We start from the raw sequence: 115,343 nt of genomic DNA, 5'->3' as shown, positions 1-115,343 counted from the left end.
CGGAAGAACTCGACCGTACGGTCAAGGGCTATCAAGAGCAGATGATGCAGCGTCTCTAGTGCTCGCTGCGGTCGTCTCTGTGCGGTGTTTGCGCGGAGTACGGCCGTGCCCCGCTGGTCGTCTTGCGTGTTTCAGGGCGGCCGCACCGTGCGTGCGTAGACTTTCCCGCATGTCCACAGTACGAGTGCGGGGGAGTGTTCATCCATGTCTGTAAGGTCGCTCGACGGCAAGAAATGCCTGATCACCGGCGCCGGTAGTGGAATTGGACGTGCAACTGCGCTGCGTGCATCAGAGGTCGGCGCCGAATTGTTTCTCACCGATATCAACAGCGTCGGATTGGAAGAGACGGTCGCGATGGTCGGCGCCGGCGGCGGCACGGTCAGCATGGCGAAGGCACTCGATATCTCGGACTACGACGAGGTCGTGAAATTCGGTACCGAGATTCACACTCAATTTTCTTCGATGGATGTCGTCATGAATATCGCCGGCATTTCGGCGTGGGGAACTATCGAGAACCTCGAACATCGGCATTGGAAGTCCATGGTGGACGTCAACCTGATGGGGCCGATCCATGTCATGGAGACGTTTGTTCCACCCATGATTCGTGCCGGCAAGGGTGGACACCTGGTCAACGTGTCTTCGGCTGCCGGACTTTTGGCCCTGCCGTGGCACGCCGCCTACAGTGCGAGCAAGTTCGGCCTTCGCGGGGTGTCCGAGGTGCTGCGATTCGATCTGAAGCGGCACGGAATCGGGGTCAGTCTGGTTGTGCCGGGTGGGGTGAAGACGCCATTGGTGGGAACCGTGGAAATAGCGGGTATCGACAGGAACGACCCGCGGGTCGAAAAACTCACGCACCGGTTCGAGGCGCGTGCTGTCTCCCCGGAGAAGGTGGCGTCGTGCATTCTGCGGGGAATCGAGAAGAATACGTACCTCGTATATACGTCCAATGACATCCGATTCGGATACTGGTGGGCGCGCAAATTCGCCCTGCCTTACGAGTTCGTGATGCAAAAAGCGAACGACCAGTTCAGTAAATTGCTCAAGCGATGAGCGTTAACTCCGCCGGGACTTTTATCTAGTCGAATAGGGACCAAAGTCATGCCGAAGAGTTTTCACTTCGATATCGAATTCAAATATCCGATCGACGACGTGCATCGAACTTTGACAGACTCGAATTATTGGAAAGGCAGACTCGGAGACCTTTATGCCACCTCGGACATCGAAGTTCGAGACGGATCGATCGAAGTATCCGTGTCCGAGGAAATCGACTCCGCCTCCCTCCCGAGCCTGGTCGCCAAGGTTGCGCCGAGTCGGCTCGGTCTGAAACGGGTCGATCGGTGGGGACCTCTGTCGGACGGGCGTGCAGCAGGGTCGGTCACCGGAATCGCGCGGGGACTGCCGATCCGAATCGAGACGACGCTCGATCTCACCGCCGCCGAGTCCTGCACGCGGTTGGTCGTCGACGGAACGGCTGAGGTGAAGATGCCGATCATCGGCGGCCAGATCGAGAAGTTGCTGAAGAAGACCGTCGAGGACTTGCTGGGGCGCGATCGGGACGCCGTTGAGTCATTTCTCGCCTGAGCCTGCACCGAAATCTACTTCCAGAACGCGCGCACCCGGGCCGGCGGATGCGAGTTGATCGTGCGGGTTGGCGAGGGCGCACCCCTCCAACGAGAGGCACCCGCAACCGATGCAACCGGTGAGGTTGTCCCGTAGACGTTCCAGTTGCTCGATGCGTAGATCGAGGTGGCGCCGCCACCTGGTCGACAATCTTTCCCAATCTGCGCGGTTCGGGGTACGGCCTTCAGGAAGTGTGCCGAGGGCCTCTCTGATTTCCGACAGCGGAATGCCGACGCGTTGCGAGATTCTGATGAAGGCGACGCGTCGAAGCGTGTCTCGTTGGTATCGGCGCTGGTTTCCGCTGGTCCGGCGACTGACGATGAGGCCTTCTCGTTCGTAGAAATGCAGGGCCGAGACGGCGACACCGCTGCGCTCGGAGAGCTGGCCGGGCGTGAGTTCCTTTGCCTTCCACGACGGCATCTCCATGGCGACTACCGGTCCGTCGCGCGGTGGAGGGTGGCGTGGAGATGATGCGTCAGCGGGGTGTCGCCGTGCGCCATCCACAGGTCGTATGTCAGCGTGTCGCCCTGAACGCGCACGACTCGCCGAACGTCGTGAACCGGTTTTGCGTCGGGTGATGCTGCGAGCGTGAGACGGGTCAAGGCGAGAGTGCCTTCGGAGTCGAGGGTGCCGCGATGGATCTCGACGAATCCGGTGGGCTGGCTGACCAGCAATTCGAGCTCACCACCCGGTGTTGGGCGCAGGTATCCCGATTCCATGTGAAGCGGTCGTCCGTCGGGGAGCCCACGAGTGCGCGACGAGTAGGTGAGAAACGGTTTCGGGGTGGGCGCGAACTCGATCTCCTCGGAGTACTCGAAGTCGTCGATGGTGGGGAAATGTCCGGCTCCAGCGCCGACCCAGCGCCCGGTGAACCTCTCGATTCCGGCGCCGTTCAGCGCCGCCTGATCCGTACTACTCATTGCCTGGTCCTCTCGCCTGCGTCGGATCAGACGTTACGCGGGCCGGTACGACAGCTGCTTGTCCCTGCTGGGTGGGGCCTACGGGATTAGTGTTCACTCATGAACGCTTCTGGCTCCGTCCCCCTCGGTGTCGATTCCGAGGTGGGCCGATTGCGATCGGTCATTCTTCATCGACCTGGCGACGAGTTGAAACGATTGACTCCGCGCAACAACGACGAGCTGCTGTTCGACGCGTTGCCGTGGGTGGACCGCGCGCAGGAAGAACACGATCAGTTTGCGACCGTCCTTCGTGAGCGCGGCGTCGAGGTACTGCTTTTGTCCGATCTCCTCACCGAGGCGCTCGAGGTCAGTGGCGCAGCGAGGATCCAGGGAATCGCGGCCGCCGTCGACGCACGCAAGATCGGCCACGCGCTCGGGCAACACCTGGCCGCCTACCTGCGAAAGGTGGAGCCGAAGGAGCTTTCGTCGATCCTTACTGCAGGAATGACGTTCGACGAATTGCCGATCGATGCCGACTCGACCTCGTTGGTGCGCAGGATGCATCACGGCGGTGACTTCGTGATCGACCCGTTGCCCAACTTGCTCTTCACCCGTGATTCGTCGTTCTGGGTCGGGCCACGGGTCATCATCACGTCCTTGGCGTTGTCAGCGCGAGCTCGCGAATCCTCGATAACGGATCTCGTCTACGCGCATCACCCTCGATTCAAAGGCGTGCGCCGCGCGTACGAGTCGCACACGGCTCCTGTCGAGGGAGGTGACGTGCTGCTTCTCGCGCCGGGGGTGATCGCAATCGGTGTCGGTGAACGTACGTCACCCGCCGGAGCAGAAGCATTGGCGCGTAGCGTGTTCGACGACGGTCTCGCCCACACGGTGTTGGTTGTTCCGATCGAGCAACGCCGAGCGTCGATGCATCTCGACACGGTCTGCACCATGGTCGAGGCCGACGCGGTCGTCATGTATCCGGCCATTCAGGACACCCTGGCGGCGTTCACTCTGCGCAAGGAAGACGACGGGGTGAGTATTCGCGGTGCGACGCCGTTCCTCGAAGCGGCGGCCGACGCCATGGGAATCGGAAAACTGCGTGTGATCGACACCGGACTCGACACGGTGACTGCCGAGCGTGAGCAGTGGGACGACGGAAACAACACCCTCGCCGTCGAGCCTGGCGTCGTCGTCGCTTACGAGCGCAACGTCGAAACGAACGCCAGGCTGGAGGCCTCGGGTATCGAGGTTTTGCGAATCGCGGGTTCGGAACTGGGGTCCGGCCGAGGTGGTCCTCGGTGCATGTCCTGCCCGATCGCCCGCGATCCGCTGTAAGCCGTCGACGCTGTCAGAGAATTTCTTCCACCTTGGCTGCAGGCCGCGCGAGGACGGTGCCTTTGTCGGTGACCACGAACGGGCGTTCGATCAGAATTGGGTGCTCGATCATCGCGTCGAGGATCTCGGACTCGGATGCATCGGCGAGCCCGAGTTCCTTGAACTGCGTTTCGCGCTTGCGAACGGCTTGGCTGGGCTCGAGGCTTGCGTCGGCGAGGAGTTTTTCCAGCTCGGATCGGGTAGGCGGAGTATCGAGGTACTTCACAATGGTCGGTTCGATGCCGGCGTCGCGGATAAGTCCGAGAACAGTCCGCGACGTGTTGCACCGTTGATTGTGGAAGATGGTTGCAGATGCCATGTCCGTCATTCTGCCTCTGTGTCCGAACTCGTGGGACAAACAGGGGAACAACGGACACCTCCGGCGCGCTGCACTTGAAGTACCGACTTGTGAGGAGAAAACGATGACGGAACATCGAAGTGTGGACGAACGGCGCGTGGTCATTGCCGGTGGGCACGGCAAGATCGCGCAGCACCTGACGTACCTGCTGGCAGGACATGGTGATCGGCCGGTAGCGCTGATCCGCAACTCCGCGCACGAGGGTGCGGTCCGCACACTCGGCGCGTTCCCCGTGGTGATCGATCTGGAATCCTCCACGGTCGAGGAAGTTGCGAAGGTACTCGACGGTGCCGACGTCGCGGTCTTCGCCGCGGGCGCCGGACCTGGTAGCTCGATCGAGCGGAAGGACTCCGTAGACCGAGCTGCGGCGGTGCTGTTGGCCGATGCCGCCGAGAAAGCGGGAGTGCGTCGGTTCATACAGATCAGCGCCATGGGTGCTGGTGACGAAATACCGGAGAACACCGACGAGGTTTTTGCCGCCTACCTGCGGGCGAAGACTGCAGCAGAGGAAGACCTGAAGACAAGGACTTCGCTGGATTGGACGATTCTTCGGCCAGGCCTTCTGACAGACGACGACCCCACCGGTGAAGTCCTTCTTGCAGAGCCACCCGTCGATCCAGGCTCTGTGCCTCGTGCAGATGTCGCCGCAGTGATCGAAGCGCTCATCGACGCGCCGTCCAGTGTCGGCAAGATATTGGTTCTGACCTCCGGCCCGCATACGATCCGCGAAGCGATCGAGGGTTTGTGAGAGAGAAGATGCTGTGACCGAGAAGATACGACGAGGGTGACGATGAAGATCGCGATCGAACACGATTCCTCCACAGCTCCGTACGACCAACTGCGGCAACAGATTATCGAGCAGGTTCACGGCGGCGGATTGATTGCGGGAACCAAGATCCCGACGGTGCGTGCATTGGCCTCGGAGCTGGGATTGGCGGCCAACACCGTCGCGAAGGCTTATCGCGCGCTCAGCGATCAGGGCGTGATCGAGACGAGGGGAAAGCAAGGGACGTTCATCGCTTCGGGGACCGATCCGGTGCAGGCGCAGGCGGAGCAGGCGGCGACCGCGTTTGCGCATAAGGTCCGCTCGCTCGGGTACTCCGACACTGAGATCGTCGCCATGGTGGAGTCGGCATTGAGAGGTGCGTGACACATTGATTAAGTTGACGCTTCAACTTAAAGCTGTCAGTCTTGGCTCATGAATTCGTCGATTGCTCGTGACCTCGGACTCCTCATCGCCCGTGTCGGCCTCGGGATCATCTTCATCGCCCACGGTTGGCAGAAGTTCTTCACCTACAAGATCGCCGGAACGCAGGCCGCATTCGAAGGGATGGGCGCCCCGCTCCCCAAGATTTCTGCAGTTCTGGCAGCATCCATCGAACTCGGTGGCGGCATCCTGCTCATCGCGGGTCTGCTGACCCCGCTCGTCGGCGCACTGCTGTTCCTCGACATGGTCGGCGCGTTCTTCATCGTGCACGCCGACAAGGGCGTCTTCATAGACAACGGCGGCTATGAACTCGTCGTCGCACTCGGTGTCGGTTCGCTCTTGATCGCTGTTATCGGCGCAGGACGCATCAGCATCGACGGATTGATCGGCAAGGGCAACGGTTGGGTTAAAACCCCAGCTTGATCGGGGTGAGAAGGCGGGTTCAACGGCTGTTGAGCCCGCCTTCCAGCTTGCTTTTGGCCCACAAAGTGACGAACGTAGTCATCTATGGTGACGAAATCTGATCGATCCGAACAAGATTCCGGGGCCAACGAAGAGCGCCCGGAGACGGGCTTTACTCGGGTAGGCGTTCGGACCGACTACGTGGTGTTTTCCGTGGCGGCCGCAGCGGTGCTGGCTATTGTCGTGTGGGGTCTCGTAGCTCCCGACAACCTGAACTCGGTAACCGGAAGTGTTCTCGGCTGGTTGGTGACGAACATCGGCTGGCTCTTCGTACTCGCAGCTTCGGCTTTCGTGCTGTTTTCCATCTACCTCGCTGTCAGTCGATTCGGCGACATTCCGCTGGGCAAAGACGGTGAGAAGCCCGAGTTCCGAACCGTCAGCTGGATCGCCATGATGTTCAGCGCCGGCATGGGCATCGGCCTGATGTTCTTCGGTGTCGCGGAACCGCTTGCGCACTACGTGACTCCGCCTCCCGGTACCGACGGTGGCGTCGGAACTGCCATGGCTACCACCATGTTTCACTGGGGTCTTCATCCTTGGGCGATGTATGCCGTTGTGGGCCTTGCCATTGCGTACGGGTCATATCGCCGAGGACGCAAGCAACTGTTCAGTTCGGCCTTCATCCCGTTGCTCGGTCGCAAAGCCGAAGGGCCGATCGGCAAGGTCATCGACATCCTGGCAATCTTTGCGACACTTTTCGGCACCGCAGCATCTTTGGGGCTCGGCGCACTTCAGATCGGCTCCGGTTTCGAGGTAGTCGGCTGGATGGAAGAAGCCGGCGTATTCCTGCTCGTGGCCATCGTTGCGGTGCTGACCCTGGCGTTCGTCGCTTCGGCAGTTTCCGGTGTGGCCAAGGGAATTCAGTGGCTCTCCAACATCAACATGGTGCTAGCGCTGATCTTGGCCCTGTTCGTGTTCGTTCTCGGGCCGACCGTGCTGATTCTCAATCTGCTCCCGACGACCATTGGTGCATACGTTTCCGACCTCGCCCAGATGTCGGCCCGCACGGGTGCATCGTCGAATCCTGAAACCGGCGCGTGGCTTTCGTCGTGGACGATCTTCTACTGGGCATGGTGGGTGTCCTGGACGCCGTTCGTCGGCATGTTCCTGGCCCGCATCAGCCGCGGCCGCACGATCCGCCAGTTCATCGTCGGCGTCATCGCCGTTCCCACGACTGTCAGCTTGCTCTGGTTCGCGATCTTCGGCGGCGCAGGCATCGGTGAGGAACGCGACGGAATCGGCTTGTCCGGCCGAGGCTCGGAAGAGGCTCAACTGTTCGGCATGCTCGACAATCTGCCGTTGGCCGGAGTGACGACTGTCCTGGTCATGCTGCTCGTCGCAGTGTTCTTCGTCTCCGGCGCCGACGCTGCGTCGATGGTGATGGGGACGCTCTCGCAGCGCGGAACGCTCGAACCGAGTCGCTGGGTCGTGGTGTTCTGGGGCATGTTGACCGGTGGCGTCGCGGCGCTTCTGCTGTGGACCGGTGGTTCCGAAGCGCTCGACGGCTTGCAGACCATGACGATCATCGCTGCGGCGCCGTTCGTGCTGGTCATGATCGGACTGTGCTTCTCGCTGTACAAGGATCTTTCGCACGACCCGATCATCATTGCGGCGAAGGAGCAGAAACGTGCTCTCCTACGCCCGCGCCGAGGACGCCGTGTGGGTAAGTCAGTGGAGTAGGACTTGAGCGGAGTAGGACTTGAACCGTGAAGGGGCACCGAACTGCGGTTCGGTGCCCCTTTTGTCGTCCGGTTATTTCCAGCTGGGCAACCACAGATGGTTCTGCCACGATTCCGGCGTGATCGGCATGGCGGTGAGTATCGGCCAGAGGTAGACGAAGTTGGCCACGACCAGACCGATGTACAGACTGACTGCCAGAAGTCCGGTGGTACGACGCTCGACGGACGCGCTCGCCTTGCCCAGTACATCGCCGAGGACCAGCGCAAATCCCATGACCATGAACGGGGCGAGTGCAACTGCGTAGAAGTAGTACATCTGGCGGTCGAGCGTCGCGAACCACGGGAGGTAAGCGGCACCGTAGCCCGTCAGGACCACGGCGTATCGCCAGTCCCTGCGCACGAACGTCTGCCAGATCGCCCACGCCAACATCGGTAGGGCCAGCCACCACATCGCCGGTGTGCCGATCAGCATCACGGCCTTGACGCAGCTGGCGGCCCCGCAACCGGTGACCTGCTCGCCGTCGGCGTAGTAGTAGAGCATCGGTCGTAGCCCCATCGGCCACGTCCACGGTTTCGACTCCCACGGGTGGTGGTTTCCGGCGGAGTTGGTCAGACCGGCGTGGAACTGGAGAACGTTTCCGCTGTAGTACCAGAGTGAGCGCAGCGCGGAGGGAATGAAGCTCCATGTGCCGCCCTCACCGATCTCGTTCCCGACGGCGTGACGGTCGACGCCGGTCTCGCTGGTGAACCAGGCCCAGTAGCTCGCGAGGTACACACCGAGCGGAATGATCACCAACGCATACAGAGCAGGCCCGATGTCGCGAACTGCAGTGCCGACCCATGGGCGCTGCACGCGGTAGGCGCGGCGCGCTGACAGGTCGAAGGCAACACTGAGCAATCCGAAGAACAGAATGAAGTACATGCCGGACCACTTGGTTCCGCAGGCCAGGCCGAGCAGGATGCCGGCGCCGAACCTCCACCACCGGAAACCCAGCCGCGGACCCCAGGCAGAGTCGCCGATTCGGCCCTCTTCGTATACCTTCGCCATCCGTTCGCGGACTTGGTCGCGATCGACCACCAGGCATCCGAGGGCGGCGAGAACGAAGAAAGCCAGGAAGATGTCGAGCATCCCCAGGCGTGAGGAGACGAAGGTGACGCCGTCGACGATAAGCAGGATTCCGGCAATCGCGCCGATCAGCGTGGACCGCGTCATGCGGCGCACGATCCGGATGATCAGCAAGACCATCAGTGTCCCGACCAGGGCCGACGAGAATCGCCACCCCCAACCGTTGTAACCGAAGAGTGCTTCGCCGATCGCGATCATCTGCTTACCGATCGGCGGGTGTACCACCAATCCGTAACCGGGATTGTCCTCGATGCCGCCACCGGTCAGAACTTGCCAGCCCTGCGGAACGTAGTGCTTCTCGTCGAAGACAGGTGTGCCGGCGTCGGTCGGGTAGGCGAGCATCGTGAAGCGTGTGATCGCCGCGATAGCGGTGACGAAAGCGGTGACGATCCAGCCGCGCAATCTGTCGGTCGGGCCGAAATCAGGATCCGGTACCAGCGGGCCGGGACTACGCATTACCCGATCGCTCGTGGCGGGCGTTGGCCGCTCGTCCGTCTGCACAGTCACCTGGCAATCGTAGGCTGTCAGGTATGACTGGTCGCTTGGTACTCGCCGCAACACCCATGGGAGATGTCGGTGACGCGTCTCCGCGTCTTCGGTCTGCTCTCGCAACCGCCGACGTCGTTGCTGCGGAGGACACACGACGCACCAAGTCTCTGGCGTCCGCGCTCGAGGTAACCATCACCGGGAAGATCGTCAGTTTCTACGATCAGGTCGAGATTTCCCGGCTGCCCGCGCTGGTCGCCGACGTCGCCGAAGGCAAGACCGTCCTGCTGGTCACGGACGCGGGCATGCCGTCGGTCAGCGATCCCGGATATCGCCTTGTCGCCGCCTGCGTAGCCGAGAACCTCGCCGTCACGTGCTTGCCCGGTCCGTCGGCGGTGACGACGGCGCTGGCACTCTCCGGATTGCCCGTCGAGCGGTTCTGCTTCGACGGGTTCCCGCCGCGTAAGCAGGGGCAGCGCAAGACGTGGCTCTCTGCCTTGGCAACCGAGCAGCGAGCGTGTGTGTTCTTCGAAGCGCCTCATCGCCTTGCCGACTGCCTCGCAGATGCGGTGGAAGTGCTCGGGCCGAATCGCCGCGCGGCTGTGTGCCGGGAATTGACCAAGACCTACGAGGAAGTGAAGCGCGGCACTCTCGGGGAGTTAGCTGCTTGGGCCGCCGAGGGCGTTCGCGGTGAGATCACGGTGGTGCTCGAAGGCGCAGTGCTGGTGGCATCTGATCCTGCCGATCTGGTCGACGAGGTGGAAAGGCTGGTCGAGGGGGGAGCACGATTGAAGGACGCGTGTGCTCTGGTCGCAACGGCCGGAGTCTCCAAGCGTGAGTTGTACGAGACGGTCCTGGCTGCGCGCAAGGACTAGCGGGAGCGGTTCACGGCGGGTGTGCCGGGACGCAGGTTGGCGTCGTCGGCTGCAGCCTGGCCGGCGTGCCAGCCTTCGGCGTCCACGGACCGTCCGCGAGTCTTGCGGGTTGTCGGGAACAATCGATCGAATTCGGCGTCGACGGCCTCGGATGTGGTGGCGAGGATCGGCAGAAGATCCGCGACGTCCATCGATGCCGCGTCGGCCGCTTCGGCGGTGGCTTTGGTGCCGGCGTCACGCAGGCGGTGTCCGATGCGGCTGGCGAACCCGGCCAGGAATCCCTTGCGGAACGAGGTGGTGCGTGAGCCGCCACGATTGCTCGAGTCGGCGAATTGCATTGCACGGGTTGCCTGTACAAGTAGTGAAGTGAACAGCATGTCGACTTGCTGAAGGTCGACCGGAGTGCCGACGACGGTCGCGAGCGCGATATCGCTGAACCACACCGTCCTCACACGATTCGATTCGCCGATCTCGGTCAGGAGGTGAACTTTTTCTTTCACGTACGGGTTCTCGATGTGAATGCGTCGTGCATTCACGGACGTGTCGGTGACCCCGGCGCGACTGTGGAGCAGTGCGGAATCGATCGCGTATCGCGTCATCAACTCCTGGGCCTTCGCGGTGAAGATCTCGGCTTCTTCCGCGAAGTTGGTGGCTTCGGCTTTGGCGAGTAGCCCACGAATTCGCTTGAGTACCTTGGCGTCGACCTCGGTGTCACCGACGCCGGCATAGCTGGTGTGGGTGCGTTGCGACGGCCAGGTGGATGGTGGCGCGAGCAATACCGTCCACTGAGGTAGGCGCATCCACGATCGCGCGACGTCGACGATCTGCGAAACGAGGAAGTAGGGATCCTGGAACAGAAGGCCGGCCGCGAGGGAGCGAAAAACGTCGTCGTCCACGGTGATTCGAGAAGCGATGTGCCGAGACTTCGGATACTGCTCGCCGATCGTCTGCAACTGCCCCACCCATTCGAGCGGAGCGCGATCGGAGGCGCGCGACGCCTTCGCGTCGAACAGGATGGTGGTGGCGGCGAGATCGGCGTCGGACGCGTCTTTGCTTCGACGCGCCAGATGAATCAGATCCGCCGGCTGCCATCCGCGGTCGTACGCCGCGGACAGTTCTGAAACGAGATCTCGCACCGCGGAAACGGATTGAGGGCTGACCTCCTGAGTGGACACCCGCGCTCCGTTCCATGGCAGTGTCTGCGCCGAAGCGCTGGTTCGAATGTATGTTCTATTCGTCGTCATGGCTGGAGTGTGCACGTGGGGTCCGACACATCCGCCTGTAACCGGATATCTCGGACCCCACGTGCGGCACTCTCGCTTAGCTCATTCCTCGACGAAGCGGGGGAAAACTGGCGCCGGAGCAGGCAGTTTCCGGTTCGCGTCGATGCGAACCGCAATGTCGGCGAACTGCCGGTTCTCTTCGCTCTGGCCAAGCAGATCGAGGATGCGTGACGCCGCGTCGGGCATCACCGGCTGAACGAGAAGCCCGACGATACGGACCACTTCGAGCGTCACGTACAGAACCGTCGCCATGCGTGCCGGATCCGTCTTGCGCAGAACCCACGGTTCCTGCTTGGAGAAGTACCGGTTGGTCTCGCCGAGAACGCCCCAGATGGCTTCCAGTGCGAGATGCAGCGCCTGCACGTCGAACTCGCTGCGGCACTTGGCAAGCAGGGCATCCGCCGACGCCAGCATCGCCAGGTCGTCCTCGGTGAACTCGCCGGGGGTCGGTACCTGGGCATCGCAGTTCTTCGCGACCATCGTCAGTGAACGCTGCGCGAGGTTGCCCAGTTCATTGGACAGGTCTGCATTCATACGCGTCACGATTGCTTCGTGGCTGTAGCTGCCGTCCTGGCCGTACGAGATCTCGCGGAGCAGGAAGAAACGGACCGCGTCGAGGCCGTACTGATCGACCATCGCGATGGGGTCGACGACGTTGCCGACCGACTTCGACATCTTCTCGCCCTTGTTGTACAAGAACCCGTGGACGAAGACCCGCTCCGGCAGTTCGATGCCGGCAGACATGAGGAACGCCGGCCAGTACACGGTATGGAAACGCGTGATGTCCTTGCCGATGATGTGCAGGCTCGCGGGCCAGAACTTCTCGAACTCCGCCGAGTCGACGTTCGGGTAACCCACGCCGGTCAGGTAGTTGGTGAGGGCGTCGACCCAGACGTACATGACGTGGTCGGGGTCTCCGGGAACCTCGACGCCCCAGTCGAACGTGGTGCGCGAGATCGACAGGTCCTTGAGGCCGCCCTTGACGAAGCTGACGATCTCGTTGCGACGAGTCGCGGGGGCAATGAACTCGGGATGCTCTTCGTACAGAGCAAGCAAACGGTCCTCGTAGGCCGAGAGACGGAAGGTGTAGTTGGACTCCTCGGTCCACTCCACCGGAGTGCCGGTCTCCGTCGACTGACGGGTGCCGTCGTCCAGAAGCGTGGTCTCGGCTTCGGTGTAGAAGGCCTCGTCACGAACCGAATACCACCCCGAGTACGTGTCGAGGTAGATGTCGCCCGATGCGGCCATCTTTTCCCAGATCGCCTTGCTGGCGACCTGATGATCGGCGTCGGTGGTGCGGATGAACCGGTCGTACGAGATGTTCAGGACCTTGTCGAGGTTCTGGAACACGTCGGAGTTCCGAGCCGCGAGTTCGCGGACGTCGATGCCCTCTTTGATCGCTGTCTGCTGCATCTTCAGACCGTGCTCGTCGGTGCCGGTCATGAAGAACACTTCATGACCGTCCAACCGCTTGAAGCGGGCGAGCGCGTCCGAGGAGATGTACTCGTACGCGTGGCCGATGTGCGGAGCGCCGTTGGGATACGCGATCGCTGTCGTGATGTAGAACGGCGATCGTTCCGCGCCTTCCGGGGCAGCGGAGTCCGGGCGCGGGGTCTGGGAGGGTGAGGCAGGCACAGTCATGGTGGGCTTACTCTATCGGGCGTGAGCAAAGACCGTCCCGCCCCCGATGCCCCTGAGCCCTTGTCGCCTCTGATCGACGCACATACGCACCTCGACGCCTGTGGTGCGCACGACGCTGCGACCGTGGCCGAAATTGTCGATCGGGCCGAGGCCGTCGGCGTCGGACGGGTCGTCACGGTGGCCGACGACCTTGATGCCGCATGCTTTGCCGTCGACGCTGCGAACTGGGATTCGAGGGTTTACGCAGCCGTCGCAATCCATCCGACCAGGGCGAACGTCCTCGATGTCGACACCAGAGCCGAGATCGAGCGTTTGGCGTCCGATCCGCGGGTCGTCGCGGTGGGGGAGACCGGGCTGGATCTCTACTGGCCAGGCAAGCTCGAAGGGTGCGCCACCATCGAGGAGCAGGTCGACGGTTTCCGGTGGCACATCGACCTCGCGAAGCGTCTCGGCAAGACGCTGATGATTCACAATCGCGAAGCCGATGAGGACCTGCTGCGGGTGCTGCACGAGGAAGGCGCGCCGGAGACTGTGGTGTTCCACTGCTTCTCCTCGGATTCGGAGATGGCCCGTGCGTGCATCGACGCGGGCTACGTGTTGAGTTTCTCGGGAACCGTGAGTTTCAAGAATGCGAAGGCGCTGCGTGAGGCCGCGCTGTTGGTGCCCTCGGATCAGCTGATCGTCGAGACGGATGCGCCGTTCTTGACGCCGCACCCGTTCCGCGGTGCGCCCAACGAGTCGTACTGCCTGCCGTACACAGTGCGCGCGCTCGCAGACATCCGCGGTGAGGATCCGCAGGCGCTGGCAGCAGCGTCCACGGCGACAGCGGAGCGCGTCTACAAGCTCTGACACTATGGTGGTCTGACAGGTAACTCCGCGCCCGGGACCGTCGTGTCCTGGTCCGTCTACTGCGCGGAGTATTCAGATGAATGACCGCATCGATCCCTCCGACGTCTATCCCGACGACGTCGAACACATAGACGAACAGTCCTCTCGATCCGGCTCGAGCGCCGCGAATTTCTCGCATCCCGGGAGGGAATGAAGGCGCACAGCTTCACTGAGCCGACGCCGGTCGACTCTTCAGTCCAGATCGTCAGCGTTCATGTCGACGCGGTCGAAGTCGAGTGCTGCGGACCGTTTCCTGTAGTCGGTGAACAATGCTCGTGGACATTGACACCGCGATCGCAGGACGACGATTTCGACGGTTGGGTTCACGGCGGGATGCCGGCGTCGGGAGTCGTGACCACGGGTGTGGTGCTCGGGATTCTCGTGGTCACGACGACGTACGAGGAAGTCGGAAGTCCACGCATGTGGTTGCCCGTCGAAGGTAGCGAGACCTATCGAAGGGTCGAGGCCAGTCCTCGGTGGTTCCGAAGGTTCGGCGACTTCGACTTCGAGCCGCAGAATCGGATCGAGACCGGGCTGGTCGTCGAATTGGCCACCACCCGTGCGCCTTTCCGGTAGTCCCCGCTACCGAAAAGGCGCACAGGGGGCTTGCCCCTAGAGAACCTTCGCCAGGAAGTCCTGGGTGCGCTGCTGCTGGGGGTTGCCGAACAGACTCTCCGGCTTACCTTCTTCGACGATGTATCCGTCGGCCATGAAGATGACTCGGTCGGAAACCTCACGGGCGAAGCCCATCTCGTGGGTCACGACGACCATGGTCATGCCCTGCTTGGCGAGGTCGCGCAGCACCTGCAGAACCTCACCCACCATTTCGGGGTCGAGGGCGCTGGTGGCCTCGTCGAAGAGCATGATGTCCGGACTCATCGCGAGTGCGCGGGCGATGGCAACGCGCTGCTTCTGCCCACCGGACAGGCTGGCGGGCTTGGCATCTGCCTTCTCCGCGAGACCGACCTGGCCGAGCAGTTTGACGGCGATCTCGCGAGCCTGCTCCTTGGTCGATCGCCCGGTCTGCACCGGAGCGAGCATCACGTTTTCGACGACGCTCATGTGGGGGAACAGGTTGAAGTGCTGGAACACCATCCCGATGTGCTGGCGCACCTTGTCGATGTCGACATCCTTGTTCGTGAGGTCGAACTGGTCGACGCGCACGGATCCGGCGGTGATGTCTTCGAGGCGGTTGAGGCAACGCAGGAAGGTCGACTTGCCGGAACCGGAAGGCCCGATGACGCAGACCACTTCACCGCTCTTGATGTCGACGTCCAGGCCCTTGAGGACCTCGTTGTCGCCGAACGACTTCTTCAGTCCCTTGACCGAAATCTTGACCTCGGTGGCGGACTTGCCCATGTTGACGGCTGTTTCGGTCACTTGTTGATCCTCTTCTCGAGGCGGTTCGACAGCTTGGTGAGCGCCATGATGATGATGAAGTACATGACGCCGATGATCAGCCACATGTTGAACGACTGGAAGTTGCGCGCGATGATGATGCGCCCTGTCTGAGTGAGCTCGGCGAGTCCGATGACCGACAGGATCGACGTGTCCTTGAGGGTGATCACGAACTGGTTGATGTACGACGGGATCATCGTGCGAATTGCCTGCGGCATGATGACTTTTCGCATCGACTTCATGTAGCTGATGCCCAGGCTTCGTGACGCCTCCATCTGTCCCTTGTCGACGGACAGGATGCCGCCGCGGACGATTTCAGCCATGTACGCGCCGGCGTTGAGCGAGAGCGTGATGATGCCTGCGGTGAAGGCGGACATCTGGAAATGCAGGGCTGCCGGGATGCCGAAGTAGATGAAGAATGCCTGCACCAACAGCGGTGTGCCGCGGAAGATGTCGACGTAGGTCGTGCCTATACCTCGGACGAACATGTTGGTGGACACGCGGCAGAGACCGAAGATCGCGCCTAGGACCAGAGCGATCGCGATCGAGACGACCGAGAGAACGATCGTCAACCACAGGCCCTTGAGAAGCTGCGGGTAGGTGCTCTTGATCAAGCCGATGATGGAGTTGTCCGACGTCGACGCGCCCTGACCGAGGTAGGTCGAGACGATTTCGTCGTACTGGCCGTCGTCGCGCAGGTTCTGCAGTCCGGCGTTGAACATCTGGAGCAGTTCGGCGTTCTGGCCCTTGTTGACTGCGAAGCCGTAGCTCGCGCCCACCTCTTTTTCGGTGACCGTCTTGAGGCCGTTGCCCTGTGTGATGCCGTAGGCGAGGACGGGGTAGTCGTCGAAGACTGCGACGGAGTTCCCGGTGCGGACCTCGTCGTACATGCTGGCGGAGTCGGCGAAATAGACTGTGGTGAAGCCGTATTGGTCCTTGATGGACTCGGCGAAGCTGGCGCCCTCGGTGCCGTTCTTGACGGCGACGCGCTTGCCCCTCAGATCCTCGTACGACTTCACGTCGTTGTCGGTCTCGAGGACCGCCATCTGCACGCCCGACTCGAAGTACGGGTCGGAGAAGTCGAACACCTGCTTGCGGGCGTCGGTGATGGACATGCCCGCGATGACGCCGTCGGCCTGCCCGGCCTGCACGGCCTGCAGTGCAGCGTCGAAGCCGAGCTGCTTGATGTCGACCTTGAAGCCTTGGTCCTCGGCGATCGCATTGAGCAGGTCGATGTCGATGCCGACGAGTTTGCCGTCTTCGTTCTCGAATTCGAACGGGGCGAATGTCAGATCGGTGGCGATCGTGTAGGTGCGGCCGGGTTGCGCGCTCGCGATTCCGGGGGCGAACAGCGCTGCGATCAGCGCCAGCAGGATGGCCAGGATCGGCCACCTGGCATTACGTGGTCTGTCGAATCTTCTTCGCACTATCGCCCAGCTTTCTTCTGTCGCGCCCGGGATCGCCGGACTGCTTTGAACCAGACGAGAACATACTGCGCCCAGAGCTGAATCGATACACGGGTATCGGAGCCGGAAAGTGCAGAACACACGACACGCCGTTGCCGTTCCGTGACAAAAGTCGCATTTCGTTGTGATTTGGTTGCCGATACAACGCTCGGTCGTTACCGTATTGTGATCGAACGTCGTCTGCCTTGGGATTTCCTGTGTCGCCTTTTGCCAAGATCAACTCCACGAAGTCACCACTTCTCTATTCAGTGGTGGGTGCGTTGCTTCTGACGCTCATCGTCGGGGGTGCGCTCGCCGTGGTTCGGCACAAGACGATCACCCTCGATGTCGACGGCGACATGATTTCGCTGTCCACGATGTCGAGCAGCGTCGGTACCGCTCTCGAGGACGCCGGATACCCGGTCGATCCCAAGGACGCGCTCGCACCCAGTGCCGATTCCTCCCTGTCCGATGGCGATACCGTCGTACTGCGCCGTGCCCGTGAGTTGGCTCTGACCGTCGACGGTCAGCCGACCACCATCTGGACCACCGCATTGACGGTCGACGAGGCATTGAAGCAGGTAGATGTTTCCGACGACTTCGCAGTCTCAGCTTCGCGCTCGCATCGTCTGCCGCTCGAACGGACCGAGCTCGACGTCGTCAGCCCGAAGACCGTCAGCGTCAGCGACGGTGGCGCTCCCGCTGCGGAGGTCAAGCTCGCCGCCGTGACCGTCGGCGATCTTCTCGCGGCCAAGAATGCGCCGCTCGAGCAGGCCGACTCGGTGGTTCCCACCGCCGACACACCCGTTACCAACGGCCTGACCATCCAGGTCACTCGCGACCGCACGGACACTCGCGTCGAGACGCAGCCGATCGCGCCGCCGGAGAACAAGGTCGAGGATCCCGAGCTAGAGAAGGACAAGACCGTCGTCGAGAACCCGGGTGTTCCGGGTGAGCGCACGGCAACTGTCGAGGTCAAGACCGTCAACGGCGTCGAGGCCGGACGAACCGAACTGTCCGCGACCGTGATCAAGGAACCGGTCGCAGCAGTGGTGAAGGTCGGTACCAAGCAGGCTTCCGCTCCCGCTGTGTCCAACGCGTCGACGTGGGATGCCATTGCTCAGTGCGAGGCGACCGGAAACTGGGCCATCAACACCGGCAACGGTTTCTACGGAGGACTTCAGTTCACCCAGAGCACCTGGGAAGCATTCGGCGGTGGTCAGTACGCAGCTCGCGCCGACCTCGCATCACGTGAACAGCAGATCGCGATCGGCGAGAAGGTCCGCGCCGGTCAGGGCTGGGGTGCTTGGCCGTCCTGCACCAGCAAATTGGGCCTGCGCTGACGCGCTCACACCTCACAGAACACAGGAACCGATGTCACCGTTCGCCAAGATCAACTCGACCAGGTCGCCGTTGTTGTACTCGGCGATCGCCGCTCTTCTCCTGACGGTTCTCGTGGGTGGTGTTCTGGCGGTCGTCCGGCACAAGACCATCACCCTCGATGTCGACGGTGAGCAGATTCGCCTGAGCACCATGTCGACCAACGTCGACGGCGCTCTCGAGGACGCGGGTTACCCGATCGGTGACAAGGATGCAGTTGCTCCCGCGGCCGACGCTTCGCTGTCCGACGGCGACACCGTGGTGCTCCGTCGTGCCCGTGAGATCACGCTGACGGTCGACGGTCAGCCGCAGAAGCTCTGGACCACTGCCTTGACCGTCGACGACGCGTTGAAGCAGTTGGACGTCGCGGCGGATGTGCACGTGTCGGCTTCGCGCTCGCAGCGTCTTCCGCTGGACGGCGCCGCGCTCGACGTGCTGACACCGGTCGTCGCAAAACTGGTCGACGGCGCAAACGCGGCAGCAGACGTGCGTATCGCGGCGCCGACGGTCGGGGAGTTCCTTACCGCCAACGGCACTCCGCTCGAGCAGTCGGACACGGTGGTTCCCGCCGCCGACGCTCCACTGACCGAGGGCCTGGAGGTCACGGTGACGCGCAACCGCACCGAGAACAAGGTCGAGACCTTGCCGCTCGATCCGCCGGATCAGCGCATCGAGGATCCGACGATGAACCAGAGCCGCACGATCGTCGAGAACCCGGGCGTGCCCGGCGTGCGTGACGTGACGTTCGCCGTGAATCTCGTCAACGGTGTCGAAGCCGGACGTACCCAGGTCTCGGAGACGATCACCACACCGGCGCAGCCGAAGGTCGTGCGTGTCGGAACGAAGCCGGGCACCGAGGTGCCGCCCGTGGAGAACGGTTCGACGTGGGATGCGCTCGCACAGTGCGAGGCCACCGGTAACTGGGCCATCAACACCGGCAACGGTTTCTACGGCGGCGTGCAGTTCGATCAGAACACCTGGGAACGACAGGGCGGGTTGAAGTATGCGCCCCGCGCCGACCTCGCCACCCGTGAAGAACAGATCGCGATTGCGACACAGACCCAGCGCACTCAGGGCTGGGGCGCATGGCCGTCGTGCTCGGGTCGCCTCGGACTGGGATAAGTTCTACTGGTGTCAGACGCCGAACAATCGAACGAACCCATCGCTACTCCGCGCGGGCAGGCAGCCCTGCTCGGTCCGGTCGAGGTGCGCGCTCTTGCCGAGGAATTCGGTGTCCGGCCCACGAAACAGTTGGGGCAGAACTTCGTTCACGACGCCAATACCGTGAGGCGCATCGTCACCACGGCAGGCGTGACACGTGACGACGTCGTTCTCGAGGTAGGGCCTGGTCTCGGTTCGCTGACGATGGCGCTGATGGACGTCGTCGATCGTGTGATCGCGGTCGAGATCGATCCCAACCTCGCGGCTCGCCTCCCGAAGACGGTGGCCGAGCGAGCGCCGGAGCTTGCCGATCGACTGACCGTCGTCGAAGCGGACGCGATGCGTGTGCTGCCTTCACAGATTCCCGGCGAGCCGACCGCGCTGGTTGCGAACCTGCCGTACAACGTCGCGGTGCCGGTGCTGTTGCACCTGTTCGCGTCGCTTCCGAGTCTGCGGACCGCACTCGTGATGGTGCAAGCCGAGGTTGCCGATCGCCTGGCGGCTGATCCGGGAAGCAAGATCTACGGCGTTCCCAGCGTCAAGGCCAACTTCTTCGGCGAGGTTCGCCGCGCCGGTGCCGTCGGACGCAACGTGTTCTGGCCGGTGCCGAAGGTCGAATCAGGACTGGTTCGTATCGATCGGTACGCGGAGCCGCCGTGGCCGATGGACGAGAAGCACCGCAAGCAGGTTTTTGCGGCGATCGACGCCGCGTTCGCACAGCGCCGCAAGACTTTGCGTGCCGCTCTCAGCGGTTGGGCAGGTTCGCCTGCCGAGGCCGAACGACGGCTCCTCGCTGCCGGTATCGAGCCTCAGACGCGTGGTGAGATGCTCGACGCAGCAGCCTTCGTTCGGCTGGCTGGAGGCGAATAGCCCCGTGCGCGGTTAAGGAGTGCAGGGACTCCCTAACCGCGCACAGGGGGCTTGCCCCCTTATTTGAACCGCCGCAACCTCAGGCTGTTGCTCACCACGAACACACTGCTGAATGCCATTGCGGCACCGGCGAGCATCGGGTTGAGCAGGCCGGCCGCAGCCAGCGGGATCGCAGCCGTGTTGTAGGCGAATGCCCAGAACAGGTTGCCCTTGATGGTCTTGAGCGTCTTGCGGGACAGTCGAATTGCATCGGCTGCCGACCGCAGGTCACCTCGCACCAGAGTGATGTCGCTGGCCTCGATCGCAACGTCGGTACCCGTGCCCATCGCCAGGCCGAGATCGGCCTGAGCCAGGGCTGCCGCGTCGTTCACGCCGTCGCCGACCATGGCCACGACGCGTCCTTCCGCCTGCAGTTTCTTGACGGCGTCGACCTTGTCCGCAGGCATGACCTCGGCGAAGACGGTGCTGATCCCGACCTGATCCGCGACAGTGCGAGCAACGGTGGCGTTGTCACCGGTCAGCAGAACCGGTTCGAGGCCGAGTGCTTTCAACTGCGCGATTGCTTCGGCGCTCGTGTCCTTGACCGCGTCGGCGATCACGAGGATGCCGTGCGCCTTGCCGTCCCAGCCCACCGCGATTGCGGTGCGCCCGGCCTTCTCTGCTGCAGCCTTCGCCTCGCGGAGATTTTCCGGCAACGGCATCGACCAGTCGGCGAGCAGCGCGTCTCGGCCCGCGACGACGGCGTGACCGTCGACCATTCCCTGTACGCCGCGCCCGGCGACGTTCACGAAATCCTCGACCGTAGGCAATTCGCCCACAGCTTCGGTCGCACCCTTCGCGATCGCTGCGGCGATGGGGTGCTCGGAGCGATGTTCGAGTGCGCCGGCCAGCCGAAGTACCTCGTCGACGGTTGTTCCTTCGCCCACCACGGTGTCCAGCAATGTCATCTGACCGGTGGTGACGGTTCCCGTCTTGTCGAGCACGACGGTGTCGACTGCGCGCGTCGATTCGAGCACCTCGGGTCCCTTGATGAGGATTCCCATCTGGGCTCCGCGACCCGTGCCCACCAACAGGGCTGTGGGCGTTGCCAATCCGAGGGCACAGGGGCACGCGATGATCAGCACGGCGACCGCAGCGGTGAAGGCCATCTCGATGGGGTTACCGGTGCCGAGCCAGTAGCCCAGTGTCGCAACGGCAATCGCGATGACGACCGGTACGAAGATACCGGCGATCCGATCGGCGAGGCGCTGAACTTCGGCCTTGCCGTTCTGGGCGTCTTCGACCAGTGCCGCCATCTGGGCGAGTTGGGTGTCGCTCCCGACCCGGGTTGCCTCGACGGTCAAGGTTCCACCGACATTGACGGTGGCGCCGACGACAGTGTCCCCGACACCGACTTCCTCCGGCACGGATTCGCCGGTCAACATGCTCATGTCGACGGCTGAGCGGCCCTCGGTGATGATGCCGTCGGTGGCGATCTTCTCGCCGGGCCGGACGATGAAGGAGTCGCCCGCTGCCAGTTCTTCGGCGGGGATTCGTACTTCGACGCCGTTGCGCAATACCGCGACGTCTTTCGCACCGAGTTCCATGAGTGCGCGTAGTGCGGCGCCGGACGTGCGCTTGGACTTGTGCTCGAAGTAGCGTCCGGCCAGCACGAACGTGATGACGCCCGCGGCAACTTCGAGGTAGATGTTGGCGCTGCCGTCCATCCGGTCGACCGTCAGCCGGAAGGCGTGCTTCATACCGGCTTCGCCCGCAGTGCCGAAGAACAGTGCGTAGAGCGACCAGACGAAGGCCGAGATGGTGCCCAGCGAGATGAGCGTGTCCATCGTGGCCGCGCCGTGACGCAGGTTCACCCAGGCAGCCCGGTGGAAGGGGAGGGCCGCCCACACGATGACCGGTGCGGCCAGCGTGAGGGAGAGCCACTGCCAGTTGTCGAACTGCAGCGCAGGAATCATTGCCATAGCGATGACCGGCACGGAGAGCAGAGTCGAGATGATCAGGCGGGTACGAAGCTCGCGCAGATCACGATCCTGCGGGGTTTCCGCATCCGGGTCGACGGTGTCCGGTGCGCTGGGCGGTTTGGGGAGCGCGGCGGAATAGCCGGCATTCTCGACGGCAGTGACCAGATCTTCGACGGGCACCCCGTCCGGGAAGGTGACCTTGGCCTTTTCCGTCGCGTAGTTGACGGTGGCTGTGACGCCGTCGATCTTGTTGAGCTTCTTCTCGATTCGTGACGCGCAGGAGGCGCAGGTCATCCCGGTGATCGCGAGTTCGACGCTGCTCGAGTTGGCAGCATTGTCGACCGCAGTCGGTGACGTCATCAGTGCCCTCCCTCGTGATTGTCTGGAACTGAAGCCGTGGAAGTGCCTGCATCAACAGTGAATTCGGCGGTCCGAACCACGCCTTCGTGCTGGAAGTCGAGGAACAGCCGGTATGTGCCTTCGCTCGGTGCCTGTGCGTGGAAGGAAATGTCCGGACCAGGAGCTGTGACGCCGTCGCCTGGCTCGCCTTCGGGGTGCACGTGCAGGTAGGCGAGGTCGCCGGTGCGCAGGGCAACGAGGTGACCGAAGGCACCGAGGTACGGATCGAGATCGGTGACCGGGGCTCCGTCGCGAGCAACGCTCAGCGTGATCGGGCCGCCGGCAGTGGTCAGATCACCGTCGAGAGTCACGGTGTATCCGTCGACGGTTGCGGTCGCGCTCTTCGCAGGTAGCGGCGCAGGAGTGAATTCGCCTGCCACGTCGAAGTTTCGGCCGAGTGTCAGTTGGGTGCCGTCGGTGGGATCGAAGTCCGCGAAGACTCGGTAGGTGCCGGCGGCGGGCCAGGCCCAGTCGATCGACCAGTTGCCGTCTGCAGCGAGGGACGGATGTACGTGGCGGAATTCGCTGGTGTCGTTTCGGACGACAATGAGGTGGAGTTTCTTCTCGTGCAGGAGGTCGAAATCGACGACGGGCGTGTTGGTGTCGTCGAGAATCCGGAAGGTCAAGGTTCCCGGCTCCCCAGCTCGACCGGGTGCGGTCACATCGGTGAGTGTGTATCCGCCGGAGGAGACTTCGAGACCTGCAGGTGTTGCCGAATCCATGCCTGGCATCGATTCGGTGGTTGATTCGTGGGTGCTGTGCTGGGCGGTGGACATGTCTATCGGGCTTCCGATTGCGGCCCCCACGCCGAGGGCGGCGCCGAAGACGGCGACCAGCCCTACGGCGTAGGCGGCAAGTGTTGTCGAGGTGCGCACGGCTGACTCAGCTTGGTACGACTGCGTAGCCGGCTTCGTCGACTGCTGCGACGACGTCGGCTGCGGAGACGGGAGCATCGCTGGTGACGACGACACGTCCGCTCGCCAGTTCGACATCCACCGCGGTTACTCCCGCGATGTTGCCGATCTCTTCCTTGACGGATCCGACGCAGTGTCCGCAGGTCATTCCGGAAACGGTGTATTCGGCGGTGGTCATCGCAGGTCCCTTCGGTTGTGGAAAGCTTATTTTACGGATACCCGGTGTAGGTATCGCTCTGCAATCGAAGGTACCCCCAGGGGGTATGCATGTCAACGGGCTGGGCAGTGATGAAGGCCTCAGGGAAGACAACACGGCGGATGTGTGGTCTACTTGTGGTGGTCGTAAGTGTTTGTGTTTGTGTTTCCACGCTCGCAAATGGTTAGGTTGCGAGCGTTTGGACATCCTCCACGGATTTGTCTCAGAACGGTCGTAGTAAGTGACCCGGGCGGTCGAAGCGACTGCCTGTTGACACTGTGTTAGAGGAGATTTACATGGCAGAGGGCATCGTGAAGTGGTTCAACTCCGAGAAGGGGTTCGGCTTCATCGCTCCCGAAGACGGCAGTGCTGACGTCTTCGTTCACTACTCCGAGATCCAGAGTGGCGGCTTCCGCACTCTCGAGGAGAACCAGCGCGTGGCGTTCGAGATCGGTCAGGGCAACAAGGGCCCGCAGGCCACCGGCGTTACCATCGTCTAAGACGTCCATGTGAGTCGGGCAACCGACGCATGACGTACTGACAAGACCCCAACTCTTCGGAGTTGGGGTCTTGTTGTATTTGGGTGAAAAACGCTGTCATGCATCGAGATACCGCTGAGTGGCGACTGCCGTTTCCGCCGCGATCGTGCGGCATTCCTCGCGGAGTTCAGGTGGATTCACAACGGTGAAATCGACGTCGAAAGCTCTGAGCCAGTGTGCGATCGATCGCAGAGAAGTGCCCGAAAGCACTATGACGCAACGCCCTTCGTCGGTGGACTCCACCGATCCCCACTGTTCGTTGACCATGGGTGCTATCTGCTCGATGGGTGCATGCAGTAGAACTGTTGCGCGCGTGGAGGAATAGGCCCGAGCGACACCGTGGGAAACGAAGTCTGCTGCACCACCGGCGGGTAGTTCCCGCGGCACGAATCGTGGGCCGGTGGGGATCTTGGGTTCCATCCGGTCGACGCGGAACGACCGCCAGTCTTCGCGAGACAGATCCCAAGCCACCAGATACCACCGAACACCCGACCGCACGAGCCTGTACGGTTCCACCTCGCGTCGGCTCTGGGTGCCGTCGTGAGTGCTGTAGTCGAATCTCAATCGCTCGTGGTTGTGGCATACGGATGCGATGGCGGACAGTACCGACGCATCGACTGCGCTCGCGGCGGGCTCGCGTGGCACGACATCGATCGACAGCGATTCCAGACGGTGTCGCAGCCTCGACGGCATGATCTGCCGCAGCTTCGCCAGCGCGCGCATCGAAGCCTCGCCGATGCCGACCACAGAGCCGGTCGCTCCGGATTGCAGTGAAAGTGCCACCGCGAGCACTTCTTCGTCATCGAGCTGTAGCGGGGGCATCTCCGCGCCGGCACCCAGGCGATATCCGCCACCGACTCCGACTGTCGCGTCGACCGGATAGCCGAGATCGCGGAGGCGGTCCACGTCACGTCGAACTGTGCGCGGGGTGATCGCGAGCTTGTCTGCGAGTTCGGCACCGGACCAGTCTCGACGTGTCTGGAGCAGTGACAGCAACCGCAGTAGGCGAGCCGATGTCTCCTTCATGGGAAGAAGTCTGCCAAACATTTAGGACCCAATGCGTCCTCAATTGAATTTAGGTTGGTCCACATCCGATCAGTCGAGAAGAAATTGGGGCACATCATGAGTCGCATCAACGACGGCAGACCGATGATCGAGACGAAGGCGCTCACCAAGCACTTCGCCCAGGGCAAGAAGCTCGTGGAAGCAGTCAAGGGAGTCACTCTCGACGTAGCGGAGGGCGAGTTGGTTGCCTTGCTTGGGCCGAACGGTGCCGGAAAATCGACGACGTTGCGCATGCTGACCACCTTGCTCGAGCCCACGTCCGGCAGCGCGCGAATCGCAGGATTCGACATCGCTGCGGCACGAAACGAGGTGCGCTCCAGCCTCGGATACGTCGGACAGGGGAACGGAGCCGGCCACAACCAGCGGGTTCGCGACGAGTTGGTGACGCAGGGGTTGTGCTACGGAATGCCCAAGGGTGACTCGCAGGTCCGGGCCGACGAATTGCTGCGTGATCTCGAACTCACCGAGTTGGGCACTCGAAAGGTCAGTACGCTGTCCGGCGGGCAGCGCCGGCGGCTCGATATCGCCCTCGGCCTGGTGCATCGCCCACCACTCCTGTTCCTCGACGAGCCGACCACGGGCATGGACCCGCAGAGTCGGGCCAACCTCTGGGACCACATCCTGCGGTTGCGGCGCGAGATGGGCACCACGATCGTGCTGACCACGCACTACCTGGAAGAAGCGGATTCGATGGCGGAGCGGGTCATCGTCATCGACGAGGGCACTGTCATCGCGGACAACACCGCCGCTGCACTCAAAGCGGATCTTGCGGGGGATCATCTTCTGCTCACCTTCGACAGCGTCGAGGCGGCCGCCGTCGCAGCGTCGGTGGCCGAGCGACTTGTCACTGTGCGTGACGTCACGGTCGAGGCAAACTCGGTGAGTATCCGTGCCGGCGAGGGTGATTCGACGCTCCCGGTATTGCTGCGTGAAGCCGATGCCCGCGGCGCCCGCGCACTCACTGCCGACATCACCAGGCCGACTCTCGACGACGTCTTCCTCACTCTCACCGGTCGCAGTCTGCGCGAGAGCGCCGCTGCGGTCGCTTCCTGAAACACGACAAAGAACTTCGACGAACAGGAATCCGCCATGACAATCACACTCGATACCCCACGTACCGTGCACGGCAACATCGTTCGAGACAGCGTAATCGTGATGGGCCGTGAGCTACGACCGATGTTGCGCGACCCGGTAAGCGTCATCTTCAGCCTCATCCAGCCGCTGATCCTGTTGGCGTTGTTCGGGCCTCTGCTCAAAGGGGTTCCGGGTACCGGTGACGGCGTATGGAATTGGTTCATTCCCGGTGTGTTGGTGATGATCGCGATCTTCGGAACGACGATGACCGGGTCCAACCTCCTGATGGAGATGCAGCAGGGATCGCACGAGCGAATGTTGGTGACTCCGCTCCGACGCTCGTCCTTGTTGATCGGGCGAGCGTGCAAGGAGATGGTTCCGCTTGCCGCGCAGGCGATTCTGATCATTCTGGTCGCACTTCCGCTCGGATTGGACGTCAATGCAGCGGGAGCCGCGCTCGGGATAGTCCTGCTGGGAGTGTTCGGCGTCGGACTCGGTGCGCTCTCGTACGCTCTCGCTCTGGCTGTGCGGGAGCAGGATTGGATGTTCTGGGTCGTTCAGCAGACGCTGATGTTCCCGCTCCTGATCCTGTCGGGAACCATGCTTCCACTCGAGGACGCACCAGGTTGGATGAAGGTCCTCGTGAACATCAATCCGCTCGGCTACGTCGTAGACGCCGAGCGGGCACTCTTTGCCGGAGACTTCGCGTCGAGCAGCGTTCTGGCAGGAATCGTCGCCGCCTTGGGCGTGGCGGTGGTCGGTCTGGGCGTAGGTGTGCGCGCGGTGAAATAGCGTGGGTGTGCTGGCTGTCGGACGGGCTGCTGCGGTCGCAGGTTTTCGCCCAGGTGTTCGCAGCGCCTATTGTTGTTCCTTGTGCTCTCCGTCGTTCCACGCCCCGTAGTCGTCCGGGCCCCGTCCAAGGTGAATCTCCACCTTGCCGTCGGGGACCTGCGAGACGACGGCTATCACGAGCTGACGACGGTTTTTCAGGCATTGTCGCTGGCAGACACCCTCACGGTGGCGCCTGCGGACACCTTGACCGTGCGGGTGATCGGCGACGACGCCGCGGCCGTGCCGACCGATCGCACCAACCTCGTGTGGCGTGCCGCCGAGATGCTCGCCGTCGAGGGTGGCGTGGCCCCGAACGTCGAGATAGTCATCGAGAAAGGCATCCCCGTCGCAGGCGGAATGGCCGGCGGGAGTGCCGACGCAGCCGCCGCTTTGGTTGCGCTCAACGCTTTGTGGAAGCTCGACTTCTCGCGGCCTGATCTCGACGCTTTTGCGGCACGCCTCGGGAGTGACGTTCCGTTCTCGCTGCACGGTGGCACTGCCCTCGGAACCGGCCGCGGCGAACAACTTGTCCCCGTCTTGACCCGCCACACTTTTCACTGGGTGTTGGCGCTGGCCAAGGGCGGCTTGAGCACACCAGTCGTGTTCCGCGAGCTGGACAAGCTGCGGGCAGAAGGCTCCCCGAAACGGTTGGGGAGCGCCGATGCGTTGATCCAGGCACTGACCACGGGTGACGCTCATCTGCTTGCGTCGCTGCTCGGCAACGATCTGCAGGCTGCGGCACTCTCACTCAACCCGGATCTACGACGGACGCTTCGAGCGGGCGTCGAAGCCGGAGCTTTGGCCGGCATCGTCTCCGGCTCCGGACCGACATGCGCCTTTCTCTGCGCCGACGCACAGTCCGCGGTGGAAGTGAGCGCAGAACTTGCGGGAGCGGGGGTGTGCCGCACCGTTCGCGTGGCGAGCGGACCCGTTCCCGGAGCACGAATACTCGACAATGCGGCAAAGGGACAGCACTGATGGCGAATCTGATCAATCTGGAAAACGTGTCGAAGTCTTTCGGCGTCAAGCCGTTGCTCGACGGGGTCTCCCTGGGCGTCGAGGAGGGCGAGCGCATCGGCGTCGTCGGCCTCAACGGTGGCGGTAAGACGACCATGCTCGAAGTCCTCGCGGGTGTGGAGCAGCCGGATTCGGGACGCGTCAGCCGCGTCGGCGGATTGCGTATGGCCGTCGTGACGCAGCGCGGTGTACTGCCTCCCGGCTCCACTGTCGGTGAAGTGGTCCTGGGGCCGCTCGGAGTGGCGCAACACGAATGGGCCGGCGACGCGCGCATCCGTTCGGTGCTCTCGGGTATCGGCATCGACAACCTGGGCGCCGGCGGCGAGCGGTCCGCATTGGATGCCAAGGTCGACGGCCTGTCCGGCGGTGAGCGTCGCCGCGTGGCTCTCGCTGCGGCCCTGGTTCAGGACCTCGACCTGCTGGTGCTCGACGAGCCCACCAACCACCTCGACGTCGAAGGTGTTCAGTGGTTGGCCGAGCACCTCGTCTCGCGTCGCAGCGCGCTCGTCGTCGTGACCCACGATCGCTGGTTCCTCGACACCGTCGCCACCCGCACCTGGGAGGTTGTCGGCGGCGGCGTCGAAAGCTACGAGGGTGGCTACAACGACTGGGTGTTCGCTCGCGCCGAGCGTTCGCGTCAGGCTGACGCTTCCGAAGAGCGTCGACGCAACCTTGCGCGCAAAGAACTCGCATGGCTGCGCCGCGGTGCGCCGGCCCGTACGTCCAAGCCGAAGTACCGCATCGAAGCCGCAGAGGCTCTGATCGCCGACGTTCCGGCACCTCGTGACGCGGTCGCTCTTGCGTCGTTCGCGCAGCGTCGGCTCGGCAAGGTTGTCATCGAACTCGAAGACGCGCGTCTGGAGACCCCGGACGGCCGCGTACTCGTCGAGGATCTGACCTGGCGTCTCGCTCCGGGTGAGCGTGTCGGCCTGGTCGGCGTCAACGGCTCAGGCAAGACGACTCTGCTGCGGACTCTGGCCGGCGAACTCGAGCCTGCCGCCGGAAAGCGCATTCAGGGGCAGACCGTCCACATCGGTTGGCTCAAGCAGGAACTCGACGATCTACCGACCGACATGCGCGTACTTGACGCGGTCAAGGATGTAGCCGAGCGAATCACGCTGGGAGACAAGGAAGTATCGGCGGGTCAGCTGGCTGAGCGGTTGGGCTTCACACCGGCGCGTCAGCGCACCCCAGTCGGTGATCTCTCCGGTGGTGAGCGCCGACGTCTGCAGTTGACGCGTGTCCTCATGGCCGAGCCCAACGTCCTGCTTCTCGACGAGCCGACCAACGATCTCGACATCGACACGCTTCAGCAACTCGAAGATCTGCTCGACGGCTGGGCGGGCACCATGGTGGTCATCTCGCACGACCGGTACCTGATCGAGCGCATCTGTGACACCACTTGGGCGCTCTTCGGTGACCGCAAGCTCACCAACCTGCCCGGCGGTATCGAGGACTACCTGCGTCGGCGCGCAGCAATGGGGGATGGCGACAACCCGTCGGTGGCCTCGACGGCGAGTGGTGCGTCGAAGAGCAAGCAGGTCCGTGACGGCGCCGCGGATCGCGCTGCACGCAAGGAACTTTCGAAGCTCGAGCGGTCCATTGCGAAGTTCGACGACCGAGAGAAGAAGCTGCACGCTTCCCTCGCCGACGCAGCCACCGACCCGGACAAGTTGCAGAAACTCGGCGCAGAACTCAAGCAGGTCATCGCCGACAAGGAAGCCGCCGAAGAGCAGTGGATGGAGCTCTTCGCCGAGCTGGACGGCTAGGGGAACTTCGCCCCGAACCTCTTGAAGATTCGCTCGGGATCCAGGGTTTCCGGAGCATGCCTGCGCAGCAGTGCGTCCAGAACGAGCCCGTCCAGTGCTGCGACCAACTCCGTTGCATCGGACGAGGTCATGCCGCGTTCGACCAGGATGTCGACAAACCGATCCCGACCACGCACCAGTTCCACTGCGAGGTCGGGATCGTGGAATGACGCGATGATCAGTTCGTAACGCGCCCGAGTGCGGCCGGATTCAGGCCCCAGCCACCGGGCCACCTGTTGCTTCGGCGTCTCGCCCGGGCGAGGAAGATCACCGTCCAGAAGGTGTCGCACCACCTCGACTATCAGTCCACGCTGGTTTGCGAAGTAGTGCCGTGCGCTGCCGTGTGGCACGCCCGCCTCGTCTTCGACGCCTCTCATCGACCAGGCTCGAAACCCAACCCGGCCCAGCAGGTCGAGCCCGGCGTCCAGAAGTGCTTCTCGAGTCGATTTCTCCACGCAGAGAAGATACCGTGATATCCTCTTCTCCGCTTGGAGAATTTCTCCGCACGGAGAAGTGGCCGGTGGGTCGAACTGATTGGGGTGAAGCGTGGTCATCTTTTTCGACATCCTGCTTGTGCTGTGCGTTGTTGCGATTGTGTGTTTCGCGGGATACGTCCTCTATCGCGTCGTCTTTGACGGCTAGCTGAATGGTGATGTACTGCAACAGGTCTCAAGTCTTCATGTTCCCGAAGTTGTCCGGTTTGTCTCTGGTTATCGAAAGTATGTTCGATTAAACTTTGAGCATGGACAGTCGGGAAGCGTGGCAGCTGGATGGCGAGGACCTCAAGAGTGAGGTTCTGGATCTGGTGCGCGCCCGACACGAATTGCAGTCGCGGATGGTGTTGCTGATCGTGGAGATGTTTTCCCGTGAGGTTCTCGGCGGGAAGGGTTTTCGGGCGATCGCGCAGTGGTTGCATGGTTCGACGAATCTGGAGATCGGTGAGTGCAGCCTGCTGGTCGGGTTGGCGCGGTTGTTGATGCTCGAACCTGTTGTCGCGGATGCATTCCATCGCGGTGACGTGGATGCGTTGAAGGCGCGGCAGGTGGCGTCGTTTTGTCAGCATCCGCCGAAGAACATGACCCTGGCGGATGTGGACAAGGCCCGCGGGATTCTGTTGGGGTTGGCGTCGAAGAACATCGCCGATTGTGATGCGGTGCGGGCAGCGATCCGGCGGATCGAGAAGCAGTACGGCAAACGCGAAGACGGCGTTCCGGTGGGTGAGGATTCGGAGCGTAACGAGTTCTACGCCTCGAAAGGCTTGTACGGGCGGGTGACCGTGAAGGGCGACCTGGATGCTGTGAACGGGGCACGTCTGATCACGTTGCTGTCGAGCCTGTCGGCGCCGACGCCGGAGAAAGACGGCGTCAAGGACGCCCGCACGCCGGCATTACGACGGGCGGATGGGTTCTGCGAATTGTTGCGGCGGTACGAGCGGGCGGGGCTGGGTCCGATCGAAGGCGGAGTGAAACCGCACATCACAGTCACCGCCAGTGCAAAAGACATGACCGACCTCAAAGCATTGAAGGATCTACTGCCGTCGACTCAGGAACTGGGTTTCGCGTGGACGGATTGGGTAGGTCCGATCAGTATCGATACTGCCCGGATGCTGGCGTGCGACTGCACGGTCACCCGGATTTTGTTGGACGAGAACGGTGTTCCGCTCGACTGCGGCAAAGAAGCAAGGACCGCGACGGTACCCCAGCGGCGGGCGTTGGCGGTTCGTGATGGTGGGTGTGCGTTTCCGGGATGCGGGACACCGTCGGGGTGGTGCGATGCCCATCATATTGTTCACTGGAACGATGGTGGCCCAACGGATCTCGACAATCTGATCTTGTTGTGCGGTCATCATCATCGGACGATGCACCACACCGAATGGCGGGTGGAGATCGGGCCGGATCGCAAATCGGTGTTCTATCCGCCGATGTCTGTTGATCCGTATCAGCAGCCGATCGGCGGGAACAGCCCACCCACCGCGGCGTGAATCGCGACAACTGAAGACGTGAGCACCGGGGCACAACCATGCCCCGGTGCTGACGGCTGTCTACTGTCAGAACGCTACTGTCAGAACGTGAGCGTGAGTCGCCCGTTCTCGTCGCTGATGTGAACAGTTCGCCCGATCGACGGAGGGTTGTCACCGCGAAGCTGGGTCAGTTCGGCGGCATTCTCGGGACCGGTGTGACCGGCGACGCGGCCGCCGTCCGGCGTTGCCGCGATCACGAACCCGATCTCAGGCTCCCCGGTGCGGCCGTATTCGACAGAGGCCGTAACTATTTCCGCCGTGCCCGTGTAATCAGTGATCAGTTCCGGAACCTCCGCAGTTAGCGCGCGTGCGTCGGGATCACCGACGTACCCGCCAGCGTGAGCGGCGGACGACAGCAGTACGCAGTGCTGGTAGGTGAGGAATCCACCGTTGCCGTGGACGAGGGCAAGGTTCGCGCCGTCGCGAATTCGCCTGGTGACTTCAGCGACGGAATGCAGGGTGTAGCTGTTGAGCGGTCCGCCGAAGAACGAGTGTCCTCCGGTGACGCTTGGGATCGCGGTATCGGGAAGTCCGAGTTCGCGGATCAACAGCTTGGGCACGATCGGGAAGCAGCTGTAGGCATCGACGATGTCGAGTGCGTCGGCGCCGACTCCGGCACCGTCGAGTGTGCGATGTACGGCGTCATGCATCGCGGCCGAGCTGTCGAAGCTGTTGCGGCTGAGTATGTCCAACGGATCACTCGCACCTGCGCCGCCCCAGAGGTACACCAGCTTGTTTTCATCGATCCCGAACTCGCGGGCCGTCGACAACGAGCAGACGACAACGGCGGCAGCCTGATTGACGAAAGGCATGGCGTTGAGCATCAGCGGGTACGGCTCGGAGACCATCCGATTGCCGGGGCCGACGGTGCCGATCTCGTCTGCCGATCGGATCTCCGACGTCCAGGAGGCGGGATTCTTCGAAGCCAGTTCCGAGAACGCGGCGTACATCCGCGCGGACCAGTCGAGCGATTCACGGGCGTCGTGGCCCTCGGCAGCACTGAAACAGTTCTCGAAGAGCGGGTAGACACGAGTCGGCACGATGAAACCGGCGCGCTGCATTTCGGGGCTTCCCAGGTCGGTCGGATCGAATCCGGGAGGCCCACCGGGCGCGGCTGTCCACCCGATCGAGTCGGGGGCGACTCCGGACTTTCGCAGCGCGGTGCTGCTGGCGTGCGATTCGCCGCCCACGAGCAGAGCAGCCGAGGATTCACCGCGAGCGATGGCCGCGCCGATCCGATCGAGGAGCGCCGCGGGCCAGTGGCCACCGATCGGCGAGGTAGAGGTGACCGGGGGGGTCGCGCCTAATCGTGAGGCAAGCAGCCCGGGGAGATCGTCGTACGACCAGCTGACTGTCTTGATCGCGAACACGGAATCGATCTGTGTTCCCAGTTCAGCGTGTCCACTGTCGTTCAACGCGGCGACGGTGGTGTCGTGAATCAGATCGAGGGGTTCGCGGTGCCCGTCGGCAGGATTCCGGCGCAGATCGCCGACGCCGACGATGACCGGGATTCGTGATGCGTCAACCATCATGTACCTCTCGTTGCCGACCCGTAGCCGGGAGTTGCAGTCACGATATCGGGGACCCTGGTATGTGTAACTCTGGGGTCACAGTCAACGATTTTCGGGTTCCTATTTAGGTATGCCTAACGAAAGTCCTATACTCGTCTTCATGACAGCTGTGGCAGAGAGAATTTCGGTGCCCGTGGGGCCGCGTTCCATCGATCACCCCTACTCGATGACAACGGTGACTCTGAAGCTCTCTCATCAGCGGCAGTGGGCCCCGCATCGTCATCCTGAACATGAGCTGATCTGGGGAAACTCCGGTGGAATGCTCACGGTTGTCGCTGACGGCATCACTTGGGAGGTGCCGCCTTCGGCCGGACTGTGGCTGCCTGCCGGGGCGTTGCATGCCGTGAAGGCCGGTCCGGGTACGGAGTTCTTCTGCACCTACTTCCGGCCCGAGGCTCACGAGGCGCCGTCGGGTGTTCCGGGCTTGTTCGGTGTCAGCGCTCTCCTGCGTGAGGTACTCCTGCACATGCATCGGCGGAACATGCCCGACGAGGCGCGCAGTCGCGCCGAGCGGGTGGCCTTCGACATGTTGCAGCCGCTCGAAGTCGCTGCGGTGGAGGTTCCGATGCCGACCGATCCGCGAGCGTTGTTCGTTGCCGAAGCGTTGGTCGCCAATCCGGCAGACCAGCGGTCGCTGTCCGAATGGGCGCTGACGGCTGGCGGTAGCGTCCGTACGCTGACGCGTGTGTTCGCGCAGGGCACGGGAATGACTTTTGCGCAGTGGCGAATTCAGGTACGTGTCCGCGCAGCATTGACGTATTTAGCTGCTGGAGTGCCGGTTTCGGTTGTCAGTAGGCGGGTCGGATACGAAACTCCGAGTGCCTTTGTCGCAGTGTTCCGCCGGGTCACCGGCCGCACACCCGGCAGCATGATGAACAAGGGGAGTGTGGCGCCCGAATCGGTGCCGTACCTTCTGCACGCATGAGTTGGGTTGCACCGGGCGGAAGTGCTCGGTGCAACCGTCGCGGTCAACTCCGCGGAGCGGACCACGCTTCCCACAGCTCCGCGTACCGACCCCCGAGGTTGACCAACTCGTCGTGAGAGCCGTGCTCGACGACGCGGCCGTCGTCCATCACCAGGATCTGATCGGCGTCGACGGCCTGTGAGAGTCGGTGTGCCACTGTGACAGCAGTGCGACCTCGGGTCAGGGCGAGCGCGGCGTCGTCGAGGACCCTGGCTCCGGCGCTGCCCGCTTCGGCGGTCGCCTCGTCGAGAATCAGCAGCGGCGGATCCAGTAATTCGATTCTTGCCAACGCAAGTTGTTGTGCCTGTGTTGCGGTCAGCCGGTGTCCACCGTCTCCGACCACGGTTTCGAGTCCGTCCGGGAGAGCCCGCAGCCAATCCGACGCGCCGACGGTATCGAGCGCCGCGGTGATGTCGTTGTCGGTTGCCGACGGGTCGGCCAGCCGCAGATCCTCGGCCAACGTGCCGGCGAAGACGTGGACCTCCTGCGTTACGAGGGCCACCGCGCTCCGAGATGTCGACGGTGGCAGTTCGTTCCGGGGCACCGTCCCGATCTTCACGACGCCTTCGGTCGGTTCGTAGGTTCCCGCGATCAGCTTTGCGACTGTAGATTTTCCGGCTCCGGTAGCGCCCACCAGTGCGGTGACGGTTCCTGCCGGAATGGTGATGTCGATGTCTCGCAGAACAGGAGCGTCGCCGCTTCGGTACGAGAATGTGACGCGTTCCAAAGAAGCTGAGCTGTCGACAGGTTCCTGCGGATCGGTCGGTGCAGATGGCACGGGCGCAAGCGTGACTCCGACCAGGCGAGCCAACGCGATTGTGCCTTCCTGCAATTCGTCGAACACGCTGAGAACCGCGCCCACCGGATCGAAGAGGCGGTGGAAGAACAGGGCTGCGGCGGTGGCGGCACCGATGCTGATCTGACCGTCTTTCACCAGCCAGAAGCCGGTGATCAGCACAGCGGACAGGCCGATGAACTCCGCGATGTTGAGCCGGCCGAAGAACCTGGTGCGTAGACGCGTGGTCAACAAGCTCAGCCGGACGGCCGTCATCGATCGAGATTCGATCTGTTCGAGATGCGGCTGGGCCAGGCGAAGCGATCCGACGGTGTCGGAGTTGCTCAGCGAGTCCAGGAGCTGTTGCGCACGTGCACCTTCTGCCTCCCGCTCCTCGCGGTAGACCGGTGCCGACCTCGAGAGGTACCAGCGCAGCGCCTGGATCTGGATGGGTGCCGCGATCACCGCGGCGACGGCGAATCTCCAATCGAGGCTACCCAATCCGATCAGCGTCAACACGATGGTCAGTGCCGCGGTGGCAAAAACCGGAAGTGCTTCGGATACGGCCCGGGTCACCAACCGCACGTCGCCGGTGATGCGGGAGACGAGATCTCCGCGCCCGGCCCGTTCGACGTCGCTCTGCGGAAGGTCGAGAACCCGGACGACAACTTCTTCGCGAAGGTCGGCGACAACGCGCTCGCCGACGCCGGCGAGTAGGTAGTTGCTCATTCCGACGAGAAGTGACGAGGCAACCGCGATGCCGACCAACGCGAGAGTCAGTGTGCCGATGCGAGAGACAGCGTCGCCGTCTGCGTCGGTCACGGCGTCGACCATGGCGCCGAGGACCAGCGGTGTGAGCAGACCGATCGCGGTCGCGGCGGTCAGGGTGACGACTGCTGCGATCGCGGAAATCAGGTGGGGTCCCATCAACCGAAGTGCCGCGCGCCGCGCCTGTTTCGGTGTTGCGGTGGGGAGTAGTTCGTTCACAGCTCGATCACCCGATCGCAGATATCGAGCAGCACTGGGCTGCTGGTCAGAAGTATTGTGGCGTGCGCCCCGCGTACCTCGGCGATCCCGCGAGCAATGCGTGCTTCGGTGACGGAGTCGACGGCAGTGGTGGGATCGTGCAGGACCAGGACGGGAGCTTCGCTCGCCAGTGCCCTCGCCAACGCGATGCGCTGACGTTGACCGCCGGACAAAGAATTCCCTTGCTCGGTGACTCGGGTTGCGAGGCCGAGCGGCAGTGCCGAGATCACTTGATCTGCCGCAGCAGCGGCGATGGCCTCGTCGTTGCGGCTGCCGATCGGTGCGAGGGCGTCGATGTTGTCGCCGACTGTGCCGATGAACAGTGCCGCGTCGTGCGGTGCTGCCAGAACGTGAGTGCGAAGTTCGTCGATGTGCAGCTCGTGAATGGCGTTGTCGCCGAGATGAATTGTTCCGCTCGAAGGCTCGATTCGACGCGCCAGTGCGTCGACCAACGCATCCGCCCAGGCGGCATTCTCGGTGACGATGCCGATGATCTCGCCGCGTTTGACGTCGAGATCGACTGGTGACGCTCCAGCCAACACGACGTCGCGCAGCGTCAGGAACTCGGAGTGATTCAGGGACACAGGTTCACCCGCGGGAGTGACAGCCTCGCCGGTCCCGAGAAGTGCTGCGACGCGGTTGGCCGAGGCGCGTGCCCGTGCCAGGCCGGCGCCGAAGTAGATGATGTCGATCAACGGACCGCGAAGGAACTGTGCCAGACCAACCACGGCAACGAATTCACCGACCGAGATGCTCCCGGACGCTGCCATCCGTCCGCCCACGTACGCGATGACGGCGAGGAAAGCGCCGGCGATCGCAACGTTGGCGGCGGAGTACATCGCTTGGTATCTCTGTGCGCGAAGGGTTGCTTCCAACGAAGTCCGGCTGGCTGCCCGATACCGCTGCGCTGCAGCATCTCCGGCGCCGATTCCGGAGAGGATTCGGAGTCCGGAGAGTAGATCTGCGGCTAGCGCGCCGGCCTTGGCGCCCTGCCACTGATCGGTTTCGGCTCGGCGTTCGAGCGGCCGACTGACCACCTGCATGAGAGCCAGCACCGGGGGAGTGCCGAGGATGACGAGCAGGCCAAGTGGCACCGAGATCACCAGTAGCGAAATCGCGGCGGTCAGCACTCCGCAGGCGGCCGCAAGTTTGGTGCTCAGCGTGTGCGTGAATCCGGCCACCGAACCCGCGTCGGATGTTGCAATCGAGTAGACCTCGCCCGGCATACGCCGCGGCGACATGCCGTGCGGATCGAGGCCTCGGCGCGCGATGTCCATCCGCAAGCGATGTGCTCCGTGCTCGGTGACGGAATCGGAGATGCGCGCCGCGAAGCGCCAACTGAGCAACAAGCCGGTGAAGAGAATTCCGAGAACGAGGATCCACTTTCCGAGTGCGGCGGCATCGTTGGTCGCCACAGCACGGTCGATGACCGCACCGATCACCACCGGCACCAACGCTTCCGCGACCTGGTGGCCGGTGAAGCCGACGGACGCGGCCGCCAGCTTGGCTCCGCGACCTTCGGAAGCGATCGCGCGTGTGATTACCTGACGCGGCGTGATCGCCGGGCTGGTTGGGGGACCGTTTGTCTCGGCCGAAAGAAGTGGTGTCGAAGGCACTGGGTCCACGCTAGGGATCGTGGGCGGTAGTCAGAAGTCACACCGGTGCCAATACTTGTCGTGAACAGGCCATACGTATTGCGTTGGCCGAATTGCGATAGTAGTTGGCCCCGTTGCAGCGGAGAAGGCATCGACTCATCGACGACACTGCAATAAATTAAGGTCTACCTTACTTAGCACGGGTTAACTATGTCCGGAAGTCGGATGGATCCTCGTGTTCGGGTCCGGTTCATGTTCCATCGATGTTGGAGATTGTTGTGAGTCTTGTGTTCGGCGAGGTACTTCACAAGGAGTACGTGACCCCGGGAATGGTTCGTATCGTGTTCGGTGGGGAGGAGCTGACCGCCTTCGAAACCACCGGTACCGGTGACGAATACCTGCGCCTCCACTTCCCGGTCCCGGCTACAGGCAAGTTCGTTCTTCCGGCGGAAGATCCGGATGCACCGCGCGGTTGGCGATACCCGGAGGGAGAGGAACCGTCCCCGTGCCAGCCGTACACCGTGCGACGGTTCGATTCCGAAACCAGCCGCATGACGATCGACTTCGTCGTTCACGAGGGTGGTATCGCCAGCGACTGGGCACAGAAGGCCGAGATCGGTGACAAGTTGGCGATCGGCGAGTCTCGTGGCCTCTACGAGCCCCCGGCCGACGCACGCTGGCAGGTGTTCGTCGCCGACGCGACTGGACTCCCCGCACTCGGGCGCTTGATCGAACAGTTGCCCGCCGGGATGTCGGCCAAGGCGATCGTCGAGGTGGTGGACGAGTCTCACAAGCAGCAGATCACCTCGGACGCCGACGTCGAGTTCATCTGGCTGGTCGGCAGTGGCAACGGTGTTGCACCGTCGAAGTTGCCGGACGCGGTTCGCGCGATGAACTTGCCCACCGAACTCGGATACGTGTGGGTTGCAGGCGAGAGCACGATGCTCCGTGACATCCGCAAGTACCTTCGCCACGAACTGAAGTTGCCGGGTGAGCAGTACAAGGTCATCGGCTACTGGACGTACAAAGCCGAGGTGTGGAACGCGAAGTACGAGGCCCTCGACGAAAGTGTCCGCGCGGCACTCGATGCGGCTTGGGAATCGGACCGCGACGAGGAAGAGATCCGCGACGAGGTCGAGAAGACTCTAGAGAGCGCCGGCTTGTGACCGTTGGATTCGACAAGAGTGCTGTCGACAGCGGTGCGGCGGACAAGAGTGCAGTCGACAAACACACCGAAGAACTGATCGACGAGTCGCTGCAAGAGAAGCAGAAGCAACCGGACGGCCTGGTATCGACCAACTCTCGTCGTATGGCGGGTCTTCTGGTGTGCCTGGTGGTGCTCGCCGCCGTGCTCCTTCTGAGTATCGCGGTGGGATCGAAGACCATTCCGTTCGGGACCGTGATCGACGCGCTGGTGAACTACGACGACTCGAACGATCACGTGATCATCCGTGACCTGCGACTACCGCGTACTCTGCTCGGTCTGATAGTCGGTATGGCACTGGGTGTGGCCGGTGGCCTCATCCAGGCGATGACACGAAATCCCTTGGCTGATCCAGGAATTCTCGGTGTCAATGCCGGCGCGGGCTTCGCGATGGTCGTTGCCGTCGCGGTCTTCGGCTTGACCAGCATCTGGTCGTACATATGGTTCGCTTTCCTCGGAGCGGTGATAGCCACGGCGATCGTCTACACGCTGGGCTCGATCGGTCGAGGTGGTGCGACGCCCATTCGGCTGACGCTTGCCGGTGTTGCCATCGGCTCCGTGCTCGGCGGCATCTCGTCCGGGATCACCTTGCTCAACCCGACCGCCTTCGACCAGATGCGCCAGTGGAATGCCGGCTCACTCAGCGGGCGTTCGTTGGAAATCGTTCTCGCCGTCGCACCGTTCATTCTCATCGGGCTCTTCCTGGCGCTCGCGTTGGCGCGCCAACTCAACGCGGTGGCCCTGGGTGACGATCTGGCACGTTCGCTCGGTGCCAACATCACTCGTACTCGCATCCTCGGTGTCATCGCGGTGACATTGCTGTGCGGCGCGGCGACAGCTGCGGCCGGGCCGATCGGATTCGTCGGTTTGATGGTTCCGCACGTCGCGAGATGGTTCGTCGGACCGGATCAGCGATGGATTCTCCCGTACACGTTGGTGTGCTCGCCGATTCTTCTTCTCTTCTCCGACGTCGTCGGCCGAATCGTGCTGCGCCCGGGTGAACTTCAGGTCGGCATCGTCACGGCCTTCATCGGCGCTCCGGTGCTGATCATGCTGGTGCGTCGAAGCAAGGTGAGCGGTCTGTGAGCATCGATTTCGGGCGCGCCACCACGGTGGTGCGCTCACCCAAAGAAGGCTGGTCCGCGCGGATCGACGTCCGCACGGTCACAGTCTGCCTCGTCCTCGTTGCGCTTGCATTGGCCATCGGTGTCATCGCGCTCGGTAGTGGTGACTACCAAGTGCCGATCGGGGACGTCCTCGGTGCACTGTTCGGCGAAGCCCCCGCGCGTATCCACATGGTCGTCGTGGAATGGCGTCTGCCCCGAGTTCTGTTGGCGCTGATGCTCGGTGCGGCGCTCGGTATGAGCGGTGCGATCTTCCAATCGCTGACCAGGAACCCGTTGGGTAGCCCGGACATCATCGGCTTCAACTCCGGTGCGTACACGGGCGCTCTGGTGGTCATCCTCCTCATCGGTGGTACTTACTACGAGATCGCAGTCGGTGCTCTGGTGGGCGGAATCGCCACCGCAGCAGTTGTTTATCTCCTTGCGTACAAGCGAGGTGTGCAGGGATTCCGGTTGATCATCGTCGGTATCGCCATCAGCGCGATGTTGGGCTCGGTCAACACCTGGATGATCCTCAAGGCGAAACTTGACGACGCCATGGCTGCCGCAGTGTGGGGTGCCGGTTCGTTGAACGGCCTCGGCTGGACTCAGGTGTGGCCGGTGGTCGTCGTGCTGGCCATCCTCGTTCCGCTGATCCTGGTGTTGGGCAGGCGGATGCAGATGCTCGAGATGGGCGACGACGCCGCCAAGGCGCTCGGCGTCCGGGCCGAACCCACGCGGCTTTCCCTGGTTGTTCTCGGCGTCGCCCTGACGGCCATGGTGACAGCAGCGGCCGGTCCCATCGGGTTCGTCTCTCTTGCGGCTCCGCAGTTGGTGAGGCGATTGACCGGTAGTGCCGGAGTGACCCTGCTGCCGTCGGCAGCAATGGGTGGCGCGTTGCTGATGGTCAGCGACTGGGTGGCGCAGCGAGCTTTCGCGCCGACACAGTTGCCGGTCGGCGTCGTCACCGTCTCCATCGGTGGCATCTATTTCGTATGGCTTCTCGCGCGAGAGGCACGTAAGCAGTGATCGGTGAAGGAACGAGGAACAGCGTGAACGAGACAAGTACGGCCGCCGTCGTGGTCGAAAGGACGAATCGGCTTCGCGCCGAGGACGTCACGATCGGTTACGACAAGCGCGTCATCTCGGAACACCTCGACGTCGAAATCCCCGACGGTGGCTTCACCGTCATCGTCGGTCCCAATGCCTGCGGCAAGTCGACGCTTCTGCGTGCGCTGTCCCGGTTGCTCAAGCCGACCACCGGCAAGGTCCTTCTCGACGGTAAGGCGATCACGTCGTACCCGGCAAAGGAAGTTGCGAGGCGACTCGGGCTTCTGCCGCAGACGTCGATCGCGCCGGATGGAATCAAAGTCGCCGATCTGGTTGCGCGAGGGCGTTATCCGCACCAGAAGCTGATCCGCCAGTGGTCCCGAGAGGACGAGGCCGCCGTCATCAAGGCGATGGAAGCAACCAAGGTCACGGATCTGTCGGCCAGGCCGGTCGACGAACTGTCCGGTGGTCAGCGCCAACGTGTCTGGGTAGCTATGGTTCTCGCGCAGCAGACTCCGTTGGTGCTACTGGACGAGCCGACGACGTTCCTCGACATCGCGCACCAGATCGAGCTGCTGGAACTCTGCCGCGATCTGAACGAGAACGACGGACACACGCTGGTGGCGGTGCTTCACGATCTCAATCACGCGTGCCGCTACGGAACTCACATCATCGCGATGAAGGACGGCGCGGTGGTCGCCGAGGGCCCGCCCGCGGAGATCATCACCGAAGAACTGGTGCAGGAGGTGTTCGGCATGGCGTGCCGCATCATCGACGATCCGGTTTCCCACACACCGCTGGTCATTCCGCTGGGACGCGAGCGTCAGCGAAACATCGAAGGAGCAAAGGTATGACACTCGTCCTGGATGCGCAGGTTACCGACACGGAGTGGGCTCAGATCGTCGACCGCATTTCGCGACGCCGATTCTTCGGTGGCGCAGCTGGTGTGGCTGCAGCATTGGCGCTGAGCGCCTGCGGAAGCTCCGATGGCGAATCCGACTCTGCCAGTGACACTCTCCCGTACACGTGGGCCGAGTTCAGCGGCGACGTTCCGCGCGACCCGAAGCGTGTGGTGGTGCTCGACGGCCGCGTCGACCTCGAATTCGCGATGATGATGGACTACCCGATCGTCGGTTCGGGCAACTTCTGGTTCCCCGACGCCAAGGCAGGATTCCAGTTTCCCGGCCGCACCATCGAGGACGCGAGCTTCGTCAACGTCGCCGGCGACTTCTCCACCAACTTCGAGGCTCTGCTCGCTCTCGAGCCCGATCTGATCGTCATCACTGCGATCGGATACACCAGTGACTGGTACGGCACCGAGCGCTTGTCTTCCATCGCGCCGCTGTTGGTCGTCGGCGACGACGTCGAACCGATTGCCGGGCACCCGGTCGACTGGCGAGGTGCTCTGATGGCGCAGGCGAGCCAGCTCGACCGGGTGACGATCGCCGAGGCTTCCATTGCGGAGTACGACGACAAGCTCGCGAGACTGCGACCGATGTTGCAGGAGAAGCTGGGCGGAAAGAAGATCGTGTTCGGCGTTCAGACGCCGACGGGCTTCCTTGTGCATCAGCGGAATCTGCGAATCAGTGTTGCACTCGATGCCGGCCTGGACGTGCTTTTCCGTGACGACGACAATGCAGAGAACTCGTTCGAGTTGTCGTTCGAGCAACTCGACACCTTGGCTCCGGCGGATGTGATCATCGCCCAAGCACGCGATCAGGAAGCGCTCGACGCGATCAAGTCGCAGCCGACGTGGCAGCGGTTGCCTGCAGTTCAAGCGGGCAACGTGTTGACCAGCGACGCGCGATACAACCAAGGATTTGCGCTCACCGCGGCCATCTTCCTCGACGTTCTCGAGGAAGCGGCCGGGCGAATCACTGCTGGGCAGTAAATTCAGGCGACGTTGCGGGCCTGGTCGAGTAGTTGTGCAACCTGCTCGAACCAGGCGCCGTAATTGGCGTAGGTGTTGGGACGCTTGTCGTCGAAGTCGATCACCTGGTTCGCGGTCACCGCGGGCAGCTTGACGAACACGGGTGATGCCGCGAATGCCTCTGCCGACTTCGCGAACTGGAACACGATGTCCGCCGGATAGTCCGGTACCTGTTCCCAGCTGAGATCGGCCCAGCCCTTGTCGCCTCCCGGACCGGTGAACTTCACGCCCAGTTCCTTCAGGTAACCGAACTGAGCGAGCGCCGTTGTGCCTGCGTACAACTCGGAGCTGTCACCGTTCAGGGCGAGGACTTCGATGTCGTCGACCTTGGCCGCAGCAGTTCGGATGCGCTCTGCACCGGATTCGAATGCTTCCTTGCCCTCGCGTGCTGCGGCTGTGTCGGTGTTCCCGCCGAGTGCTTCGGCGAGTGAGGCGTACTCGTTCAACACGTCCGGTGTCGAGGCTCCGGAGAACTTGACGCCGACAAACGGTGCAACATTGTTGACGGTCTTGCCCATCGGCTCGTCCCACCAAGTCCATCGTGTCGGGTCGTCGCTGTTGCCGTACCCGATGACCAGGTCTGGGTCCAGCGCCGCAAGAGCTTCCGCGCTGAGTTCACCTTCACGGCCGACGACGGTCATCGTCGACTCGTCAGCGCGATCGGTGACGTCTGGATTGCCGACGCCGTAACCGAAGATGCCGACCGGCCGAATGCCGTAGTCCCACAGAGCCGCAGCGGAGTACGCGTCGACGACGATCCGCTCCGGGGCGTGGTCGAGGGTGATCGTGTTTCCGTATCCCGTTGTGTAACTCCAGGACTGGTCGGCAGACCTGGTCTCGGTAGAGGGCGCTGCGTCGCTACTTCCGCAACCGGCGAGTAGGAGTGTGGCGACGACGGGCAGTGCGGCAGAGCCGGCGAGCCGGCGATTGATTTTCATGAGAACCTTCCGAACATGGCGAACTAAGCTAGGTAAGCCTAACCTGACATGTCATTCGGGTGTTCTCGGGGTCAGTTGCCCTGCCACATCTGAAGCCATTCGCTCCAGGACGGGGGAGTGATCGTTGGTCGAGGTGTTCCGCCACGAAGTCCGTCGAGCATGAAGTCGAGATAGCGCGTGTGTATTTCGGTGGCTCGATCACCCTCGATCGGCAGAGTGGGCCGCAGATGCACTGTCATGAGCATGACGTCTGCAGCCGTGAAGTCGGGCGGGACTTCGCGAGCGTCGATGCAGACGTCGACCATCGATTGCAGTGCGGCCTCCAATTCTTCGGCGGCACGAGTGACTTCGGCGTGTTCAGGTAACTTGCCGCCGAGGACCGGAATGAGCGGTCCCACTGATTCGGTGAGATATCGCGAGAAGAACGTCTTCAATACGGCTTCATCGGTTTTCGCGGTGCTCATGCACTCTCGGGCGAGGGTGGCGAGGTGGTCGATCGCCCAGACGCGCAGGGATTGCGCCAGTTCCTCCTTGCCTCGGTATCGGCGATAGATGCTGCCTACTCCCACTCCGGCCCGGGTGGCAATTGCCGATACCGGTGCATTCCAACCCTGTTCGGCAAAAATCTCGCGCGCTGCTCGCAGTACGGTGACGTCGTTGTCTGCGGCTTCTCGGGCGCGTCCGGGGAGGCTCGCATTCTCTTTCGCCATTCCCACAGGCTAGCAATGCATGGTTTACTCAATCGGAACGGAGTGTTCCGTTCCGATTCGATTCACGATTGGAGGAAGGTGTCGATGACAACCTTGGCGGAGGCGCCCACGCGATCCGGGAGCCGGGTGATCGCCGCGCTTGCGGGGGCGGTACTCGTCTACTCGCTCATGCAGACCATGCTGGTACCGGCGTTGCCGGTGTTGGGTGAGCATTTCGACACGTCCGTGGCGGTGACCGGCTGGATCCTGACGGCGTACCTGTTGGCGGCCGCGGTGATGGCTCCGATAGTCGGCGCGATGGGTGACCGATTCGGCGACAAGCGAGTCCTGGTGATCGTCCTGATCATCTTCGCTCTCGCGACATTTGCCGCGGCGGCCACCCCGAATATCGGGGTGCTGCTTGTCGTTCGAGCTGTCCAGGGAGTGAGTATGGCGAGCTTCCCGCTCGCGATGGCAGTACTGCGGAGAACGGTAGTAGGTCCCGAGTTGTCTTCAGGGATAGGTTGGCTCGCTGGGACTTTGGGAATCGGCGCCGGAAGTGCACTGGTGATCGGCGGTGTCATCCTCGAGTATCTCAGTTGGCAGTGGTTGTTCGTGATCACCGGGATCTTGATCGTGCTCGCATTGGTCGCAGTGGTGGCCGTGGTTCCGGGCTCGCATCGCCGCCCGGGTATGCCGACGGACTGGGCCGGTGCAGGCGCTCTGGCGTTCGGATTGGTGAGCCTGCTCTTGGCGATCACGAAAGCCTCCGACTGGGGAGTTTTGTCGCTCGGATTCTGGGGTCTGGTGGTAGTCGCGTTCGTTTCGTTCGCGACACTGATTGCCGTCGATTCCCGCCACGACGCGCCGATCGTCGACATGCGAGTCTTTCGGGACAAACCGATGATGATCACCAGCGCACTCACTCTGGTGTTCGGATTCGTGCCGTATATCTTCTACCTCTGCCTGCCGCGGATCCTCCAGGCGCCGGACACGTCCACGTACGGAAGCGGATTCACTGTCGTGCAGACCGGCTTGGCCCTCTTGCCCGCCGCTGTCCTCGTCTTTCTCGGCGGCCGCTTGACGCCGGCTCTAGCGCGGCGATTCGGGCCGCGAGTACCTGCCGTCATAGCCCTGGCCCTCATGGCGGCGGGCGCAATCGGACTCGCGATCTGGCCGAGTTCGGTGGTTGCGATCGTAGCGTTCTTTTCCCTCGTCGGATTGGGGAACGGCGTGGGGTTCGCGGTCTGTGCTCTGTTGGTTGCCTCGATCGTCCCGCCATCGGAAATGGCAGCAGCCAGTGGAGTCAACAGTGTGATCAGAACCGTCGGTTCGGCGGTGGGCGCCCCGGTGACCACAGCGGTCCTGGCGATCGGCATTTCCGGCGACTCGTTCGCGCTGGCGTTCGTGATGGGTGCCGTCATCAGTGTTGTCGCCTGTCTGCCGGCGATTGCACTTCCAGCGACGAGGACTGCACAAAAGTCATGACTTATTGTAGGCTCCCCTAATCGAGACAGCGTGTAACTAAAGCGGGGAGAGAAGGATGTGGCAGCAGTGGGGCCTGCGAGCAACGGCACTCGCAGCGACAGCAACGGCGCTTGTCGGTTGCTCCGTGGGCGGCGATGACGCAGACGCATCGGAAACAGGCGAGTCGTCGGCCGTACCTGCACCTCAGAATCTGCTCGCACTGGACGAGTTCGCAGCGCTCAACGCACTCACGCTCGGGGTCAAGCCCGATACGGTCTTCGCCACGCTGCAGTCGCAGGCGGCGAAGGAGATCTTGCAGAGTGAGGGGATCGAGGTCGTCGACAAACCGACGTTCTTCCAATCACCAGATGTGGAGCAGATCGCGGCCGTTCATCCTGACCGAATCCTGCTCAGTGATGTCGGCTCGTTGACGTCGATCACCGCGCAGGCCAACGAGATTGCCCCGACGACGGTGCTCGCCTATGCGGCGCCGTGGCGCGAAGTTCTGAATACCGCGGCGACTGCACTGGGTCGAGAGTCCGAAGCTCGCGAAATCGTGTCGAGGCTCGAGACCAAATTTGCCGAAGTATCCGGAACGGTCGAGGCGCAACCGCAGACGCTGTCAGTGCTGGTGGGATTCTCCGGCGGCATGTACACCGTCATCCCGGAGTCGCCGATGTCCTCGATCATCGAGGAAGCCGGTTTCGGGCGCCCGCAAGCCGAACTCGACGCGAAGATCGGCCCCAACACAGGTGTTGCCACGTCTTCGGTGTCAGACGAGGAGGTCGGACAGCACGCGGCGGACGCGATGGTCGTGACCTCGGGCAACATCTACGACGGCGCTCTAGTTCACGCAAATCCACTGTTCAACGAGATCTCCGCAGTGAAGGCCGGACGCACGGCGGACGTGAGCGGTGAACTTTGGTTCGGCAGTTATCCTTTCGCGGTCTACTGGATCCTCGAAGACCTCGAGGCTCTTGCCGATCGCACTCTCACCGGCGCGGAACTCCAAGGCCGCATCGCATCCGACGCCGACGCAGTAACCCGATGGAAGGCGTTCTCGAAATGACGACGACACAGGCTACGAAAGCAGACATTTCATCTGAAGAGGCCGACGCATCACAAGGAGCGACGGCCGAAGCCTCGCAAGCCAAAGCTGAAGCGGCGGCGCACAAGAGCGCGCTTCGCGAACTCCTTGCGCCAGTTCGTACACGGACCACCATCGCGATGGTGATGCAGGTGATCGCCGCGGTCGCGGCCATCGTGCCGTACGTGGCCATCGCCGAGTTGGGTAAGACGCTGATCGTGGGCGGCGACATCGACTCGTCTCGCGTCTGGACGATCGTGTGGGTGGTCGTCTTCGGTCTGGGTATGCGCGCGTTCTTCGGAGGCGGTGCATTGATCGTGACGCACTTCGCCGATGTCAATCTTCAAGCTGTGCTTCGGCGTCGAATCGCAGCGACACTCGGTCGACTTCCACTGGGCTGGTTCACCTCCCACTCGTCCGGAACCGTGCGAAAAGCCGCGCAGAACGACATCTCCGATCTCCACTACCTGGTTGCGCACAGCGCCGTCGAGACCACCGGCGCCATTGCGGTGCCGCTCGTCGGGCTCGGCTACGTGATCTCGATCGACTGGCGTCTGGGACTGGTCGCGATTGCCACCCTCCCGATCTACATGATCGCCTACGCGATCATGACCAAGGACATGGCCGTCAAGTTGAGCCGGATGAATGAGGGCATCGCGGCCATCAGCAACACCATCGTCGAGTTCGTCACCGGCATCGCAGTGGTCAAGACCTTCGGTCAGGACAAGCAGTCACATTCTCGATACCGCGACGCTGCCAAGGCGTTTGCCGTCTCGTACGAGGGCTGGGTTCGCCCGATGCTCCGGACCGAGGCGCTGGCCTCGATTGCGTTGAGCGCACCGGTTGTGCTGGTGGTCAACCTTGGCCTCGGCTCGTGGTTCGTTCACTCCGGATGGGTGTCACCCATCGATGTGCTGACCAGTTCTCTTGTCGCGATGGTGATTCCGGTGTCGGTGACGACCATCGGTTTCGGTATGCAGGCACGCCGTGAGGCAGCCGCCGCTGCGGCGCGACTGATCGCGCTGTTCGCAACCGACGCTCTGCCGGAAACCGATCATCCGAAAAAGCCTGTGGGGAACGAAGTTCGATTCTCCGGAGTTTCCTTTGCATACGACGACGGCGCCGACGTTCTGACCGGCATCGATCTGACGCTGCCGGAGGGCACGGTGACGGCGTTGGTCGGACCTTCGGGTTCGGGTAAGTCGACGCTGGCAACGCTGGTTCCGAGGTTCCACGACGTGCGTGCCGGATCCGTGGCCATCGGTGGTGTCGACGTCAGGGAAGTCGCTACCGACGAGCTGTACCGCCACGTCGGATTTGTTCTGCAGGACGTGCAGCTGGTCGAAGCGACCGTGCTCGACAACATTCGGCTTGCCCGACCGCAGGCGACTTCGGCCGAGGTGAAGGCCGCTGCCGCAGCCGCGCAGATCGACACCCGAATCGAAGCGCTCCCGAGGGGGTACGACTCGGTGGTCGGGGTCGACGCCAGATTCTCGGGTGGTGAAGCCCAAAGAGTCTCCATCGCGCGTGCGATTCTCGCGGACACTCCTGTTCTCGTGCTCGACGAGGCAACCGCGTTCGCCGACCCGGAGTCCGAAGCCGATATCCAAGAAGCGCTGTCGCGTTTGACGGTGGGGCGCACCGTGCTGGTGATCGCGCACCGGTTGGCTTCGATCGTGAGTGCCGATCAGATCGTGGTCCTCGACGCCGGACGGATCGTGGAGAAGGGCACGCACGATCAGCTTGTGGCGAGTGGTTCAACCTATGCCCGGATGTGGGCGAGTCACAGTCGGGCCGACTCGATTGAGCACAGTCGGGCCGACAGCATCGCAGGTACGTCTGACGCAGCAGGAAAGGCCAACTCATGATTCGCGACCTCTTCCGGATACTCGGCCCGCAGAATCAGGGCCGTTATCGCGAGTTCCTGGTGTGGGCAGTGTTGTACGGCGTGATGCAGGGTTTGGCAGTGGCGCTTCTGGTCCCTGCGGTGCAGGCACTGTTCGATCAGAACTGGGGCAGTTTCGTTCGGTGGCTCGCCGCCATGGCCGTATGCGCTGTGATCAGTTCGATTGCGCACTACCTGCAGGCGATGAAGGGCTTCGAGTCGGCCCTCACTCTGCTGCGGACGATGCATCTGCGCCTGGGAGATCATCTCGTCACTCTGCCGCTCGGCTGGTTCGGCGCCGGCCGACTCGGGCAGGTATCGCAGGTTGCCAGCAAGGGCACCATCTCGGTGATGGGGGCGGCTGCGCACCTGATGACACCGATCATCTCCGGAATTGCCAGCCCGGCAACCATTGTCGTGTGCATGTTGTTCTTCGACTGGCGGCTCGGGTTGGCGCTGGTGGTCAGCGTTCCGATTCTGTTCGCGGCAGCCAGATTTGCCTCGACGATGACTGCCAAGGCCGACGATCGGGCACATGCCGCAGCCGTCGAATCGAACAATCGAGTGCTCGAATACGCGCGTTGCCAACCGGTCCTGCGTGCTTTCGGACGCACCCACGGGGTGTACGAACCGCTCGACGACGCGATCGAAGCGCAACACACTGCGGGTCGTTCACAACTGTGGTTCGTGGTGATCGGGTCCGTGGTCAACGGGATCGCCCTGCAATTCGTGTTCTCTGCCGTGATCATCTTGGGCGCGTTCCTCGCGCTCGGCGGCGACATCGATCCGGTCACGTTGATCGCGCTACTCGGACTGACCGCACGGTTCATCCAGCCGCTGGGTGAGATCGGCGAGTTCGGCGGTGCAATCAGAATGGCACGCAATGAAATCCGGCGAATGTCCGAGATCCTCGAAGTTGAACCAATGGTCGAACCCGATACCAGCGGGACGGCGACGGGGGAGACGGCAGTGCAGTTCGACGCCGTCGACTTCGGATACGCGGACGGTGGGCAGGTTCTGCGAAACATCTCCTTCGACGTGCCACGGAAGTCGTTGACGGCGTTGGTCGGTCCGTCAGGGTCCGGCAAAACCACCGTCACCCGGTTGATCTCGCGCTTCTACGACGTCGACTCCGGTGTGGTGCGTGTCGGCGGCGTCGACGTGCGGGACCTCACGAGTGCCGACCTGATGTCGCAGCTGTCTCTGGTCTTCCAGGACGTGTACCTCTTCGACGACACGTTGATCGCGAACATCCGCCTCGGCCGCCCCGAAGCCACGGACGAAGAAGTCTTCGACGTGGCTCGGATCGCGGGCGTCGCGGAAATCGTCGAGCGGCTTCCTCGGGGTTGGGACACCCGTGTCGGTGAGGGCGGGACGGCACTGTCCGGTGGAGAGCGGCAGCGGGTCTCCATTGCACGCGCACTCCTCAAACGCGCACCTGTCGTTCTGCTCGACGAGGCGACTGCCGCGCTCGATCCCGAGAACGAGGCACACGTTCAACGTGCGATGCAAGAACTCGCCAGGGAAAGCACACTGCTCGTGATCGCTCACAAACTGTCGACCGTCGTGGCCGCAGATCAGATCATCGTGCTCGGTGACGACGGTTCGATCGTCGAAGTGGGCACCCACGAAGTCCTGCTCGCAGCCGGTGGGAACTACGCCGCGTTCTGGAATCAGCGCCACCGTGCGTCGGGATGGCGGTTGGTGGCAAGCTGAGCAGAATGCAGACCGGAAAGAAGACGGGGCGGCCGCCGACGTTGTCGACAGTGGACATCGTCGAGGCCGCCCTCGCCGGTGATCTGAGTGAACTGACCATGCCGAGCGTGGCAAAGCGGCTGGGCGTCAGTCATTCTGCACTTTATCGCTACTTCGCAGACCGCGAAGCGCTGCTGCGTGCCTGCTCGGATCATGTTGTGCGTCAGACTGTATGGCCCGATACGAATCGTCCGTGGCGCGAATTCCTGAAGGATTTCTGCGACGTTCTGTGGTCCTCGTTCGAGCGCTATCCAGGTCTGGCCCAGGTCGGTCTCGCAGTTCCGGGCACGCCGCCGGCGATAATCGAGATCGTGGAGAAACTGGTCGGTTCGTTGACTGCGCAAGGCTTCACACCCCACGATGCGATATTGGCGGTGGACTTCATCTCCGAGGTGACGATGACGCAGTTCGCAATGATGGCGGCGATGGACAAGACCGTCAGCTCCGCCGATTCACGTTCCGCGCGACAGGCGTATCAGGAAAGTTGGAATGCATCGGAGTCGTTGATCGAGGGAATCGGCGACGAATCGACGTGGCACGGGCGAGGTTGGTTGGACGAGAAGATCACGATCATGCTCGACGGCCTGGAAAAGCGTGTTATCGGCTGACATTTCTACTAGCTTTGAGAGTAATGCCCGTTTCGGCGTGATACAGGCTAATGTGCACACATAGGACGGGTGGTTGCTGCACCGGGAGGCGGGGATCATGGATCTCGAAGCGATTGTTCTCATCCAAAGACTCAAGTACCGATACGCACGCGCCTTGGACACCAAATCGTGGGTCGAATTCGCCGACACTCTGACCGTCGACGCCACCGCGATCTACGGAGAACAACTCAGTTTCGATTCCCGAGATTCGTTCGTCTCCTTCCTCGAGAACACTCTCGGATCACACATCATCACCGAACATCAGTGCGGGCAACCCGAGATCGACGTCGACGGAGACACCGCAACCGGGATCTGGTGCCTCGCGGACACAGTGGTAATCCCCGAAGACGGCATGCTGCTTCGCGGATCGGCCTTCTATCACGACAGATACACCCGCTGCAGCGACGGTGAATGGCGAATCTCCCACACGAGCTACGAGCGGACCTGGGAATCGGTGGTGGCGCTCGCCGACATGCCGAGTTTCCGATTGACGTCCAACAAGTGGGCGCTGCTGCAGCAACCGTCGTTCGGCGACTCGGTCGTTCGCAACGTCTCCTGAGGTCGCCCGCGATTAGAGTCGGCTCATGGTTGATGCAGATTTTTCGCTGCCTGACGTACGGACGTGGATTCGCGGTATCCCCGCGCTGACCGGAACTCCGCCGCCCGCGCCCGAGTGTTTTCCGGAAAAGCCGGGGGAGTTGTTCCTCGACTGGCTCCGTGCGGCCGTGGCCTTCGGCGTCGTCGAGCCACACGTGTGTGCGCTCTCGACCGTGGACGGCGACGGTATGCCTGATTCTCGCTTCCTCATCCTCAAGGACGTGACCGAGGGTGGGTTCTGGTTCTCTGGTTCAGCTGCTTCGCCGAAAGGTGTTGAGCTGAAAGAAAATCCGCGAGCATCGCTCGCCTTCTACTGGCGCGAAACAGGCCAACAGGTCCGGATTCGCGGAACGGTTCGCGAGGGCGACGACGCACTTCGACGCCGAGACTTCGTCGAACGCTCCGTCACCGCGCGAGCGGTGGCGACGGCAAGTAAGCAGAGCGAGGTGCTCGAAGACTTAGGGGCGTACGACGCGTCGGTGGCCGCTGCGGAAGCAAGAATCAGCGACGACCCAGGGTTCGTGTCGAAGGACTGGCGTGCGTGGTGCCTCGAGCCGGAGTCTGTCGAGTTCTGGCAGGCAGACTCCGGGCGTCGGCATCAGCGGTGGTTGTACCGGCGCGGCTCGGACCGAGCATGGACACGAGCAGTGCTGTGGCCCTAAGGGGCAGCTGGGCCCAGATCAGCTCGCGCTGATCTCCGGCGATACGAGGTTGACGACGATCGACTGTCCGCCCAGCTTGGCGTGGATTTCGGGATGTTCGAACCCCGAGGACAACAGGTAGCTGCCGAGCATCGTGAGCAACTCGTCCAGATCCGTCGTGGGATCGGAGGAATGTGCGCTCGAGGGTGAGGCCTGATTTGCGATGAGTTCGGTGTGGGTGAGTCGACCGGCCACTCGAACGGCGGCTACGCCCATCGCGTCGCGACGTACGACGGTACGACTCCGAGTTTCGAGCGTCCTCGATGATTCGCGTGTTGAAGCTGGCACTGAAAGGTCCTCTCCGCTGCTGTGTGCGGCCGTGGTTCGGGCAGGAAGCGGAAACGTGAATGCATCGGATTGCTTGGGTGCGGTCGACAGAAAATCCGCTGTGGCGGTGGCACTGCTGGAACCGTTACCCGTGGAAAGGTTGCTCCCAGAACCATTGCTTGCAGAACCATTGCTTGCAGAACCATTACTTGCGGAACTATTGGCTCTCGATCCGTTGCCGGCACCGTTGGGGCCCGCTATTCCGTGAGAATTCTTGTCTTCCATTGTTTCGCTCCTGATGCCCGTAAACAGACCGCCGGTTTGCTTAATCGACGCAAACATACCAGGAGTTGGTTTACGGTCACACCCCTTGTGGAGTTCGGCGTTGAATGCGCAGCCACATTGCGAAGCCCCACAGGACGAAGAATGCATAGACCAGATAGAGGATCGCCGAAGGGTAATAGCCGGCTCGGAAAAGAAGGGGAACACCAACGGCGTCGACGCCGATCCAGATGAGCCAGAATTCGGTCCAGCCGCGCGCCATGCCGTATGTCGCGAGGATGGAGCCGGTGAAGATCCAGGCCTCCGCCCACGCTCCGTACGAGCCGAGGAGGTCGAAGATCCAGGCGAAAGCGATTGTGCCGCTGGTCATGACGGCGATCATGGCGACGCGCTCGCGAGTTGTCGCCCAATGGGGCAGGACTGCGCGACCGGAGTCGCGTGCCCCGCGTCGCCACTGAGTCCACCCGTAGACGCTGACGGTGATGAACAACAACTGACGGCCGGCCTGGCCGTAGAGATTGAGCTCTTGCGGCGTGTGGAAAAGTGCGCCCATGAACACCGTGAACAACAAGGCATTTCCGGCTATACCGACGGGCCACGCCCATACCGAGCGTCGCGCGCCCGCGATCGCGGAGCCGATGCCGAACGCGTTTCCGATGATCTCTCGCCAGAGAATCGTGGCGCTGCCGATGTGCAGTTCGGCGTCGAACAGCGCCTCGATCAGGCTCATCAGTCCGCAGCAGCGACGAGGGGTTCGAGCGTCAGATCCGGGAGTTCCTTCTGGATGTACTGCAGGCGCCACTTGTCACTGACCAGGGCGAGCAGAACACCGTCGGATCGGGTGAAGACCTCCACACCGCGCTGACGGTTCAGTTCGACCTCGGACGCGGCGTCGGTACGGCGAGCCAATGCGTAGCCGAGCGGTTCCATCTTGGCCTCGACGTTGAACTCGGCCTTCATGCGCGCTGCGACGACCTCGAACTGCATCGGGCCGACAGCCGCCATGACGGGGGAGGCGTCGCCGCGGATGTCGTTGCGGAGAATCTGGACGACGCCCTCGGAATCGAGTTGGTCGACAGCACGGCGGAACTGCTTGTACTTGCCGGCGCTTTCGGCGCGCAGGATCGAGAAGTGTTCCGGCGCGAACGACGGAATCGGCGGGAACTCCACCTTCTTCTCGGTGTACAGCGTGTGGCCGGGTGCGAGTGCGGTGGCGTTGACGAGGCCGACGACGTCGCCGGGGAACGCGGATTCGACGGTGGAACGTTCACGTCCGAATACCGTCTGGGCGTACTTGGTCGTGAAGGGCTTGCCGGTTTGGGCGTGTGTGACAACCATGCCGCGCTCGAACACGCCGGAGACGATGCGCATGAACGCCAGACGGTCGCGGTGCGCGGTGTCCATACCGGCCTGCACCTTGAAGACGACCGCACTGAACGGATCGGTGACCTCGCGCGGCTTGCCGCTGAGGTCTTCGCGCCCACGCGGCGGCGGCGCCAATTCGACGAGGGTGTCGAGGATCTGGCGGACGCCGAAGTTGAGCATCGCGGACGCGAAGATCACCGGGGAAGTCTGACCGGCGAGGAACATCTCCTGATCGTGGTCCTGGCCGGTAGCGGAGAGCAGTTCACTCTCCTCGGCCGCGGTCTCCCACTCGGAGCCTTCCTTGGCGAACGCCGCGTCGGCGTCCATGACCTCTTCGGGGGCGATCTTCGCGCCGCCTGCGGTACGGGTGAAGCGGACGTACTCGCGAGCCTCACCGTCTTCACCGCGCCGCAGCAGTCCGCGGAAGTCGCCGGCGATGCCGACCGGCCAGTACAGGGGGGTGGGTGTGAGGCCGATCCGTTCGCTGATCTCGTCGAGCAGTTCGAGAGGAGTCTGACCGGGACGGTCCCACTTGTTGATGACGGTGATGACCGGAATGCCGCGGTGACGACACACCTGAAACAGCTTGAGCGTCTGCGGTTCGAGGCCCTTGGCAGCGTCGATGAGCATGACCGCCGCGTCGACGGCGGTCAGGACGCGGTACGTGTCCTCGGAGAAGTCGGAGTGACCGGGGGTGTCGACGAGGTTGATGACGTTGATCTGCTCGTCCGGGGTCTCGGACGAGTGGTAGTTGAACTGCAGTGCGGTGGAACTGACGGAAATGCCGCGGGCCTTCTCCATCTCCATCCAGTCCGAGACCGTCGACTTGCGGCCTGCCTTGCCGTGGACGGCTCCTGCCTCCGAGATCTTCTTCGCGTGCAGTGCCAGCGCTTCGGTCAGCGTCGACTTTCCGGCGTCGGGATGCGAGATGACGGCGAAGGTGCGGCGACGCTCTGCCTCGGCGGACAGGCCCTTGGTCGTCGTCGTGACCGCGACCGACCCGCTCTCGGTTGAATCGGGGCCTTCGGTGTCGGACTGGACAGTCGAGTCGGAAGGGACGGTCGAGTCGGACGGGGTAGTCAACGAAGAACCTCTCGAAGTGGGCGTCGGTGCCGGCGACGTGCCGGTGCGCGGACAGGTGGAGAGTGCGGCAGCACAACAGAGAAAGGATACTCGCAGACCACGATGCAATAGCCACTGCGGCGTAACACTCGGCGAACGATCGCTGATTATCCATGTATGTGTGTGTTCGAACACACAGCCATTTGTGTCCTGCGAAGAGTTGCACTGATCGAAGAGTGACACTGACCGAGGAGTTGCGTTGAGCAAGTTCACCGAAGAGATGTATGCGACCGCCGCAGTCACCGACCGCGGCCTGGTGACGGGAGAGCCGGACAACGCTTTCCGTCAGACCTGGGGCGACATCCACCAGGAGGCTCGGCGCATGGCCGGCGGCCTGGCCGAGGTCGGTATCGATCGCGGCGTCGCGATCGGCATTCTCGCCGGACAGCCCGTCGACATCGCACCTGCCTGCCAGGCGACGTGGATGCGCGGTGCGTCGGTGACGATGCTGCATCAGCCGACCCCCCGAACGGATCTGGGCGTCTGGGCTCAGGACACCGAGACTGTGATCGACATGATCTCCGCGAAAGCCGTCATTCTGGGTGCGCCCTTCGACGCGGCCAAGCCGCTCCTCGAAGAGCGTGGCATCACCGTCGTGACGGTGGACGAGCTTCGCAGCGGAACGTCGATCGATCCCGTGGAGACGGCCGAATCGGATATCGCACTCCAGCAGTTGACGTCCGGTTCCACCGGTTCGCCCAAGGCCGTGCAGATCACGCACGAGAACTTCTACACAAATGCCTACGCCATGATCAACCGCATCAAGTTCTCCATCGAAGACGACGTGATGGTGAGCTGGCTTCCGCTCTTCCACGACATGGGCATGGTCGGTTTTCTCACGGTTCCGATGCAGGTGGGCGCAGAGGTCATCAGCATCACGCCGATGGATTTCCTGCGCACCCCGGTGCTGTGGGCCGAACTGATGGGCAAGTACGGCGGAACCGTCACCGCCGCACCGAACTTCGCGTACTCGCTCTTGGCTCGTCGACTCGCACAGGCGGAAGACGGGGCAGTCGACCTGTCCAGCGTCCGATACATGTGGAACGGCGCCGAGCCGGTGGATCCCGACACGATGGATGCACTCGCCGAGGCAGGTGCGCGTTTCGGTTTGAACCCGACTGCGCTGGCGCCCGTGTACGGAATGGCGGAAACCACGCTCGCCGTGTCGATTCCGGATCCCGATCAAGGTCAGGTCCTCGACTACGTCGATCCAGACTTTCTCGAATCGATGTCTCGAGCGGTGCCGTCCAATCGCCCCAACGCTCGTGCCCTCGCCACACTCGGCAAGATGGTGCCTGACCTCGAGGGACGCATCGTCGACCGTGACGGTCAGGTGCTTCCGGCCCGCGGTGTCGGAATCATCGAGGTTCGCGGCAAGGCAGTCACCCCCGGGTACGTCACGGTCGACGGACACAAGCCGGCCCAGGACGCCGACGGTTGGCTCGACACCGGTGACGTCGGGTACTTCACCGAGGAAGGACTGGTCGTGGTGTGCGGGCGAGTCAAGGACGTCATCATCATGGGCGGCCGGAACGTGTACCCCACAGACATCGAACGGGCGGCCGGAACCGTTGCCGGTGTGCGTCCCGGAAACGCCGTCGCGATTCGTCTCGACGCCGGCCAGAAGCGTGAGAGCTTTGCAGTCGCCGTCGAGACCAACGCGTTCGAAGATCCGGAAGAGGTCAAGCGTATCGAACGCGAAGTGGTCCACGCCGTGGTTGCCGACGTCGGTGTCCGACCTCGCGCCGTTGCGGTCCTGGGTCCCGGCAGTATCCCGAAGACGTCGTCGGGGAAGCTCCGCCGCGCGAATTCGGCTGCACTGCTGGGTAACTGACCGTCAGTGCAGGCGGTTCTGTGCGGCTTCCAACCCGAGTTCGAGCAGTAGCTCCACTGCATCCGCAGCCTCTTCGCATACGAGATCGAGTTCTTTTCGCTCCGTGGACGAGAACGGCTTGAGAACGTAGTCCGCCGGGTCCATGCGGCCCGGCGGACGACCGATCCCGACGCGCGTGCGCAGGTAGTCCTTGGTGGTCAACGAACTCGAAATGGACCGCAGGCCGTTGTGGCCGCCTTCGCCGCCGCCGAGTTTGAGTCTGATCGTCCCGAAATCGAGATCCAGTTCGTCGTGGACGACGATGATGTTCGCGGCGTCGACCGAGAAGAACCGCGCGAGACCGGCGACAGCGCCACCCGAGAGATTCATGTACGAGCGTGGTTTTCCGAGAATCACGCGCCGGCCGGCGAGGCGACCTTCGACGATTTCGGCACCACTCTTCTTGTGTACGTTGAACTTTCCGCCCATGCGCCCGGCAAGGGTGCCGGTGACCATGAAGCCGACGTTGTGCCGGGTCTTCTCGTACTGGGGGCCGGGATTACCCAGGCCGATGACGAGGGCGGTATCTGTGCTCAACGGACGCTACTTTCTGGCTTGATTTTTCCTGCTACGCACGAACGGCGCGTCACTCCGAATCGGAATGACGCGCCGCGCGCAGTGAGTTCTGTTGGAACCGAGAGGATCAGGCCTCTTCTGCAGCCTCGTCGGCGGCGGGAGCTTCTGCGCCCTCTTCGAGGTCTGCCTCGGTGGGTGCAGCAACGACGTTGACGATCAGGGTGTCGGCGTCAGCCTGCAGGGTCGAGCCCTTGGGCAGTTCGAGCTGGCTGGCCAGGATCTGGGTGCCGATCTCGAGACCCTCGACCGAAACCTCGATCTGCTCGGGGATGTGAAGCGCGTCGGCCTCGATGGAGATCGTGGATGCGTCCTGCGCGACCATCGTGCCTGCAGCAGCATCTCCGACGACGATGACGTTCACGTCGATCGTGACCTTCTCGCCCTTCTTGATGACGAGGAGGTCGGCGTGCTCGATGTAGTTGCGGATGGGGTGCACGACGACCGACTTGGTCAGTGCAACCTGCTCCGTGCCCTCGATGTCGAGGGTGAGGATGGCGTTGGTGCCGTGTGCACGGAGGATGGCGGCGAAGTCGCGAGCCGGCACATTGAGGTGGCGGGGATCTTCACCGTGGCCGTACAGAACCGTGGGGACCTGGCCGTCACGACGTGCGCGGCGAGCTGCGCCCTTGCCGAATTCGGTGCGGACGACGGCGACGAGGTTGTTTTCTTCAGACATGATGAAACGGCTCCTACAACTCACGGGGTTCGTGCTCGGTTTACTGACGTGTGGTTTTGCCTGCGGCAAGGCGGACAGGCGCGCACACGGCCAGGAGCGAAACGCTCGAGCTGAGCCGTAGCCGCGTCGATCACGGTAAACCTGCAACGTGTGGAACTGCTGCGATTCACCCTCGCCGAGACAACTTTGGATACGTTACCGGAGTTTGCTCCCGGCCGCTAATCGCAGGTGGTGGGGACCTGGCCGTGTGGACGTGGTTCGCGTCACATCGAAAGCGGTAGCCTGACGGAGTGACCACCGTGGGGAACGCTCCCGAAGGCAGTCGGCTCGGTGCCGTCGTGCCGGGTACCGACCTGTCGCAGCATGCTCGCCTACTCAGTCGGGTGCACGACGCAGTTCTCTCCGGGCAGGAACCACCGGCGCAGCCGCGGACCGTCGTGGCGCGGTCGTGGTCGAGGGTGGCCGCCGGCGGGCTCACGCCGGATCACTGCGGTGCGTCTACTGTTGCCGATTTCTCCGAGTTGGAGGCGAGGCGTTCGCGTACCGCGCTGCGAAGCGTTCTGCCCGAACTGCGAACCACGCTCACCGAGGTCGCCGAGGACGCGGGCTTCATCGTGGTCGTTGCCGACGCCGACGGTGTCCTGCTCTGGCGCGAAGGGGCGAAGACCGTCAAACGTGCGGCGGACGCTCTCGGGTTCGCGGAAGGCGCACGCTGGTCGGAGCAGTCGGTGGGGACCAACGCGATAGGTACCGCGCTGATCGAAGACTCTGCGGTGCAACTCTTCTCGGCCGAGCACTATGCGCCCACGCATCACAATTGGTCGTGTACCGGCTCGCCCGTGCACGACCCACGGACGGGCGAGATCCTGGGCGTGGTGGACATCAGTGGATCCGCAGCTTCGGTTCATCCCACCACCGTCGCGCTGGTGCGCACCGCGGTTCGCCTCGCGGAGGCGACGCTGTGGCGCGAGCACGCAGCTTCGCTCGAGCGCCTGCGCTCGCGCGCGGCGCCGTTGTTCGCGGCAGGCACAGGTCCGGCATTGGTGGTCGACGAGTTCGGCTGGGTAGCCGGCGCCAGCGGGATTGCCGCGCCCGACCGTGTGGCAGCACCCAGTGCGGGAAAGCCCGTCATCGTGCCAGGTCTGGGGATGTGTCTGCCTGAGCCGCTCGGAGACGGCTGGCTGTTGCGCACCGGCGTCGGCGGGCCGTTGATCGAGCTGGAGCTGGCCCTCGGAGCATCGCCGCAGGTGACGGTGCGTGGTGACGCCAACTGGACGCGCGCGCTTTCGCCGCGTCACGCTCAGATCTTGCGGGCACTGGCAGCCGTCGGTTCGGCAGGTGTGGATGCCGCAGGCCTGAGCGAAGTGCTCTTCGGTGATCGCGAGCATGTCGTGGCAGTGCGCGCCGAGGTGTCCAGACTGAGGAAACACCTCGGCGCAGTCCTGCAGACTCAGCCGTACCGCTTTGCCGAGGGCGTGCGAGTTGTGGTGATCTAGCGCGCCGCGCTGATTCCGGCACGACGTCCGAAGAAGCTGCCGTCGCCGAGACTTGTCCCGCTGGCGTAACCGCCCGCACAGACACCGGACGTGCAGCGACCCGCTGCGAAAAGTCCGGGGATCGGCGCACCCGAGACGTGCAGAACCTCGGAATCGACGGTGGTCTTCAATCCTCCCAGCGTGAATCCGCCTGTGCGGCCACGGAGATCGATTGCCGCGAACGGGCCGACGATCGGCTTCACCCACTCGGACTTCTTGCCGAGCACCGGATCCGAACCTTCAGCCGCGTGCCGGTTGTAGAGGTCGACGGTGGATTGCAGCGATCCGGCGGGCAATCCCATCTCGCCTTCGAGTTCCTCGACGGTCTCCGCCACCCAGCTCGGCTGCGCCCGCAACTGTGCACTGGACGATTCGGCATTCATGCCTTCCTCGTACGCAGCTTCGTCGATCACGAGGAATGCCTGGTTGTCCTGCTGGAACAGCGTTGCCTGGCCGATGCGGCCGGGGTAGGTGTCCTCGGGGATGTATCGCTGACCGCGGCCGTTGACAAGAATGCCGCGCACCATCAACTGTGGGTCGCAGAAGAACGCGACCTCGGTGGCGTCCATGTGTGCGGTGTCGGCGCCGAGTGCCTGACCGATCTGGATTGCGCGGCCGTCGTGCGCCTCGATGGAGGCCGCCGGGTGGCCGAAGATACGCGGTGCGTTCGAGCGCACCATCTCGTTGTTGTACGCGAAGCTGCCCATCGCCAGCACGACGCCCTTGCGTGCGCGAATCGCGACGTCCTTGCCGTAACGCTTGGCGACGACGCCGACAACCCGATCGCCGTCTACCACCAGAGTTTGGACGCGCAGATCGTATTCTGCTCGGACACCGAGCTTCTCGGCCGTCTCGACGAGTGGCTTCATCAGCATGTAGCCGCCGCCCTTCTCGCCGGTGTTCTTCTCGGACATCTGCGGAACGTGTCCGCGGGGCGCGGGATCGACGAGGGTGTTGAACGGCGCGGCGTTCTCGCCTCCCGAGTACATGAGGCCGTCGTCGTACGGCGGTTCCCAGCCGGGCTGACCCCAGAACGATTCCTTGAACGGGACCCCGGCGTCGACGAGCCAGTTGTAGTGATCGACGCTGCCCTCGCAGTACGCGTCGATCTTCGTATCGTCGGTTCCGGGGCCGAGCGCTGCCTTCATGAACGTCTTCATGTTCTCGACCGAGTCCTCGAACCCGCACGCCTTCTGCAACGGCGTTCCACCGCCCAGGTAGATGAATCCACCAGCCAGTGACGCGGCTCCGCCCCAACCGCCCGTCCGCTCCAGGACGAGCACCTCGGCGCCGGCACGAGCTGCTTCGATCGCAGCGGTGACGCCGGCGATGCCGTATCCCGCGACGACGACGTCGGCCTCGTAGTCCCAGGTGGTGATGTCGGCAGCGGAGATCGGTCTGACGGTGGGGTCGGCCATGCGAATAGTCCTCTCGGAAGGCGAAACTGCTGATCACCCCACAGTTGCAGTTTCGACTTCCGCAGATCAGGCATGGTCCCGGTCAACGGGAGGTTTGCAATCCCCTGACCGCGCCCAGAAATGTGTCCAGGTCGGCTTCGTCGACGAAGTAGTGCGGCGATGCGCGAACCACGGCATCGAGCCCGCGGGCATCCATGTCGAGGAGGGTGGACCCGCGACCACTGACGGTGACGGTGATGTTCTGTGCTGCAAGCTGATCCCGAACCAGGTGCTCGGAAATACCGTCGACGGTGAAGGAAACGATGCCGCTCAGATGGGTTCCTCGATCGCGGACTTCGACTCCGGAAATCGCTGCCAGACCTTCCCTCAGCGTGACTGCTCGGGATTCGATCTGCTCCCACGCCGTGTCGGTGCCGATCGAGAGCAGATAGTCGGCGGCGACGCCGAGACCCAGGCGCGCCGCGACACTCGTTTCCCAGAGCTCGAATCGTGTTGCGTCCGGTGCGGGTACGAAGCTGTTCTCGCCGGTCCATTCCGCTCCGTGCAGGTCCATCGCAGCGGGTTCGAGTGCGTCGACGAGTCCGGGGCGGACGTACAGGAATCCGGTTCCGCGTGGCCCGCGGAGCCACTTGCGGCCGGTTGCGCTGAGGGCGTCGACGCCGAGTTCGGTGACGTCGATGGGCAATTGGCCGACGGACTGGCATGCGTCGAGCAGAACGAGCGAGCCGTGGGCCCTCGCGAGTTCGACGACCTCGCGGACGGGGTTGATCAGGCCGCCGTTGGTGGGGACGTGGACGACGGAGACGACGCGAACCCGATCGTCGAGCATGTTCTCGAGTGCGTCGAGGTCGATGCGTCCGTACTGATCGCTCGGGATGATCTCGACGTGGGCACCGGTCGAACGCGCCCGCCCCAGTGCCGCGATGGCGTTGCTCGCGTATTCGACTCCGCTGATGAGGATTCGATCACCAGGTCCGAGCGGAACGGCAGCGAGGAAGTCGTTCCACGCACGGGTCGCGCTGTCCGTCAAAGCGATATCGGTTGCCTGAGCACCGATGACCCGGGCCAGCGAATGGGGAACAGCATCGAGGGCGCCGCTCTGACGAGCAGCTGCGACGTATCCGCCGACGTCGGCTTCACGTCGCAGGTGCTCGATCATCGTGGCCGGCACCGGCTCGGGCGGGAGCGAGGATCCCGCGCTGTCGAGGAACACCTTGTCAAGGCATCCGGGGGTGTCGCGGCGGATCGTGTCGAGATCGAACATGGCACCTTCCGTTCATGTCGGTGTGGTTCAAACTACCTGTGAACGAAGCTGTCCCGATGGAGCGAAGACTGGGCACCGCCGATGCCGTGGTGATCGGCCTCGGCGCGATGATCGGCGCCGGAGTCTTCGTGGTGTTCGCGCCTGCTGCCGCAGTAGCCGGTACCGGGTTGCTTGTGGGCCTGGCGATTGCAGCGTTCATCGCATTCTGCAACGCGACGTCGTCGGCGCAGCTTGCGGCCAGATACCCCACTTCAGGTGGGACCTACGTCTACGGACGTGAGCAGCTCGGACCCTGGTGGGGGTTTGCCGCCGGCTGGTCGTTCGTGATCGGGAAGACCGCGAGCTGCGCGGCAATGGCTCTGACTTTCGCGACGTATGTTGCGCCTACGGCCTGGCGTGTCCCCGTCGCGGTATTGGTGGTGGCAGCGCTGGTTGCAGTCAACTACCGCGGAGTCACGCGGACGGCGCACATGGCCAGGGTGATCGTCGCCGTGTCGACGACGGCGCTGTGTGTAGCGCTGGTGGTTGCCGTCGTCGGTCCTGGTGCGGTGCGCGAGTTCCCGGATCTCGCATTCGGGTCGTGGTACGGAATTCTGCAATCGGCGGGACTGCTGTTCTTTGCCTTCGCCGGGTACGCCAGGATCGCGACGCTGGGGGAGGAAGTGCGTGATCCGCGTCGAACGATTCCGCGGGCGATCCTGATCGCACTCACCGTCGCCGTCATCCTCTATGCGCTGGTAGCGGTGGTGCTGTTGGTGACGCTGGGACCTGATCGGCTGGCGAATTCGGCGCGACCACTGGCAGATGCGGTGGGCGCAGTCGGGTGGAGTTGGGCCGTTCCCGTAGTGGTGATCGGTGCCGCGGCGGCGTCGGCGGGGGCGCTGCTGGCTCTGATCGCCGGCGTGAGTCGTACGGCGATGGCGATGGCCCGCGAGCGCGATCTGCCAGTGGCCCTCGCTGCAGTCCATCCACGGTTCGGGGTCCCTCACCATGCGGAACTTGTGGTCGGTGCCGTTGTGATCGCCTTGGTCTCGACAACCGATCTTCGTGGGGTGATCGGCTTTTCGTCGTTCGGAGTGCTGCTCTACTACTTCGTCGCGAACGTGAGTGCGTACAGCCAACGCGGTGTGGACCGGATGTATCCGAAGTGGCTGCAAGCGGTCGGCGCGGCTGGTTGTGTCGTTCTGGTGGTCACACTTCCGTGGATCGCGGTTGTTTCCGGCGCAGGTGTGGTTCTGGCCGGTTGTGGGTACCGGTGGATACGACTGAAGAAATTCAACGACACGTAACACCACAAAGGGTGCATCTCGGACGTTGGCGTTCTATCGTCGGTAGCGACCGCGAAGACCGCCCGAAGGGGAAGTCGAATGGTGACAGCAGCGTTGACAGCAGCACAGACCACGCAGGTGGATTCACGTCCTGCGGCCGAGGCCTACGTCGGTGGTGTGTGCTTCAAACAGGGGCCACCCCGTTTGGTCGGAGCTGAGCTCGAGTGGCTGACCAGCCAGGTTCCCGGTGGGGAGCGGCCGTCAGCAGCGACTCTGGCAAAGGCACTCGGGCGATACGCGCCCACCAGTATCGACCCGGATTCACCAGCGGTTCCGCTTCCTCGTGGCAGCCTCGTCACCGTAGAACCTGGCGGACAGATCGAACTCTCGTCAGCGCCGCGGACGTCCGCCCGAGAACTGTGTGACTGTCTCGACGAAGACCGTCGTACTCTCGAAACACTCCTCGCGTCGTACTCCATCGAAATCAGTTCTGCCGCGGCCGACGTCGCCCGCCCACCTTCCCGGATTCTCCGGTTGCCACGTTATTGCGCAATGGAATCCCGCTTCGCCGGGATAGGACCGTATGGCACCTTGATGATGTGCAATACAGCAGCAGTGCAGGTCAGTGTCGATGCCGGCGGCAGCCCGGAGTCCATTGCCCAGCGTTGGCGGCTCCTCGGGGACATGGGGCCGGCGCTCATCGCTGCGTTTGCGTGTTCTCCACGCTTGCAAGGGGTTCCGAGAGGGGATTGGGCGTCCCAACGCATGCGGACGTGGCTCGAACTCGATTCCTGGCGAACGGTCGCAGTCCCGGAAGTGCAGGACTACGCCGGCTGGGCGCTCGATGTTCCGCTGATGTGTGTGCGAAACGAGGGCGACGATTGGACGGCTCCGCGGGGTGCCACTTTCGGGGACTGGATAGACGGCGCTTTGGATGCCGAGATCGGACGCCGACCCGTCTGGGCGGACTTGGACTATCACCTGTCCACGCTGTTCCCGCCGGTTCGCGCTGTCGGCCATCTGGAGGTTCGCTACATCGATGCGCAGCCGGGAGATCTGTGGCGAGTACCGGTAGCAGCGATCGACGCGTTGCTGTCCGGGCCTGCCGTGATGCGTGAGGCGAGTGATGCCGCAGCGTCGACGGCCGGGAGATGGCGGGATGCGGCAGAGTACGGTTTGGGCGACGTCGAACTGCGTTCGGCGGCAACCTCTCTGATGTCGCTTGCCGCGTCGTACGCGCCGGAGCCGCAGTTTGTCCGTCTTCTCGATGCCGCAGCCGAACGGTGTTGTCGCGCAATTGTGCCCGGTGAGAGCGACACATGACGGGGGAGATCACCAAGGAAGCGGTCGAGGCCGTACTTCTGCGAGCGCGTGAACGGTCGACGCTGCTCACCGACTGCGTCGACGATACCGAATTGGTCGCTCAGCATTCTCCGTTGATGAGTCCACTCGTGTGGGACCTGGCGCATATCGGCAATCAAGAGGAACTCTGGCTGGTGCGAGATGTCGGTGGCCGCGATCCGGTGCGTAGCGACATAGACGAGCTGTACGACGCGTTCAAGCATTCGAGATCGTCGAGACCCACACTTCCCCTGCTCAACCCGGCCGAGGCGCGCGAATACGTACGTACGGTTCGCGGGAAGGTCTGGGATGTGCTCGAAGCCAGCACCTTCGGACGCACAGAACTCGACATGGACGGTTTTGCCTTCGGGATGATCGCGCAGCACGAGCAGCAACACGCCGAAACCATGCTCGCAACACACCAATTGCGTTCGGGACCCACGGCACTCGTTGCCACACCCCCTCCGCAAGCGGCCCGCATGCCGGAACTCGACGAGGTCACGATCCCCGCCGGCCCCTTCGTCATGGGGACCGACGACGAACCGTGGGCACTCGACAACGAGCGCACTGCGCATCAGGTCTATCTCACCGACTTCGCGATCGACAGATTCCCGGTCACCAATGGGCAGTTCGTCGAATTCATCGAGGACGGCGGCTATTCCCGACCGGAACTGTGGTCTCGAGACGGTTGGCGGCATCGCGTCGACGCGAAGCTCCGTGCACCACTGTTCTGGGAACGCGACAGTTCGGGTTGGTGGCACGAGACTTTCGGCGTCGAGGCTCCGGTCCCACCGGACAAGCCCGTCGTGCATGTGAGCTTCTACGAAGCCGAGGCCTACGCGTGCTGGGCAGGCAAACGGCTTCCCACCGAGGCGGAATGGGAAAAGGCCGCGCGGTGGGATCCGGAATCCGGAAGATCGCGACGATTCCCGTGGGGGGACGTGTCCGCAGACGAGAAACTTGCCAATCTCGGTCAGCGCCATCTCGGTCCCGCCGGCGTCGGCTCGTATCCGGCGGGTGCATCGGCAGCAGGTGTCGAGCAGTTGATCGGTGACGTGTGGGAGTGGACGTCTTCGGGTTTCCATCCGTATCCGGGTTTCCGGGCCTTCCCCTACCGGGAGTACTCGGAGGTGTTCTTCGGCGGCGACTACAAAGTGTTGCGAGGGGGATCGTTCGGGACCGACAGCGTTGCCTGCCGGGGGACGTTCCGCAACTGGGACCACCCGATCAGGCGCCAGATCTTCTCGGGTTTTCGCTGCGCCAGAACGATTTCGGGTAGATCCTGACATGTGTCGGCACCTCGGGTATCTCGGGCCGCCGCGTTCGGTTCGTGAACTCCTCCACGACGGCGAGAACTCACTGATGCGACAGTCGTGGGCACCTCGCGAGATGCGTGGCGGCGGGACCATCAATGCCGACGGATTCGGCGCGGTGTGGTGGAACGGTGGAAGGCAGGGACGGTACCGCAGTATCTCGCCGATCTGGTCGGACCCGACAGTCGACGAGACGTTGTCCCACATCGTTTCCGGATCCGTTCTCGCCGCCGTACGTTCCGCGACGGAGGGGATGGCCGTCGAGATCGGTGCCTGCGCACCGTTCGTCGACGGAACCTACGCTTTCAGCCACAACGGAGCGGTATCCGGTTGGCCTGGCTCACTCGCCGACTTGGCAGCAGAAGTTCCGGCCGTCGAATTGCTGAAGATGCCCGCGCCGACGGATGCTGCCTTGTTGTGGACAGTGCTTCGGCATCGGTTGAAGTCGAAGCCCGCGGAAGCCGCCGTGACGAGCCTGGTTCACGATGTGGCTGCGGCGGCACCGGATTCACGATTGAACCTCCTGTTCGGCGACGGGCAGGAACTGTGGGCCACGGCGTGGGGCCACACGTTGTACACGCGGGTCGACGAGTCGCGGGCACTGATCGTTTCCGAACCGTCCGATCGTTCGCCGGACTGGGAGCAGGTGCCGGACCGGCACATCGTCTGCGCGCGTCCCGGCCATTTGATCGTCACCCCGATACCGATGGGAGAACAATGAAAACCCCTACGCTCGAGGTTTATCTGACACCGGCCGAATCGGTCGACGCATTGCGAGCCGAGGCCAGGGAGGGCTTGACCGCTACGCCGAAGTGGCTCTCGCCCAAATGGTTCTACGACGCGCGTGGAAGTGAACTGTTCGAGGAGATCACGGCCTTACCCGAGTATTACCCCACCCGTACCGAACGCGGCCTGCTCGCTCGGTACGCCGACGAGATCGCGGCGTTGACCGAACCCGAGATCCTGATCGAACTGGGTTCAGGTTCCTCTGAGAAGACGCGGTTACTCCTCGACGCGATGACGGCTCGCGGAACTCTGCGAACGTATGTACCACAGGATGTTTCGGTGACGGCCCTCGAAGGTGCGGCGCAGCAAGTCGGTGCCGAGTTTCCCGGAATCGACGTGGTAGGGGTGGTCAGTGACTTCACCGGTTCGCTGCATCATCTACCCGGGGGTGGACGGCGCGCGGTCGCTTTTCTCGGTGGAACTCTCGGCAATCTCGTTCCGGCAGAACGCGCCGAGTTCCTCTCGGGCATTGCAGCGGTGCTCGATCCCGGTGAGAACCTGATCCTGGGCGTGGGATTGGTGATCGATCCCGCAGTCCTCGTGCCCGCCTACGACGACGCTGCCGGTGTGACTGCTCAGTTCAATCTCAATGTTCTCTCGGTCCTGAACAAGCAACTGGGAGCGAACTTTCCCTTGGAGGACTTCCGTCACGTCGCGCTCTGGGATGCCGAGAACGAGTGGATCGAGATGCGCCTGGAAGCACTTCGTGAAGTCTCGGTGCACATCGACGACCTGGATCTGGAGATCACCTTCGCAGCGGGCGAGCAGCTGCGCACCGAGATCTCGGCGAAGTTCACCGAGGAGGGGATTGCCGCGGAACTCGCGTCCGCGGGCTTCGGGGTACGGAAGGTGTGGACGGATCAGGATCAGCGCTTCGCGTTGTTGTGCGCGCAGCGGGCGTGAAGTGGGCGCTTGTCAGGGGATGCTGTCTCCTCCTAGAAGTGTCTCAAAAGTTCTGTAGGCGGCAATATTTGAGAAGTGTCGAGAGTAGAGATCTGCGGTGCCAGTATGGACAGCGTCCGACACCGGCGCAAGATCCACGAGATGCGCGAGTTTTACATAGGACTGGTCATCGCTCGCGCCGAGCGGATACTCCTGCTCGCCGGCCTTGCGCTCGAATTTTGACTGCGCCTCAGCGGGGTCGCCAGCCCAGATGAGATAACAGTCCTCTCGGTAGAAGCACCCGACCCCGTCATTCTTCCCCAACTCGAATATCGCTATGCCGAAGTACGGTTGATCTCGTGTCGGATGCTGAGTCATGCGATTGAACGTAGTGACATCGGAGCGCAAAAGGTATCGGTGAATACCCCGGGATTTCGCAAAAACTTGTCGGTGGGCGCCCGTAGAATCGCTCATATGTTCGAATCGAAGACTTCCGCGGACGCGCTGTTTCGGCAGCATGCGGAAATCGCGCGCGCCCACTTCCTCGAGATCGACGCGGTCACTGCGCTGTACTTGGACCGTTGTGAGGAGGATGCCGCGGTTGGAGTCAATGAGGCTTTTCGGGGTCAATTCGCGCACGTGGAGATCGCGTCGATACTGAGCATTACGGAGTACGCCGCGCAGAAAATGATTGCACTGGGATGTGACCTGCGCTGGCGACTTCCGCGGGTGGCGGCCGCTTTTGCTTGCGGTGACATCGATCTGGCCAAAGCGATGGCACTGTCCGAAGCTCTCGCCAACGTCTCCGAGCACGCGCTCGATGACATCGAGCGACTCCTCGTGGACGGTGCCTGCCGTGTAACCGGTAACAAGTTGAAGGCGCGCGCACGAGGTCTCATTGCTCGGCACGACCCTGATGGGGTGCGTGCCAGGCGAGTTCGTGCGGAGGCGGATCAGGACGTTCGGACGTGCGCGTCGCACGACGGTATGTCGACTCTGGACGGAATGCTTCCAGCGGTCGGCGCTCAGACTTTGGCCACGAGGCTCCGTGCGATGTCGATGCAGGTCTGTGGTTCCGATCCGAGAACTTTCGGGCAACGGCGTGCCGATGCACTGATCGCATTGGCGGAAGGAAAGACGTCGTTGGATTGTCAGTGCGACGGCGATTGCACCCGTAGGGATGATACGAAGACCTCCGCGCTCCCGATTGCGACAATTCTTGTGGGTGTCAACGCTTCCACCCTGCTCGGATTCGACGACCTGCCAGGCTATTTGCAGGGGTACGGCCACATCGATGCCGACCTTGCGCGCGCGATCGCCGCGGACGCCACGTGGCAGAGAGTCCTCACCCTTGCACCGTCCGAGGTGCAACATTGTTCGACTGCGGGGGCAGCCGGACCGGTGCTCGGCGTGGGTCGGTCGATGCGCTCACCGGAGATATTGCCCGCTGCGGCAAGGGATAATCGCTCGCGAAGGAACAGTGGTTCGCGGCGCGGTGAATCCACGTACCAGCCGTCCGCGGCGTTGGTGACGATTGTAAGGACGCGAGACGGTACGTGCCGCTTTCCGAATTGTGTTGTGCGTTCTGATAGTTGCGATATCGATCACACGGTGCCGTTCGATCACGGCAACCCCGCTCAGGGAGGGCCTACTGCAGAACGGAACTTGGCCTGTCTGTGTCGAAAACATCACCGACTGAAGACGTTTGGCAGGTGGACAGTGAAGCAAATCGGAGGTGGTCTTCTGGAGTGGAAAGATCCGTCAGGACGACGAACGGTTACCGCGCCCGTAGGCCCATTCTGTGACCCCGAACTGAGAGTGCCCGACGCGGCGAGACTGCATTTGACGGACGGCGATGCGCTGGAACGACGTTTCGGACTTCGGGACAGGGGAGTGGAAGCGGATCTCGAATACCTCCTGGACTGGAGTGTGCCCGGCTGGCGGAAGGCACGATCTGCATCAAGACGTAACGCATCCCCACTGGCGAACGCTTTGCCGGAGTTTGCCGACTTCTGAAGGGGTTTCGTTTCTCCTGTGGCCTGCGGGTATAGCGAGAGGGCCCGAAAAATGGTGTTTGTCTGTTTATAGTGAGGCGCAGAACGGTTTCCGACCCGAGGAGAACGCGTGCGTCATCCGAAGCTCGCCGCATTGACCGTGGCCCTGACTGCAGTACTGGTGATGCCGGTAACGCAGAGCGTGGCTCAACCATTCCCCTTCGACCCCGGCAGTTTCGGCAACGGAAGCACCGGATCGTTGGGGAGCGACGACCCGGACATACCCATCGAGGACACCCTCCCGCAGTTGTCGGTCACCACACTGGTCGACGGACTCGACCACCCTTGGGACGTGGTGGCGGCCCCGGACGGTGCAATCCTGACCGGACAACGATCCGGCGGATTCTTCGTTCGCCGAGGCGACAACACGACAGGTCCAGTCGCTGCTGACCTTTCGGATCTCTACGCGCAGTCCGAAACCGGTCTCATGGGTATCGCGCTTGCCCGCGACTTCGCTCAGTCGCGCACCCTCTACACCTGCCAGGGATTCAGCGCTGGGGGAGTCACGGACGTTCGAGTGATCTCGTGGACCGTCGACGCCGGATGGACCGCACTCACGCGAACCGGAACTGTACTGCCAGGAATCCCGGTCTCGTCCGGGCGTCACGGGGGTTGCCGAATTCTTGCGGCGCAGGACGGAACGCTGTTCGTCGGGACGGGTGACACCGCGACGCCGAGCGTCCCCCAGGATCCGAATTCGCTGGGCGGCAAGGTCTTGCACATCAACGCCGACGGAACTCCGGCGGCGGGGAATCCGAATGCTTCCAGCCCGGTCTACACGCTCGGGCACCGCAACGTCCAAGGCTTGGCCGTGCAACCCGGAACCGGCCGGGTGTACTCGGTTGAACAGGGCACAAGCGTCGACGACGAAGTCAACCTGCTTACCCCCGGCGGAAATTACGGCTACCGCCCGGATCGGCTTCCCGGAACGTACGACGAATCCGTGCCGATGACCGATCCCGTGCGAGTGCCGGGAGCGATTGCGGCGGTGTGGCGTTCGGGTAGCTCGACGTTGGCTACCGCCAGCGCTGCCTTCACCGGTGGAGCTGCATGGGGTGCCTGGGACGGTGCGCTCGTAATGGGTGGCCTCAAGAGCAAGGAACTGATCTTCCTCCGCCTGAGTGCCGACGGACGCTCGGTCGACGCGCAGACCTTCGGGTTGGAGAACCAGTTCGGTCGCTTGCGGTCGGTGACCCCGACGCCCGACGGCTCGCTCCTGGTGACCACCGACAACGGCGCCGGCGACAAGGTGCTGCGGGTGACGCCTACGCCCTGATCTTCAGTACCAGGCGATGACCCGGCACGGACCACCCGAACCACCCGCATGCGTCGGCGCTCCCACCATCACCGTGGCGCCGACGGCCGGAAGTGCGGACAGATTTGCGAGGGCTTCGACTGCGTACTTTCCTGAGCCCAAAGCGCTTCGGTGAGCCCCGTGGGTGGTGCTTCGGCCCGCGTCGATGCTGAGGGTGTCCGAGCCCACGGCGACGATGTTGCGCTCGCGGACGAGAAAGTCGATCGCCTCGGGGTTGAATCCCGGTGTGTGTTGCACGCCGAGTGCATCTCGATTCGTGAAGGCGCCACCGGCACCGGCCCGGGTATCCCAACCCGAGTTCATCGCAACCAGGCTGCGGGGAGCGATGGTCCCGTGGAGGGACTCCCAATCGAGGATGTCCTGGCGGGTGAGCAGTGTGTCGGGGTCGACGGAGGCTCGGGCACTGATGTCGACGACCGCAATCGGCACGACGAGGTCGGCGACGGGAATCTTCTCGACGGTGATTCCGTCCGCACTGGCGTGTGCGGGAGCGTCGATGTGAGTACCAGTGTGTTCTTCGAGGCGGAGTTCGTTGAGGTAGAAGTTTCCACCTGACCCGGCGGAGCCGAGCGAGCCCAGAGATCCGGCGGCGTCGGCGATCTTCGCCAGGTTCCTCATCTCGAACGAGCGCGCGCCCGGCCACACCGGGAACTCCGGCGTCAGTACGTGGGTCAGATCGACGATGGTCTGACCTGTTGGTGCTGCCGACGCAGTGGGCTGTACAGCGCCGGCCATGACGGTCGCGCCGAGGGCACCGGTGCCCAGCGCCGCGAACATCGATCGACGGCTGATCTTCCTGCCTTCGCGTCCTATCGATTCGTAGACCTCCGACAAGACCTTCGGTGAGCACATCAGAAACTCCAGATCACTGGGATCAACACCGTTGCAACTATCAGGAACCACAACAACATCGGGAGTCCGAGCTTCCAGTAGTCGCCGAACTTGTAACCACCAGGGCCCATCACCATCATGTTCGCGGGAGTGGCTACGGGCGTCAGGAAGGAGGCCGCGGCAGCGACGGTGACCGTCATCAGAAGGGGCAGCACCGAGATGTCGAGTTCGATGGCGACCGAGATCGCGATCGGCGTGATGATCAACGCGGTTGCAGTGTTGCTGATCAGCTGGCCCAGAGTCGCCGTCACGACGAAGAGTCCAGCGACGACGACATACGGGCTTGCCCCACCGACGACGTCGACAAACGCATGCGCGAGCTTTTCGGCCGCGCCGGTCTGCTGGATTGCGGTCGACAGCGGGATCATTCCGCCGACGAGAATCAACGTGGTCCACGAGATGGACCGATGCGCCTGCTCGACGCTGATGACTCGCAGCAGCACCATCGCACATGCCGCGAGGAGTCCGGCTATCGCGGACGGCACCAATCCGAACGTCAGCATCACTACCATCGCCGCAACGACGACGAGAGCGATGACCGCGCGGGTTCCCAACGGGGCTGCCTGCTTACGGATCTGGGCAGGCGCGTCGACCACGAGGACGTTCGGATCGACGGCGGTGTGGGTGTCGAGATCGTCCCAGCTTCCTTGCAGGAGAAGCGTGTCACCGGCCGCCAACTTGACGCCCTTGGGGCCGCAGTCCTCACCGGCGCGCTGGACTGCGAGTATCACCAGATCTCCACTGTCGGTCACCATGCCCGGAAAAGCCCTGTCGCCGATCATTTCCGAGCGCGGCGGGATGATCACTTCGACCACGCCGTCGTGCTTGGTGATCAAGGGCTCTGCGGACGGCGCATCCTTTCCCATGAGCTGATACTGCTTCGCGAGGGTCTTGGCATGCCGGCTCAGGTCAGGCGACATCGACGTCCCCGCACGATGGGGGAGGACGTGAGGACCGAGAAGTACGGCGATCGCAATCGTTCCCAATACGAGCGGCGCACCGACCAAGGTGAAACTGAAGAACCCGAAAGCACCGGCCCCGGATTCCTCGGCGGCTTCGGAAACGATGATGTTGACCGGTGTTCCGGTCAAGGTGAGCATCGATCCGGCATGGGCGGCAAATGCCAACGGCAGAAGCAGTTGTGACGTCGATTTACCGAGACGTACCGCCAAGACGACCACCATCGGTACCAACGCGGCTACGGCCCCGTTGACGCTGATCAATGCGGTCAACGCGGCAACCAGCAACATGATCGCACTCACGAGACGGACTCGGGATTCGCCGACTTTCGCCAGCAGTTTCTCGCCCGCCCACGTGGTGACACCGGTGGCGTCGAGGGCTTCGCTGACGACAAAAAGCGCGGCGATGAACACCACCGTGGGATCGCCGAATCCGGCGAGCGCCTGCTCCATCGTGATCACACCGGTGGCGTACAGCGCCAGGGCAGTGCCGATCGCGATGATGCCGACCGGGATTCGCCCGATCACGAACAGCGCCACGACCAGTGCAAGCACGACGAAAGTGATGGTGATGTCATTCACGATTCGTAAAGGTACCTGCTCAAACAGAACGGCCCCGTCTCGCAAGTGAGACGGGGCCGTGGGACGGACGCGAGGGGAATTAGTTGGAGGCGGCGATGCGGGCCTTCTCGAGAGCGGCCAGCGTGCGAAGAACCGTGGCCTTCTGCTTGTTCAGATCGCTCAGTCGTGCGCGAGCCGGCAACCCTTGTGCGAGTTCGGCGACCTTGATCTGCTCGTCGATCGAACCGAGCTGATCGAGAAGCCCTAGGACGCGCGTCTGGAGCGTGTCGATGTCCACGGTGTCGGTCTTGACCGGAGCGGCAACGCGCGTCGCTGTGCCCGTGCTGGCGGGGCGGGAAGCGCGTGCGGGTGACGTGTCGGCGACAACCGTTGCGGCGCGGGGCCGAATTGCCTTGCGAACAGCGGCCGCATCAGGAAGGACGTCCATACGGATCTCGTTCAGGACTCGGCGTGCCTCGCGTGCGTTGACGCGGTACTCGCGCTCTTCGTCGTCGTCGGACTGCAGCGTGCCGCCGAGCGGGCGCAGACCGTACATGCCGAGGAAGCGCTTGGCGTCGTCGATGATGCCTTCGTTTTCACGGCATTTTCCGCAGCGGGGTTCGTTGCGGAACATGTCCACGGAGTTGTCGTCTCCGCACCAGACACAAGATCCTGGGCGCCACCGCCGGATCGTCGGAACTGATGAATTCAGGGAATGAGATTCGGGCCGGGATTCCAGGGTTTGCGCGTCGATCACGACGAGCCACACTAGGCGAAGATTGCGGCGCGGTGAACACCGCCCCAACATCGACCTGGGTTTCTCGACGGGAGCGTGATCAAGATCATGTCAATCGTCGCATTCGGTGGTATTCGTGTGTCCCACAGGTGGTTTCATGATGACCGGGTGGTCTGTTTCTGAGAGGTTCACGAAGACGACGACGGGCGCGTACCGGTGACCGTGAAGTCACAGGTACGCGCCCGTAGTGCGGCGCGAGACTAGGCGCTGCCGTTGAACAGCGAAGTCACAGAACCGTTCTCGAAAACTTCCTTGATGGTGCGAGCGAGCAGCGGTGCGATGGACAGCACCGTCAGCGTCGGGAACTTCTTCGACTCGTCGATCGGAAGTGTGTTGGTGACAACAACTTCCTTCGCGCCACACGTCGACAGACGCTCGGCCGCAGGGTCGGAGAGGACGCCGTGGGTTGCAGCGATGACGACGTCACCTGCACCGGCCTCCTTGAGCACCTTGACCGCGCCGGCGATGGTTCCGCCGGTGTCGATCATGTCGTCGATCAGGATGCAGGTGCGACCTTCGACCTCACCGACGACGCGGTTGGACTTGACCTGGTTGGGTACCAACGGGTCGCGCGTCTTGTGAATGAATGCCAGCGGTGCTCCGCCGAGCGAGTCGGCCCACTTCTCGGCGACACGAACGCGCCCCGAATCGGGGGACACCACCGTGATGTTCTCGAGGTTGTAGCCCGCGCGAATGTGGTTGGCCAACTGGCTGTGTGCGTGCATGTGATCGACGGGGCCGTCGAAAAAGCCCTGGATCTGATCGGTATGCAGGTCGACCGTGATGATGCGATCGGCGCCGGCGGTCTTGAGCAGGTCGGCAATCAGGCGAGCGGAGATCGGCTCGCGTCCGCGATGCTTCTTGTCCTGGCGGGCGTACGGGTAGAACGGAAGAACGGCGGTGATGCGCTTTGCCGATCCACGCTTGAGAGCGTCGATCATGATGAGCTGCTCCATCACCCACGTGTTCAGCGGTGCCGGATGACTCTGCAGGACGAACGCATCGGAGCCGCGAACCGACTCTTCGAATCGAACGAAGATCTCACCGTTCGCGAAGTCGCGCGCGGTCTGCGGGGTGACGCGGATGTCGAGTTCCTTCGCCACCTGCTCCGCCAACTCGGGATGTGCGCGACCCGAGAACAACATCAGGTTCTTCTGGTTGTCGATCCAATTCGCAGTCACTGGTTCATGCCGTCCTTTTGTACTTGCCGGTCGATCTGGTGGTGATCTGTGCTGTCTGTTGTGCAGGGCTGTCAGGTTGTTGCAGGGCCGTCAGGTTGTGCAGCTGCTGCAGCGGCATCTGCCGCGGGTGTGCCGGGACGATTCTTCTGGACCCAGCCCTCGATGTTGCGCTGCACCCCACCCGAGACGGCGAGCGCCCCAGGCGGTACGTCGTTCTTCAAGACCGTGCCCGCACCCGTGTATGCGCCGTCTCCCACGACGAGAGGGGCGACGAACATGGTGTCGGAGCCTGTTCGGACATGCGACCCCACCACAGTACGGCTCTTGTTCACCCCGTCGTAATTGACGAAGACGCTCGAAGCTCCGATATTGCTGTGATGGCCGATGGTGGCGTCGCCGACGTAGGTAAGATGCGGAATCTTCGAATGCTCGCCGATATCCGCGTTCTTGGTTTCCACGTAGGCGCCGATCTTGCCGTGTGCCCCGAGGCGGGTACCAGGCCGGAGATAGGCGAAGGGGCCCACAGTCGCGTCCGCGCCGACAACGGAGTCGGTCCCGTGCGAGCGGACGACTACTGCGCGCTCACCGACTCTCACGTTGTCCAAGGTGGTATCCGGGCCGATCACGGCGTCTTCGCCCACCGAGGTCGTGCCGGTCAACTGAACTCCGGGCAGGAGCGTCACGTCCTGTGCGACGTGCACGCCGCAATCTATCCATGTGCTCGCAGGATCGACGACGGTGACGCCGGCACGCATCCACTTCTCGAGGATCCGACGGTTCATCTCGCGGGCGAGCGTCGAGAGCTGCACGCGATCGTTGGCGCCCGCGACGAGAACCGAATCCGCGATGTGCTGAGCACGAACACGCTTGCCCGCGCGACGGGCGATCATGATCACATCGGTGAGATAGAACTCGTGTTGTGCGTTGTTGGAGTCGAGGGACGCCAGCGCGTCGCGCAGAGTTTCGAAGTCGAAGGCGTAGACCCCTGAATTGACCTCGGTGATCGAGCGCTGCGAATCGGTGGCTTCCTTCTCCTCGACTATGGCGTTCACCTCGCCGTCCGTCGTACGAAGGATTCGCCCGTAGCCGGTGGGGTCGACGGACGTCGACGTCAACACCGTCACCGCGGCCGCGGGAGCAGCCGTGTGCTGGGCGAGGAGGTCTGCGATGGTCTTGCCGTCGAGCAGAGGCACGTCGGCGGCTGTGACGAGTACGGTCCCGGAGAAGTCGGCCGGCAACCCCTCGAGCCCACAACTGACAGCGTGCCCGGTGCCCTTCTGCTCGTCCTGAACAGCGACGGTGACGGAACGGTCCAGTTCCCCGGCGACTGCGTTCACGGCTTCGGTGACACGCTCACGATCGTGACCGACGACGGTCACCAGGTGCGTGGGATTCAGTGAGGTTGCCGCGTGAAGCGAATGTGCCAGCATGCTGCGTCCGGCGAGAGTGTGGAGGACCTTGGGAGTCTTCGACTTCATTCGTGTACCGGCACCCGCTGCGAGAACGATCACGGCGGTCTGCACTGGTTTGAGCTCCCTCTGTCGATCAAACTGTCGATCAAGACATACATTCCGCTCGGGAAAGCATGTTGTTCACCAGCTCCGCCGCCAGGACTCGAACCTGAACTATCTGAACCAAAATCAGAGGTGCTGCCATTACACCACGGCGGATTGCCACGCATTGCCGAGCCTTGCGGCCGAACGCGCGAAAGAATAATCGCATGCCGACCCGCCGTAGGTCGAACCGCTCCTCCGATCGGGCCCCCGAAGTCCCGATAGGCTGAGCGTCCACAGCAGTGATTTGTGTGTCGGCGAGAGGAAGACAATGGCGACGGTGTCCGGTTCGGGTGGCGGGGATCCAGTTCCCGAACGAGTGACACGGATCCGGATGACCGGTACCCAACGTCGGCAACAGCTGATCGAGATCGGTCGGGCATTGTTCGCCGAACGGGGATACGAAGCGACCTCGATCGAGGAGATCGCCCAGCGCGCGAACGTGTCCAAGCCTGTCGTGTACGAGCACTTCGGCGGCAAGGAGGGGCTGTACGCCGTCGTAGTGGACCGGGAGATGTCGCGACTCCTCGAGATGATCACGTCTTCGCTCTCACAAAATCGCTCGAGAGTTCGAGTCGAGCGGGTTGCGTTGGCTTTGCTCACCTACGTGGAAGAGCACACCGACGGATTTCGGATACTCGTGCGCGATTCGTCCGTTGTCGCGCCCAGTGGGACATATTCGAGCTTGCTCAACGATGCGATCAGTCAGGTGGGCTACCTGTTGGCGGGGGACTTCTCCAGACGCGGTTTCGACCCCGGACTAGCAACGATGTATGCACAGGCGCTTGTCGGCATGGTGTCCACTACGGCTACTTGGTGGCTCGACGAACGGACTCCGTCGAAGGAAGTTGTCGCCGCTCACCTCGTGAATTTGTGTTGGAATGGGCTGACGAATCTGGAAGCCGATCCACAATTGGAGGGTTAACCAGGCGCGCCTGCCGCGCAGAGATGGATCGCGGTCTAAGCTGTGTTCGCTGTATCACGATCGTTTGATGGGCAAATGTCTCATTTGTTTGCAGGGTGGGTTGAATGCCGAACCGTGCCATCCATTTTGACGCTGTGAACGGGTAAGACCAAGAATTCGTTCGATGTGTGGTGATTGGAGGCCGGATCGATGGTGAGGCAAGAGCGGGCAGAAGCCACCCGTGATTCGGTGCTGCGCGGAGCAGCGGGTGTGTTCTTGCGCCTGGGCTATGCCAATGCCAGCTTGAGCGAGATCATCGCCGAGTCGCAGGTGACCAAAGGCGCCCTGTACTTCCATTTCGGGTCCAAGGAAGAACTCGCGCGGGCGGTGATAGATGAGGGTTCGGCACGTTTCGACGCAAAATGTGAGCTCTGGTTGGACCGTCGAACTCCCGCACTCGAGTCACTGATCGGTATTTCGTCGGTCATCGTCGACATCGGTGCGCATGACGCCATGGTTAGAGCGACGTTCCGCTTGTTGGTCGAGATCGGGGACTACCGGGGCTCCGGGCCGGCGACTCTGGACGTGTGGCTCGACATTTACCGTGAACTTGCCAGCCGTGCCGCCGACGAAGGTGATCTGCGTTCGGACGCGGATTCTGCTGACATTGCTCGTTTCCTGTTGGAAGTTGCGTCGGGAGTTCGGCTGATGGCAGCCGCGACCGGGACCGTTCGTGAGCTTTCGGACTCCATGAAGGCATCGTGGAATCTGATACTTCCGATCGTGGTCCCGGAATCGAAAGTGGAGTACTTCAGGCAATTCGCGGCCCGTCGCCTTGCCAGTGATCACTGAAATCACTGGCTCTCCGCACTGCTCCTTTGGTCAATTTGCTGCAAATGTCCTGGTAGGGACATTGTTCTCTTTATTCTGCATTCGAAACAAACTAAGAGTATGTTTATAGTGTTGATGGGAATCTGGAAGTCCGATCTTGCCGTCAATCTTCGGATTGCGGTATGTTCTATCGGTAGCTGAAGAATTGCTGAGAATGAAGGTTTGTCAGGGCAGGGTGACGGCGTCGGCGCACCGGGCAGCATAGGGGGCTGCCCGGCGTGTACGACCCCAGATGGGGAGTCGACAGATGGGTGACACTGCGCCGACGCCGACGCCGATGCTCGACATCGGCCCGCGGATCGGCTGTGACGTAGTGAACGTCGTGGATGTCACTCGAAGTATCGAACTCTTCGGGCGGAGGTATCTCGATCGGACCTTCACCCCGCACGAATTGCAGACGTGCGCCGGGCCGGCGCGGGATCAACGATTGGCTGCACGTTTCGCCGCCAAAGAGGCTGTGGTGAAGGTACTGCGGCCTGGTGACGTTCCCGTTCCGTGGAGTTCCATCGAAATCACTCGGGCCGAGTGGGGTGGCTGTGGGGTGACGCTGTCCGGTAATGCCGCGGAACTCGCGCGGACCCAGGATCTGCACGATTTTCAAGTATCTATCTCGCACGAAGCGGACGTGGCCATCGCAATGGTGATCGCAACACGCTCGGGCGCTCGCATCGAAAAGAAGGACGACATCGCTGATGATTGATCAGGCAATTCGGAAAGTGCTCGTCGAGCACGGTCGGCTGGCAGTCGACGTGAGCACGATCGACGGAGAGGCCGATCTTTACGAGTTGGGTTTGACGTCGCACGCGAGCGTGAATGTCATGTTGGCGCTGGAGGATTCGTTCGACATCGAGTTCCCTGACGAGTTGTTGCGGAAGAGTACTTTCGCAAGCGTCAAGGCGATCGAGGGTGCGTTGACGGAGTTGGGTGCTGCATGAACGCTCCGCAATCGCAGTGCTCCACCGGAACGGCCCTCGAGCGGGCCGCACGGTTGGCCGACGAAGTTGCAGCGGTGTGGGCCGACGAAGTCGATGCAGAAGCAAGGTTTCCGCGTGAAGCTGTCGACGCCATGCGAAGCGAACGGCTGCTGTCCGTAGCTGTGCCGAGGGAACTAGGCGGCGAAGGGCTCTCGCTGCAGGAAGTGTCGCAGATCGCCCGTGTGATCGGAACACGCTGTGCAGCAAGCGGAATGATTTTCGCGATGCATCAGACGCAGATATACTCGTTGGTCAAGCACGGCAACACCGAAGCACTACGCGAGTTTGTCGAAGAAACGGTCGACAAGCAATTGCTGTTGGCATCGGCAACCACTGAGCTGGGAATCGGTGGTGACGTCAGCCGGAGTTACTGCGCGGTGGAAGACTTGGGCGGTCACCTGCTGTTGATCAAGAACGCGCCTGTCATTTCGTACGGTGAACACTCCGACGCGATAGTCGTGACGGCTCGGCGAACACCGGAGAGTCAGCCGAACGATCAGGTTCTCGTGGTGTGTCGTACCCCAGACCTGACGCTCGAACGCACCACCGAGTGGAACACGCTGGGGCTGAGGGGAACTTGCAGTCTCGGTTACATCCTTCGGGCCACCTCGACGCCGGAGATGGTCGCCGACGTACCGTATTCCGATATCTCCACCCACACGATGCTTCCGGTCTCGCACGTCGTCTGGAGTTCGGTGTGGTTGGGAATTGCCGACGCTGCAGTCGAGAAGGCGCGCAAGTACGTGCGTGCCGCCGCCCGCAAGCAGCCCGGGGTCACTTCCCCCGGAGCGCTGCGGCTCGCCGAAGTTGCCGCTTCGGCACAACAATTCGCCGATCTCGTCGGCGCCTCTGCGCGCAGGTACGACCGCGCAGTCCACGCGGAGGAAGGCGTTGCCGATTTCGAGGCGACGGGAGCGGTGGGATTTTCGCTCGCGATGAACAACCTGAAAGTCACAGCGTCGACAGCGGTGGTGGAAATCGTGGGGCAGACAATGTTGATCTGTGGAATCTCGGGATATCGCGAGGACACCGAATTTTCGCTCGGTCGGCACCTTCGTGACGCGCACGGCGCAGCGGTGATGGTGAACAACGATCGAATCATGGCAGGTTCAGCGCACATGGCCATCGGATACCGGGGAACGCTATGACGAACGAGACTGTGACGACCGAGACTGTGACAGGCGAGACCGATCTGGATCGGGCCCGGGCTGCATTTCAACGTGAACTGCTCGTCGAAGGACTTCTCGTCGAGACGGAGGTGCCGGGACTCTACGGGCGTTCCGGCGTGTTCGAGGACATCGTCGACGGTATCGACCGAGTGGTGATTGCAGCGGGGCCAGGCGACGCCGCGACTCGGCTGCGGTTCCCGCCGGTGTTCCCGCGGAGCAGTTTCGAGCGCACCGACTACATCGCTTCGTTTCCCAACCTCACCGGCGCCATCAACACCTTCGCCGGTTCCAATCGCGATCACGCGCGACTGCTGGCCGATCGCGCCGAGGGACAATCGTGGGACCGCCACCTCGAGCCGACCGAGACCATGCTCGTGTCCGCAGCGTGCCATCCTGCCTATGCGCGGTACACCGGAGTTCTGCCCGAAGGCGGCGTGCTGCTGGACATCTACGGTTTTTGCTTCCGGCACGAACCGGCGATCGATCCGGCTCGCATGCAAGCGTTTCGGATGCACGAGTTCGTGACGATCGGTGACGCCGCGGCAGCGCGAGCGCATCGCGAGCATTGGATCGAGCGGGGGCTCGAGGTGCTCGGCCGGCTCGAACTCGACGCTACCCCGGTGATCGCCAATGATCCTTTCTTCGGGCGCGCCGGAAAGATGCTTGCAGCCAACCAGCGTGAAGAGAATCTCAAGACGGAACTGACAGTTCGGCTCTACGGAGATCTCGACGAGGGCACGGCGATCGTGTCCTCGAACAACCATCTCGACCATTTCGGTGTCAACTTCGACATCCGAACGGCGGAGGGGGAGGTGGCACACAGCTCGTGCGTCGGCTTCGGGATGGAGCGAATCGCGTTGTCCTTGTTGCGGACTCATGGTCTTGACGTGGCTGCATGGCCAACCTCCGTTCGTGAACGAATGGGCATCTGATGTCACGGCTGATCGACATTTCACCTGATCGCTACCGGCCCCATTCGTTGCACCAGGACGACCGCGTGTGGGCGCAGACCAACTGCTACACGGATCTGTGGATCGAAGTGTTGCATTCGCTGGGATTGGACCCCGTCCCGGCATTGGCATGTGCCTTCTCATCGCGGTTCGACGGGACTCAGTGGACGTTCCTCAAGCTCAAGGCCGAGGACATCTACGCGCTGTACGGAATCGAAGTCGCCGAGATGAACGTCTGGCGGGCACCGCTGATCCACGTCGAGGACAACCTCGCGGTTGGGATGCTGTCGACGGTTGAAGTGGACGGATACTGGCTTCCCGACACTCTTGGAACGAGTTATCACGAGGGGCACACCAAGACCACGATCGTGCCCAATCGGATCGATCGCGTTGCCGGCGAGCTCGAGTACTTTCACAACAGCGGGTACTACTTGCTGCGAGGCGACGATTTCTCCGGCGTCTTCGATCTCGATCGTTCCTCACTTCCTTCGTTCGTGCCCTACGTCGAACAGATCAGGTTGAATCCGGTTCACGCGACCAACGCCGGAAACATCGCCGAAGTGGCTCGGCGGAATGTAGCGGTTCGAGCGGTGGGTAATCCCGTGCGAGAGCTGGGACGCAAGGTGATCGACGACCTCGAATGGGTGCAGGGGGCGGGTATGGATGCCTTTCACCTCTGGTCCTTCGGGCTACTTCGTCAGTGCGGGGCCAGCGCGGAGCTGGCCGCCGACGCCAGCGAGTTCTTGGACACTGCAGGTTTCTCCGGGACAGGCGAAGCTGCGCCAGATTTCCGCAAAGTGGCATCCGGTGCCAAGAGCGTGCAGTTTCAGATGGCGCGTGCCTCCAGGGGCCGCGCGGTGGACCCGCGTGAGCAACTCGACGAGATGGCCGTGTCGTGGAAGAGGGCGATGGAAATCGTTGCCGACACAGTCGGCGTCGACTCGCATCGACACCTGAGGTTGGTCTGACAGTGCCACGTTCGTCAGCAGACCTGCTGGCCGGCGCGATATGGCGATGCGCTGCAACCGAACCCGGATCCATATCTGACCCGGATGCCCTCGAAGCCGTGACCGAGTGGGTCGCAGCGTCCGTGCCTGGAACAGTCGTCGGTGCGTTACGTGCGGCGCAAACGGACGCCGGACGCACAAAGTCCGTTTCGTCGTCTGTTTCAGAATCATCCGTTTCATCGTCGGACTGGTGGTTCGTGACTACCGTGGCCACGACTGGTGAGGGGTCGTGGCTGCTCCAGTTCGACGGTATGACGGCGTTTGCGGATGTCTGGATCGGCGGTGTCCGTGTCGCGTCCACTGAATCCATGTTCGCACCTGGGGAAGTGAGCATTCCGGCCGGAGTCGGCGCTGGTAAACGTGTCCAGGTGGCTGTTCATTTTCATTCTCTCTCCGCGATTTTGAGATCGAGGCGTCCTCGAGGACGTTGGCGCTCGTCGATGGTCCGTGAGCAGGGCCTTCGGTGGATCCGAACCACGATGCTCGGTATGGCTCCCGTGTTCAGTGGTGTGCCGGTACCGGTGGGTCCGTGGCGGGGTATCCGCTTGTTGGACAAGGGGATTGTCGCCGTAGTCTCTGCTGTCAAGCATGCGAGTGTTGACGGCACAACCGGTCGCGTTGCCGTCAGTGCTCGGCTCACCGGATTGCCGGCCTCGCTGGAGTACGTGACCGTGCGTGTCGGCGAACACTCGCGGCAATTGGCTGTATCCGCCGGACCGGATGGATTTCTCGAGGTGTCCGGCGTCGTCGAAGTGCCGGAAGCGAAGTTGTGGTGGCCGCACACTCATGGCACCCCGCGCACTTATCCGGTGACGATGGAAGCGGTCGGAGTCTCCGAGCATCTCGGTTCAGTTGGCTTCCGGACGGTGGAGGTCGACAGATCCGATGGTGGATTCCGTTTGTATGTCAACGGCATCCGGGTGTACTGCCGTGGTTCGGTGTGGGTGCCGACCGACCCGATCTCGCTTCAAGGCGACGCCGGCACCACTCGCGTCTTGGAACGCCTGGCAGAGGCCGGCCTGAACATGATTCGAATCCCGGGGACGATGGTCTACGAGAGCGACCACTTCTGGGAGGAATGCGCGCGACTGGGCATTCTCGTGTGGCAGGACATGATCTTGGCGACGCTCGATCCGCCCGACACCGACGAATTCTTCGAACTCGTTGCCTCCGAGGTCACCGAGTTCTTGCACAGAGTGCGCGGAAATCCCGCTTTGGCAGTCTTCTGCGGCGGCAGCGAGACCGAACAGCAGCCGACCATGCTGGGCTTGGTCGATCAACACATCCCGCTCATTCATTCGAGACTGCCGGAGTTGATCTCGACGGTGGCACCCGAACTCGAGTACGTGACGTCGTCCCCCTCGGCGCCTCGCGGGGGCGAGCAATTGGCAACGCATGTCGGAAGCGGGGTCGCTCACTACTTCGGGGTGGGTGCCTATCGTCGTCCACTGGCCGACGTGCTCAGCGCGCGAGTACGTTTTGCGACCGAATCATTGGCATTTTCGATTCCACCGTCGAATGCCGTGATCGAGAACGAATTCGGTTCACTCGCCGTCGCGGGGCACCACCCGGCATGGAAAGCCGCGGTGCCTAGGGACAACGGATCGTCGTGGGATTTCGAGGATGTTCGGGACCACTACGTCTACGCGCTTTTCGGCGAAGACGCTCGTGAAGTCCGGTGGTCCGACCCGGAACGCTATCTCGACCTGGGGCGAGCAGCTGTATGTGAGGCGTTCGCATCGACGCTCGGATACTGGCGTCGCCCGGACTCTCGGTGCGACGGCGCCTTGACACTCGCACTGCGAGACCTGGAGCCCGGACCGGGATGGGGGGTCCTCGATTGGAGCGGCAGCCCCAAAGCTCCGTGGTTCGTGCTCCGTAGGAGCGCCAAACCGATTGCGCTCCTCGTCACGGACGACGGTATGGACGGATTGAGGCTCGACGCGATCAACGAGACCGCCGAACCTGTCGTCGGCGAGATCAGGTTTCGAGCGCACAGTCGGTCAGGTGTCGTCCCGGTCGACGTCGCGCTACCGGTCAAGGTGGAAGCGCATTCAAGTCTGACCTGGTCCGTGGACAGCCTTGTCGGCCGTTTCACCGACCTCACTCACGTCTTTCGGTTCGGGGCGCGGACATACGACGCCGTCACCGTCACACTCGAGGACGAAGACGGCGAGATGGTGGACGAAGTGGTCCACCTCCTGGGTGGCTCGGCGCGGCCTCGCGAGCGATCGGTCGGACTTGTTGCCACAGCGCGCAACGTCGGTGACGAAGAGTGGGTAGTCGACGTCTCGACGGATGCTTCCGCCCAATACGTTGCCCTCGAACTGCAGGGCTTCGAGCCCGAAGACTCCTGGTTCCACCTCGCGCCGAACGGTCGCAGGACTGTACGTCTACGGAGAACCGGTCAGGCGACGAAGGTGATCGGTCGCGTTCGGGCGCTCAACTCATACGTGAGTGCGGCCGTGGCGCCGCCGATCACTCCGGTCACACAATCCTCGCCGTCCAAGCGGACGTCGAAGAAGACGAGTGCTACGGGAAACTGAACGGATCGGACTGCGCTGCGAGATCGCACACCGATAGAATCGAACCGGCGCACAACTCTGCCTCGGTGGGGATATTGCGCTCGGGCTGTGCGTCCGCAACCCGTCATCACTGTTCAGGAGCGCGTTCGTTGACTTCCTTGTCCTCTGCCCAGACTGCGCTCGCTGGACTCGCCGAGGTCGCCCTCGCAGATGCCGCGTTCACTCCGGTGATCGAATCCATCGGCTCGGCCGCCTTGGACATCGTGGCTCCGAAGCCGGCTCGACCGTTCATCGCCGCTGCACTCGCCGCTCGCACGCCGGTGCTGCTGGTGACAGCCACCGGTCGTGAAGCCGACGATCTGACTTCGGAACTCACCGAGATGCTCGGTGGAGGCGTGGCGCAGTTTCCGTCGTGGGAAACATTGCCGCACGAGCGACTGTCGCCGAGCGCGGATACCGTTGGGCGACGGGTGGAGGTACTGCGCAGACTCGCCAGACCAGACGACGCCTCGTACGGATCGCCTCTTCGGGTGATCGTCACCACGGTGCGCTCTCTCGTTCAGCCGATGGCACCAGGCCTGGGCGAGATAGAACCGATCACGTTGCGCGTCGGCACCGAGATCGATTTCGATTCCGTTCTGGTTCGTCTGGTGGAGATGGCGTACAGCCGCGTCGACATGGTGGGAAAGCGTGGTGAGTTCGCGGTCCGTGGTGGCATTCTCGACCTGTTCTCGCCGACGGCGGATCATCCGGTCCGTATCGAATTCTGGGGTGACGAGGTATCGGAGCTTCGCTACTTCTCAGTTGCCGATCAGCGTTCGCTAGCGGACGTCGACGTCGATTCCGTGATCGCGCCGCCGTGTCGTGAACTGATTTTGACAGCTGATGTTCGTGATCGAGCTGCCGCACTCGCTGCTGAGAACCAGGCTGACGCGTCGTTGGTCGAGATGCTGGACAAGATCTCGGCAGGTATCCCCGTCGAGGGGATGGAAGCTCTGCTCCCGGTTCTCAAACCCGGTGAACTGCAGCTACTTTCCGATGTACTTCCTGAAGGGGCGCACATTCTTCTGTGTGATCCGGAAAAGGTGCGCACCCGCGCCACCGACCTGGTGCGCACCGGCCAGGAATTCTTGGAAGCATCGTGGACGGCGGCGTCGATCGGCGGCGCTGCACCGCTCGACACGTCGATCCTCAACGGCGGAGGAGTCGATCTCGGTGCCTCCGCGTACCGGTCGCTTCGTCATGTTCGCGAATCTGCCGAAGCTGCCGGCCGACCCTGGTGGACAGTCAGCCCGCTGGCGTCGGGAAACGGTGAAGAACTCGAACTCCCGGTGCATGCGGCACCGCAGGTGCGCGGTTCCGACGACCTGTTGGCCGAGCTGTTCGTCAGCCTTCGGGCGCACGTGAGCACGGGCGGTCGCGCGGCGATCGTGGTGGCAGGTGCCGGAACCGCAAGCCGCGTCGTGGAGCGACTCGGTGAAGCCGAAGTGCCCGCCAAGATGCTCGATGCCGGCGCTACCCCCGCCCGTGGACAGGTCGCGGTGCTCCGCGGATCACTGCATGACGGACTGGTACTCGCCGGCGACGACTCGACGCCTGGGATGGTGATCGTCACCGAGTCCGATCTGACCGGCAACCGCGTTGCTGCGGTCGGCGACGGAAAGCGCTTGCCGGCCAAGCGCCGCAATCAGGTTGATCCCCTCGCGCTGTCGGCAGGGGACATGGTCGTGCATGATCAGCACGGTATCGGCCGGTTCGTCGAAATGGTCGAACGCACCATCGGTGGGGCGCGTCGTGAATACCTGGTCATCGAATACGCGCCGAGCAAGCGCGGTCACCCGGGCGATCGTCTGTTCGTCCCGATGGAATCGCTCGATCAACTCTCCCGATACGTCGGTGGGGAGTTGCCGGCGCTGAGCAAGCTCGGTGGATCCGACTGGGCAAACACCAAGCGTAAGGCCCGCAAGGCAGTTCGTGAGATCGCGGGCGAGCTGGTTCAGCTCTACGCAGCGCGTCAGGCTGCTCCCGGGCATGCGTTCGGCCCGGACACACCGTGGCAGAAGGAACTCGAAGACGCATTCGCGTTCACCGAGACGATCGACCAGTTGACCGTTATCAGTGAGGTCAAGGCCGACATGGAGAAGCCGGTTCCGATGGACCGGGTGGTCATCGGTGACGTCGGGTACGGCAAGACGGAGATCGCCGTCCGCGCCGCGTTCAAGGCAGTGCAGGACGGCAAGCAAGTGGCGGTGCTGGTGCCGACGACTCTGCTTGCACAGCAACATCTTCAGACCTTCACCGAACGAATGGCGTCGTTCCCGGTGAAGGTGCGAGGGCTGTCCCGGTTCACCGACGCCAAGGACTCGAAGGAAATCATCGCCGGCATGGCGGAAGGTGAGATCGACATCGTCGTCGGTACTCACCGGTTGCTGCAGACCGGTATTCGCTGGAAGGACCTCGGGCTTGTGATCGTCGACGAGGAACAGCGATTCGGAGTCGAGCACAAGGAACACATCAAGGCGTTACGCACCCACGTCGACGTCCTGACGATGTCGGCTACCCCGATTCCTCGTACTCTCGAGATGAGCATGGCCGGGATCCGCGAGATGTCCACGATCCTCACACCGCCGGAAGAACGTCATCCGATCCTCACGTACGTCGGCGCGTATGCGGACAAGCAGGTTGCCGCGGCCATCCGGCGTGAACTTCTGCGCGACGGCCAGGTCTTCTACGTACACAACCGTGTCAGCTCGATCGACAAGGCAGCCAAGAAGATCCGTGAACTTGTCCCGGAGGCTCGCGTCGTCGTCGCGCACGGTCAGATGAACGAGGACACTCTCGAAAAGACCGTGCAAGGATTCTGGGAACGCGACTTCGACGTGTTGGTCTGTACCACGATCATCGAAACCGGTCTGGACATCTCGAACGCGAACACACTGATCGTGGAACGTGCGGATTCGCTGGGCCTCTCGCAGTTGCATCAGCTTCGCGGACGCGTCGGGCGTAGTCGTGAACGTGGATACGCCTATTTCCTGTACCCGGCCGAAAAGCCTTTGACGGAAACGGCATACGACCGACTGGCAACGATTTCGCAGAATTCGGACCTCGGCGCGGGTATGGCCGTCGCGATGAAGGACCTCGAAATCCGTGGAGCCGGAAACGTTCTGGGCGCAGAGCAGTCCGGCCACGTCGCGGGGGTCGGGTTCGATCTGTACGTCAGGCTGGTCGGTGAGGCGGTCGAAGCCTTCCGGGCTGCAGCCGACGGCAAACCGATCACAATGGACGAGGGCACGAAGGAAGTCCGGATCGACCTACCGGTGGACGCGCACATCCCGCCCGACTACGTCACCAGTGACAGGCTCAGGTTGGAGGGGTACCGCAAGCTCGCTGCGGCAACTGATTCCGACGGCATCGCTGCCGTAGTCGAAGAACTGGTCGATCGCTACGGCCCACTGCCCGAAGAGGTTCGACGGCTGATCTCGGTGGCCAAGCTTCGACTGCTCTGCCGCGAGTATCAACTGGAGGAAGTCGCCGTCACCGGAACTCAGCTCAAGATCTCGCCTATGTCACTGCCCGATTCCAAACAGATCAGGCTCAAGAGGATCTATCCGAGCGCGCAGTACCGGGCAACGACCGGGCTCGTGCAACTCCCGCTGCCTCGCACCGGCGGAGTCGGCTCGGATCGCCTGCGGGACGTCGAATTGCTCCAGTACATCGCGGACTTCATCCTGGCGATTGACGGGCGCGCCGCCGGTGCCGTCCTGGTCGAGGCGTGAGCACACGGTGAACGAATCGCCCGTCGTCGTACTGCTCGATCCTTTGCGGCCGCATGTCTTTCCGCTGGAGGCGCTCCCGTTCCTGTCCGGCGCGATCGATATCGACCCGGACGTCCCCGACTCGGTACGCGGCGCACTGCCGGCCACGACACCCGGCGCCGCGGTGACTGTGATGATGGACACCGCCGAGCCGAAGATCGCGGCGTTGTCTGCCGCTGGGGTAAAGATGATTCGCGCCGAACCCATTCACGGCGATCGACTGGTGGAAGCGGCGTCGATCATGGACCGGTTGTGGAATCGCGGCGGTTGGGAGTCGACCCAGACGCACGAGAGCCTCTCCGTTTACCTCGTCGAGGAGACCTACGAGGTACTCGACGCGATTCGAAGCGACGACGAGAGCGATCTTCGGGAGGAACTCGGAGACCTGTTGCTTCAGGTGTTGTTCCACTCGCGGATCGCTCAAGCACACGGTGTTTTCGAATTGGACGACGTGGCCGGTGCATTGATCGCGAAACTCGTGCACCGCAGCCCGCACCTGGTCAGTTCCGGGGCGGTCGACATCGCTGAGCAAGAGCGGGCGTGGGACGCTTTGAAGGCTGCCGAGAAAGCTCGCGCGTCATCCATGGACGGCATCGCTCGGTCGCAGCCGCCGTTGCTCCTCGCCGAAAAAGTACTGAGCAGGGCCGCCAAAGCTGGTGTGATCGAAAGCGCCGATGAAGCTGATCTGGAAGCTCTGATCGAGCAGTGCCGACGCGCCGACACTGCACTCCTGGGCGCCCTGGACATGCTGATCGCCGACATTCGGATTCGTGAGGGAAGACGTCTCGAAGACGTGGAGGATTAGCCCACTTTGACGTAATTGCCCGGTAATCACCTGGCAATCGGAAAATAGCTTGGGCTTGGTGAGTGCAGTTGAAACAAACCTAAGGTATGTTTACGTACGAAATGAGCAACACTGGGTCGTTTTCTTGCATGAATTGGCCTTTGATCGGCGGTTATGTAAGGGGGTCCGATGACGGTTCATTTCTGCACTGCGAGCAGCGAGGTACGGCAACCGGCGGGGTGTTGCCGTACCTGGACGCTCGCGGTGGCTACCGATCAGCGATCCCCCAAGCCGTTCGATCCGCTGACGCCGTTCGTATGACAAGAAAGACTGATGGCAAATGAGCGTTCATGCTGAGGTGGAGAGCCGGTCGGCGGTATCGCAGGATTCCGCTCATGTCGGAACAGACTGGCGCCGGGCATACCGGAAGCGGATCGCAGTGAGCGATTCGATCACGGTCCTGTTCGTGATCGCACTCGCTCAGATCGGCAGTATGTGGCCGCATCCCATCGAGTGGCTGACACCACTTAAAGTGATCGCGTCTGCAGCGTTGGGCGGACTGTGGATGATCGCCCTCGCACGGGGGCGTAGCCGTCATCAGGCGATGCTGGGCGAGGGCAGTGACGAGTACGAGAAGGTACTGCTCGCTACCGGCCAGGTCTTCGGAGTAGGCGCATTGGCCGGGATCATTCTGGGCGTGGGAATTGCGCGAAGCTACCTCATGATCGCACTGCCCGTCGGACTCGCTGCGCTGCTTCTCGGACGCTACCTCTGGCGACGCGACATTCGAAAGAAGCGTGCGATCGGGGATTGCCGTAACTCGGTGCTGTTGGTCGGTGGACATGCGTCCGTCGTTGCTACTACGCGTGCCTTCGTGCGGGAATCCTCGGCAGGCTACGACGTTGTGGGAGCGTGCATTCCGCGTCGGGCGACCGCGTTGGACGATCACATCGTTGTCGACGGAGCAGCAGTCCCGGTAATGGGCAACGAGTTCGAGGTAGTCGAGGCGATGCGCGCAAGTGGCGCAGACACCGTCATCGTAACCGGGACCGAAGACCTCGGACAGGTGGGCATTCGCAAACTGATGTGGGACCTCGAAGCCGAGGGCGTCGACATGGTGGTTTCACCGGTCGTGGCCGATGTGTCGAAGGCTCGCTTGATGTTTCGCCCTGCGGCGGGTCTCCCGTTGATTCACGTTGCGCGGCCGCGCTACCAGGGCGCGAACCGGCTTGCGCCCGCTGTTTTCGACGCGGTGTTCTCGATGCTGATGATCCTCCTCGTGGCGCCGGTCATGCTCGCCGCTGCCGCTGCAGTCAAGTTCACGTCGAAAGGCCCGGTGTTCTACAAGGCGGAACGCATCGGCCTCAACGGGAAACCGTTCCCCATGTTCAAGTTTCGTACCATGGTGGAAGGCGCCGATCAGCAGGTTGTCGATCTGATGGGGGACAACGAAGGCGCCGGAGGTGTGTTGTTCAAGATGCGTGAGGATCCACGAATCACGTCCGTCGGCAAGATCCTTCGTCGATTGAGTATCGACGAGCTACCGCAGTTCTTCAACGTCATTCGCGGAGAGATGAGCGTTGTCGGCCCACGGCCGCCATTGCGTCGCGAGGTCGAGATGTACGACGACGAGGTTGCCCGGCGCCTGCTGGTCAAGCCTGGCATCACCGGTCTCTGGCAGGTAAGTGGTCGCAGTGATCTCTCCTGGGAAGAATCTGTTCGTCTCGACTCTTCCTACGTGGAGAATTGGTCTGCGGCGCAGAATATCTCGATCATCACCAGGACCGTATCCGCAGTGCTCAGGAGCGACGGAGCGTACTGACCGGACAGAGGCAGTCAGCATTCCTGGAACTGGGCGCGAACATACCCGGCGGTTTGCCACACATAGTTCGCGGCCCAGACCCAGACCGGAAGTGGTCGGGGGTCCGCGACTACGTCAATGTCACCGTCCCAGCAACGGTTGATGATGTAGCGACTGCGAGAGACATGGGGAACGAAGGTCACAACGATGACACGCTTCCATCCCTGTGCCTCGGCGCGACGCCGAATCTCCTGTCCTTCACCACGCGTGGTCGACGGATCTGGCTTGAAACAGCTGACCTCGAAGTCGTAGGTTCCCTCGCATATTGCGGTGATCCTCGGATCATTGCTTCGATACGGATTCGAAAAGATGATCTGGGGCGCGTAGCCCTGCTCGGCCAAGGACAGTCCGTATTCTTCTCTGCCGTCGTGATCACCGCCGAGAACAACTATCGCGTCGGCCATTTCGGGTGTGTCGATCACCGGATCGACGTAGACCGGCCAGCCGGCGGCAGTGATTGCAGTAAGTCCGCCGACAATCCCGCTGAGAACGAGTACGCGTCGACGGACCTTGGGGCGAGTGGATTTCACAATTACTTCCTGTAGTGCAGATGTGGGAGCCGCTCAGAGCCCGTACTGGGTTTCGAGCACCGCACGAACGGCAGGCATTCCTAGTCGTTCGCGAGCAACATTTCGCGCGCGGGCGCCCATCTCTGCAGCGGCGACGGGATCCTTCAAGAGCGACGAGATCGCTGCGGTCACTGATTCGGTGGCGTCATCGGTCACGAGGCCACACCGACCATCCCGGATCAGTGGTGCGAGGCCGCACGTGTCGGTGACGACTACGGGCAGTCCAGCGGCCATCGCCTCGAGTACAGACATCGGGAACGGTTCGTTCACGGAGGGCAAGACATATACAGCGGCTTGACGAAATCGTTCGGGAGACTTGTCGAACGGTAGTGGGCCTTCGTACTGGATGCAATTGCTATGTCCGGAGCGTTCGATCAGTCGGTTGACGGCTTCTGCTTCACCCTCATCCGGTCCGACTATCGAAAAGCGCGCCGTGTGTCCGCTGTCCAACAACTCTTTTGCGGCTTCGACGAAGACCTGGGGTCGCTTTCTTGCCTGTAGTCGTGCGAGGTAGAGGACCTCGGGCGCGTCGCAACTGTTGACTGGCCGTGACTCGAGGTCTTCGGCCTCGGGGATCCCGTTGTTGAGTTCCACCAAGTTGACGCGACTGTCTCCGACAACAGACTGCAGGTCTGTGTGCTCTCGTTCGGTCAGATAGAACACTGTCCGTGCTCGTTTGAGGACCGGGATCGTGAAAGCAGCGTCCAACGGCCTTGCCAGCAATTTGTCTGTCTCGTCGATCATCCCGTGAGTTTGTGCGAAAACTGGAATACCGTATGCAAGAGCCAATTTCGCGGCAGGAAGGGTCACCAGGTCACGCGCGAGATGAATGTGCACGACGTCGAATTCTCGGACGTGCTTGCGAAGCCACACAAGCATCGACGGCGCGCCGATTCCCGCGTACCCGATTTTGGGGATCACGGTTCGCGCCGGAAACAATTGCAGAGCGATACCCTGCTCGCGTGTCGGTGGCACCGCGTATCCACGCTCACCCGCGGCGATAGTTACGTCATGCCCATTGTCCTGCAATGCTTTCGACTGATTTAGGGCGACCCTGATAGGCCCTCCGTAGGCGGCGTCCGGTGAGAAGAGAGTGACGATCTGCAGTATCTTCATCGTGCAGCGCCGGCCCGTGGCGCCAACATCGTGGCTCCGGCGGAAACATCGGACGTCACCAAAGCCGTCGCGCCGACGATTGCGTTGTCCCCGATCGTTACACCGCGGAGTATCGTCGCACGGGCGGCGATCCATGCTTGGTCACCGATGACGATGGGAGCATTGTCGAACTCGAATGTGGGACTTCGGTGATCATGACTGCCCGTACACAGGAGGACATCCTGCGAGATAGCCGTATTCGCCCCTATCGTGACGGGTTCGAGATTGAGTATCCATGTTCCCTCGCCGATCCACGAGTCTGCTCCGACCGTCAGTTTCCACGGCCAGTGGATACGGACGCGGTGTCGAATCAGGACCCCGTCGGCGATGTCGGCACCGAACCGCCGGAGAACTGCAACGCGTACTCCATTGGGGCACCACCAATGAGAAAGCAGCACACCGGAAATCGCGAGCCAGGAGATTTGGACCAGCGGGCCGCGTCCCTTGTCGTATCCTGCACCGGTGAACCCGGACAGAGTGCGGTTTGTGCTCACAGTCGGACCGCTGCAGACGAATCCCGTACGTGCTCGCGATACCAGGCTACGGTCGACTCGATGCCCTCGCGGGTTGAGATCTGTGGTTTCCAACCGGTGGCCATCAATGTGGACACGTCGAGTAGTTTGCGCGGTGCACCATCGGGCTTGCTTGTGTCCCAGTCCATTCGGCCTTCATATCCCACTGCTTCGGCCACAATATTTGCGAGCTCTTTAATGGTTTCGTCGTGACCGGTACCGACGTTGACATGCCCGGACTCGTCGAAGGTGTCAAGTAGGTGAAGGAGTGCATCGGCCAAGTCGTCCACATGGAGGAATTCTCGACGTGGGCTCCCCGAACCCCAGTTTGTGACTGATTCAATTCCCTCGTTCTTAGCTTGGTCGAGACGGCGGATCATCGCAGGAAGTACGTGCGAAACATTCTCCGAGAAGTTGTCGCCGGGTCCGTACAGGCTTGTCGGCATCGCCGAGATCCAGGGCAACCCGAACTGCCTACGAACAGCCTGGACCTGGATGATTCCCGCAATCTTGGCGATCGCATATGCGTCGTTGGTCGGTTCGAGATGGCCGTTCAGTAATTGATCTTCTCTGATCGGCTGTGGCGCCAGGCGCGGGTAGATGCACGAGGACCCGAGGAACAGCAATCGGCGCACGCCGTGCCGCAGCGCTGCGTCGAGCACATTGGTCTGGATCTGAAGGTTGTCGGAGATGAAATCGACCGGATACGTGTTGTTCGCGACGATTCCTCCGACCTTCGCGGCAGCCAAGACGACGCACGACGGTTTGGCGGCTTCGAAGAAGGCGAATACGTCTGCTCGGTTTCGCAGATCGAGTTCGGCAGATGTGCGGCCGATCAGGTCGGTGAAGCCACTCTGTTCGAGCTTGCGCCAGAGCGCGGATCCCACCAGTCCCTTGTGTCCGGCGATGTAAGTCGGGGCGCTGCGATCAAGAGGTGCAATCGATTTCGTTGTGATCATGAGAGCGAGATCTTCCAATCAGGGAGATGCGGCGTGTCGATCCACGGTGTGCCGGCATGCGCCAATGCTGCGATGTCGGCGTCCATCATGATTCGAGCCAATTCTGGGGTCTGTACTGTCGCTTTCCAGCCCAGTTTGTCCTCGGCCTTGCCTGCATCGCCGACCAGAGCGTCCACCTCTGTGGGGCGAAGGTAACGAGGATCGAATTTGACGTACTTCTGCCAGTCGAGACCCACATGTTCGAATGAGGCCACGACAAAATCTTGGACCGTGAAGTTTCCTCCAGTGGCCAACACGTAGTCATCTGGTTCGTCGACTTGAAGCATCCGCCACATACCCTCGACGTACTCGGGTGCGTAGCCCCAGTCCCTGACCGCGTCCAAATTGCCCAGGTACAGGGAATCTTCGATCCCGGCCTGGATTCGCGCGACTGCACGCGTGATCTTTCTCGTGACGAATGTTTCACCGCGGCGGGGTGACTCGTGATTGAAGAGGATCCCGTTCACCGCGTGAATTCCGTAGGCCTCGCGATAGTTCCTGGTGACCCAGTACGAGTACACCTTTGCAGCGCCGTACGGCGACCGCGGATAGAACGGGGTGTCCTCGTTCTGTGGAGGCGGACTGGCTCCGAACATTTCCGAACTCGAAGCTTGGTAGAAGCGGCACTGCAATCCCGTCATGCGGACTGCTTCGAGCAAACGAATAGACCCGATTCCGGTTGTGTTGCCTGTGTGTTCGGGCTCGTCGAAGCTGACCCGCACGTGCGACTGCGCAGCGAGGTTGTATACCTCGTCTGGTGCGATCTTCGACAGGAGCGTGACGAGTCGTGCGCCGTCGGACAGGTCACCGTAGTGCAAGAACAGCCGTGCGCCCAGTTCGTGAGGGTCCTGATAGAGGTGATCGATGCGTGACGTGTTGAAAGTTGATGCGCGTCTGATCAATCCGTGAACTTCGTAACCTTTGGCCAACAACAGTTCTGCCAGGTAGGAACCGTCCTGTCCGGTGATCCCTGTGATGAGTGCGCGTTTGGTCATCGAGCGTCAGCTGCCTTGTCTATGTTCGTCGTCTTCAGATCCGAGTCGAGATGTGTGAGGTTTTGTTCCGAGCAGCTCGCGTACTAACTGCGGCCGGCCACCAGCTCGCGTACTAACTGCGGCCGGCCACCAGCTCGCGGATCCACTTTTCGCATTTGTCGATGGACGCGGTTTTGCCAACCGAGGTGGCGCAGTAATGGACCCCGGCGGCACCAAGTCTGGCGGAAGTCTCCGCGTCGCCCGCGAGTTGTAGGGCTGCAGAGAGCAGGCCTGCGGGATCACCGTTCTGAGTGACGACCCCAGCACCGGAGGCACGGATCTCGTCGGCAGTCGTAGATGCCACATCGGTTGCGGCGACAATCGGGGTACCGCTGCTGAAATACGACGTCAGCTTGCTCGGCACTGCCATCCCGACGATCCCGGGTGCCTCGTTGACCAGTAAAACGTCGGCGGCGGCCATGGCAGTGCGGAAATCCTGGTCGTCGAGTGGGCGGACGAAGTCGATTCGATCGACTCCGACTGCCGCGGCTTCGAGGTTCGGTCGCTGATTGCCGTCACCGACCAGAACGAATCGGATTGGCAGACTCTGCTCGTCGGCGAGTCGAGCGGCCTCGACGACATTTTCCAGACCTTGTTTCACGCCCATGTTTCCGGTGTGCAGAACAATGGTTTCGTCAGGCGACCAACCGAATTTGGTGCGTGCGGCGGTGAGATCGTCCACATCGATCGGCGTCACGTGCGTCCAGTTCCGAACCACTGTGACTCGTTCGCGTGGGACGTGAAGTTCGTTGACGACATGGTCGACGAAACGGTCATGGACGACGGCGATTCCGTCGGCGGACTTCACGACAGCCGCCTCGAGCCTGGACGTTGCGCGGGCACTGCGGCCTGTCATCGCACCGGTCTCCACGACGCCTTGACCGTACAAGTCGTGTACCCAGACCCCGATGGCCGGACGTTTGGGTGTCAGCCGAGCACGTCCGAGGACCATCGCAGTGGCCAGCAATGCCGGACTGGTGCACACGATTACGTCAGGTGTGTTCCATCCGGAACTGGCGGCACGTGCGCCGAAACTCAGCTCCATCTTGATTCGTCCCAAGGCATTCGGTGGGCTGGGCACGAAGTGGCGGCGTCGGTGAACGTGAACGCCGTTCACGACCTCGTCGATCGACCGTCCCTGGTAGGAAGCGTCGATTTCCCACGCCGGATAGTGCGGGTACCCGGTGACGACGTGCACCTTGTGCCCGCGCTCGCCGAGGGACTCGGCAAGGTCCGTCATGTACGGGGCTATCCCCGTGGTTTCCGGCGCGTAGTTGATGCCGAGAATCGTGATGTTCAGCGATTCGACGGGACCACGATTGGATAACTCGAAAGTCGCGGAGACGCCACCAGGTTTGTCGTGCATCTGGTCGATCTGGGTGCTGATGACGAACCTCCAGTTGGTAAACTGCGCTTCAAACAGTCAAATGGTTTGGTTTACGCTATTTAAGCCCTATTTCCACGGTTTATCAACCGGTCTCATGTCGTGCTTCGATCGCCGGGAGCGATGTTGCTGCATCAGATGGAGGCGAGCCTGTGCGCGCGTAGTGTTAACCAGCAGGTTGCAACAGGGTGATGGGTGGACTGGCCTCGTTGGGCAATTTCGAATGTGGCGGAGCGCACTGGCGGAAGGCGGAGATTTCGATCCGGCCGCGGGTTCCCTCGGAGGTTCTGCAAACTCGCTGAAACCGGCGCACGGTTGTTTTGCCGCGAACGAAGGGAAATTGGTCGGTGAGGATTGAATTTCGGGCACACGTGATCGTGGAGGGATGAAGTGAAGGTCGATCCGCTGGCAAGCACGTACTGCTGTCACGCGCAGGAGTCCTTCGGCCCAGTTGATAGAGCTGGTGTCGTAGCCGTTGTCAACGAGTGGATCTCGGAGACTTTCGAAGCGGGTATCGGGGTCTTCCCCCTGATTTTCGAGATGCGTACCGCTGGTGAGGGTTCGCCTACTGCCTCGTTACACGGACTGGGTGCCGTCGAAGGAATGCGCGTGGCCGACGTGTCTTCGGCGATAGGCGTCGAGGTATTCGACCGGACATTGTTCAAGTATTTCAATGCGCGACGATTCAGTGACCCTCGCGAGATCACTGTCGTCGTTGCACGCAACATGATCGGCCTGATCTATTCACACATGTTTGGTGACGAGACGGTCTTCATGCCGAAATCAGAACGACTCTTTCTTGCGTTGTCGGGTCTGGATCCGGCGCTTGGTCCGCGCTCTCCCGCTGTGCGCAGATTGTCGAAGCGTCGGATCGTTGCTGCCGGGCTTTTGATGGCGTCGACCAATCCCTTGATTGCCGCGACGTCCCTGAGGCGAATCCTCAGTGGTACAAGTATGTTCCAGCGTGAGGTGGTGAGTCGGCGGGCATCGGGAAACGCAATCTCGTCCTCGGCCGTATCCACGGAACCTGTTCGCGGGTGGTGGCTCTCCGTTCGTTTGGTTGCAGCACCTGGAACCCGTGTGCCTTCCGTGTATTTCTATTGCGCAGTGCTCGCGGCTCTGGAGTGCGGCCCCGACGTCACTCATCACGTGGTTGTCGACCTGCGATCGGCATCGCCCCTACTGGCGAGGACAGGGGGGAATGCGTTCAGTCACATTCCTTTCCGGGCAGATTGGACAGCTAGTAGTCCCCTCGAAGTGGCTTCGCAGGTTCGGTCGAGGATTCGCTCCGGCGAGGCGCTCGTCCGGCGTGCTGCTGGGGAGTTGGTCGGACGGCGCAATAGTCGGTCCCGGGCCGACCCTGATGGCGTGGCGTCCCCGATGGTGCTTGCAACTACAATGTCGTGTTTTCGGGTGCCCGGTGATCGAGATCATGCGTTCAGTGGTGGTGATCTGGCGTTCGCGAGGGGAATGCAGACACTCGAGCCGGCAGTTCTCGCGTCCAACATGCGCACGACGGGCCGCTACGCCGACTGTACATACAGCCATTCGGGTAATTTCGTCGATCTCGAGAAGATGCGTTCGGCCGTCAACGCTGCGGCCGCCTACCTCGGGCTTCGAATCGCGGTCAACACTGGCTCGCACTTCGACTAGAGAAGGTTCGTCTGGAGGAGGTTCTCTCTGGAGGAATGCACGAAGGCAACCCCGGCTACTTCGCAGTAAACAATCCTATAGACTGTTTCAGGTGGACTGAGCCGACCGACGGTTTCAATTTGATCTCAGTCTGGAGACACCACGTGTGCAAGGGAGGTGGGGTCGTGGCAGGTCTGAAGCTGCGAGTGCTGTTCAGTGCGGGTGACCAAGTGCTGTCCAGCGTAAGTAACGCGTTGATTCTGTTCGCGATGGCCGGACCGTCCTCCGTCAGTGAGTTCGGTCTGGCGATCCTTGTTTTCTCCATCCTCACGGCTGCGCTCGGATTCGTTCGAGGTGCAGTTGGCACACCCCTGCTGTTGATGAGTGCCCACAGTCGCAACAGGATTCGCGCGGAGAGCAGACATGCGATCTCGGGTGCTGCCACCTTCGGAGTCCTGGTTGGGATCGTTGCCCTCGGAGTCTCGGTTTTCCTTCACGAACCGCAGGTGGGGATTGCATACGCCGTTGCCGCGCCGGTTGTTCTCGCGCAGGATGCCTTGCGGTTCACCGCGATGTCGATGGGAGAACCGGAACACGCGTTCTTCAGCGACGCGTTGTGGGCGAGTGCGGCGTTCGGTGTGCTTGTCGTGACTTGGATTCGACCAGAGGCACTTTCGATCGCAGAGATGATTTGGTTGTGGTCCGTCGCCGGAGGACTCGCACTCGTTTACCTGATGATTCGCGTACAGACGCTACCGCGACTGACTGGTCTGTATCGCTGGTGGGCGTCGTTCTGGACTCATCGAATCCGGTTCGGATTCGAGAGTGGCATCGACCAACTGGCTGCAATCGTGATCGTCGCGGTGTCCACGGCCTTCATCGGAACGGTGGCTGCCGCGTCTTTACGCGGAGCCGTGACCGTCTTGGGGCCGTTCGCCGTGCTGATCAGTTCTCTTCCACTGATCGTCATTCCCGAATCGGTGCGGGCCGGCCATACCGCGCGCCAGGTGTGGAGCACACTGCGTTATGCAGCGTGGCTCACATCTGCGATGGCGGCAACGATCGGATTCGCCGCTCCCTTCCTTCCAGATGCACTCGGCCGAGTCGTTCTAGGTGAGTCCTGGGCCGAGGCTCGCCATGTTCTGCCGTTTCTCGGACTCGAGTACGCGGCGATCTGTTGGATAGCGGGTGTTTACAATCTCTACCGCACTCAAGGAGCCAGCGGACGACTGCTCAAGCTGCGAATTGTCCAGAGTCTCACGGCAATCGTCATCTGCAGCGCGGCCGCGGCCCTCACAGGAACCGCGGTCGGAGTCGCGATCGGGCTGGCGGTCTCGTCCGTCCTCGTTGCGGTGTGCCTGGTGGTCGCTGCCCAACGGAAGCACTCCGGCCGTGAAGACCCCGCGAGCGTGCCGTCCACTGCTGATCGTGCCGAACCAGGCGATCTGCGCCGAACACGAACAGGCGCACTGGCCGGGACGACCACGTGAAAACAATTTCCAGCGGGCGGACAAAGCCTCACGAGTTCGCGGAATTCGACGTCGGGCGGCAGGACTCGTTGATGCCACCGCTGATTGCGATCTGGACCGCGGTGATCATGGTGATCATCGTGCCTTTCGCAGTCGTCGAGTTCACTCCGACACCGCCAGGGCGTGTATGGATGGCGGTACTTGCCGTCACCACGATTTCGGGACTGCGCTATGCGTGGATTGTGGGCGAGGGCTTTCGTCGGCTCGTCGAGATGTCGTTCTGGGTTTTCACCTATGTCTTCATGGGTCTTGCCCCACTTGCCCAGCTCCGCCTGCGAGAGATTCCTCCTACGACGCCCCGAGTGGATCCGTCCCTCAACTCGACAGCGGTGGCTATCGTCCTTCTGGGAATCGGCGGCTTCCTGGTGGGATTAGTGTTCTCCGGAGCGGTGTGGCGTCGAATCAAAGACACGCGATGGGGAAACGCCACAAGCGTGCGTGTGGATCCCGTTCGGGTTTTGATTCTTGCCGGTTGCGCCCTGGTCGCCAACGCGTACTACATCAAGAAACTTGGTGTAGGGACGCTTCTGTCGAGCCGAAGTGCCGTGGTGGAGCAGGCGAGTGCGTCGCTGGGGCAATCCACGGTCGCCAGCATCATCGGCGCCGTCGCGATGATGTCCTTGCTTGTCGCATTCATCGCGGTGGTCAAATACCGTGATCAGAATCCGGGAGCCGATCGTTTGTTTCTTCTCTGCGCCATCGTGCTCGGAGCCGTGCTGTTGTTGACTTTCAATCCGATCTCGAGTGCGAGGTATCTGTTCGGTACTGCAGCACTAGCCGTGGCGGCACTTTTCGGACTCTTCGCGACCCGTGGTCGTTTCCGTGTGGTTGCCTTGCTTGCCGTGGCTGCACTTGTCCTGGTCTTTCCGCTCGCCGATGCGTTCAGGTACAGCACGTCGGCACAGTTCAAGACAAGCTCGCCTCTCGAATCGCTCACGTCTCCGGACTACGACGCATTTGCGCAGGTAAACAACACCGTCAACTTTGTGAATACGCACGGGGTTACCGATGGCAAGCAGGCACTCGGAGTTGTTCTTTTCTGGATTCCGCGGACCATCTGGCCCGGCAAAGCTACGGACACGGGCATCCTGCTCGCGGAGAGCCGCAACTACACGGTCAAGAACCTTTCTGCTCCGTTGTGGTCCGAGCTGTTCGTCAACGGTGGGTGGATCGCGCTGATTGTCGGAATGGTTGCTCTAGGCTTGATCGCAGGGATTCAGGACAGACGAATCGAACTGTCGCTGCGCCAGTCCAGGGCGCCGACGATCCTTGCCTGCATCCTGCCCTTCTACCTGATCATTCTGCTCAGAGGATCACTGCTGCAAGCGATGTCGTACTTCCTCGTCATCATCGGTTGTGCATTCTTCGTCTCACGGCGGGAGGTGACTCGATGACTCGGACGAACCGATTCTCGTCGAGAATCTCTGCCCGTCGCCCGCTGGAACTCGTGGGCCTTGCTCTGCTGGTGGTACTGGTCGTTTGTGCGACGGCGCTGTCGGTGCGTCAGAATTCGGCTGCCGGAAACGGCCGGTCCGCCCTCACAGCAGCGACAACGGTTCCTCAGTTGCCGCCGGACACAGCGCCGGCATCGATGTGGTTCGGCGACAGCTTCACTGCGGGCATCAACGGAATCGGGCTCGGGGCATACCCGAGAATCATCTGCGTCCGGATGGGGTGGGACTGCAATGTCGATGCTCAGGGAAGCACCGGTTTCACCAACGACGGCGCACCCGAGTATCAGGGAACTACAACACGATTCGAGAATCGACTACAGGTGTCGATCGAGCGGTATCGAGCGGACATCATTTTCGTGGACGGTGGGCGAAACGATCTGCACATGAGTCCGATGGATTTGTTTCCCGTCATGACGTCGTACATCGATACCGTCCGGGATGCATGGCCGGATGCGCGTCTGGTGATCATCGTGCCGACATACGTCACACCTGTGCCGTACGACGGATACGACCAATTCGTATCAGCGCTGCGAAGTTACGGGGAATCGGTTGCCGCGACCGTGATCGATCCTGTTGCCGACGGTTGGTACGCCGACGTGGACCTCACGACACTGAAATTCGAGGACGGTGTGCACCCGAATGCAGTGGGGAACGCAGTGATTGCTCAGAAACTGGTGGAATCGCTGACCGCCTCCGGTGTGATTCGCGAGGGCGCGCCGAATGGGGGGATTCTGCGATGAACCCGTCCCGCTTCTTCGGAGTCCTTCGTGACAAGTGGGTTGTCGTCGGCATCTCGACATTGCTCGGCCTGCTGGTAGGCGTTCTGCTGACATTGCTCACGCCGACCACTTTCAAGTCCTCGACCCAGCTCTTTCTCACCACGCCAGGGTGGGGTACACCGACCACTCTGGGCAATGCCGATTCGAGCCCTTTCCAAGGTGACGAATTCTCGCAGCAACGAGCGGGTACGTACACGCGTCTGGCGGAGGGTGCCGACTTCTCGGCCCGCGTCGCAAGTCGTCTGGGCGAGAGTGGTCTGCGTGACGTCGAAAGCATTTCGGTTCGCGTTGTGCCCGACACCGTGTTGCTCGAAATCTCTGGCACCACCGACAGCGCAGACCGGGCGTTGCAACTGACGAACGCGGCTTCGGATGAGATGAACGAGACGATCCGGCGACTCGAGACGCCGAGTGGGACTTTGATCCCGACGGTTCAGCCGCTGACTGTCGTCACGGCGTCAGCACCGACGAGCCCGGCTGGTCCGCAGACGATTCCGAACGTTCTTCTGGGGTTGGTCGTCGGATCGCTGGTTGGAGTGACTGGTGTGATCTTGGCTGCTGCGAGGTCGAGAGCAGTTCAGGGTGTCGACGAATTAGCGGCCTGGACGGGTCTACCTGTGCTCGAGTCGATCCCGTACCTCGGTGACAGGGGATTGTCCGCCGAGGAAGGTGCTCAGTCGGCATCGAGAAGTTATTTTGAGAGACTGCAGTTCAACCGAGATCTCATCGGGTCAGGTACGCCCGCGTCACCCGTGCTCGTGACCGCTGCCGACGAGGGGAAGATCAGCAGGTTCGCAGCTGGCGGCATTGCCGATGCTGCTTGCGCTCTGGGGTATTCGGTGGTTCTCGTCGACTGCAACTTCCGATCCTCGCGTGCACATATCGAGTTCGGGGTCACCGACATCGTCATGTCGGACAGCGTCCTCGATGATGTTCTGATCTCGACACCGCTGCATCCGACTCTCCTCCGGAGCGGTTCGCCGACCGAAACTCCGGAGCGAGTCTTCGAGTCTGAGTCGTTCAGGCGCATGCTGCGAGATCTGAGTGCCAGGTTCGACGTAGTGGTTGTTTTCGACTCCGGCGGGACGCAGTACGCCGACTCGGGCCGACTGGCCAAGGTATGCCGTTCGATAATCCTTGTCGTTCAGTCTCATTCGACAAACATGCAGACGGTGATGACGAAGATTCACGATCTGGAAATCGCAGGAGCGAAAATCGAAGGTTTGGTCCTCTTGACGACCACGCGCCGAACGCAGCGAGGGGCAGTGTTGCCCGTGAATCGGCCAGACACAACTGACTCGGTGGCAAGTTACACGCCACGGCGCGACGGAGACACACGCACACAGCGATCTCCAAGAAAGGCGAACACATGAATGCACTCAGCACTGCCGCGCGAATTCTGAGGCGGGGGTGGGCAATACCTGTCTTCGCGGTGCTCGGCTTGATCCTCGGTGCTTTCATGGCCATCTCGAGTCCGTCGTCCTACACGTCGACAACTGTGCTGTTCATCGGCTCGCCGATCAGTGCTGACTCGGCTGGCGCCTACCAGGGCGATCTGTTTTCTCAGCAACGAGCGGCGACCTATGCCCAACTGTTTTCGAGCGACGATCTGGCGGTCAAGGTGATCGACGACCTGGGTCTTCCAATGAGCGGACATGAGTTGGCCTCGCAGGTTTCGGCGGCAGCAGTTGAGAAAACTGTGCTCTTGCAGGTCTCTGTCACGGATTCGACGGCCGAAGGATCGGCCGGTATCGCCAATGCGTATGCGAAGAATTTTGCACAATATGTGGGGCAGTTGGAGACCCCTAACGGTGGTGGCCGTCCGAATACCTCCGTCCAGGTGGTCACCGAGGCCAACGCTGAAGATGCCAGTGGGGGTTCGAATCTCGTGATGACGTCCCTGTTCGGCCTCATCGGTGGCCTGGTCGTCGGCATCGGCGTCCGGGTGCTCCTTGGGCGACTCGACCGGTCCGTTCGAAGCGCTTCCATGCTCTCGGCCGTTGCAGGTGTACCGATTTTGGCGACAGTTCCGGAATCGGCCTCGCGGGGATTTCGCGCGTTGACGTTCCCCGCCGACGGCGCGACCGCCTATGCCGAGTCGATACGCAAGCTCAGGACAGGTATCGAGTTCGCCGGCCCGAGTGCCGACGCGATCCGTTCGGTCCTCATCGCCTCGCCTCGGTACTCGGAGCCTGCGGGGTGCATCGCAGCCGATCTCGCGGTTGTCCTGTCCGAAGCGGGACGTCGAGTGCTGTTGGTGGACGGTGACTTGAGGTCGCCGAGCTTGGATTCATACCTCGGTATCAAGCCGGCAGTCGGCTTTTCCGACGTGCTGGCCGGTGCGATTCCGCTCGTGGACGTGCTCGTTCAGGTACCCGGTCGCTCATTGACTCTGCTGCCCGCCGGCTCGATACGATCCGATTCCGGTGATGCCATCGCATCGGTCTCGGCACGCGAGATGCTTTCGGAAGCCTCCGAGAAATTCGAATACACGATCGTCGTGGGTCCACCGTTGTCGCTCTATTCCGATTCGGCTGTGATCGGCTCAGTCGTCGACGGCGTGGTTCTTGTTTCAACACAGAGTATTTCGTCGGTCGACGAGGTGGAAGGCGCAGCGACCACGCTGCGCGCTGCCGGCGCGAACCTGTTGGGCGCGGTGCTGTCGGGTGTCGGACGGGGTGGCTTGGTCAAGGTCCGCAGCCGTGTGAGTGTGGTGGACGCGCCTGCGGCGAACGAGCCTCCGGTGAATGATGCATCGAATGAACCAGTCGGCGCGTGGCCTCCCGTTGAACGAGGAGCCGGCGCGCAGGTAGTACACGCAGAACCAGGTGTGGGATCGACGGGGAAGAATGAAGTGGAGAAGCATGTTTCGGGGGATTCGGCCGAATCTCCGGCCGAAGACATGCGCATCGATTTCGACGAATGGGAGCCGGCGGAGACTGAGGGGCGCTACACGCGCAGTGATCTGGACAGTCCGACAGTGGCGATCCCTCGCTCGATGCTCCGCACAATGGTCGCGCAGAAGGCGAACCTCTCGAGTGACGAGTTGCCGACCGATAAGCGGCAGGTAAGATCACTCGGTGGGAACGGCGATTCCGATTCCAGGTCGAATCACCCGTCGCAAGCTTCGGATTCTGTGCAGCAGAATTGAATTGGAATTCGATTTCCAGGTTCGGGATGTCAACGTCACCGGACATTGCGGCGTAAGGCCGTGTGTGAGAAGGGGTGGCTGATTCGGTGAACGCCGATGCTCGAAAACGGAAACGGGTGAGTATCGAAGGTTCGCGGGACAGGAAATTTCGTGCAGTTGCCATCGGCATTGCGCTGGTGTCGTCAGTGCTTCTCGTAGTGGCCGGCCTCAGGCTCTCTGATGGAGTGGACCCAAACGCGAGGGTTGACGCGGCGGTGTCATCACATCCCCCCGTCGAGCTTCCGGACAACGGACAGTCGACCGCCAAAATGGTCTTTGCGCACTACTTCCCGCCGTATCCCCTTTCGATCGACAACCTACCGTCGGGCGAAGACTATTACGCCACGCAGTATCTCAATCCGAACGGTGAACGAGGTTCATACGCCGCATTCGGAGGGTTTCTTCGAGACCGACCGCAACCACGGCCTGTTTCAGCTGACCCACAGTGGAGGCAGCGAGATCTCGAAGATGAAGTGCGGCAGGCAATCGACGCGGGAATCAGTGGGTTCTCGGTTGACATTCTGACGAAGTCGTCGAACCCGTTGTGGTCTTCGTCCGTTCCGTCCCAACTTCTCGCCGCTTCGGCTGCGGTTGATCCTGCGTTCGAAATAATGCTGATGCCGGATATGAACGGCGAACTCGGCACATTGGACCCCGCGAATCTGGCAGGCGAGTTGTCGCAGTACGCGTCATCGCCGTCGGTTTTTCGATTGACGGACAACCGGGTGGTGATTTCGCCCTTTCTTGCCGAGAAACACGACCCGGCGTGGTGGTCGCAGTTTCTCGAAATCATGAAGGCCCGCTACGGGATCGAGGTGGCCTTCGTTCCACTCTTCCTGAACTCCACCACGAATATGGATTCATTTGCGTCGATAAGCTATGGAATGTCGACGTGGGGTGGACGTAACCCTTCCTTCAATCCAGTGACGGACACCGGGATCGGCTCGCCACTGGATCAGGTGAACCGAGCGCACGCTCTCGGCAAGATATGGATGCAGTCGGTCTCGTTCCAGGATGCGCGTCCCAGCCAATCGGTTTTCGACGAAGCGCAGAACACTGGGAATCTCCGAAACACCTGGCAGATTGCGCGCGAATCGGATAGCGAATGGGTGCAACTAATTTCGTGGAACGACTACAGCGAAGGTACGGCGTTTGCACCGAGCGAGGGGCACGGTCGTGCGCTGCTCGATTTGAACGCATATTTTGTCGACTGGTTCAAGACCGGAACGGCACCGGCGATTGCACGTGATATCGCGTACGTCACCTATCGGAACCAGCTGTCGTCCGCGCAACCCGCACTACCCTCGGTATCACCGATGATTCTGCGTGCGGGGTCGTCCCCGGTTCGCGACACGATCGAGGTTTTGACCTTCTTGGTCGAAGGTGCCGAAGTGAAAGTTACGGTCGGCGGTACGACGACCACGTGCAGTGCCGATACAGGGATGGACATCTGCACGGTTCCATCGGCGGTCGGCGCCGTCTCGGTCAGCGTGGTTCGAAACGGGGCGGAAGTGGCTTCGGCGAAGGCACATTCAGACGTCGTGTCCACTCCTGCGGTTCAGAACATGGAGTACCTGGTCGATTCGAGTTTTGGACGATAATCAGCAGTCCGACGGCGGTGACTCGCCTCTGAAGCGCGCTTGGAGCCAGACTGCGGTCTCGGACCCCGGATCCAGATTATTGTGAGTTTGGCCTGCCCTGACGATGTGCTGCACCGAATCGCCGAACGCACAGGCATTGTCGACGGCCTCTTGCACCCACTGCGGGCGGATCGTCTGATCAGCGTCGCCGTTGATGACCAAGAGTGGTCCTCCGGCCGGACGCTGCGGAAGGGCGATCGATATGAGCCAGTCGCGCAAGACTGCTCCGGCCTCGTCGGAGTTCGGCAGGGTATCGGCGGGATTCAGTCGTGATGCTTGTTCGCCGCGTTCTTTCAACACCGGACCCGCACATGCCAGCCACATCGCAGAGTTGCTCGCCAGCGCGCCGTGTAGGTAGTTGCCTGGATCGGTGCCGGGTCGAGCGATGGTCAGCCCAGATACTACGTACGACATCATGATCTGCTGTTCATGCGTCAGCCACTGCGACTGGGCCAAGTCGGCGAGCTTGGAAAGATCTGCCGCCGGAGCCAGCGCTACCGATCCGACAAAATTCAATTCGGGCGCGTAGAAACCGGACAACTCTGCCGCCGCCCATGTCGCCTGCCCGCCGATCGACACGCCGAGTCCTGCCCATTTCCCGGACGTGTCCGGGACCATTTCTCGCGCCGCGCGAACTCCGTCGATCAGGTTGAATGCGCTGGTGTTCGGATCGAGGTACGGGTTGATGCCGCCTGCCGGACCCAATCCTTGGTAGTCGGTCATGACTGCGACGAACCCAAGTTTCATCAAAGGGACGATCGTGCTCGCGTAACCCAGGAGATTGGGGTACATCGAAGGTCCGCACTCCGCAGTCACTCCCGTTGTGCCGTGACCGACGGTGACAACAGACCGCCCGCTGGGTGGTGGATCGCCTTCCGGAACGAAGACGACTCCAGACACGACCGTTGAGCTTCCGTCCATACCTGAAGTTGATCGGTACGTGATCTGGTGGGCAGTCGCGCCCACGTCGGCGATCAGTGGATCGATTTCGTCGAACGCGGACGCACTTTCCAGTTTGCCTCTGGCCGCGACGGCGTCGGCGCTGATCGAGGGAAGAGGCACGGACGTAGGAGTCGGTTTTGAGGGCCCTGTGTGGGCAGTGCAACCGGTCAGAAGCGCCACGGTTGTCGCTGCAACGACTACAAATACTTGGGACGACGTTGTAATTCCGTCCCGGGTAGACGTGCGCATCATGCTCCGAGTCGCTCCTGATCGCGCTTCGACACGGCGAGTTTTCGGTCTCCGAACGCATCGAGTGCAGAGGCAACTATCAACCGGCGGACGCGTTCTCGCGAACTGCGATGGAACAGGTTGTGATCGCCGGAGCCTGAGAACAAGACCTGTGGAGGATTCCTCGATCTCGAAAGACGCGCTATACCTCGTCGGCCTCTGTTCGCCTCGAACCACGCTTCGTCTTCCGGCGAGAGTGACACTGCAGTTTTTGTCCCGCGGCGGGTCAAGGTCCGAAGCATCGACTCGGGGGCATTGACCAATCCGAGGAAACCGAGACCGAGCCACACCGGGTAGGGAACGTACCGCTGAGCTCGTCGTCCGGAATTGCGAATTGTTCTGGCCACGAGGAAAATTCGGTTTGCAACGTCAGACTCCATTGCATCGACGTGTGCTTTCTTCACTGGTGGTCGGCGATTGTTGATCGACCAGTTCACTATGTTGAGAAGCACCACGGACCTTGCGCCGCGCTGGCTTGCTGCAAAGGCGCCCATCCATGCGCCGGAACACATTCCGACGTGCATCCGGCGGGACGGCGGCACGTCGAGAGTGTCGACGAGATCCAACACATTGCGGCGCGCTTCCGGAGACACGATGGGCGTGCTCTCGTCGGTGCAGACCGTGCCGCTGTCTCCTGTGCCCATCCTGTCGAAGCGAATCGAGCGAATACCGTGCGAGGCGAGAGTTCGAGCGGACTCGACCCACAGTCTCGCCGGCCCGATCCGGTGCTCGTTCGCGGTGCTGTGAAAGATCGCTGTGGCAGCGTGGCTCGCGGTCGTGCGGGATGCGGTGGAGATTGCAAATAGTGATCCGGTGGACCGTCGTTCCAATATTTCCCAGACTTCTTCGCCGTCGTCAGCCGTCGCGACATGCGCCGCCGACGTGATCTCTGGATCGACGGAAGTCTTGTCCTCGCCGAATTGTCGCGACACCCAACTCGAAATCCGCTGTATGTCGTGCGTAGGCACCGAGAGTACGAAACTGCTGGGGGAAACGAACTGATTCTGGCGTTCGACGAATATGCGTTCAGCACCGGATCGCTCGAGCATCCGTACCACGCGGGGCGAATCAGCGAATTCAGGGCGAATCGCGGCGAGGACTTTTGTCGACGAACTCGGATCGAACGTGCTGAGGTCAAGTCCGGAAAGGTCATTCACCGCTGCGGAAGCCAGCAGGCCGCCGACGATCGATGTGCAATCGTCGTGGTGGGGGTCGTCGTCGACCGAAACGCGGTACAGCGACGTCAGTTCTCGAACATAGGCCCTACCGGATATGACCGGATCCCACAAGACCATCGCACGTAGGTCGCCAAGTGTATCTACGGTGGACGCGGCCAGTAGGGCCCCTGCACGCAAACCTGCGACGGCAACGGACTCGATACCTGTGCGCCGCACGTACGAAACGGCTGCTGTCACGCTGGCCTGCCAGTGCGCAACTGCTAGCGGGTCATCCTGCCGACCGGATGAATCTCCTTGTCCCTCATAGTCGAAACGAAGAGCGAGGAATCCGTGCTCGGCAAGTTCTTGGGCGAGTTGGCGCAGTCCCCGATAAGCGCTGATGTGTTCCTTCGCGAGGGGTGGACATATGACCACGGCACCACGCACGGCAGCATCCGACGGCAGGTGAACCGAGGCGAACAGTGCCCCATCACCAGGGCCCGGAATCCACGTGTCGATCGTGCGAATCCCGGTCGGTGTCTGGCGGTCGCGGAGGCGCCGGGTGGTGATCGCCAGCAGGGTGGGGTTGGGTGCGTGTAGTGCGGACATCACGGTTGTCATGTTGGCCATCGATTTGTTCAAGGACCTCTCCACACATTGATTCGGCCTGCCAGTTTCGCGTAGTTCTCCGGTTTCCAGAGGATCCGGTAAACTTCCCGCTACAGATAACATACCGCAAGTATGTTTTGCGGTGGATGAACAGTGCAAGAGTTGGATATGGGGGTGCGTACAGCGATGGATCCAGTGTTCGGTGCGTCGTTGGGCGCTGCCTCGGTTCGTATTGTTCGGGCCGACCCCCAGCCGGAAACCGGATCCACGAGCGGTCGATTCCTGACTCGGACTGTAGATGCATACGACGCCTCTCCGGTCCGGACAGCCGCGATTCACCTAGTTGCTGCGGTTCGCGGGGATACGTCACGGATGGTCATTTCGGTTCCCGACGAGCGGCAGAACGTAGCGCTCGAATCAGAACTGCGTGCCCGAGGTATCGAGGGCGTTGTCACGGTGCCGGAAGCGGTTGCCGTTGTCGCGTTGGTACGGACTTCGGGTGCGGCCGAAGGTTTTCGGTTACTTACAGTTCTCGATATCGGTCGAACCGGAGTGACTGTCTCGATGATCGAGATCGGGACCGCGACAACCATCGCGTCCACGCGGTCGACGGCGCTCGCCGGTGACAGGCTCGACGGGGTTGTCGCGGAGTTACTTCCCGCAACCACTGTTGATGCAGCCCTCGACGCTGATTCAGCGTTCGACGCCCGCGAAGTCAAGGAGTATCTCGCCAGTGGCTCCCGTCGTGCGCAGGTGATGCCCGTTCCCGAATCCATGTGTATCCGTTTCGATTCGGTTGTCAAGCGTGAAGTCGAAGACACGCTGATGGTGATTCGAGAAGTTGCGGCACGAGCTCGGTGTGTCCCTGACGCTTTGGTTCTCGTCGGAGGAGGCGCCCGAATTTCACTGGTGGAGAAGATACTCGCGCGGGAGTTTTCGGTACCGGTGATCAGGCCGGCCGAGCCCGAGCTCGCCTCGGCCAAGGGCGCAGCATTGATAGCCGAGGTCTTACATCAGGAGCACCCCAGCTCGGACGTCGCGGTTTCGGACGTCGCGGTTTCGGCAGTCTCCGACTCGGAAATCGCAACGGATACTGTAGAAATGTCTTCCGATCAGGCCGTGGTGCACAGCGTCGGTGAAACCGAAGAAGACACCGAATCGGATTCGCTACCTGCTGGTGGGCTTGGGAGGATGCAAATCCTTGTGGGCGTCGGGTTCTCGATGGTTGCGCTGACCAGCTTCCTCGCGTGGGCGGTGCTGCGCCCGTTTTCGGATCCTGCACAGGCGGAACCGCCGCAGGCGCAAACAACGGCAATTGTCGCGCCGGTACCTACCTCCGACTTGCTGCCGCCGACCACGACCAGAGCAATCGATCCACTGACCGAGCGGAATCGGGCACCGGTCAATTTGGTGCGTTCGTGGAGGTACTGAACACAGAGACTCGCGTCAGGTGAACAGTTGGGAACTCCAGTCCTTGCCGTCGGCGAGACCACCGGGGCACGCGAAGACGGCAGAACCGACGTGCTGGATGTATTCGTTCAGCGCATCGTGTCGTGAAAGGTTTTGCTGCATCGGAACAAACTGCTCGACCGGATTCCGGCAGTACGCAACGAAAAACAGTCCCGCGTCCAGGTGGCCGAAGCCGTCGGAGCCGTCCGTGAAGTTGTATCCGCGGCGCAAGATCTGAATCCCACCGAGTTCCTCGGCAGAGGCCAGGCGCACGTGTGAATCCTCCGGGATGACGAAGTCGTGTCCCATTTTGGAATCGAGATCGAGCTCGTCGAACTCGTCCTTGCCACCGAGCGGCGCTCCGCTCCGTTTGGAGCGGCCGATGACAGCTTCCTGTTCCTTGAGTACTGCGCGATCCCACTGCTCGATCAGCATGCGGATTCGTCTGGCGACGAGGAATGATCCGCCTGCCATCCAGGCCTGATCGTCAGTGGGATCAACCCAGACGTGCTGGGCGAGTGCGTCCGGATCTTCCGCCTTGATGTTGGCTGTTCCGTCCTTGAACCCGAACAGATTTCGTGGCGTCGCCTGCGTCGTCGAGGTCGAGGATGTTCGTCCGAACCCGAGTTGCGACCATTTGACCGACGCGGTCCCGAACGCGACTCGCGCGAGGTTGCGGATCGCATGGACGGCAACCTGGGGGTCGTTGGCGCACGCTTGGATGGCGATGTCGCCCCCGCTCCGATTCGGGTCGAGGTTGTCCGCCCGGAAGTGAGGGAGATCGAGCAGGGCAGCAGGTTTCTTGTCTGCGAGCCCGAAACGGTCGTCGAAAAGTGACGGTCCGAATCCGATGGTCAGGGTGAGTTGCGACGGCGCGAGATCGAGTGCCTCACCCGTATCGCTCGGTGGTGCATACGGACCGTCGCCGGTCGCTCCGTCTTCGGTTGCTTCCTGACCCGCCGTCATTCGTTCGGCCATCGCCGTCCACGTCTGCAGCAGCGTGATCAGTTCGTCGCGCGACTTCGTCGTCACATCGAAAGCGACGAAGTGCATACGATCCTGGGCCGGCGTCGTGATGCCTGCCTGATGCTCGCCGCGAAAGGCGACCACGTCTGCGTGATCGGCGCCGGAACTCTCGTCGGCGGTCACCCGCCCGATGACGGCACCGGCGCCGGCCAGAACGGCGCCGGCCCCCACGGCGCCGAACAGTCGGCGTCGTGAGACTGCGTGCGGTGCTGCGTTTTCCGCAGCGGGTGTGCCTTCTGGTGAATCAGTCATCTACTGTCCCGCGACTACTTCCTGGACCTGGCTGACCTCGGCGGACAGTGCATCGATTTTACGCGAGAGTTCCTGACGCTGCGCCTCGGTGACGGTGTCGTAGTACACGAATCCGTCGCCGACCCGGAACTGCGCCAGCGCAGCGTCGAGGTCGGCGAATCGGTCAGCGATGCGCTGGGCGAGCTCGGGATTACGTTCCTGCAGAATCGGGTTCAGTGCCGCGATCGCCGCTTGCGAGCCGTCGACGTTGGCCTGGAAATCCCACAGGTCGGTGTGCGAGAAGATGTCTTCCTCGCCGGTGATCTTGGAAGTCGAGATCTCGTCGAGCAGTCCTTGGGCGTCGCCGGCGATCTTGGTTGGATCGATCGTGTAATCCTCGGCATTCAGCTGGTCGGCAAGATACTGAATGTCTTCGAGCAGTTGATCGGCGACCGCGTTGGTATCCGGCTGAAGCCCGGTCACCCACAAATCCTTCTCGAGGCGGTGGAATCCCGTCCAGACCTGACCGGGCTCCAGATCCGCTTCGCGCAGGTCCAGCTTGGGATCGAGTTCGCCGAAGCTCTCGGCTTCGGGTTCGATGCGCTCGTAGTAGGTACGTGCGATCGGGAAGAGTGCCTTCGCCT

At 62.2% G+C, this 115,343-nt stretch carries 103 protein-coding genes and 1 tRNA gene (2 of these 104 only partly in view); 62 read left to right on the top strand and 42 right to left on the bottom strand.

What is annotated here, in order from left to right; translation table 11 throughout:
* The 3 genes from AOT96_RS35635 to AOT96_RS02105 all read left to right on the top strand — a co-directional run.
* A protein-coding gene (locus AOT96_RS35635; RefSeq protein ID WP_003946253.1) for a hypothetical protein crosses the window boundary here: on the top strand, window positions 1–59 show its 3' portion. 97 nt of this gene lie to the left of the window's left edge; only the last 59 of its 156 coding nucleotides appear in the window; its start codon lies beyond the left edge, outside the window; it ends in the stop codon at window positions 57–59.
* Window positions 60–204: 145 nt separating this feature from the next.
* The gene (locus tag AOT96_RS02110; protein ID WP_007729029.1) at window positions 205–1,050 is read left to right on the top strand and encodes an SDR family oxidoreductase; all 846 of its coding nucleotides are present in this window, start codon (window positions 205–207) and stop codon (window positions 1,048–1,050) included.
* Window positions 1,051–1,098: 48 nt separating this feature from the next.
* The gene (locus AOT96_RS02105; protein ID WP_054780866.1) at window positions 1,099–1,581 is read left to right on the top strand and encodes a DUF2505 domain-containing protein; all 483 of its coding nucleotides are present in this window, start codon (window positions 1,099–1,101) and stop codon (window positions 1,579–1,581) included.
* Here the strand turns inward: AOT96_RS02105 and soxR are convergent.
* Together soxR and AOT96_RS02095 are read right to left on the bottom strand one after the other, a co-directional pair.
* Window positions 1,567–2,046, bottom strand: a complete 480-nt coding sequence (gene soxR, locus AOT96_RS02100) for a redox-sensitive transcriptional activator SoxR (protein ID WP_065351241.1) — start codon at window positions 2,044–2,046, stop codon at window positions 1,567–1,569. The genes AOT96_RS02105 and soxR overlap by 15 nt on opposite strands.
* 5 nt (window positions 2,047–2,051) lie before the next feature.
* The gene (locus AOT96_RS02095) at window positions 2,052–2,540 is read right to left on the bottom strand and encodes an FABP family protein (RefSeq protein ID WP_054827500.1); all 489 of its coding nucleotides are present in this window, start codon (window positions 2,538–2,540) and stop codon (window positions 2,052–2,054) included.
* Between the two features lie 99 nt (window positions 2,541–2,639).
* Here AOT96_RS02095 and arcA point away from each other — a divergent pair, with 99 nt between their 5' ends.
* Window positions 2,640–3,857 (top strand): arginine deiminase, encoded by a 1,218-nt coding sequence (gene arcA, locus AOT96_RS02090; RefSeq protein WP_003946210.1) that lies wholly within the window; start codon window positions 2,640–2,642, stop codon window positions 3,855–3,857.
* A gap of 13 nt (window positions 3,858–3,870) precedes the next feature.
* Here the strand turns inward: arcA and arsC are convergent, their stop codons facing one another.
* A complete protein-coding gene (arsC, locus tag AOT96_RS02085; RefSeq protein ID WP_064443909.1) occupies window positions 3,871–4,224 on the bottom strand; it encodes an arsenate reductase (glutaredoxin) in 354 nt (117 codons plus the stop codon).
* A gap of 94 nt (window positions 4,225–4,318) precedes the next feature.
* Between arsC and AOT96_RS02080 the strand changes: the two genes are divergently transcribed.
* The 4 genes from AOT96_RS02080 to AOT96_RS02065 all read left to right on the top strand — a co-directional run bounded on the left by AOT96_RS02080 (window position 4,319) and on the right by AOT96_RS02065 (window position 7,603).
* Window positions 4,319–5,002 (top strand): SDR family oxidoreductase, encoded by a 684-nt coding sequence (locus tag AOT96_RS02080; protein ID WP_042449233.1) that lies wholly within the window; start codon window positions 4,319–4,321, stop codon window positions 5,000–5,002.
* Window positions 5,003–5,044: 42 nt separating this feature from the next.
* Complete coding sequence (locus AOT96_RS02075; RefSeq protein ID WP_003946225.1) at window positions 5,045–5,404, top strand: GntR family transcriptional regulator; 360 nt, start codon at window positions 5,045–5,047, stop codon at window positions 5,402–5,404.
* 48 nt (window positions 5,405–5,452) lie between these two features.
* On the top strand, window positions 5,453–5,884 hold the full coding sequence (locus AOT96_RS02070; protein WP_003946228.1) for a DoxX family protein: 432 nt from the start codon (window positions 5,453–5,455) through the stop codon (window positions 5,882–5,884).
* Between the two features lie 84 nt (window positions 5,885–5,968).
* A complete protein-coding gene (locus AOT96_RS02065) occupies window positions 5,969–7,603 on the top strand; it encodes a BCCT family transporter (RefSeq protein WP_003946258.1) in 1,635 nt (544 codons plus the stop codon).
* 72 nt (window positions 7,604–7,675) lie between these two features.
* Here the strand turns inward: AOT96_RS02065 and AOT96_RS02060 are convergent, their stop codons facing one another.
* The gene (locus AOT96_RS02060; protein ID WP_003946230.1) at window positions 7,676–9,184 is read right to left on the bottom strand and encodes a dolichyl-phosphate-mannose--protein mannosyltransferase; all 1,509 of its coding nucleotides are present in this window, start codon (window positions 9,182–9,184) and stop codon (window positions 7,676–7,678) included.
* 74 nt (window positions 9,185–9,258) lie between these two features.
* Between AOT96_RS02060 and rsmI the strand changes: the two genes are divergently transcribed.
* Complete coding sequence (rsmI, locus tag AOT96_RS02055) at window positions 9,259–10,089, top strand: 16S rRNA (cytidine(1402)-2'-O)-methyltransferase (RefSeq protein WP_003946264.1); 831 nt, start codon at window positions 9,259–9,261, stop codon at window positions 10,087–10,089.
* Here rsmI and AOT96_RS02050 read toward each other — a convergent pair.
* Entirely contained in the window at window positions 10,086–11,333 is a 1,248-nt protein-coding gene (locus AOT96_RS02050; RefSeq protein WP_231917384.1) for a DUF2786 domain-containing protein, read from the bottom strand. The genes rsmI and AOT96_RS02050 overlap by 4 nt on opposite strands.
* An 81-nt stretch (window positions 11,334–11,414) precedes the next feature.
* Window positions 11,415–13,013 (bottom strand): methionine--tRNA ligase, encoded by a 1,599-nt coding sequence (gene metG, locus AOT96_RS02045; RefSeq protein ID WP_003946248.1) that lies wholly within the window; start codon window positions 13,011–13,013, stop codon window positions 11,415–11,417.
* A gap of 21 nt (window positions 13,014–13,034) precedes the next feature.
* Between metG and AOT96_RS02040 the strand changes: the two genes are divergently transcribed.
* Window positions 13,035–13,862: a TatD family hydrolase gene (locus AOT96_RS02040; protein WP_064443911.1), complete on the top strand. Its 828-nt coding sequence runs from the start codon at window positions 13,035–13,037 to the stop codon at window positions 13,860–13,862.
* 189 nt (window positions 13,863–14,051) lie between these two features.
* The gene (locus tag AOT96_RS02035; protein WP_065351240.1) at window positions 14,052–14,477 is read left to right on the top strand and encodes a DUF6578 domain-containing protein; all 426 of its coding nucleotides are present in this window, start codon (window positions 14,052–14,054) and stop codon (window positions 14,475–14,477) included.
* Window positions 14,478–14,513: 36 nt separating this feature from the next.
* Here AOT96_RS02035 and AOT96_RS02030 read toward each other — a convergent pair whose 3' ends face one another.
* Together AOT96_RS02030 and AOT96_RS02025 are read right to left on the bottom strand one after the other, a co-directional pair.
* The gene (locus AOT96_RS02030) at window positions 14,514–15,281 is read right to left on the bottom strand and encodes an amino acid ABC transporter ATP-binding protein (RefSeq protein ID WP_003946239.1); all 768 of its coding nucleotides are present in this window, start codon (window positions 15,279–15,281) and stop codon (window positions 14,514–14,516) included.
* Window positions 15,278–16,726, bottom strand: coding sequence for an amino acid ABC transporter substrate-binding protein/permease (locus AOT96_RS02025; RefSeq protein WP_003946214.1), 1,449 nt, complete (start codon window positions 16,724–16,726; stop codon window positions 15,278–15,280). Before AOT96_RS02025 ends, AOT96_RS02030 begins: the two co-directional genes overlap by 4 nt.
* Window positions 16,727–16,962: 236 nt before the next feature.
* Between AOT96_RS02025 and AOT96_RS02020 the strand changes: the two genes are divergently transcribed.
* From AOT96_RS02020 to rsmA, 3 genes are read left to right on the top strand one after another with little or no spacing between them, the layout of a single operon-like run.
* Window positions 16,963–18,087 (top strand): resuscitation-promoting factor, encoded by a 1,125-nt coding sequence (locus AOT96_RS02020; protein ID WP_042921286.1) that lies wholly within the window; start codon window positions 16,963–16,965, stop codon window positions 18,085–18,087.
* A 31-nt stretch (window positions 18,088–18,118) separates the two neighbouring features.
* Window positions 18,119–19,246: a resuscitation-promoting factor gene (locus tag AOT96_RS02015; RefSeq protein WP_007729017.1), complete on the top strand. Its 1,128-nt coding sequence runs from the start codon at window positions 18,119–18,121 to the stop codon at window positions 19,244–19,246.
* Window positions 19,247–19,255: 9 nt separating this feature from the next.
* On the top strand, window positions 19,256–20,155 hold the full coding sequence (rsmA, locus tag AOT96_RS02010) for a 16S rRNA (adenine(1518)-N(6)/adenine(1519)-N(6))-dimethyltransferase RsmA (RefSeq protein WP_003946263.1): 900 nt from the start codon (window positions 19,256–19,258) through the stop codon (window positions 20,153–20,155).
* A 59-nt stretch (window positions 20,156–20,214) separates the two neighbouring features.
* On the opposite strand, the gene AOT96_RS02005 is transcribed toward rsmA, so the two are convergent.
* The 3 genes from AOT96_RS02005 to AOT96_RS01995 are packed head-to-tail and all read right to left on the bottom strand — an operon-like array spanning window position 20,215 to window position 23,607.
* Window positions 20,215–22,476 (bottom strand): heavy metal translocating P-type ATPase, encoded by a 2,262-nt coding sequence (locus AOT96_RS02005; RefSeq protein ID WP_003946240.1) that lies wholly within the window; start codon window positions 22,474–22,476, stop codon window positions 20,215–20,217.
* Window positions 22,476–23,390: a hypothetical protein gene (locus AOT96_RS02000; protein WP_065351239.1), complete on the bottom strand. Its 915-nt coding sequence runs from the start codon at window positions 23,388–23,390 to the stop codon at window positions 22,476–22,478. The genes AOT96_RS02005 and AOT96_RS02000 overlap by 1 nt, the downstream gene beginning before the upstream one ends.
* A 7-nt stretch (window positions 23,391–23,397) precedes the next feature.
* Window positions 23,398–23,607: a heavy-metal-associated domain-containing protein gene (locus AOT96_RS01995; protein ID WP_003946267.1), complete on the bottom strand. Its 210-nt coding sequence runs from the start codon at window positions 23,605–23,607 to the stop codon at window positions 23,398–23,400.
* A gap of 314 nt (window positions 23,608–23,921) precedes the next feature.
* Here AOT96_RS01995 and AOT96_RS01990 point away from each other — a divergent pair, with 314 nt between their 5' ends.
* Window positions 23,922–24,125, top strand: coding sequence for a cold-shock protein (locus AOT96_RS01990; protein ID WP_003946232.1), 204 nt, complete (start codon window positions 23,922–23,924; stop codon window positions 24,123–24,125).
* Window positions 24,126–24,221: 96 nt separating this feature from the next.
* On the opposite strand, the gene AOT96_RS01985 is transcribed toward AOT96_RS01990, so the two are convergent.
* The gene (locus tag AOT96_RS01985; protein WP_065351238.1) at window positions 24,222–25,190 is read right to left on the bottom strand and encodes a helix-turn-helix transcriptional regulator; all 969 of its coding nucleotides are present in this window, start codon (window positions 25,188–25,190) and stop codon (window positions 24,222–24,224) included.
* Between the two features lie 96 nt (window positions 25,191–25,286).
* On the opposite strand from AOT96_RS01985, the gene AOT96_RS01980 reads away from it, so the two are divergent.
* From AOT96_RS01980 to AOT96_RS01965, 4 genes are all read left to right on the top strand, one after another.
* The gene (locus AOT96_RS01980; protein ID WP_081377543.1) at window positions 25,287–26,282 is read left to right on the top strand and encodes an ABC transporter ATP-binding protein; all 996 of its coding nucleotides are present in this window, start codon (window positions 25,287–25,289) and stop codon (window positions 26,280–26,282) included.
* A gap of 36 nt (window positions 26,283–26,318) precedes the next feature.
* On the top strand, window positions 26,319–27,095 hold the full coding sequence (locus AOT96_RS01975; RefSeq protein ID WP_030536308.1) for an ABC transporter permease: 777 nt from the start codon (window positions 26,319–26,321) through the stop codon (window positions 27,093–27,095).
* A gap of 81 nt (window positions 27,096–27,176) precedes the next feature.
* Window positions 27,177–28,112 (top strand): 4-(cytidine 5'-diphospho)-2-C-methyl-D-erythritol kinase, encoded by a 936-nt coding sequence (locus tag AOT96_RS01970; RefSeq protein ID WP_030536307.1) that lies wholly within the window; start codon window positions 27,177–27,179, stop codon window positions 28,110–28,112.
* Complete coding sequence (locus AOT96_RS01965; protein ID WP_003946255.1) at window positions 28,112–29,920, top strand: ABC-F family ATP-binding cassette domain-containing protein; 1,809 nt, start codon at window positions 28,112–28,114, stop codon at window positions 29,918–29,920. Before AOT96_RS01970 ends, AOT96_RS01965 begins: the two co-directional genes overlap by 1 nt.
* Here AOT96_RS01965 and AOT96_RS01960 read toward each other — a convergent pair.
* Window positions 29,917–30,414, bottom strand: a complete 498-nt coding sequence (locus AOT96_RS01960) for a TetR/AcrR family transcriptional regulator (protein WP_064444236.1) — start codon at window positions 30,412–30,414, stop codon at window positions 29,917–29,919. The genes AOT96_RS01965 and AOT96_RS01960 overlap by 4 nt on opposite strands.
* Window positions 30,415–30,701: 287 nt before the next feature.
* Here AOT96_RS01960 and AOT96_RS01955 point away from each other — a divergent pair, with 287 nt between their 5' ends.
* Window positions 30,702–31,940, top strand: coding sequence for an HNH endonuclease signature motif containing protein (locus AOT96_RS01955; protein WP_065351237.1), 1,239 nt, complete (start codon window positions 30,702–30,704; stop codon window positions 31,938–31,940).
* Between the two features lie 80 nt (window positions 31,941–32,020).
* On the opposite strand, the gene AOT96_RS01950 is transcribed toward AOT96_RS01955, so the two are convergent.
* The gene (locus AOT96_RS01950) at window positions 32,021–33,511 is read right to left on the bottom strand and encodes an acetyl-CoA acetyltransferase (RefSeq protein WP_065351236.1); all 1,491 of its coding nucleotides are present in this window, start codon (window positions 33,509–33,511) and stop codon (window positions 32,021–32,023) included.
* 139 nt (window positions 33,512–33,650) lie between these two features.
* Between AOT96_RS01950 and AOT96_RS01945 the strand changes: the two genes are divergently transcribed.
* Window positions 33,651–34,475 (top strand): helix-turn-helix domain-containing protein, encoded by an 825-nt coding sequence (locus AOT96_RS01945; RefSeq protein ID WP_042920975.1) that lies wholly within the window; start codon window positions 33,651–33,653, stop codon window positions 34,473–34,475.
* A gap of 43 nt (window positions 34,476–34,518) precedes the next feature.
* Here the strand turns inward: AOT96_RS01945 and AOT96_RS01940 are convergent, their stop codons facing one another.
* Together AOT96_RS01940 and AOT96_RS01935 are read right to left on the bottom strand one after the other, a co-directional pair.
* Window positions 34,519–36,276 carry an ABC transporter ATP-binding protein gene (locus tag AOT96_RS01940; RefSeq protein ID WP_065351235.1) on the bottom strand — a complete coding sequence of 586 codons (1,758 nt, stop codon included), beginning with the start codon at window positions 36,274–36,276 and terminating at the stop codon, window positions 34,519–34,521.
* Entirely contained in the window at window positions 36,273–37,931 is a 1,659-nt protein-coding gene (locus AOT96_RS01935) for an ABC transporter ATP-binding protein (RefSeq protein ID WP_225320113.1), read from the bottom strand. Before AOT96_RS01935 ends, AOT96_RS01940 begins: the two co-directional genes overlap by 4 nt.
* 257 nt (window positions 37,932–38,188) lie before the next feature.
* Between AOT96_RS01935 and AOT96_RS01930 the strand changes: the two genes are divergently transcribed.
* The 5 genes from AOT96_RS01930 to AOT96_RS01910 are packed head-to-tail and all read left to right on the top strand — an operon-like array spanning window position 38,189 to window position 43,158.
* Window positions 38,189–39,076 (top strand): siderophore-interacting protein, encoded by an 888-nt coding sequence (locus tag AOT96_RS01930; protein ID WP_223304402.1) that lies wholly within the window; start codon window positions 38,189–38,191, stop codon window positions 39,074–39,076.
* Window positions 39,073–40,200 (top strand): Fe(3+)-siderophore ABC transporter permease, encoded by a 1,128-nt coding sequence (locus AOT96_RS01925; RefSeq protein ID WP_020908594.1) that lies wholly within the window; start codon window positions 39,073–39,075, stop codon window positions 40,198–40,200. The genes AOT96_RS01930 and AOT96_RS01925 overlap by 4 nt, the downstream gene beginning before the upstream one ends.
* Complete coding sequence (gene fepG / locus AOT96_RS01920) at window positions 40,197–41,246, top strand: iron-enterobactin ABC transporter permease (RefSeq protein ID WP_003946259.1); 1,050 nt, start codon at window positions 40,197–40,199, stop codon at window positions 41,244–41,246. Before AOT96_RS01925 ends, fepG begins: the two co-directional genes overlap by 4 nt.
* 23 nt (window positions 41,247–41,269) lie before the next feature.
* A complete protein-coding gene (locus AOT96_RS01915; protein ID WP_050794099.1) occupies window positions 41,270–42,121 on the top strand; it encodes an ABC transporter ATP-binding protein in 852 nt (283 codons plus the stop codon).
* Entirely contained in the window at window positions 42,118–43,158 is a 1,041-nt protein-coding gene (locus tag AOT96_RS01910; protein ID WP_054827505.1) for an ABC transporter substrate-binding protein, read from the top strand. The genes AOT96_RS01915 and AOT96_RS01910 overlap by 4 nt, the downstream gene beginning before the upstream one ends.
* A 2-nt stretch (window positions 43,159–43,160) precedes the next feature.
* Here AOT96_RS01910 and AOT96_RS01905 read toward each other — a convergent pair whose 3' ends face one another.
* Both AOT96_RS01905 and AOT96_RS01900 read right to left on the bottom strand, forming a co-directional pair.
* Entirely contained in the window at window positions 43,161–44,135 is a 975-nt protein-coding gene (locus AOT96_RS01905; RefSeq protein WP_065351234.1) for an ABC transporter substrate-binding protein, read from the bottom strand.
* A gap of 71 nt (window positions 44,136–44,206) precedes the next feature.
* Entirely contained in the window at window positions 44,207–44,845 is a 639-nt protein-coding gene (locus AOT96_RS01900; protein WP_030536301.1) for a TetR/AcrR family transcriptional regulator, read from the bottom strand.
* An 84-nt stretch (window positions 44,846–44,929) separates the two neighbouring features.
* On the opposite strand from AOT96_RS01900, the gene AOT96_RS01895 reads away from it, so the two are divergent.
* The 7 genes from AOT96_RS01895 (at window position 44,930) to AOT96_RS01865 (ending at window position 52,924) form a co-directional block, all read left to right on the top strand.
* Window positions 44,930–46,312, top strand: coding sequence for an MFS transporter (locus tag AOT96_RS01895; RefSeq protein WP_065352746.1), 1,383 nt, complete (start codon window positions 44,930–44,932; stop codon window positions 46,310–46,312).
* Window positions 46,313–46,367: 55 nt separating this feature from the next.
* Window positions 46,368–47,360 (top strand): ABC transporter substrate-binding protein, encoded by a 993-nt coding sequence (locus AOT96_RS01890; RefSeq protein ID WP_065351233.1) that lies wholly within the window; start codon window positions 46,368–46,370, stop codon window positions 47,358–47,360.
* Window positions 47,357–49,246 carry an ABC transporter ATP-binding protein gene (locus AOT96_RS01885; protein WP_231917383.1) on the top strand — a complete coding sequence of 630 codons (1,890 nt, stop codon included), beginning with the start codon at window positions 47,357–47,359 and terminating at the stop codon, window positions 49,244–49,246. Before AOT96_RS01890 ends, AOT96_RS01885 begins: the two co-directional genes overlap by 4 nt.
* Window positions 49,243–50,979 carry an ABC transporter ATP-binding protein gene (locus AOT96_RS01880; RefSeq protein ID WP_065351231.1) on the top strand — a complete coding sequence of 579 codons (1,737 nt, stop codon included), beginning with the start codon at window positions 49,243–49,245 and terminating at the stop codon, window positions 50,977–50,979. Before AOT96_RS01885 ends, AOT96_RS01880 begins: the two co-directional genes overlap by 4 nt.
* A gap of 5 nt (window positions 50,980–50,984) precedes the next feature.
* Window positions 50,985–51,626: a TetR/AcrR family transcriptional regulator gene (locus AOT96_RS01875; RefSeq protein WP_054780876.1), complete on the top strand. Its 642-nt coding sequence runs from the start codon at window positions 50,985–50,987 to the stop codon at window positions 51,624–51,626.
* A 97-nt stretch (window positions 51,627–51,723) separates the two neighbouring features.
* Window positions 51,724–52,224, top strand: coding sequence for a nuclear transport factor 2 family protein (locus AOT96_RS01870; RefSeq protein ID WP_003946235.1), 501 nt, complete (start codon window positions 51,724–51,726; stop codon window positions 52,222–52,224).
* A gap of 25 nt (window positions 52,225–52,249) precedes the next feature.
* The gene (locus AOT96_RS01865) at window positions 52,250–52,924 is read left to right on the top strand and encodes a pyridoxine/pyridoxamine 5'-phosphate oxidase (protein ID WP_064687522.1); all 675 of its coding nucleotides are present in this window, start codon (window positions 52,250–52,252) and stop codon (window positions 52,922–52,924) included.
* Window positions 52,925–52,942: 18 nt separating this feature from the next.
* Here the strand turns inward: AOT96_RS01865 and AOT96_RS36530 are convergent, their stop codons facing one another.
* The 3 genes from AOT96_RS36530 to AOT96_RS01850 all read right to left on the bottom strand — a co-directional run bounded on the left by AOT96_RS36530 (window position 52,943) and on the right by AOT96_RS01850 (window position 55,846).
* On the bottom strand, window positions 52,943–53,251 hold the full coding sequence (locus tag AOT96_RS36530; protein ID WP_306669658.1) for a hypothetical protein: 309 nt from the start codon (window positions 53,249–53,251) through the stop codon (window positions 52,943–52,945).
* Window positions 53,252–53,591: 340 nt separating this feature from the next.
* Window positions 53,592–54,242: a nicotinamide riboside transporter PnuC gene (gene pnuC, locus AOT96_RS01855; RefSeq protein ID WP_050654516.1), complete on the bottom strand. Its 651-nt coding sequence runs from the start codon at window positions 54,240–54,242 to the stop codon at window positions 53,592–53,594.
* Window positions 54,242–55,846, bottom strand: a complete 1,605-nt coding sequence (locus tag AOT96_RS01850; RefSeq protein ID WP_372447529.1) for a peptide chain release factor 3 — start codon at window positions 55,844–55,846, stop codon at window positions 54,242–54,244. The genes pnuC and AOT96_RS01850 overlap by 1 nt, the downstream gene beginning before the upstream one ends.
* Before the next feature lie 352 nt (window positions 55,847–56,198).
* Here AOT96_RS01850 and AOT96_RS01845 point away from each other — a divergent pair, with 352 nt between their 5' ends.
* Window positions 56,199–57,833, top strand: coding sequence for a fatty acyl-AMP ligase (locus tag AOT96_RS01845; protein ID WP_007728923.1), 1,635 nt, complete (start codon window positions 56,199–56,201; stop codon window positions 57,831–57,833).
* Window positions 57,834–57,836: 3 nt separating this feature from the next.
* On the opposite strand, the gene pth is transcribed toward AOT96_RS01845, so the two are convergent.
* Together pth and AOT96_RS01835 are read right to left on the bottom strand one after the other, a co-directional pair.
* A complete protein-coding gene (gene pth, locus AOT96_RS01840; protein WP_065351230.1) occupies window positions 57,837–58,409 on the bottom strand; it encodes an aminoacyl-tRNA hydrolase in 573 nt (190 codons plus the stop codon).
* 106 nt (window positions 58,410–58,515) lie between these two features.
* A complete protein-coding gene (locus tag AOT96_RS01835) occupies window positions 58,516–59,124 on the bottom strand; it encodes a 50S ribosomal protein L25/general stress protein Ctc (protein ID WP_003946242.1) in 609 nt (202 codons plus the stop codon).
* A 290-nt stretch (window positions 59,125–59,414) separates the two neighbouring features.
* Between AOT96_RS01835 and AOT96_RS01830 the strand changes: the two genes are divergently transcribed.
* On the top strand, window positions 59,415–60,620 hold the full coding sequence (locus tag AOT96_RS01830) for a GAF domain-containing protein (protein WP_042448934.1): 1,206 nt from the start codon (window positions 59,415–59,417) through the stop codon (window positions 60,618–60,620).
* Here AOT96_RS01830 and AOT96_RS01825 read toward each other — a convergent pair.
* Window positions 60,617–62,077 (bottom strand): FAD-dependent oxidoreductase, encoded by a 1,461-nt coding sequence (locus AOT96_RS01825; RefSeq protein WP_063316788.1) that lies wholly within the window; start codon window positions 62,075–62,077, stop codon window positions 60,617–60,619. The genes AOT96_RS01830 and AOT96_RS01825 overlap by 4 nt on opposite strands.
* Before the next feature lie 82 nt (window positions 62,078–62,159).
* Window positions 62,160–63,341 carry an aminotransferase class V-fold PLP-dependent enzyme gene (locus tag AOT96_RS01820; protein ID WP_065351229.1) on the bottom strand — a complete coding sequence of 394 codons (1,182 nt, stop codon included), beginning with the start codon at window positions 63,339–63,341 and terminating at the stop codon, window positions 62,160–62,162.
* A 14-nt stretch (window positions 63,342–63,355) separates the two neighbouring features.
* Between AOT96_RS01820 and AOT96_RS01815 the strand changes: the two genes are divergently transcribed.
* The 5 genes from AOT96_RS01815 (at window position 63,356) to egtD (ending at window position 68,952) form a co-directional block, all read left to right on the top strand.
* A complete protein-coding gene (locus tag AOT96_RS01815) occupies window positions 63,356–64,630 on the top strand; it encodes an APC family permease (RefSeq protein ID WP_042448927.1) in 1,275 nt (424 codons plus the stop codon).
* Between the two features lie 78 nt (window positions 64,631–64,708).
* Window positions 64,709–65,932 (top strand): ergothioneine biosynthesis glutamate--cysteine ligase EgtA, encoded by a 1,224-nt coding sequence (gene egtA, locus AOT96_RS01810; RefSeq protein WP_065351228.1) that lies wholly within the window; start codon window positions 64,709–64,711, stop codon window positions 65,930–65,932.
* Window positions 65,929–67,236 (top strand): ergothioneine biosynthesis protein EgtB, encoded by a 1,308-nt coding sequence (gene egtB, locus AOT96_RS01805; protein WP_065351227.1) that lies wholly within the window; start codon window positions 65,929–65,931, stop codon window positions 67,234–67,236. The genes egtA and egtB overlap by 4 nt, the downstream gene beginning before the upstream one ends.
* A gap of 1 nt (window position 67,237) precedes the next feature.
* Entirely contained in the window at window positions 67,238–67,984 is a 747-nt protein-coding gene (gene egtC / locus AOT96_RS01800) for an ergothioneine biosynthesis protein EgtC (RefSeq protein WP_065351226.1), read from the top strand.
* A complete protein-coding gene (egtD, locus tag AOT96_RS01795) occupies window positions 67,981–68,952 on the top strand; it encodes an L-histidine N(alpha)-methyltransferase (protein WP_030536289.1) in 972 nt (323 codons plus the stop codon). Before egtC ends, egtD begins: the two co-directional genes overlap by 4 nt.
* Before the next feature lie 12 nt (window positions 68,953–68,964).
* On the opposite strand, the gene AOT96_RS01790 is transcribed toward egtD, so the two are convergent.
* The gene (locus tag AOT96_RS01790) at window positions 68,965–69,309 is read right to left on the bottom strand and encodes a DUF4288 domain-containing protein (protein ID WP_065352745.1); all 345 of its coding nucleotides are present in this window, start codon (window positions 69,307–69,309) and stop codon (window positions 68,965–68,967) included.
* Between the two features lie 96 nt (window positions 69,310–69,405).
* Between AOT96_RS01790 and AOT96_RS01785 the strand changes: the two genes are divergently transcribed.
* Both AOT96_RS01785 and AOT96_RS01780 read left to right on the top strand, forming a co-directional pair.
* Window positions 69,406–70,947 (top strand): HNH endonuclease signature motif containing protein, encoded by a 1,542-nt coding sequence (locus AOT96_RS01785; RefSeq protein ID WP_065351225.1) that lies wholly within the window; start codon window positions 69,406–69,408, stop codon window positions 70,945–70,947.
* A 108-nt stretch (window positions 70,948–71,055) separates the two neighbouring features.
* Window positions 71,056–72,261 carry a PQQ-dependent sugar dehydrogenase gene (locus AOT96_RS01780; protein ID WP_058037014.1) on the top strand — a complete coding sequence of 402 codons (1,206 nt, stop codon included), beginning with the start codon at window positions 71,056–71,058 and terminating at the stop codon, window positions 72,259–72,261.
* Window positions 72,262–72,264: 3 nt separating this feature from the next.
* Here AOT96_RS01780 and AOT96_RS01775 read toward each other — a convergent pair whose 3' ends face one another.
* The 6 genes from AOT96_RS01775 to AOT96_RS01750 form a co-directional block, all read right to left on the bottom strand.
* On the bottom strand, window positions 72,265–73,152 hold the full coding sequence (locus AOT96_RS01775; RefSeq protein WP_030536286.1) for a cyclase family protein: 888 nt from the start codon (window positions 73,150–73,152) through the stop codon (window positions 72,265–72,267).
* Complete coding sequence (locus tag AOT96_RS01770) at window positions 73,152–74,732, bottom strand: SLC13 family permease (protein ID WP_007728891.1); 1,581 nt, start codon at window positions 74,730–74,732, stop codon at window positions 73,152–73,154. Before AOT96_RS01770 ends, AOT96_RS01775 begins: the two co-directional genes overlap by 1 nt.
* Before the next feature lie 79 nt (window positions 74,733–74,811).
* Entirely contained in the window at window positions 74,812–75,468 is a 657-nt protein-coding gene (locus AOT96_RS01765) for a hypothetical protein (protein WP_030536285.1), read from the bottom strand.
* Window positions 75,469–75,707: 239 nt separating this feature from the next.
* Window positions 75,708–76,652, bottom strand: coding sequence for a ribose-phosphate diphosphokinase (locus tag AOT96_RS01760; RefSeq protein ID WP_202426084.1), 945 nt, complete (start codon window positions 76,650–76,652; stop codon window positions 75,708–75,710).
* Between the two features lie 107 nt (window positions 76,653–76,759).
* Window positions 76,760–78,211 (bottom strand): bifunctional UDP-N-acetylglucosamine diphosphorylase/glucosamine-1-phosphate N-acetyltransferase GlmU, encoded by a 1,452-nt coding sequence (gene glmU / locus AOT96_RS01755; protein WP_083197577.1) that lies wholly within the window; start codon window positions 78,209–78,211, stop codon window positions 76,760–76,762.
* Between the two features lie 76 nt (window positions 78,212–78,287).
* Window positions 78,288–78,358: transfer RNA gene (locus tag AOT96_RS01750), tRNA-Gln, on the bottom strand.
* A gap of 154 nt (window positions 78,359–78,512) precedes the next feature.
* Between AOT96_RS01750 and AOT96_RS01745 the strand changes: the two genes are divergently transcribed.
* The 12 genes from AOT96_RS01745 to AOT96_RS01695 all read left to right on the top strand — a co-directional run bounded on the left by AOT96_RS01745 (window position 78,513) and on the right by AOT96_RS01695 (window position 93,082).
* Window positions 78,513–79,166, top strand: a complete 654-nt coding sequence (locus tag AOT96_RS01745) for a TetR/AcrR family transcriptional regulator (protein ID WP_003946303.1) — start codon at window positions 78,513–78,515, stop codon at window positions 79,164–79,166.
* Between the two features lie 189 nt (window positions 79,167–79,355).
* Window positions 79,356–79,997, top strand: coding sequence for a ScbR family autoregulator-binding transcription factor (locus tag AOT96_RS01740; RefSeq protein ID WP_003946317.1), 642 nt, complete (start codon window positions 79,356–79,358; stop codon window positions 79,995–79,997).
* Between the two features lie 286 nt (window positions 79,998–80,283).
* Window positions 80,284–80,736: a holo-ACP synthase gene (locus tag AOT96_RS01735; protein WP_065351224.1), complete on the top strand. Its 453-nt coding sequence runs from the start codon at window positions 80,284–80,286 to the stop codon at window positions 80,734–80,736.
* Window positions 80,729–80,971, top strand: coding sequence for an acyl carrier protein (locus tag AOT96_RS01730; RefSeq protein WP_003946296.1), 243 nt, complete (start codon window positions 80,729–80,731; stop codon window positions 80,969–80,971). Before AOT96_RS01735 ends, AOT96_RS01730 begins: the two co-directional genes overlap by 8 nt.
* Window positions 80,968–82,158, top strand: a complete 1,191-nt coding sequence (locus AOT96_RS01725; protein ID WP_042448906.1) for an acyl-CoA dehydrogenase family protein — start codon at window positions 80,968–80,970, stop codon at window positions 82,156–82,158. Before AOT96_RS01730 ends, AOT96_RS01725 begins: the two co-directional genes overlap by 4 nt.
* The gene (locus AOT96_RS01720) at window positions 82,155–83,111 is read left to right on the top strand and encodes an amino acid--[acyl-carrier-protein] ligase (protein ID WP_007728880.1); all 957 of its coding nucleotides are present in this window, start codon (window positions 82,155–82,157) and stop codon (window positions 83,109–83,111) included. Before AOT96_RS01725 ends, AOT96_RS01720 begins: the two co-directional genes overlap by 4 nt.
* Window positions 83,111–84,097: a DUF1839 family protein gene (locus AOT96_RS01715; protein WP_003946304.1), complete on the top strand. Its 987-nt coding sequence runs from the start codon at window positions 83,111–83,113 to the stop codon at window positions 84,095–84,097. The genes AOT96_RS01720 and AOT96_RS01715 overlap by 1 nt, the downstream gene beginning before the upstream one ends.
* 2 nt (window positions 84,098–84,099) lie before the next feature.
* Window positions 84,100–86,682, top strand: a complete 2,583-nt coding sequence (locus tag AOT96_RS01710) for a glycosyl hydrolase 2 galactose-binding domain-containing protein (protein ID WP_065351223.1) — start codon at window positions 84,100–84,102, stop codon at window positions 86,680–86,682.
* Between the two features lie 128 nt (window positions 86,683–86,810).
* Complete coding sequence (gene mfd, locus AOT96_RS01705) at window positions 86,811–90,437, top strand: transcription-repair coupling factor (protein WP_003946285.1); 3,627 nt, start codon at window positions 86,811–86,813, stop codon at window positions 90,435–90,437.
* Window positions 90,438–90,444: 7 nt separating this feature from the next.
* The gene (locus AOT96_RS01700; protein ID WP_030536281.1) at window positions 90,445–91,281 is read left to right on the top strand and encodes a MazG family protein; all 837 of its coding nucleotides are present in this window, start codon (window positions 90,445–90,447) and stop codon (window positions 91,279–91,281) included.
* Between the two features lie 168 nt (window positions 91,282–91,449).
* A complete protein-coding gene (locus AOT96_RS36300) occupies window positions 91,450–91,581 on the top strand; it encodes a hypothetical protein (RefSeq protein ID WP_257784561.1) in 132 nt (43 codons plus the stop codon).
* Between the two features lie 19 nt (window positions 91,582–91,600).
* A complete protein-coding gene (locus tag AOT96_RS01695) occupies window positions 91,601–93,082 on the top strand; it encodes a sugar transferase (protein ID WP_042920929.1) in 1,482 nt (493 codons plus the stop codon).
* A 14-nt stretch (window positions 93,083–93,096) separates the two neighbouring features.
* Here AOT96_RS01695 and AOT96_RS01690 read toward each other — a convergent pair whose 3' ends face one another.
* From AOT96_RS01690 to AOT96_RS01665, 6 genes are all read right to left on the bottom strand, one after another.
* The gene (locus AOT96_RS01690) at window positions 93,097–93,651 is read right to left on the bottom strand and encodes a YdcF family protein (protein WP_007728868.1); all 555 of its coding nucleotides are present in this window, start codon (window positions 93,649–93,651) and stop codon (window positions 93,097–93,099) included.
* Between the two features lie 33 nt (window positions 93,652–93,684).
* Window positions 93,685–94,806, bottom strand: coding sequence for a glycosyltransferase (locus tag AOT96_RS01685; protein ID WP_065351222.1), 1,122 nt, complete (start codon window positions 94,804–94,806; stop codon window positions 93,685–93,687).
* Window positions 94,803–95,339 carry a DapH/DapD/GlmU-related protein gene (locus tag AOT96_RS01680; RefSeq protein ID WP_042920924.1) on the bottom strand — a complete coding sequence of 179 codons (537 nt, stop codon included), beginning with the start codon at window positions 95,337–95,339 and terminating at the stop codon, window positions 94,803–94,805. The genes AOT96_RS01685 and AOT96_RS01680 overlap by 4 nt, the downstream gene beginning before the upstream one ends.
* The gene (locus AOT96_RS01675) at window positions 95,336–96,316 is read right to left on the bottom strand and encodes a GDP-L-fucose synthase family protein (RefSeq protein WP_007728859.1); all 981 of its coding nucleotides are present in this window, start codon (window positions 96,314–96,316) and stop codon (window positions 95,336–95,338) included. Before AOT96_RS01675 ends, AOT96_RS01680 begins: the two co-directional genes overlap by 4 nt.
* Window positions 96,313–97,350 (bottom strand): GDP-mannose 4,6-dehydratase, encoded by a 1,038-nt coding sequence (gene gmd, locus AOT96_RS01670; protein ID WP_007728857.1) that lies wholly within the window; start codon window positions 97,348–97,350, stop codon window positions 96,313–96,315. Before gmd ends, AOT96_RS01675 begins: the two co-directional genes overlap by 4 nt.
* Window positions 97,351–97,462: 112 nt before the next feature.
* On the bottom strand, window positions 97,463–98,755 hold the full coding sequence (locus AOT96_RS01665) for a glycosyltransferase family 4 protein (protein WP_081377531.1): 1,293 nt from the start codon (window positions 98,753–98,755) through the stop codon (window positions 97,463–97,465).
* A gap of 408 nt (window positions 98,756–99,163) precedes the next feature.
* On the opposite strand from AOT96_RS01665, the gene AOT96_RS01660 reads away from it, so the two are divergent.
* The 7 genes from AOT96_RS01660 (at window position 99,164) to AOT96_RS01630 (ending at window position 108,958) form a co-directional block, all read left to right on the top strand.
* Window positions 99,164–100,426, top strand: a complete 1,263-nt coding sequence (locus AOT96_RS01660; RefSeq protein WP_007728853.1) for a hypothetical protein — start codon at window positions 99,164–99,166, stop codon at window positions 100,424–100,426.
* A gap of 164 nt (window positions 100,427–100,590) precedes the next feature.
* Entirely contained in the window at window positions 100,591–101,895 is a 1,305-nt protein-coding gene (locus AOT96_RS01655) for a hypothetical protein (protein WP_058226034.1), read from the top strand.
* Entirely contained in the window at window positions 101,892–103,328 is a 1,437-nt protein-coding gene (locus AOT96_RS01650) for an oligosaccharide repeat unit polymerase (RefSeq protein WP_007728850.1), read from the top strand. Before AOT96_RS01655 ends, AOT96_RS01650 begins: the two co-directional genes overlap by 4 nt.
* On the top strand, window positions 103,325–104,128 hold the full coding sequence (locus AOT96_RS01645) for an SGNH/GDSL hydrolase family protein (RefSeq protein ID WP_054781156.1): 804 nt from the start codon (window positions 103,325–103,327) through the stop codon (window positions 104,126–104,128). Before AOT96_RS01650 ends, AOT96_RS01645 begins: the two co-directional genes overlap by 4 nt.
* Window positions 104,125–105,540: a hypothetical protein gene (locus AOT96_RS01640; protein ID WP_065351221.1), complete on the top strand. Its 1,416-nt coding sequence runs from the start codon at window positions 104,125–104,127 to the stop codon at window positions 105,538–105,540. The genes AOT96_RS01645 and AOT96_RS01640 overlap by 4 nt, the downstream gene beginning before the upstream one ends.
* Window positions 105,537–107,318: a polysaccharide biosynthesis tyrosine autokinase gene (locus AOT96_RS01635; protein WP_083197576.1), complete on the top strand. Its 1,782-nt coding sequence runs from the start codon at window positions 105,537–105,539 to the stop codon at window positions 107,316–107,318. The genes AOT96_RS01640 and AOT96_RS01635 overlap by 4 nt, the downstream gene beginning before the upstream one ends.
* Before the next feature lie 254 nt (window positions 107,319–107,572).
* Window positions 107,573–108,958: a glycoside hydrolase family 71 protein gene (locus tag AOT96_RS01630; protein WP_231917382.1), complete on the top strand. Its 1,386-nt coding sequence runs from the start codon at window positions 107,573–107,575 to the stop codon at window positions 108,956–108,958.
* Here AOT96_RS01630 and AOT96_RS01625 read toward each other — a convergent pair whose 3' ends face one another.
* Both AOT96_RS01625 and AOT96_RS01620 read right to left on the bottom strand, forming a co-directional pair.
* Window positions 108,959–110,059: a lipase family protein gene (locus AOT96_RS01625; protein ID WP_197523626.1), complete on the bottom strand. Its 1,101-nt coding sequence runs from the start codon at window positions 110,057–110,059 to the stop codon at window positions 108,959–108,961.
* A gap of 128 nt (window positions 110,060–110,187) precedes the next feature.
* Window positions 110,188–112,026 carry a serine aminopeptidase domain-containing protein gene (locus tag AOT96_RS01620; RefSeq protein ID WP_178377323.1) on the bottom strand — a complete coding sequence of 613 codons (1,839 nt, stop codon included), beginning with the start codon at window positions 112,024–112,026 and terminating at the stop codon, window positions 110,188–110,190.
* Window positions 112,027–112,179: 153 nt separating this feature from the next.
* Here AOT96_RS01620 and AOT96_RS01615 point away from each other — a divergent pair, with 153 nt between their 5' ends.
* Entirely contained in the window at window positions 112,180–113,424 is a 1,245-nt protein-coding gene (locus AOT96_RS01615) for an Hsp70 family protein (RefSeq protein WP_065351218.1), read from the top strand.
* Between the two features lie 15 nt (window positions 113,425–113,439).
* Here the strand turns inward: AOT96_RS01615 and efeB are convergent, their stop codons facing one another.
* Window positions 113,440–114,720: an iron uptake transporter deferrochelatase/peroxidase subunit gene (efeB, locus tag AOT96_RS01610; RefSeq protein WP_065351217.1), complete on the bottom strand. Its 1,281-nt coding sequence runs from the start codon at window positions 114,718–114,720 to the stop codon at window positions 113,440–113,442.
* Window positions 114,721–115,343, bottom strand: the 3' portion of a protein-coding gene (gene efeO, locus AOT96_RS01605) for an iron uptake system protein EfeO (RefSeq protein WP_065351216.1). Its footprint extends 508 nt past the window's final position; only the last 623 of its 1,131 coding nucleotides appear in the window; its start codon lies beyond the right edge, outside the window; it ends in the stop codon at window positions 114,721–114,723.

The organism is Rhodococcus sp. 008 (assembly GCF_001682295.1).
GTDB lineage: Bacteria > Actinomycetota > Actinomycetes > Mycobacteriales > Mycobacteriaceae > Rhodococcus_F > Rhodococcus_F qingshengii.
The sequence above is the reverse complement of the archived record's forward strand: the minus strand, read 5'-3'. Positions and strand labels throughout refer to the sequence as shown.

Bases quoted from the DNA above. Each gene is read 5' to 3' on its own strand.
- AOT96_RS02110 (WP_007729029.1), top strand. From the start codon at position 205: ATGTCTGTAAGGTCGCTCGACGGCAAGAAATGCCTGATCACCGGCGCC.
- AOT96_RS02105 (WP_054780866.1), top strand. From the start codon at position 1,099: ATGCCGAAGAGTTTTCACTTCGATATCGAATTCAAATATCCGATCGAC.
- soxR (WP_065351241.1), bottom strand. From the start codon at position 2,046: ATGGAGATGCCGTCGTGGAAGGCAAAGGAACTCACGCCCGGCCAGCTC.
- AOT96_RS02095 (WP_054827500.1), bottom strand. From the start codon at position 2,540: ATGAGTAGTACGGATCAGGCGGCGCTGAACGGCGCCGGAATCGAGAGG.
- arcA (WP_003946210.1), top strand. From the start codon at position 2,640: ATGAACGCTTCTGGCTCCGTCCCCCTCGGTGTCGATTCCGAGGTGGGC.
- arsC (WP_064443909.1), bottom strand. From the start codon at position 4,224: ATGACGGACATGGCATCTGCAACCATCTTCCACAATCAACGGTGCAAC.
- AOT96_RS02080 (WP_042449233.1), top strand. From the start codon at position 4,319: ATGACGGAACATCGAAGTGTGGACGAACGGCGCGTGGTCATTGCCGGT.
- AOT96_RS02075 (WP_003946225.1), top strand. From the start codon at position 5,045: ATGAAGATCGCGATCGAACACGATTCCTCCACAGCTCCGTACGACCAA.
- AOT96_RS02070 (WP_003946228.1), top strand. From the start codon at position 5,453: ATGAATTCGTCGATTGCTCGTGACCTCGGACTCCTCATCGCCCGTGTC.
- AOT96_RS02065 (WP_003946258.1), top strand. From the start codon at position 5,969: ATGGTGACGAAATCTGATCGATCCGAACAAGATTCCGGGGCCAACGAA.
- AOT96_RS02060 (WP_003946230.1), bottom strand. From the start codon at position 9,184: ATGCGTAGTCCCGGCCCGCTGGTACCGGATCCTGATTTCGGCCCGACC.
- rsmI (WP_003946264.1), top strand. From the start codon at position 9,259: ATGACTGGTCGCTTGGTACTCGCCGCAACACCCATGGGAGATGTCGGT.
- AOT96_RS02050 (WP_231917384.1), bottom strand. From the start codon at position 11,333: ATGACGACGAATAGAACATACATTCGAACCAGCGCTTCGGCGCAGACA.
- metG (WP_003946248.1), bottom strand. From the start codon at position 13,013: ATGACTGTGCCTGCCTCACCCTCCCAGACCCCGCGCCCGGACTCCGCT.
- AOT96_RS02035 (WP_065351240.1), top strand. From the start codon at position 14,052: ATGAAGGCGCACAGCTTCACTGAGCCGACGCCGGTCGACTCTTCAGTC.
- AOT96_RS02015 (WP_007729017.1), top strand. From the start codon at position 18,119: ATGTCACCGTTCGCCAAGATCAACTCGACCAGGTCGCCGTTGTTGTAC.
- AOT96_RS02005 (WP_003946240.1), bottom strand. From the start codon at position 22,476: ATGACGTCACCGACTGCGGTCGACAATGCTGCCAACTCGAGCAGCGTC.
- AOT96_RS01995 (WP_003946267.1), bottom strand. From the start codon at position 23,607: ATGACCACCGCCGAATACACCGTTTCCGGAATGACCTGCGGACACTGC.
- AOT96_RS01990 (WP_003946232.1), top strand. From the start codon at position 23,922: ATGGCAGAGGGCATCGTGAAGTGGTTCAACTCCGAGAAGGGGTTCGGC.
- AOT96_RS01985 (WP_065351238.1), bottom strand. From the start codon at position 25,190: ATGAAGGAGACATCGGCTCGCCTACTGCGGTTGCTGTCACTGCTCCAG.
- AOT96_RS01980 (WP_081377543.1), top strand. From the start codon at position 25,287: ATGAGTCGCATCAACGACGGCAGACCGATGATCGAGACGAAGGCGCTC.
- AOT96_RS01975 (WP_030536308.1), top strand. From the start codon at position 26,319: ATGACAATCACACTCGATACCCCACGTACCGTGCACGGCAACATCGTT.
- AOT96_RS01965 (WP_003946255.1), top strand. From the start codon at position 28,112: ATGGCGAATCTGATCAATCTGGAAAACGTGTCGAAGTCTTTCGGCGTC.
- AOT96_RS01955 (WP_065351237.1), top strand. From the start codon at position 30,702: ATGGACAGTCGGGAAGCGTGGCAGCTGGATGGCGAGGACCTCAAGAGT.
- AOT96_RS01950 (WP_065351236.1), bottom strand. From the start codon at position 33,511: ATGATGGTTGACGCATCACGAATCCCGGTCATCGTCGGCGTCGGCGAT.
- AOT96_RS01945 (WP_042920975.1), top strand. From the start codon at position 33,651: ATGACAGCTGTGGCAGAGAGAATTTCGGTGCCCGTGGGGCCGCGTTCC.
- AOT96_RS01910 (WP_054827505.1), top strand. From the start codon at position 42,118: ATGACACTCGTCCTGGATGCGCAGGTTACCGACACGGAGTGGGCTCAG.
- AOT96_RS01905 (WP_065351234.1), bottom strand. From the start codon at position 44,135: ATGAAAATCAATCGCCGGCTCGCCGGCTCTGCCGCACTGCCCGTCGTC.
- AOT96_RS01900 (WP_030536301.1), bottom strand. From the start codon at position 44,845: ATGGCGAAAGAGAATGCGAGCCTCCCCGGACGCGCCCGAGAAGCCGCA.
- AOT96_RS01895 (WP_065352746.1), top strand. From the start codon at position 44,930: ATGACAACCTTGGCGGAGGCGCCCACGCGATCCGGGAGCCGGGTGATC.
- AOT96_RS01890 (WP_065351233.1), top strand. From the start codon at position 46,368: ATGTGGCAGCAGTGGGGCCTGCGAGCAACGGCACTCGCAGCGACAGCA.
- AOT96_RS01885 (WP_231917383.1), top strand. From the start codon at position 47,357: ATGACGACGACACAGGCTACGAAAGCAGACATTTCATCTGAAGAGGCC.
- AOT96_RS01880 (WP_065351231.1), top strand. From the start codon at position 49,243: ATGATTCGCGACCTCTTCCGGATACTCGGCCCGCAGAATCAGGGCCGT.
- AOT96_RS01875 (WP_054780876.1), top strand. From the start codon at position 50,985: ATGCAGACCGGAAAGAAGACGGGGCGGCCGCCGACGTTGTCGACAGTG.
- AOT96_RS01870 (WP_003946235.1), top strand. From the start codon at position 51,724: ATGGATCTCGAAGCGATTGTTCTCATCCAAAGACTCAAGTACCGATAC.
- AOT96_RS01865 (WP_064687522.1), top strand. From the start codon at position 52,250: ATGGTTGATGCAGATTTTTCGCTGCCTGACGTACGGACGTGGATTCGC.
- pnuC (WP_050654516.1), bottom strand. From the start codon at position 54,242: ATGAGCCTGATCGAGGCGCTGTTCGACGCCGAACTGCACATCGGCAGC.
- AOT96_RS01835 (WP_003946242.1), bottom strand. From the start codon at position 59,124: ATGTCTGAAGAAAACAACCTCGTCGCCGTCGTCCGCACCGAATTCGGC.
- AOT96_RS01825 (WP_063316788.1), bottom strand. From the start codon at position 62,077: ATGGCCGACCCCACCGTCAGACCGATCTCCGCTGCCGACATCACCACC.
- AOT96_RS01820 (WP_065351229.1), bottom strand. From the start codon at position 63,341: ATGTTCGATCTCGACACGATCCGCCGCGACACCCCCGGATGCCTTGAC.
- AOT96_RS01815 (WP_042448927.1), top strand. From the start codon at position 63,356: ATGTCGGTGTGGTTCAAACTACCTGTGAACGAAGCTGTCCCGATGGAG.
- egtA (WP_065351228.1), top strand. From the start codon at position 64,709: ATGGTGACAGCAGCGTTGACAGCAGCACAGACCACGCAGGTGGATTCA.
- egtB (WP_065351227.1), top strand. From the start codon at position 65,929: ATGACGGGGGAGATCACCAAGGAAGCGGTCGAGGCCGTACTTCTGCGA.
- egtC (WP_065351226.1), top strand. From the start codon at position 67,238: ATGTGTCGGCACCTCGGGTATCTCGGGCCGCCGCGTTCGGTTCGTGAA.
- egtD (WP_030536289.1), top strand. From the start codon at position 67,981: ATGAAAACCCCTACGCTCGAGGTTTATCTGACACCGGCCGAATCGGTC.
- AOT96_RS01790 (WP_065352745.1), bottom strand. From the start codon at position 69,309: ATGACTCAGCATCCGACACGAGATCAACCGTACTTCGGCATAGCGATA.
- AOT96_RS01785 (WP_065351225.1), top strand. From the start codon at position 69,406: ATGTTCGAATCGAAGACTTCCGCGGACGCGCTGTTTCGGCAGCATGCG.
- AOT96_RS01775 (WP_030536286.1), bottom strand. From the start codon at position 73,152: ATGTGCTCACCGAAGGTCTTGTCGGAGGTCTACGAATCGATAGGACGC.
- AOT96_RS01760 (WP_202426084.1), bottom strand. From the start codon at position 76,652: ATGTTGTTCTCGGGTCGCGCACATCCCGAGTTGGCGGAGCAGGTGGCG.
- AOT96_RS01745 (WP_003946303.1), top strand. From the start codon at position 78,513: ATGGCGACGGTGTCCGGTTCGGGTGGCGGGGATCCAGTTCCCGAACGA.
- AOT96_RS01740 (WP_003946317.1), top strand. From the start codon at position 79,356: ATGGTGAGGCAAGAGCGGGCAGAAGCCACCCGTGATTCGGTGCTGCGC.
- AOT96_RS01735 (WP_065351224.1), top strand. From the start codon at position 80,284: ATGGGTGACACTGCGCCGACGCCGACGCCGATGCTCGACATCGGCCCG.
- AOT96_RS01730 (WP_003946296.1), top strand. From the start codon at position 80,729: ATGATTGATCAGGCAATTCGGAAAGTGCTCGTCGAGCACGGTCGGCTG.
- AOT96_RS01725 (WP_042448906.1), top strand. From the start codon at position 80,968: ATGAACGCTCCGCAATCGCAGTGCTCCACCGGAACGGCCCTCGAGCGG.
- AOT96_RS01720 (WP_007728880.1), top strand. From the start codon at position 82,155: ATGACGAACGAGACTGTGACGACCGAGACTGTGACAGGCGAGACCGAT.
- AOT96_RS01715 (WP_003946304.1), top strand. From the start codon at position 83,111: ATGTCACGGCTGATCGACATTTCACCTGATCGCTACCGGCCCCATTCG.
- AOT96_RS36300 (WP_257784561.1), top strand. From the start codon at position 91,450: ATGACGGTTCATTTCTGCACTGCGAGCAGCGAGGTACGGCAACCGGCG.
- AOT96_RS01695 (WP_042920929.1), top strand. From the start codon at position 91,601: ATGAGCGTTCATGCTGAGGTGGAGAGCCGGTCGGCGGTATCGCAGGAT.
- AOT96_RS01685 (WP_065351222.1), bottom strand. From the start codon at position 94,806: ATGAAGATACTGCAGATCGTCACTCTCTTCTCACCGGACGCCGCCTAC.
- AOT96_RS01675 (WP_007728859.1), bottom strand. From the start codon at position 96,316: ATGATCACAACGAAATCGATTGCACCTCTTGATCGCAGCGCCCCGACT.
- gmd (WP_007728857.1), bottom strand. From the start codon at position 97,350: ATGACCAAACGCGCACTCATCACAGGGATCACCGGACAGGACGGTTCC.
- AOT96_RS01665 (WP_081377531.1), bottom strand. From the start codon at position 98,755: ATGCACGACAAACCTGGTGGCGTCTCCGCGACTTTCGAGTTATCCAAT.
- AOT96_RS01645 (WP_054781156.1), top strand. From the start codon at position 103,325: ATGACTCGGACGAACCGATTCTCGTCGAGAATCTCTGCCCGTCGCCCG.
- AOT96_RS01640 (WP_065351221.1), top strand. From the start codon at position 104,125: ATGAACCCGTCCCGCTTCTTCGGAGTCCTTCGTGACAAGTGGGTTGTC.
- AOT96_RS01635 (WP_083197576.1), top strand. From the start codon at position 105,537: ATGAATGCACTCAGCACTGCCGCGCGAATTCTGAGGCGGGGGTGGGCA.
- AOT96_RS01615 (WP_065351218.1), top strand. From the start codon at position 112,180: ATGGATCCAGTGTTCGGTGCGTCGTTGGGCGCTGCCTCGGTTCGTATT.
- efeB (WP_065351217.1), bottom strand. From the start codon at position 114,720: ATGACTGATTCACCAGAAGGCACACCCGCTGCGGAAAACGCAGCACCG.